This window comes from Methylibium sp., from assembly GCF_965279545.1.
Taxonomy (GTDB): Bacteria; Pseudomonadota; Gammaproteobacteria; order Burkholderiales; family Burkholderiaceae_C; genus Methylibium.
This window is the reverse complement of the sequence record NZ_OZ257250.1, coordinates 898,581-1,013,923: the sequence shown is the minus strand read 5'-3', so window position 1 is coordinate 1,013,923 and position 115,343 is coordinate 898,581. Positions and strand designations below refer to the sequence as shown.

91 protein-coding genes and 1 pseudogene (1 of these 92 only partly in view) are annotated in these 115,343 nt (G+C 68.7%); 24 read left to right on the top strand and 68 right to left on the bottom strand.

Translation table 11 applies throughout. From position 1 onward, the window contains the following. The first annotated feature begins 263 nt into the window (after window positions 1-263). The 5 genes from ACQY9S_RS04710 to ACQY9S_RS04690 are packed head-to-tail and all read left to right on the top strand — an operon-like array spanning window position 264 to window position 5,003. Window positions 264-743, top strand: coding sequence for a hypothetical protein (locus tag ACQY9S_RS04710; RefSeq protein ID WP_428423408.1), 480 nt, complete (start codon window positions 264-266; stop codon window positions 741-743). Between the two features lie 59 nt (window positions 744-802). Next, window positions 803-2,839, top strand: coding sequence for an alkaline phosphatase (locus ACQY9S_RS04705; protein ID WP_428423407.1), 2,037 nt, complete (start codon window positions 803-805; stop codon window positions 2,837-2,839). A gap of 23 nt (window positions 2,840-2,862) precedes the next feature. Next, window positions 2,863-3,534 carry a hypothetical protein gene (locus ACQY9S_RS04700; protein ID WP_428423406.1) on the top strand — a complete coding sequence of 224 codons (672 nt, stop codon included), beginning with the start codon at window positions 2,863-2,865 and terminating at the stop codon, window positions 3,532-3,534. After that, a complete protein-coding gene (locus ACQY9S_RS04695) occupies window positions 3,531-3,902 on the top strand; it encodes a hypothetical protein (RefSeq protein ID WP_428423405.1) in 372 nt (123 codons plus the stop codon). The genes ACQY9S_RS04700 and ACQY9S_RS04695 overlap by 4 nt, the downstream gene beginning before the upstream one ends. A gap of 15 nt (window positions 3,903-3,917) precedes the next feature. Beyond that, window positions 3,918-5,003 (top strand): acyltransferase family protein, encoded by a 1,086-nt coding sequence (locus tag ACQY9S_RS04690; RefSeq protein WP_428423404.1) that lies wholly within the window; start codon window positions 3,918-3,920, stop codon window positions 5,001-5,003. A 39-nt stretch (window positions 5,004-5,042) separates the two neighbouring features. Here ACQY9S_RS04690 and ACQY9S_RS04685 read toward each other — a convergent pair whose 3' ends face one another. The 37 genes from ACQY9S_RS04685 to ACQY9S_RS04505 form a co-directional block, all read right to left on the bottom strand. Next, window positions 5,043-5,252: a hypothetical protein gene (locus tag ACQY9S_RS04685; protein ID WP_428423403.1), complete on the bottom strand. Its 210-nt coding sequence runs from the start codon at window positions 5,250-5,252 to the stop codon at window positions 5,043-5,045. 83 nt (window positions 5,253-5,335) lie between these two features. Then, entirely contained in the window at window positions 5,336-6,130 is a 795-nt protein-coding gene (locus ACQY9S_RS04680; protein WP_428423402.1) for a class I SAM-dependent methyltransferase, read from the bottom strand. A 164-nt stretch (window positions 6,131-6,294) separates the two neighbouring features. Continuing rightward, complete coding sequence (locus ACQY9S_RS04675; protein ID WP_428423401.1) at window positions 6,295-7,842, bottom strand: SGNH/GDSL hydrolase family protein; 1,548 nt, start codon at window positions 7,840-7,842, stop codon at window positions 6,295-6,297. Then, window positions 7,839-9,164 (bottom strand): O-antigen ligase family protein, encoded by a 1,326-nt coding sequence (locus ACQY9S_RS04670; protein WP_428423400.1) that lies wholly within the window; start codon window positions 9,162-9,164, stop codon window positions 7,839-7,841. The genes ACQY9S_RS04675 and ACQY9S_RS04670 overlap by 4 nt, the downstream gene beginning before the upstream one ends. 27 nt (window positions 9,165-9,191) lie before the next feature. After that, on the bottom strand, window positions 9,192-10,580 hold the full coding sequence (locus ACQY9S_RS04665; RefSeq protein ID WP_428423399.1) for a lipopolysaccharide biosynthesis protein: 1,389 nt from the start codon (window positions 10,578-10,580) through the stop codon (window positions 9,192-9,194). Further along, window positions 10,574-11,263: a lytic transglycosylase domain-containing protein gene (locus ACQY9S_RS04660; RefSeq protein WP_428423398.1), complete on the bottom strand. Its 690-nt coding sequence runs from the start codon at window positions 11,261-11,263 to the stop codon at window positions 10,574-10,576. Before ACQY9S_RS04660 ends, ACQY9S_RS04665 begins: the two co-directional genes overlap by 7 nt. 24 nt (window positions 11,264-11,287) lie before the next feature. After that, window positions 11,288-12,166 carry a P-loop NTPase gene (locus ACQY9S_RS04655; RefSeq protein WP_428423397.1) on the bottom strand — a complete coding sequence of 293 codons (879 nt, stop codon included), beginning with the start codon at window positions 12,164-12,166 and terminating at the stop codon, window positions 11,288-11,290. Between the two features lie 19 nt (window positions 12,167-12,185). Beyond that, the gene (locus ACQY9S_RS04650; RefSeq protein WP_428423396.1) at window positions 12,186-13,967 is read right to left on the bottom strand and encodes a hypothetical protein; all 1,782 of its coding nucleotides are present in this window, start codon (window positions 13,965-13,967) and stop codon (window positions 12,186-12,188) included. 36 nt (window positions 13,968-14,003) lie between these two features. Then, complete coding sequence (locus ACQY9S_RS04645; protein ID WP_428423395.1) at window positions 14,004-15,263, bottom strand: hypothetical protein; 1,260 nt, start codon at window positions 15,261-15,263, stop codon at window positions 14,004-14,006. Between the two features lie 8 nt (window positions 15,264-15,271). Further along, the gene (locus ACQY9S_RS04640) at window positions 15,272-15,781 is read right to left on the bottom strand and encodes a polysaccharide biosynthesis/export family protein (RefSeq protein WP_428423394.1); all 510 of its coding nucleotides are present in this window, start codon (window positions 15,779-15,781) and stop codon (window positions 15,272-15,274) included. A gap of 590 nt (window positions 15,782-16,371) precedes the next feature. Next, window positions 16,372-17,049, bottom strand: a complete 678-nt coding sequence (locus ACQY9S_RS04635) for a hypothetical protein (protein WP_428423393.1) — start codon at window positions 17,047-17,049, stop codon at window positions 16,372-16,374. A gap of 42 nt (window positions 17,050-17,091) precedes the next feature. Next, window positions 17,092-18,636 carry a putative porin gene (locus tag ACQY9S_RS04630; RefSeq protein ID WP_428423392.1) on the bottom strand — a complete coding sequence of 515 codons (1,545 nt, stop codon included), beginning with the start codon at window positions 18,634-18,636 and terminating at the stop codon, window positions 17,092-17,094. A 43-nt stretch (window positions 18,637-18,679) separates the two neighbouring features. Then, the gene (locus ACQY9S_RS04625) at window positions 18,680-19,357 is read right to left on the bottom strand and encodes a TonB C-terminal domain-containing protein (RefSeq protein WP_428423391.1); all 678 of its coding nucleotides are present in this window, start codon (window positions 19,355-19,357) and stop codon (window positions 18,680-18,682) included. Window positions 19,358-19,380: 23 nt separating this feature from the next. Then, window positions 19,381-19,785, bottom strand: a complete 405-nt coding sequence (locus ACQY9S_RS04620; protein ID WP_428423390.1) for an ExbD/TolR family protein — start codon at window positions 19,783-19,785, stop codon at window positions 19,381-19,383. A 9-nt stretch (window positions 19,786-19,794) separates the two neighbouring features. Continuing rightward, window positions 19,795-21,552: a DUF2341 domain-containing protein gene (locus ACQY9S_RS04615; RefSeq protein ID WP_428423389.1), complete on the bottom strand. Its 1,758-nt coding sequence runs from the start codon at window positions 21,550-21,552 to the stop codon at window positions 19,795-19,797. Between the two features lie 100 nt (window positions 21,553-21,652). Then, window positions 21,653-22,837, bottom strand: a complete 1,185-nt coding sequence (locus ACQY9S_RS04610; RefSeq protein WP_428423388.1) for a glycosyltransferase — start codon at window positions 22,835-22,837, stop codon at window positions 21,653-21,655. Window positions 22,838-22,857: 20 nt separating this feature from the next. Continuing rightward, window positions 22,858-23,649, bottom strand: a complete 792-nt coding sequence (locus ACQY9S_RS04605; RefSeq protein ID WP_428423387.1) for a glycosyltransferase family 2 protein — start codon at window positions 23,647-23,649, stop codon at window positions 22,858-22,860. A gap of 19 nt (window positions 23,650-23,668) precedes the next feature. Beyond that, the gene (locus ACQY9S_RS04600) at window positions 23,669-33,802 is read right to left on the bottom strand and encodes a filamentous haemagglutinin family protein (RefSeq protein WP_428423386.1); all 10,134 of its coding nucleotides are present in this window, start codon (window positions 33,800-33,802) and stop codon (window positions 23,669-23,671) included. 39 nt (window positions 33,803-33,841) lie between these two features. Beyond that, a complete protein-coding gene (locus ACQY9S_RS04595; RefSeq protein ID WP_428423385.1) occupies window positions 33,842-35,422 on the bottom strand; it encodes a ShlB/FhaC/HecB family hemolysin secretion/activation protein in 1,581 nt (526 codons plus the stop codon). A 238-nt stretch (window positions 35,423-35,660) separates the two neighbouring features. Beyond that, complete coding sequence (locus ACQY9S_RS04590; protein ID WP_428423384.1) at window positions 35,661-37,124, bottom strand: hypothetical protein; 1,464 nt, start codon at window positions 37,122-37,124, stop codon at window positions 35,661-35,663. 117 nt (window positions 37,125-37,241) lie between these two features. After that, window positions 37,242-38,069, bottom strand: coding sequence for a VPLPA-CTERM sorting domain-containing protein (locus ACQY9S_RS04585; RefSeq protein ID WP_428423383.1), 828 nt, complete (start codon window positions 38,067-38,069; stop codon window positions 37,242-37,244). Between the two features lie 328 nt (window positions 38,070-38,397). Then, entirely contained in the window at window positions 38,398-38,952 is a 555-nt protein-coding gene (locus ACQY9S_RS04580) for a type II secretion system protein (RefSeq protein ID WP_428423382.1), read from the bottom strand. Next, a complete protein-coding gene (locus ACQY9S_RS04575; RefSeq protein WP_428423381.1) occupies window positions 38,928-41,225 on the bottom strand; it encodes a tetratricopeptide repeat protein in 2,298 nt (765 codons plus the stop codon). Before ACQY9S_RS04575 ends, ACQY9S_RS04580 begins: the two co-directional genes overlap by 25 nt. A gap of 124 nt (window positions 41,226-41,349) precedes the next feature. Further along, window positions 41,350-41,916 (bottom strand): VPLPA-CTERM sorting domain-containing protein, encoded by a 567-nt coding sequence (locus tag ACQY9S_RS04570; protein WP_428423380.1) that lies wholly within the window; start codon window positions 41,914-41,916, stop codon window positions 41,350-41,352. A gap of 379 nt (window positions 41,917-42,295) precedes the next feature. Beyond that, window positions 42,296-43,069, bottom strand: a complete 774-nt coding sequence (gene epsA / locus ACQY9S_RS04565; protein WP_428423379.1) for an XrtB/PEP-CTERM-associated transcriptional regulator EpsA — start codon at window positions 43,067-43,069, stop codon at window positions 42,296-42,298. Window positions 43,070-43,183: 114 nt separating this feature from the next. After that, on the bottom strand, window positions 43,184-43,585 hold the full coding sequence (locus ACQY9S_RS04560; protein WP_428423378.1) for a type II secretion system protein: 402 nt from the start codon (window positions 43,583-43,585) through the stop codon (window positions 43,184-43,186). Continuing rightward, entirely contained in the window at window positions 43,582-44,100 is a 519-nt protein-coding gene (locus ACQY9S_RS04555; protein WP_428423377.1) for a type II secretion system protein, read from the bottom strand. The genes ACQY9S_RS04560 and ACQY9S_RS04555 overlap by 4 nt, the downstream gene beginning before the upstream one ends. Beyond that, entirely contained in the window at window positions 44,097-46,103 is a 2,007-nt protein-coding gene (locus ACQY9S_RS04550; protein WP_428423376.1) for a secretin N-terminal domain-containing protein, read from the bottom strand. The genes ACQY9S_RS04555 and ACQY9S_RS04550 overlap by 4 nt, the downstream gene beginning before the upstream one ends. Further along, the gene (locus tag ACQY9S_RS04545; protein WP_428423375.1) at window positions 46,100-46,633 is read right to left on the bottom strand and encodes a hypothetical protein; all 534 of its coding nucleotides are present in this window, start codon (window positions 46,631-46,633) and stop codon (window positions 46,100-46,102) included. Before ACQY9S_RS04545 ends, ACQY9S_RS04550 begins: the two co-directional genes overlap by 4 nt. A 4-nt stretch (window positions 46,634-46,637) precedes the next feature. Further along, window positions 46,638-47,189, bottom strand: coding sequence for a hypothetical protein (locus tag ACQY9S_RS04540; protein WP_428423374.1), 552 nt, complete (start codon window positions 47,187-47,189; stop codon window positions 46,638-46,640). 25 nt (window positions 47,190-47,214) lie between these two features. After that, complete coding sequence (locus tag ACQY9S_RS04535; protein WP_428423373.1) at window positions 47,215-47,751, bottom strand: PilN domain-containing protein; 537 nt, start codon at window positions 47,749-47,751, stop codon at window positions 47,215-47,217. Continuing rightward, entirely contained in the window at window positions 47,748-48,593 is an 846-nt protein-coding gene (locus ACQY9S_RS04530; protein ID WP_428423372.1) for a hypothetical protein, read from the bottom strand. The genes ACQY9S_RS04535 and ACQY9S_RS04530 overlap by 4 nt, the downstream gene beginning before the upstream one ends. Continuing rightward, window positions 48,574-50,286, bottom strand: a complete 1,713-nt coding sequence (locus tag ACQY9S_RS04525; protein WP_428423371.1) for a GspE/PulE family protein — start codon at window positions 50,284-50,286, stop codon at window positions 48,574-48,576. The genes ACQY9S_RS04530 and ACQY9S_RS04525 overlap by 20 nt, the downstream gene beginning before the upstream one ends. After that, window positions 50,283-51,470: a type II secretion system F family protein gene (locus ACQY9S_RS04520; protein ID WP_428423370.1), complete on the bottom strand. Its 1,188-nt coding sequence runs from the start codon at window positions 51,468-51,470 to the stop codon at window positions 50,283-50,285. The genes ACQY9S_RS04525 and ACQY9S_RS04520 overlap by 4 nt, the downstream gene beginning before the upstream one ends. Window positions 51,471-51,498: 28 nt before the next feature. Then, on the bottom strand, window positions 51,499-51,915 hold the full coding sequence (gene gspG / locus ACQY9S_RS04515; protein WP_428423369.1) for a type II secretion system major pseudopilin GspG: 417 nt from the start codon (window positions 51,913-51,915) through the stop codon (window positions 51,499-51,501). 119 nt (window positions 51,916-52,034) lie between these two features. Then, a complete protein-coding gene (locus ACQY9S_RS04510) occupies window positions 52,035-54,878 on the bottom strand; it encodes a hypothetical protein (protein ID WP_428423368.1) in 2,844 nt (947 codons plus the stop codon). A gap of 77 nt (window positions 54,879-54,955) precedes the next feature. After that, a complete protein-coding gene (locus ACQY9S_RS04505) occupies window positions 54,956-56,221 on the bottom strand; it encodes a glycosyltransferase WbuB (protein WP_428423367.1) in 1,266 nt (421 codons plus the stop codon). Window positions 56,222-56,580: 359 nt separating this feature from the next. Here ACQY9S_RS04505 and ACQY9S_RS04500 point away from each other — a divergent pair, with 359 nt between their 5' ends. The 3 genes from ACQY9S_RS04500 to ACQY9S_RS04490 are packed head-to-tail and all read left to right on the top strand — an operon-like array spanning window position 56,581 to window position 59,355. Next, a complete protein-coding gene (locus ACQY9S_RS04500) occupies window positions 56,581-58,059 on the top strand; it encodes an esterase-like activity of phytase family protein (RefSeq protein ID WP_428423366.1) in 1,479 nt (492 codons plus the stop codon). Window positions 58,060-58,099: 40 nt separating this feature from the next. Continuing rightward, window positions 58,100-58,714: an exosortase/archaeosortase family protein gene (locus ACQY9S_RS04495; protein WP_428423365.1), complete on the top strand. Its 615-nt coding sequence runs from the start codon at window positions 58,100-58,102 to the stop codon at window positions 58,712-58,714. Then, window positions 58,711-59,355 (top strand): hypothetical protein, encoded by a 645-nt coding sequence (locus tag ACQY9S_RS04490; RefSeq protein WP_428423364.1) that lies wholly within the window; start codon window positions 58,711-58,713, stop codon window positions 59,353-59,355. Before ACQY9S_RS04495 ends, ACQY9S_RS04490 begins: the two co-directional genes overlap by 4 nt. 516 nt (window positions 59,356-59,871) lie before the next feature. Here ACQY9S_RS04490 and ACQY9S_RS04485 read toward each other — a convergent pair. The 6 genes from ACQY9S_RS04485 to xrtD form a co-directional block, all read right to left on the bottom strand. Beyond that, window positions 59,872-60,648: a PEP-CTERM sorting domain-containing protein gene (locus tag ACQY9S_RS04485; protein WP_428423363.1), complete on the bottom strand. Its 777-nt coding sequence runs from the start codon at window positions 60,646-60,648 to the stop codon at window positions 59,872-59,874. 162 nt (window positions 60,649-60,810) lie between these two features. Then, window positions 60,811-64,125 (bottom strand): ExeM/NucH family extracellular endonuclease, encoded by a 3,315-nt coding sequence (locus ACQY9S_RS04480; protein WP_428423362.1) that lies wholly within the window; start codon window positions 64,123-64,125, stop codon window positions 60,811-60,813. A 154-nt stretch (window positions 64,126-64,279) separates the two neighbouring features. Continuing rightward, complete coding sequence (locus tag ACQY9S_RS04475; RefSeq protein ID WP_428423361.1) at window positions 64,280-66,037, bottom strand: S8 family peptidase; 1,758 nt, start codon at window positions 66,035-66,037, stop codon at window positions 64,280-64,282. A gap of 36 nt (window positions 66,038-66,073) precedes the next feature. Beyond that, window positions 66,074-68,479: a tetratricopeptide repeat protein gene (locus ACQY9S_RS04470; RefSeq protein WP_428423360.1), complete on the bottom strand. Its 2,406-nt coding sequence runs from the start codon at window positions 68,477-68,479 to the stop codon at window positions 66,074-66,076. 36 nt (window positions 68,480-68,515) lie between these two features. Beyond that, a complete protein-coding gene (locus ACQY9S_RS04465; RefSeq protein ID WP_428423359.1) occupies window positions 68,516-69,511 on the bottom strand; it encodes a GDP-L-fucose synthase family protein in 996 nt (331 codons plus the stop codon). A 92-nt stretch (window positions 69,512-69,603) separates the two neighbouring features. Beyond that, complete coding sequence (xrtD, locus tag ACQY9S_RS04460; protein WP_428423358.1) at window positions 69,604-71,205, bottom strand: VPLPA-CTERM-specific exosortase XrtD; 1,602 nt, start codon at window positions 71,203-71,205, stop codon at window positions 69,604-69,606. A 43-nt stretch (window positions 71,206-71,248) separates the two neighbouring features. Between xrtD and ACQY9S_RS04455 the strand changes: the two genes are divergently transcribed. The 5 genes from ACQY9S_RS04455 to ACQY9S_RS04435 all read left to right on the top strand — a co-directional run bounded on the left by ACQY9S_RS04455 (window position 71,249) and on the right by ACQY9S_RS04435 (window position 74,914). Then, a complete protein-coding gene (locus tag ACQY9S_RS04455; RefSeq protein WP_428423357.1) occupies window positions 71,249-72,025 on the top strand; it encodes a hypothetical protein in 777 nt (258 codons plus the stop codon). Next, window positions 72,015-72,671: a class I SAM-dependent methyltransferase gene (locus ACQY9S_RS04450; protein WP_428423356.1), complete on the top strand. Its 657-nt coding sequence runs from the start codon at window positions 72,015-72,017 to the stop codon at window positions 72,669-72,671. The genes ACQY9S_RS04455 and ACQY9S_RS04450 overlap by 11 nt, the downstream gene beginning before the upstream one ends. Next, window positions 72,668-73,531 carry a glycosyltransferase family 2 protein gene (locus tag ACQY9S_RS04445; protein WP_428423355.1) on the top strand — a complete coding sequence of 288 codons (864 nt, stop codon included), beginning with the start codon at window positions 72,668-72,670 and terminating at the stop codon, window positions 73,529-73,531. Before ACQY9S_RS04450 ends, ACQY9S_RS04445 begins: the two co-directional genes overlap by 4 nt. Before the next feature lie 50 nt (window positions 73,532-73,581). Continuing rightward, window positions 73,582-74,625: a hypothetical protein gene (locus tag ACQY9S_RS04440; protein ID WP_428423354.1), complete on the top strand. Its 1,044-nt coding sequence runs from the start codon at window positions 73,582-73,584 to the stop codon at window positions 74,623-74,625. A 73-nt stretch (window positions 74,626-74,698) separates the two neighbouring features. After that, window positions 74,699-74,914 carry a hypothetical protein gene (locus ACQY9S_RS04435; protein ID WP_428423353.1) on the top strand — a complete coding sequence of 72 codons (216 nt, stop codon included), beginning with the start codon at window positions 74,699-74,701 and terminating at the stop codon, window positions 74,912-74,914. A 50-nt stretch (window positions 74,915-74,964) separates the two neighbouring features. Here the strand turns inward: ACQY9S_RS04435 and ACQY9S_RS04430 are convergent, their stop codons facing one another. From ACQY9S_RS04430 to ACQY9S_RS04335, 20 genes and pseudogenes are all read right to left on the bottom strand, one after another. Next, a complete protein-coding gene (locus ACQY9S_RS04430) occupies window positions 74,965-76,755 on the bottom strand; it encodes an EAL domain-containing protein (protein ID WP_428423352.1) in 1,791 nt (596 codons plus the stop codon). Window positions 76,756-76,870: 115 nt separating this feature from the next. Next, window positions 76,871-77,998, bottom strand: a complete 1,128-nt coding sequence (locus ACQY9S_RS04425) for a hypothetical protein (protein ID WP_428423351.1) — start codon at window positions 77,996-77,998, stop codon at window positions 76,871-76,873. A 212-nt stretch (window positions 77,999-78,210) separates the two neighbouring features. Further along, entirely contained in the window at window positions 78,211-78,447 is a 237-nt protein-coding gene (locus tag ACQY9S_RS04420) for a hypothetical protein (protein ID WP_428423350.1), read from the bottom strand. Between the two features lie 30 nt (window positions 78,448-78,477). Next, on the bottom strand, window positions 78,478-79,482 hold the full coding sequence (locus ACQY9S_RS04415; protein ID WP_428423349.1) for a transporter: 1,005 nt from the start codon (window positions 79,480-79,482) through the stop codon (window positions 78,478-78,480). An 8-nt stretch (window positions 79,483-79,490) separates the two neighbouring features. After that, window positions 79,491-79,949 (bottom strand): hypothetical protein, encoded by a 459-nt coding sequence (locus ACQY9S_RS04410; protein WP_428425848.1) that lies wholly within the window; start codon window positions 79,947-79,949, stop codon window positions 79,491-79,493. Between the two features lie 55 nt (window positions 79,950-80,004). Beyond that, window positions 80,005-81,240 carry a glycolate oxidase subunit GlcF gene (gene glcF, locus ACQY9S_RS04405; RefSeq protein ID WP_428423348.1) on the bottom strand — a complete coding sequence of 412 codons (1,236 nt, stop codon included), beginning with the start codon at window positions 81,238-81,240 and terminating at the stop codon, window positions 80,005-80,007. Window positions 81,241-81,247: 7 nt separating this feature from the next. Continuing rightward, window positions 81,248-82,354, bottom strand: a complete 1,107-nt coding sequence (glcE, locus tag ACQY9S_RS04400; protein ID WP_428423347.1) for a glycolate oxidase subunit GlcE — start codon at window positions 82,352-82,354, stop codon at window positions 81,248-81,250. A gap of 2 nt (window positions 82,355-82,356) precedes the next feature. Continuing rightward, entirely contained in the window at window positions 82,357-83,862 is a 1,506-nt protein-coding gene (locus tag ACQY9S_RS04395) for an FAD-linked oxidase C-terminal domain-containing protein (RefSeq protein WP_428423346.1), read from the bottom strand. Between the two features lie 6 nt (window positions 83,863-83,868). Further along, a complete protein-coding gene (locus ACQY9S_RS04390) occupies window positions 83,869-84,369 on the bottom strand; it encodes a hypothetical protein (protein ID WP_428423345.1) in 501 nt (166 codons plus the stop codon). Between the two features lie 7 nt (window positions 84,370-84,376). Then, window positions 84,377-84,730, bottom strand: coding sequence for a ribbon-helix-helix domain-containing protein (locus tag ACQY9S_RS04385; RefSeq protein WP_428423344.1), 354 nt, complete (start codon window positions 84,728-84,730; stop codon window positions 84,377-84,379). A gap of 195 nt (window positions 84,731-84,925) precedes the next feature. Next, window positions 84,926-86,860 (bottom strand): sigma-54-dependent Fis family transcriptional regulator, encoded by a 1,935-nt coding sequence (locus ACQY9S_RS04380; protein WP_428423343.1) that lies wholly within the window; start codon window positions 86,858-86,860, stop codon window positions 84,926-84,928. A 195-nt stretch (window positions 86,861-87,055) separates the two neighbouring features. Next, window positions 87,056-88,450: pseudogene (locus ACQY9S_RS04375) on the bottom strand (Nramp family divalent metal transporter); the annotation flags it as partial. A gap of 128 nt (window positions 88,451-88,578) precedes the next feature. After that, window positions 88,579-90,216 carry a molecular chaperone GroEL gene (locus tag ACQY9S_RS04370; protein ID WP_428423342.1) on the bottom strand — a complete coding sequence of 546 codons (1,638 nt, stop codon included), beginning with the start codon at window positions 90,214-90,216 and terminating at the stop codon, window positions 88,579-88,581. A 115-nt stretch (window positions 90,217-90,331) separates the two neighbouring features. Beyond that, window positions 90,332-90,691, bottom strand: coding sequence for an MmoB/DmpM family protein (locus tag ACQY9S_RS04365; RefSeq protein WP_428423341.1), 360 nt, complete (start codon window positions 90,689-90,691; stop codon window positions 90,332-90,334). Window positions 90,692-90,725: 34 nt separating this feature from the next. Then, entirely contained in the window at window positions 90,726-91,817 is a 1,092-nt protein-coding gene (locus ACQY9S_RS04360) for a toluene hydroxylase (protein WP_428423340.1), read from the bottom strand. A 13-nt stretch (window positions 91,818-91,830) separates the two neighbouring features. Continuing rightward, window positions 91,831-92,892 (bottom strand): NADH:ubiquinone reductase (Na(+)-transporting) subunit F, encoded by a 1,062-nt coding sequence (locus tag ACQY9S_RS04355; protein WP_428423339.1) that lies wholly within the window; start codon window positions 92,890-92,892, stop codon window positions 91,831-91,833. Window positions 92,893-92,957: 65 nt separating this feature from the next. After that, window positions 92,958-94,625 carry an aromatic/alkene/methane monooxygenase hydroxylase/oxygenase subunit alpha gene (locus ACQY9S_RS04350; RefSeq protein WP_428423338.1) on the bottom strand — a complete coding sequence of 556 codons (1,668 nt, stop codon included), beginning with the start codon at window positions 94,623-94,625 and terminating at the stop codon, window positions 92,958-92,960. A gap of 250 nt (window positions 94,626-94,875) precedes the next feature. Continuing rightward, window positions 94,876-95,070 (bottom strand): hypothetical protein, encoded by a 195-nt coding sequence (locus ACQY9S_RS04345; RefSeq protein WP_428423337.1) that lies wholly within the window; start codon window positions 95,068-95,070, stop codon window positions 94,876-94,878. Next, window positions 95,067-96,191 (bottom strand): WD40 repeat domain-containing protein, encoded by a 1,125-nt coding sequence (locus ACQY9S_RS04340; RefSeq protein ID WP_428423336.1) that lies wholly within the window; start codon window positions 96,189-96,191, stop codon window positions 95,067-95,069. The genes ACQY9S_RS04345 and ACQY9S_RS04340 overlap by 4 nt, the downstream gene beginning before the upstream one ends. A 31-nt stretch (window positions 96,192-96,222) precedes the next feature. After that, a complete protein-coding gene (locus ACQY9S_RS04335) occupies window positions 96,223-97,251 on the bottom strand; it encodes a CobW family GTP-binding protein (protein WP_428423335.1) in 1,029 nt (342 codons plus the stop codon). A gap of 380 nt (window positions 97,252-97,631) precedes the next feature. On the opposite strand from ACQY9S_RS04335, the gene ACQY9S_RS04330 reads away from it, so the two are divergent. From ACQY9S_RS04330 to ACQY9S_RS04285, 10 genes are all read left to right on the top strand, one after another. Beyond that, window positions 97,632-98,258, top strand: coding sequence for a twin-arginine translocation signal domain-containing protein (locus ACQY9S_RS04330; RefSeq protein WP_428423334.1), 627 nt, complete (start codon window positions 97,632-97,634; stop codon window positions 98,256-98,258). Between the two features lie 48 nt (window positions 98,259-98,306). Next, window positions 98,307-99,875 carry a GMC family oxidoreductase gene (locus ACQY9S_RS04325; RefSeq protein ID WP_428423333.1) on the top strand — a complete coding sequence of 523 codons (1,569 nt, stop codon included), beginning with the start codon at window positions 98,307-98,309 and terminating at the stop codon, window positions 99,873-99,875. A gap of 138 nt (window positions 99,876-100,013) precedes the next feature. After that, on the top strand, window positions 100,014-101,024 hold the full coding sequence (locus ACQY9S_RS04320; protein WP_428423332.1) for a WD40/YVTN/BNR-like repeat-containing protein: 1,011 nt from the start codon (window positions 100,014-100,016) through the stop codon (window positions 101,022-101,024). Between the two features lie 25 nt (window positions 101,025-101,049). Further along, window positions 101,050-103,425: an efflux RND transporter permease subunit gene (locus ACQY9S_RS04315; RefSeq protein ID WP_428423331.1), complete on the top strand. Its 2,376-nt coding sequence runs from the start codon at window positions 101,050-101,052 to the stop codon at window positions 103,423-103,425. A gap of 91 nt (window positions 103,426-103,516) precedes the next feature. Then, complete coding sequence (locus ACQY9S_RS04310) at window positions 103,517-105,109, top strand: DUF1302 family protein (RefSeq protein ID WP_428423330.1); 1,593 nt, start codon at window positions 103,517-103,519, stop codon at window positions 105,107-105,109. A 17-nt stretch (window positions 105,110-105,126) separates the two neighbouring features. After that, complete coding sequence (locus ACQY9S_RS04305) at window positions 105,127-106,452, top strand: DUF1329 domain-containing protein (RefSeq protein ID WP_428423329.1); 1,326 nt, start codon at window positions 105,127-105,129, stop codon at window positions 106,450-106,452. Between the two features lie 160 nt (window positions 106,453-106,612). After that, window positions 106,613-107,464, top strand: coding sequence for a transporter (locus tag ACQY9S_RS04300; RefSeq protein WP_428423328.1), 852 nt, complete (start codon window positions 106,613-106,615; stop codon window positions 107,462-107,464). 19 nt (window positions 107,465-107,483) lie between these two features. Next, a complete protein-coding gene (locus tag ACQY9S_RS04295; protein WP_428423327.1) occupies window positions 107,484-107,984 on the top strand; it encodes an SRPBCC family protein in 501 nt (166 codons plus the stop codon). Between the two features lie 16 nt (window positions 107,985-108,000). Then, the gene (locus tag ACQY9S_RS04290; protein ID WP_428423326.1) at window positions 108,001-108,507 is read left to right on the top strand and encodes an SRPBCC family protein; all 507 of its coding nucleotides are present in this window, start codon (window positions 108,001-108,003) and stop codon (window positions 108,505-108,507) included. Window positions 108,508-108,747: 240 nt separating this feature from the next. Next, window positions 108,748-108,972, top strand: a complete 225-nt coding sequence (locus ACQY9S_RS04285; protein WP_428423325.1) for a hypothetical protein — start codon at window positions 108,748-108,750, stop codon at window positions 108,970-108,972. Between the two features lie 34 nt (window positions 108,973-109,006). Here ACQY9S_RS04285 and ACQY9S_RS04280 read toward each other — a convergent pair whose 3' ends face one another. From ACQY9S_RS04280 to ACQY9S_RS04260, 5 genes are all read right to left on the bottom strand, one after another. Further along, window positions 109,007-110,050 carry an NAD(P)-dependent alcohol dehydrogenase gene (locus tag ACQY9S_RS04280; RefSeq protein ID WP_428423324.1) on the bottom strand — a complete coding sequence of 348 codons (1,044 nt, stop codon included), beginning with the start codon at window positions 110,048-110,050 and terminating at the stop codon, window positions 109,007-109,009. Window positions 110,051-110,082: 32 nt separating this feature from the next. Further along, window positions 110,083-111,369, bottom strand: coding sequence for a methyl-accepting chemotaxis protein (locus ACQY9S_RS04275; RefSeq protein ID WP_428423323.1), 1,287 nt, complete (start codon window positions 111,367-111,369; stop codon window positions 110,083-110,085). 25 nt (window positions 111,370-111,394) lie between these two features. Further along, window positions 111,395-112,162 carry a hydroxyacylglutathione hydrolase gene (gloB, locus tag ACQY9S_RS04270; protein ID WP_428423322.1) on the bottom strand — a complete coding sequence of 256 codons (768 nt, stop codon included), beginning with the start codon at window positions 112,160-112,162 and terminating at the stop codon, window positions 111,395-111,397. Between the two features lie 133 nt (window positions 112,163-112,295). Further along, on the bottom strand, window positions 112,296-112,691 hold the full coding sequence (locus ACQY9S_RS04265; RefSeq protein ID WP_428423321.1) for a VOC family protein: 396 nt from the start codon (window positions 112,689-112,691) through the stop codon (window positions 112,296-112,298). A gap of 202 nt (window positions 112,692-112,893) precedes the next feature. Further along, window positions 112,894-113,355, bottom strand: a complete 462-nt coding sequence (locus ACQY9S_RS04260) for an Lrp/AsnC family transcriptional regulator (protein WP_428423320.1) — start codon at window positions 113,353-113,355, stop codon at window positions 112,894-112,896. Between the two features lie 118 nt (window positions 113,356-113,473). On the opposite strand from ACQY9S_RS04260, the gene mdeB reads away from it, so the two are divergent. Then, window positions 113,474-115,343 carry the 5' portion of an alpha-ketoglutarate dehydrogenase gene (gene mdeB, locus ACQY9S_RS04255; RefSeq protein WP_428423319.1) on the top strand. It continues 818 nt past the right edge of the window, so the window shows 1,870 of its 2,688 coding nt (coding positions 1-1,870); the start codon lies at window positions 113,474-113,476; its stop codon lies beyond the right edge, outside the window.

Genomic DNA, 115,343 nt, shown 5'->3' with positions numbered 1-115,343 from the left:
GAATGGCGCAAGTTCACCGGCAAGCCTGCCGCTGGCGCTTCACTGGAGCCGACTAGGCTTCCAGCCGTTACGTCAACTGATTCATCGACAGACGAAATCCACCACGACACGTCAACATGTCTACCCTCCTTCGCCTTGTAGCCGCTGCGATCCACTGCATTCTGTTGCTGCCGGCAACAGGGCTCTGTCATGAGTCACCAGCGCGCAGCGCCGCAAACGCCCTGCCGTCGACCATTCCCGCATCGATCGCCGTCCGCGGACGATTGAGTTCTCCCCCAGCCGGCGTCAGCGAACTCAAGTTCGGTGACATGGTCAAGATGCCGGTCGGCCCCAAGGGCCTCGAGCCGACGGAGCGGCTGCTCAGCCTGGACGGCAAGCGGGTTCGGATGGTGGGTTACATGGTGAAGCAGGAGGTTGCCACCCCCGGCATGTTCATCCTGGCCCACACGCCGCTGGCCTTGGGCGATGAAGACGAAAGCCTGTCGGACGACCTGCCGGCAACGGCCGTCTTCGTGCATCTGCAAGGCCAGGGCACGAGCGCCGCGGTGCCGTACGTGCCCGGCCTGATCCAGCTGACCGGCGTATTGAACGTGGGTGCGCAGGACGAACTCGACGGTCACGTCTCGTCCTACCGCCTGCTGCTCGATGCGGTACCGACAAAAGCCCTCGTGGCGATGAACAGCCCCGCAGCAGCCGCGCCGCACGCACCGGCGCGCAAGGCCGATCGCAAGCAGACGCCCTAGACCGCAGGGCACCGAGTCCGACCGCCAACAACAACCCAACCTTCCCCTGGAGAGAGCCCATGCATTCCAAACGCTTCGCGCTTCGCTGCGCCCCGGTCGCCTTCGCGGCCGCCTTGCTCGCCGCTTCACTCGGTGCCGCGGCCGCCCCGGCCATCTCGCGCCTGACGCCGCCGAGCAATCCGGTCGTCGCCGGCGCCGCCACGCTGGCGCGCTTCCTGCCCGGGCAGAGGTTCGATCTGCAGGTGACCGCCCAGCCGGGCGGGGCCGGCAACACCATCACCCAGGTCGAGTTCAAGATCGACGGTGCATCGGTGGCCACCGTCAGCGCGACCGGCTCCAATGCGGCCAATACCAGCATCGTCACCACCGGCCTCGTCGCCGGCCTGGCCGCCAACAGCGCGGTTGTTTCGGTGCGCGGCTATTCGAACCTCACACCCGGTCTTCACACACTGACGGCGATCGCCAGCGAGAGCGACGGCTCGACCAGCACCAAGGCAGGCAACTTCGAGGTGGTGGGCATCACCGCCCAGGGCCGCACGGCCAAGAACGTCATCGTCATGCTGGGCGACGGCATGGGCGCGGCTCACCGCACCGCCGGCCGCATCATGGCCAAGGGCTACCTGCAGGGCAAGGCGCAAGGCCGTCTCGCGATGGACACCTTCCCGTTCACCGGCATGGTGATGACCTCGTCGCTCGATTCCATCGTCACGGACTCCGCCCCGGGCATGGCCAACTACGTCAACGGCAACAAGGCCAACAACAACCAGGAAGGCGTGTTCCCCGACGACACCACGGCGACCTTCGACAACCCGCGCGTCGAGTACCTGTCGGAGTTCCTGCACCGCGGCAAGGGCACGTCGCTGGGCATCGTGACCACGGCCGACGTGTTCGACGCCACGCCGGCCGCCAACGCGGTCCACACGTCCGCCCGCGGCAACGGCACCGGCATCGTCGACCAGTATCTCGACGACCGGGGCCTGACCGGCCTGTCGGTGCTGCTCGGCGGCGGGCGCAAGTGGTTCATCCCGAAGAACGCAGCCACCCCACCGTTCGCGACCCCGGTCGTGACAGGCAACGGCTCGGCTCGCGCGACCGCCTCCGACTACGTGCTCCCGAGCGACATCGTGGCCGGCTGGGGCGCCGCCCCGGGGGCGATCGACAACAACCGCGACCTCATCGCAGACTTCCAGGGGGCCGGCTTCACGTACGCGCCAGACAACGCCACGCTGCAGTCCAGCGCCGCCGGTGCGAACAAGCTCCTGGGCCTGTTCAGCATGTCCAACATGAACGTCTCGTTCGACAAGATCAACGGCCGGCGCGCCGCCAGCACCGTGGTCAACGACTACGGCTTCCCCGACCAGCCCATGCTCGACGAGATGACCGATGCGGCGCTCGGCGTGCTGTCCAAGAACCCGAACGGCTTCGTGCTGATGGTCGAAGGCGCCTCCATCGACAAGCAGGCGCACCTGATGGACTCCGACCGCTGGATCCTCGAGGTGCTGGAGTTCGACCGCGCCGTCAAGAAGGCGCAGGACTTCGCCGCCGCGAACCCGGACACGCTGGTCATCGTCACGGCCGACCACGAGTGCTCGGGCGCGGCCATCATCGGCGCCTCGCTGCTGACCAACGCCGCCCTGCAGGCCCAGACCACTGGCACGCACACCACCGCGACGCAGCGCGACAACGTGGTCGGCATCTACGAAGCGGCCAAGTTCCCGGCCTACTCGATTGCCGCCGACGGCTACCCGGTCACGACCGACGTCGACAACAAGATGCTGATCGGATACGGCGCCAACGCGGACCGCTACGAGACCTGGCTTGCCAATGCGCAGCCGACGCAGGACTCACAGCAGCCCTATGTCGGCCAGCCGCCGCTCAACGCCTACCCCAACCTGACCACCAACCCGGCCACAACGCGCAACAGCGCCACCGGCCTGTTGATCACGGGCCAGGTGAGCGGCACGCAGGCGGTGCACACCGCCACCGACATCCCGCTGTCGGCCTACGGGCGCGGCTCGTCGCTGTTCACCGGAGTGATGGACAACACCGACGTGTTCTTCAAGCTCGGACAGGCTGCGGTCGGCGGCGCGAAATAACCAGCACAGACGGAGTGAACGACATGACTCGACTTGCCATCGCCTCGCGGCACGCCCTCTGGGCGGCTGCGTTCTGCATCGCGGCAGCCGTCGCGCCGCAGGCCCGCGCCGACATCACCTACAGCTTCAACTTCGACGCCGTGGCGTCCGGCACGAACGCGAACCATGCCATCGGCGGGGCCTTCCCCGCGGTGAGCTTCGCCTACGGCCAGTACGTGCCGCGCCTGGACACCTTCGGCGACCCGATCCCCGGGAGCGACCACTGGGAGGCCTATGAAGCGCCGGACGACCGCGTGAACGTCGTCGACGCAGCGCCCTACGGCCGCGGCACCACCAACAAGCTCGACGGCCTGACCGGCCCGGTGCTGCTCAAGTTCTCGGCGCCCGTCACACTGTCGGCCTTCTCGATGAAGCTCGACGACAGCACGTTCGGCAACCTCGGAACGCAGTACCTGCTGTTCCTCGACGCCGCCGGCGACGTGCTCGGCCAGTACGGCTTCACGCAGTACGGACAGGCCGGCACGACGGTCAGCTACGCCGGTGTGATCGCCAATGCCAGCGCGGTGCTGCTGCCCAGCGGCAAGCTGTACGACGACCTGAGCGTCAGCGCCGTGCCGCTGCCCTTGCCGCTGGCGCTGTTCCCGGCCGGCGCGTTCATCTTCGGCGTCGTCTCGCGCCGCCGCAAGTCCGCTTGAACGCACGCCGTGCAGGAGGGCCGGCAGCCGCACGGCTGCCGGCCCTCCTGGCCGTCGGGCTGCTGGCCATGCCGGCGGCGCCGCACGCCGAGATCTACGTCTACGACGCCAGCGCGTCCGGGGTGCTCATCACCAACCGGCCACGCGAGCAGTGGGTGCCATCGAGCGTGCATCCCGAAGGCGGCAAATCCTTGCCCGCCGATGCGCGCGTGACGGTCGCGCCGCTGCCTGCGAGGGCGCGCGCTTCGAGCACCGCTCCCGCGGCGGTGAGTCAAGGCATGGCGGTGTCGGTGGTGCAGAGTGCGGGCAATGAGGAGGCCCGCGAAACCGAAACGCTCGCCCAGCGCGTCAGGCGGCGCGAAGACTGACCGGCGGCAACCACCATGTACGCGTCCGTCCAGACGGCTCGAAGCATCGCCATCCTGCTGGTGGTCCTGTTTCACTGCAGCGCGGTGTTCGCTCTGCCCAAATACTTCGGGATCGATCCTCTGCGCGGCTGTGCGTCGTTCGGTTATGCCGGCGTCGACTTGTTCTTCGTCATCAGCGGCTTCGTCATTGCGCATGCGCACGCAAGCGACTTCGGACAACCGGCACGCGCGCCGTCATACGCAATAAAGCGCGTGCTTCGCATCTATCCGATCTATTGGCTGGTACTGGCGTGCGTCGCGACTGCGCTCGTTGCCACCCACGCATTCGGAAGCGCCATGCCCCTGGATGCCGCCACGCTGGTCAAGACGGTGGCGCTCTTGCCTCAAGACCCGAACCATGTCGGAGGGACGGGAGCGCCGCTCCTCATCGTGGCGTGGACACTTCAGCACGAAGTCTTCTTTTACCTGGTGGTGCTGCTCTTCATCGTTTCCCGTCACCTCGGAGCCGTGACCCTCATGCTGATCAGCGGCTATGGCCTGAGTCATCCGCAAGATCACCTTGCCGCTTTCATGCTGGACCCGCTGAACCTCGAGTTTCTGATGGGCTTCGCCGTCTGGCATCTCGCAAGATCGGCGATCAGACCCGTTGCCTGCACCTTGCTGACGACGGGCGGCGTGATCGGCTTCGTCGTCGTCGCCGTCCTGGATGTGGGGGGCACCGGCTTGGGCGGCACCCCGTGCGAGCTCGGCTACGGCGTGAGTTCTGCCGTCGGCTTGCTGGGTGCAATCGCCATGGAGCGGCAAGGCTGGAGGCCGGCGTCGCGGATCTTCGACGAGGTCGGGGCCGCTTCGTATTCCATCTACCTGATTCACCTGCCGTTGATCAGCGTGATATGCAAACTGCTGAGCAAGGCTCGTACGCCCGATCCAGCGCTGCGAGGCCTGCTGTACTGCGTCGTCTTTTTGGGTGCCACCTGCTGCGCAATCGCGTTCTATCGTTATGTCGAGGCGCCTTTGCTGGCCTTCCTGCGCAGCCGGCTGACGACATCGAACGACCGATCCACCGCATGGCTGCGCGGCGCCGGCGTCAGGGCATCCTGATCGATCGCGCCGGGCACGCCGGCGCAGCCGGCCGTCCGCTCAGATCAGGCGCTTGAAAGTGAAATCGATCGTCAGGCCGCCGTCGGCCGGTGGCGACGCTTTTTCGCCGACGATTTCGAGACGCCCTTCTTTCGCGTAGCCGCGCATCTCGCGGGCGACCGAGTCGTAGACGAAGCGGTTCTCGAGCACCGTCCCGCCGCGCGGCAGGGATTGGAGCGTCCCGACGGGCGACTCCAGCAGCAGTTGCAAGGCAATTGATGGCATGGGGACCTCCGTCCGACAAACAAGGCGCAAGCATAGCGGATCGCTCGTTCGGACCCCCGGCCCGACCGCTAGCTGCCCGGCTCAGCGCGTTCGGCCACCGACCCGAAAATGACCAGCAAGTGATCGCCGAACATGCCTGCGCAGCCCAGCTGCGTCCACGGGCCGGCACGGCGTGTCACGGTGGGCAGGTGGCACCACAGCGTGCGTTCGGCCATGGACAGCACGACCTGCACGCCGAGCTTCAACCACTGCCCGCAGCGCGCCTGCCAGTGCACCGCAGCGCCAGCCGTGTGCCGCAGTGAATCCTGGTAGTCCAGCACGGCCAGCCCGCCTTGGCGCGCCGCGAATTCGCACCACGGTCGCGAGATGAAGCTGATGTGCTCGAAGTTGTGGCTGTAGTAATAGCCCGGACCGAGCAGGCGCCACGCGCGCGAGCTGGCGTCGCCGGTCGCGATGATCAACACACCTTGCGGCGTCAGGTGCTCCGACAACTGCCGCACGAAAGCCAGCGGATCCGGCACATGCTCGATCACGTCGATCGCGGTGATGGCATCGAAGCGCCCGGCCGTGGCTTCCAGATCGCCGAACGACGCGCCGAGAATGCGCACGCCATGGCCTTGCGCCTCGCTGCGCGCGTCCACCGACGGTTCGATGCCGAACTTGTCGAAGGCGTCGCCGAGCGACCCCAGCAGCGAGCCCTGGAAGCAGCCGATGTCGAGCACCCGCCCGCCCGCGGGGAAACGCGCGCGGATCAGATCGGCAACGCGCCGCTGGTCCGGCCGCAGTTCGGGGCTGGACCAGCGCCCTGCAACGCCGGCATAGAGCGCGCCGTACTCCTGCGGCGCCAGGATCGGATGGCGCATGCGAAGTTCGCAGCGCTTGCAACGGTACAGCCAGCCCCCGGATCGCGGTGGGATCAGCGCCGTGCCGGCAAACGACCGGCCGCGCGGCAACCGCCCGATGGACACCAGACCCGCGCTGCCGCACGAACGGCAACGCAATGCATCAGCGTGTGCAGGCATGGCCGCTACCAGCCCATGTCCCGGATCCGCTGGGCAACTTCTCTCGCCACGATGCCGTAGCCGGCGTCGTTCAAGTGAATGGGATCGTTGGGCGCGCGCAGCGAGGCGGGCACCGTGTCGCCGTTGTGGTCCAGCACGTCCTGGGGACTGTCGGCGTTGTAGTCGTTGACCAAGGGCGTTCGCACGTCGACATACCGAGTGCCGTACACGCTTGCAAGCTGTGCGTTGGTGACCGTGACGACCGCGTTGTAGCCAGGGGTTCCCGTCGTTTCACCGGCACCGTTGGGCACCGAGACCACCAGGTAGCGGCTGTGCGGCATGGCCGCGACGAAGCGCGCGATGTTGTCGACGGTCTGCTGATCCGGGTTGTTGCGGCCCATCCACAGCACCTGGATGCGCTGGTCGTTGGCGATGGTCGACGTCTGTGTGAGCTCGCTCTGCGCGGGGCAGGAAACGGCAGGCCCGGCAGTGGTGCGCGAGAAGGTGTAGCGGTTCACGTCGTTGGGCGTCCCGCTGTCCCGCGTGACGGTGCCGTCGACACCGCAGAGCGAGCCTCGGACCGGATTGCCGCCCTGCGCCGTCAGCGGGTTGCCCGACTGCTGAAGAACCGCCACGCTGCCGCTGGCCGGAATGCTGTCGCCGGCCAGCGTCAGCAGGAAGGGCAGCACGCCGGCGCGCAGCCCGATCTCCACCGAGGTCTGGCCGCCCACGCCGTAGTTCGAAAAGCTGCGCTGCAGCGACTGCGCGACGAGGTAGGGAAAGGTGTGGGTCGGATAGGCCGTCGAGCCGGCACCCGCGGTGAGCGAATCGCCCCAGAACGTGATGTTCTGGGGCAGCGATTCACCCGCCGCGGTGGCCGCGTCGATGGCGTTCGCGGCCGCGTCGCGTGCCGCCTGGGCTGCTGCCGATGCGGCGTCGGCGACGGCAGCGGGGCTCGATACCGCGGCGGCGCTCGCTGCCGCCGCCGCGCTCACCGCGCCGCGCGCCGCGGCCGACGCCGCATCGGCTGCGGCCAGTGCGCTGTCGGCCGCGGCGCTCTGCGTGCTGCGCGCGCCGTCTCGCTGGGCCAGGCGGTCGATCGCGCCACGCGCTGCGTCCACGGCCTGGCGTGCCGCGCCTGCCGCCGCCTCGGCGGCCCTCGAGGCGGCCGAGGCGGCGAAGTTCAATGCCTCGGTCACCGCCTCGATGGCAGACACGCTCGAGCCCGTCTGCGCCAGCGCTTGCAGGCCCCAGCCCGTGGACTGCGCGACCTGCGTCGCGACCGAAGCGGTTGCCGTGCCGGCCTGTGCCGCAGCCGCCGAGGTTCGGGTCGCCGCGTCGTACACGGCGGCGGGCGTGGCGGCCGCCGTGGCATCGGCGGCGGCACTGCCGGCCGCACTGGCGGCGGCGCTGGCCTCGCTCGCTCCTTGCGTCGCCAGTGCGGCCGCCAACGCGGTCGCGCGGACCTGTTCGGAGTACACCTCGGGCGCCGCCCCCGACGAACCACCGCCGCCGCAAGCGCCGAGAACACTCAAAGCACACACGGCCATGCCGACCCAGGACAACTGCTTCAAGATTTTCCCCCGATGAATGGCGACGGACGACGCAGCACCGGCCGACCGGGTGTGCCGGCCTGCCCCGCTCCACGCGGCACCCGCCGCGGGCGATCGAATTCCCCGGCCAGGATCAGCAGCGTTCCCGCCGTCAATGCAATGCGCAGCCGGTGTTCCCCCAGGAACGGGCTCATGAACAGATGCCAGGCACCGGTCAGGCTCATGTAGACGAGCAGGCCCGACAGGCCATCGACGGCGCGGCGCAACAGCACGAAGCCGAGCTGCCGGTACAGCGCATGACCCAGCGCCAGGAAGAACACCGCGCCCAGCAGTCCGCCCTCGTACCAGGATTGCAGGATCTGCGAGTGCGGGCTGAAGCCACGGCCACGGATCGGTGCCGCGGCGGCGTTGCCCAGCTCGCGCAGCATGATGTCTTCCTGCTCCCGCGAGATTTCCTTGTTGTCGCTCCACGAGCCGTAGCCGATGAGCGGCGATTCGGCGATGGCCTTGAGCCCGAGCGTGAAGCTGAGGTAGCGCCCGAGGCTGGAGTGGTCTCGCCGGTGGCCGAACTCGTCCTGCGTCAGCGCGAAGCCCACCGCCACCGCCAGGGCGCCCAGCGAGAGCGGCAAGGCCACGCGCCGCAGCGTCGAGCCCCAGGCGGAGAACCCCGGCCGGCCCGTGTTGGCCCACAGCAAGGCCGCCACGACCAGCGTGATCACCGGCTCGGCCCGCGCGTCGAAGACGATGCCCACCGCCGAGACGCCGAGCAGCCCCGCGACCAGCAGCGGCTTGGACAGCAAGTACCCCGCGCACAACACCAGCAGCGTCACGGGCGTGGCATAGCCGATCTTCCAGTGGCTGAGCGGCGTGGCCTCGACGAAGACCAGGTAGAACAGGCCGCCCACCCCCATGCCGAGCGAGAGCCACCACAGGTTGCGCCTGTCGCTGGCCACCAGCACCATCACGCAGACCATGTCGCTGATGAGCATCGCGATGCGGCCCCAGCCGCGCAGGTACTGGTTCTCGGCCGTGCCGCGGATGGTGTCCGTCAGCATGTAGCCGCACAGCATGATGACGGCGGAGCCGAGCAGGGCCCAGAACATGGGGCGCCCGAAGGCCTGCGTGCCGCGGGCGGCCATCAGCGCCACCAGGGCCACGGGAATCAGCAGCACCTCGGTGAGAAACAACTGGCCGATGACGTCGGCCGAGAACTCGGCGAAGAAGCCCGCTGCCAGCGCCAACAGGCCGATCCCGGTGAGCTCGATGCCCGCCGGCCGTGCCGGCCCGAAGCGCGGTGCCGGGCGCGGCTCGCCGGCATGGGCGCGAGGCGCAGAGGTTCGCAAGGCAGCCGTGCGCATCGAGGCCCCGGCTCAGGCGAGCGCCGCGCGCGGCGCGATCGGGCCCAGCACCTGCTGCCGGAACACGAACATGTACGGCAGCACCACGATCACGAGGAAGGCCGCCACCGAAGCCAGCGGCACGCCGCTGACGCCCCACCGCGCCACGGCCGCGAACTTCAGCGGCACGAGCACGGCCACCAGCGCCGACATGACCACGATCTGCGCGCGGATGACCGAAGTGCCGTTGAGGTACATCGCGAACGCATTGCTGGTCGCATCGATCACCACCCACACGGCCATGCCGAGCACCAGCGCCACGGGGGGGTCGACCTGCTGGTGCGTCCAGTGCCTGATCAGCGGCTCATGGAAGGCGAGCAGCAGCGCGCTGCCGGCGGCGGCGAGTGCGCACGAGCCGAACACCGAGCGCCGCAGCGTGCGACGGATGAAGCGGGTGTCGCCCTGGGCCATCGCGTCGGCATAGGCCGGCCACAACGGCGCGTTGAGCACCGCCAGCGGCTGGTACACCAGCTGGAACAGGCGTTGCGTCACGGCGAAGGTCGCCACGCTCGCCGGCCCCAGCGTCAGCGAGAGGATGGCGTTGTCCATGCCGCCCATCACGGCCACGGCCGCCTGCAGCACGAAGAAGAGTCCGCCCCGCTTCGCCAGGCGCAGCGCCAGCGGCCTGGCCTCTTCCCAGGCGGGCCGGGCCATGCCGGCGAGATGCGGCCGCAGCACCAGCAGCAGGGCGAGCGATCCGACGACGGGGATGCCGTAGCTCGCCAGCAGCAAGACGGGAATCGATGCCTGCAGCAAGGCGGCCAGCACCAGCGCGCCGAGTGCCAGCACCGCAGCGACGCCGTTGACCGCGTGCACCCAGTAGGGCTGCTGCATGCCGGTGACGATCTTCTGCAGGCCCTGCAAGGGCATGCTCAGGCCGAAGAGAACCGCGAAGGTGACGGCCGTGTCGCGGATCTCGGGGTGGAGCGCCGCGCCGGCGCCGGCGAACAGCGCCGAGGGCGGCACGAGCCAGGCCAGGCACAGCAGCGACAGTGCGGCGCCGAGACCGATCAATCCCAGCACGGCCAGCCCGGTGACGACCAGCGCCTGCAAGCCGCGGCGGTCGTTCGCCGCGCTGGCGCGGGCGGCCTCGTTGACCAGGCTGTTGCCCACGCCCAGGTCGAGGAGCGACAGCAGGCTCGCCAGGCTGGCGATCGTCATCCAGACGCCGAAGCGCTCGGGCCCGAGGTAGGCGATGGTCAGCGGCACGCTGACGAACAGCGAGACCAGCGAGACGCCCTTGCTGGCGAAGTTCGCGAGCACCGACCACAGCAGCATCCGGCGCCGGCCCGGCCCTCGCCCGCTGTCCGTGGCGGCCGGGTCTCCGGCGGGCCGCGGCGCGGCGCCCAGCGGCATCACCATGGCGCCGCCCCGGTGTCGCGCTGCGCCTTGCGCAGCGATTCATAGCGCGCCAGCACGGCCGGCACATAGGCACGCGTTTCGGCGAACGGCGGCACCTGCAGCCCATGGCGCAGCACCGCCCCCTCGCCCGCGTTGTAGGCGGCCAGGGCCAGCGACTTGTCGTCGTTGAAGCGGTCGAGCAGCGCACGCAGGTGGCGCGTGCCGACCAGGATGTTCTGCTGCGGGTCGAACAGATCGGCCGCGCCGTACTGCCGGGCCGTGCCGGGCAGCACCTGCATCAGGCCGCGCGCGCCCCGCGACGAGACCGCGCGCGCCGCATAGCCGGACTCGACGCCGATCACCGCATGAATCAGCGCTGCATCGACGCGGTGAAGCCGCGCTGCTTCGCGCACGAACTGCGCGACCGACGCCACGGCGGGCGGCGCAGCAGCCATCGCAGGAGCAGGCTCGCCGCGGCTCGCTGCGGCCTGCGGCACGACCACCTCGCAGGCCCGCCCCACGGGCCGGTCGGTGATGTAGAGGACGGCGCACTCGTCGAAGGCGCCGGCGCTGCGCGCTGCCTCCTGCGCCGGGGCGGGCGCCGCCAGCAGACCGCAGGCCCCCAGCACGCCCGCCAGGCGCCACCGGCCCCTGCGGCGCCCCGCACGCAGGCGGGCCGCCGGGAGCGCAGGCGAAAGCTTCATCATCGGTGCCCGGGGCAGGCGTGCTCAGGCCGCCGCCGGCGCGGAACGCCTGAACCACCGGCGATGCCACGGCGCTCGGCGCGTGCCCTGCGCCTCCTCGTCCTTTTCACGCCCCTTGCTCAACACGCTGCCGACCAGGTTGAACGGCGCGAGCAGCTCGGCTGCGTGCTCGATGTCGTCCAGTGCGGTCTTGTGTTCCTCGAGCACGAGCAGCGTGGTGTCCACGCACGGCAGGAAGGCCAGCGCGTCGGCGGTGTCCAGCAGCGGCGGCAGGTCGACGATGATGTAGCGGTCCTTGTAGCGCTGCTTCATGTCCTGGATCAGGTGCTGCGCGGCCCTGGTCGCGACCAGCTCGGCCGAGTGCAGCACCGAGCGGCCGGCGGGCAGCAGCACGAGGCGGTTCACGCCGGGGTTGACGAGCAGCTCCGGAATCGGCGCGCCGTGCAACAGGTGGTCGCTGAGACCCGGCGTGCCTTCCAGGCCGAACAGGGTCTGCAGCCCGTTGCCGGTGAGATCGGCATCGACCAGCAGCACCGCCGAGTCGTAGTCGGCGGCGATCGCCATCGCCAGGTTCACCGCGGTCAGCGATTTGCCTTCGATGGCCCGCGGGCTGGTGACCGCCAGCAAGGTGTGGCCCTCGGCGCGCAGGCGCTGCAGCACCTGGTTGCGCAGCATCTTGAAGGCTTCCGACAGCTCCGAGCGGTCGCGACGCACCACGCCCGGGTGCCGCTGCAGACGGATCAGCGCATCGGCAACGACCTGCGTGGTCGAGTATTCGATGTGCAGGGGCTGGAGGCGGCCGTCGGCCTCTTCGCGCACGCCGCCGGGTTTGAGCTCGTGCACCTTGGCGGCGCCGGCCGGGTTCGCGTCGCTCATGCGGTCGCTTTCGTCGAGGGGGTTCATGGGAAGCGGCACGCGCGCGTCACAGCGCCATGCGCCGCAGCAGGCCGTACCAGGCGACGTCGAGCGGCATGAAGAAGAAGTGCATCGCCGCCAGCAGCGCCAGGCCCGCAGCGACGCCGCCGAGCAGCACGAGCTTGCGCCGCGCCGCGCGACGCCGCATCGCGCCCGGGCTGGCCAGCGCCGGAATGACGGCCAGCACCGGCACGCGCAGCATGCGCATCAGCTCCTTGGGGCCGTGCACCGTGCGGTCCATGGCTTCGCTCAGCGCCGCCGCAGCGACACCGCCGACCAGCGCCACCACCAGGCCGAGCAGCGCGATGGCCAGCCGGTTGGGCCGGTAGGGCTTCTCGGGGTAGATGGGCGGGTCGATGAGCGTGAAGCGCTCGGCCTTGCGGCCGCGTTCGAGCTGCTCGGCGACCTCGGCCTGCATCTGCTTCTCGCGCAGCTCGCGAAAGCGCATGCGCGAACTCTCCTGGTCGCGCGTGAGTTCCAGGTACTCGCGCTCGACCTCGGGCGTCTGCATCATCCGCACTTCGAGCTGGCCGAGCTTGTCGCGCAACTCCTCGCGCAGGCCCTTCATCGACTGGATCTCCGATCGCGTCGACTCGACCTGCGTCTTCAACGTGATGTACATCGGGTTGTCCGGCTTGCGGGGCCCTTCGCCGGACGGATTGGCGGTGTCGACGATCTGCCGCGCGGCGGCCACCGCCCGCTTGAGCTTTTGCACATCGGGGTGGTTGTCCGAGTACTTCTGGCGCAGCACCGCGAGCTGCGCTTCGAGTTCCGCCATGCGCGCTTCGCGGTCGTAGGCGTCGTTCGCGACACCCGTCTGCGTCTTGAGGCTCGCGATCTCGCGGCGCATGCGCTTGATGTCCGGATGCTCCTCGCTGTAGACGCCCACCATCCCGGCGAGCTGCGCCTGCAGCGACTTGAGCCGGTCCTCCGGCTCCAGCACCACGCGCTCGCCGGTGCTCGCCAGGATCGGGTTGGCCGGCTTGACCTGGGCCAGCTGGCCCTCGAGCATGATCTTGCGTTCCTCCAGCATCATGATGTCGCGCTCGATGCGCATCAGCTCCCCCTCGGCGCGCTCGCTGCTTTGCTGGTTGACCACCGCGAGTTCGGGCAGGCGGCCCTGGTTGCGGCGCTTGAAGGCCGAGAGCTTCTCCTCCACCTCGGAGATGTGCCTGTTCAGCCGCACCAACTCTTCCTGCAGGAACGACGACGTTTCCGCGGCCTTCTGCTGGCGGTTCTTGACGTTCTCGTTGAGGAACAGCGTGGTCAGCTCGTTGGCGATCTTCTGCGCGCTGCCCGCCAGTTCGCTGTCGTAGGACAGCGTGAAGGCGATGGTCGACTTGACCTGCGAGCCGGTGCGCCGGTCGGTCACGTCGGTGCTGATCGGCGTGAGCTTGATGTCGCGGCGCATGCGGTCGAGGATCTCCTCGCTGGTCTCGCGCTGCCGCGTCTTGCCGTAGAGGTCGTACTTGCCCACCAGGTCGAGCAGCACGGCGCGCGTCATGACCTGCTGGCTGATGACCTGGATGCGCTCGTCGGCGAAGCTGGTCACGGTCGAGCGCACGAGTTCCTGCGGGATTTCCTGCTCCTGGATCAGGATGGTCGCGGTCGAGCGGTACACCGGCGGCAGCGCCAGCGCGACGACCACGCCGACGACGAACAGCGCGCCGGCCACCGGCAGCATCAGCGGGCTGCGGCGGCGAAGGATCGCCAGGTAGTCGGCGAAGGTCTTGCCCTGGCCGTGGAGCAGCTCGCCGGGGTGGTGCAGATCCTGCGGGACGGCGGACATGGTGGGGCTTCCCTCGGTGCGGTATCGGCCGGTCTCTCAGCGCGACGCCGAGAAGCGGGGCCAGTCGTACTTCAACGACGCATAGATCAGGTTCGAGTGCGCGCTGGAGCCGCTCAGGCGTTCCAGCGAGCGCACGGCACGCCAGCCGGCCTCGACGCTGAGGTCGAGATCCAGCGCCTTCGAGACGGCCACGCCCAGGCTGCGGTAGCTGGGCCGGCTGGCGATGCCCGCGCCGAGGTAGCGCGAGCGGGAGTCCACCGCGTCGAGCTTGCCGGTGACGGTCGGCGACAGCCGGCGGTTCAGCGTGGCGGAGAACGACTGCGTCTCGAGCAACACGCTCGCGCCGCTGGGCTGCAGCTGGAGCGACAGGCGCACTTCGGCGTCGGTGACTTCGTCGCTGCGGTACTGCCAGGCGGCGCTGTACTGGCCGCCGCGGCTGCTCGACACGACATCCTGCGTGGCACGCGCGTACTCGACCAGTCCGAACTCGCACAGCACCGACGGCGCCGGGCACACCAGCGGTCGGTCCGCGCTGCGGTTGAAGTACAGGCCGTAGTCGACCGACGCGCTCATGCGCTCGGACAGCGTGTGCGACCAGCCGACCAGGAAGTCGTCGGCCTCGGAGTGCGTGCCGGCCGCAGCAGCCCGGTAGTCCGAGTGGCTGAAACGTACGCTCAGGCGGTCCAGCTCCGACACCAGGTACTCCAGGCTGCCCGAGAGCACCGCGTAGCGGTAGTCGGTGCCGCCGCTTTGCTGGCGCTCGTAGCTCACGTCGGCCAGCGAGGCCTGGGCATCGAAGCGCAGCCGCTCGGTCAGTGCGCGCGACCAGCCTGCGGAGGCGCTCGCGCTGCTGCGCTGCCCGCGGGCCAGCACGACGCCGGTGGTGGTCAGCTCGGAGTCGAAGGTCGAGTCGCGCAGGTAGCGCAAGTCGACGTTGTAGCTGTCGACCAGGTTCGTGATCGACTGGCTCAGGCCGAGGTTGCCGTCCACGCGGTTCTGGCCCGACTCGCCGCTCACCACGTAGCCGGTGACGCCGGCATCGATGCGCGTGGCCGAGCTCTCGGCGCGGCGCGATGCCGTGAGCGCGCTGCCGAGCGACAGCACGTCCACCCGGCCTTTCGGGGTGGCGCTCAGGCGGTAGTTGTCGTTCGATTCGAGCCGCGTCTGCACCGTGTTCTCCAACGACCATTCCTCACTGCGCGCCGCCGGCACGACCAGCACCGACGCCGCCGCGAACCAAAAGCCGAGCGTCGATGCCGCAAACCGCCGCCAGGTCGCCGTGGCGGTACCGGCCACCGACCGCCTCACGGCACCAGCAGGACGTCCCCGCTCTTCAGGGTGATGTTCTGGGACAGGTCGGTGCCCTTGCGCACCCGGGAATATTCGAAGGGAACGGACACCGGCTTGCCGTCGACCTTGCGGATGATGCGAATGCCGTCTTCCGAGGCGAACGGCGTCATGCCGCCGGCCATGCTGAGCGCCTGCAACACGTCCACCGTGCGGCCGACGGTGAAGTCGCCGGGCTTGTTGACACGTCCGAGCACGAAGATCCGGTAGCTCGCGACCTTGATGACGGAGACGGTCACCACCGGCTCGGGGATGAATTTCTCCAGCCGCAGCACCAGTTCGTCGCGCACCTGGGCCGCGGTCTTGCCGGCCACGTGCATGTCGCCGGCCAGCGGGAACGAGATGCCACCGTCCGGGCGCACCAGCACGTCCTTGCGCAGGGCTTCGTCCTTCCACACCGAGATGTCCAGCGCGTCCTCGGGGCCGATCTCGTAGCCCGCGTCGGCGGCGGACGGCACGATGGGCACGGGCACCGGCGCGGAAGCCGCTCCGGACGCGGGTGCGGCGACCGGCGGCGTCACCGACACAGCCGACGCGCCGGGCGGCCGTGCAGGTGCAGGTGCAGGTGCAGGTGCAGGTGCAGGTGCAGGTGCAGGTGCAGGTGCAGGTGCAGGTGCAGGTGCAGGTGCAGGTGCAGGTGCAGGTGCAGGTGCGGCGGCGACCTTGGGTGCGGACACCGGTGCGGCCGGCGGCTGGCGCATCGGCTCGGCGACGGCCGGCTTCGTCGTTGCGAGCACCGGTGCCTTCGATCCCGGCACCGGAGGCGGGTCTCCCCATGCAGGCGCCGCTCCCGACCTGGATGTTCCGGCAGGAACCGGCCGGGGGGCCGCCGAGGTCGGGGGCGTCTGGCGTGGTGCCGGCGCCGCTTCGCTCCACGCCGACGTCGAAGGCCAGGCAGCCCGGGGCGCCGCCTCGGTGGCCGGGTTGCCGGCGTCCGCTGGTGCGAGGCTGCCGCAGGCGGCGAGCCACGCCGCCGCCAGCAGCGGGACCAGGCGCATGCCGCGTGAATAGCATCCTGCGGCAGGCACCGGCAACTCGAGAGGCATGTCGCTCGGCTTCACTGGTTCGGGCTCGCATCGAAACGTTCGGTGTCCACCTTGTCGCGGTAGTCCTGAACGAGGTTGAACATCTCGACGTCGCTCAAGCCGAGCAGCGGGTCCTGCTGCTTCAAGGCCTCGACCACGCCCTTGCGGCGATAGCGCTCGATCAACTCGCTGCCCAGGCGCGCCAGCCGCTGGTTCTTGGCCGAGCACTCGGCCAGCGACTTCTGCCGCTCGTCGCTGCGTGCCTGCAGCTGCGAATGCTCGGTCGCATGCGATTTCGCCAACTCCGCCAGCGCGCGGTCCTTGGCAGCCAGCGCCTCGTCGCTGCTGCGCTGCTGTTCGGCCAGCCTGGCCTGCAGCTGCGCGAGCGTGGCCGCCAGCTCGGCACGCGACGCCTCGCCCGCCCTGGCACTGTCGAGGGCCTTGCGCTGCGCGCCTTGCGCACGGGACAACTCCTGGGCCTGGCCTGCGAGCTGCTTTTCGGCGGCGGCCTTGTCGGCCTCGATCCTGGCCTTCGCCGCCTGGGCTTCCTGCAATTGCTGTTGCAGCGATTGCAGCTGCAGTTGCTGGCGCCGCGCGGCGCGTTCGGCATTCTTGTCCTGAGCCTGGGCCGAGGCCGCCGCACCGAGGCCGATGGCCGCGGCGAGGCACAGCGCGCCGAGGTGGACGATGGGTCTGCGCGAGAGGTTCATGAGGGAGCGTGTACCGGTCAGGGGCGCTGGACGGGCCGGGCCTCAGAAGCGCAGGGTGAGGTCGAACTGCAGCGAGTCCACCGACAGCGGCGGGCCGCTGATCGTGTCGGCGCTGAGGAACCGTAGGTTCGCCGCGACGTTCTTCCCCAGGCCGTAGCTGCCCCCGATGACGAAGCCCTTGGCGTCGGTGCCGCCGAGCCGGAAATCGCTGTCGGTGAAGGCATCGAGCACGGCGTCTCGCTCCAGGCGCTTGTAGGCCGCAAAGACCTGCCAGTCCCTGGCCTGCTTCACGTCGGCGTCGCCGAACGCGACGCGCACCTGGTAGGCGGTGACCATCGGTTCCACGTCGCTGCCCACGCGGGCGGCAACCGCGCTGCGGTCAAAACCGAAGTTGCGCGCGAAGTCGCCGGTCAGCAGGACATGCTTGCCGGCAACGGCCGGAATGTCGAAGCTGCCGGTCAGGTTCAGGATCCTGTAGTCGGACGCCAGGCCGAGCAGCGGCCGGGCCGCGTCCGAAGAGATGTTGAAGTAGGTGTTGCCCTTTTGCGCGAAGGCCGGCGCCGTGTACTCGTTCAGGCTCGACGACGGCGGGCTCGGCTGGCCGACGATGTTGGAGTAGCTGTAGACACCCAGGCCCAGCTTGCCGCTGATGCCGCCCCACAGGTTCGCCAGGTCGGCGCCGGCCTGGGCGCCGAACAGCCACTTGTCGCCGGCCAGTTCCACTTCCTGGATCGGCAGCGCAGCCAGCGTGAGGAAGCCGCTCAGGCTGTCGTTGATCTTGGGCGTCCATTGCGCGGCGACGCCATCGAAGCTCAGGTCGTTGGCCCAGACCAGGTCGGTTCCGAACCAGGGGTTGCCGAAGCGCCCGGCCACCACATTGAACGCGTCGCCGTGGCGGTACCTCACGTAGGCGCGGTCGAAGGCGGCGACGAAGCGGTTGTCGTAGTTGCCCAGGGTCTGGTTCGAGGAGACGGGGTCGGTCAGGCTGCCGGTCGTGAGACGCACGCCGCCGGACCAGTGCTCGTCGACCGCCGCGGTCACGCCCATGCGCGCCCGCACCCGCATCCGCTGCCGGTCTTCGGTGGTGTTCGCCAGCACCACCGAGCGGCTGCTGTTGGTGGCCGCGATGTTCACCGCCGGGGCATTGCTGGCCGCGAAGCTGTCGCCCTGCAGACGCAGGCGCAGGTCGCCTTCCCAGCGCAGCCCGCGCACCCAGTCCGGCACCGCGCCGGGGCCGGCCCAACCCTCGCTTTGCGCCTGGGCCACGAGTTCCTGGCGCAGCTCGTCCTTGATCTCCTTGCGCACGAACTCCGGCACATAGGGCACACGCACGGCCGGGGGCGAGCCCGCGGGCCGGGCACGCTCGGTGCCACTGGCCGGCGCAGCCTTCTGCGCCTCCGCAAGCAGCTTGTCGGCCTTGTCGCGCGTGAGCACGCCCTGCTCGACCAGCAGGTCGATGAGCTTGATCGTCGTCGCGCGCACCTGCTCGATGTCGGCCGGTTCGGCGGCAGGTGACTGGGTGGCGGCAAGCGACAGCAGCAGACCGGCCAGCAGGCCGGCGGTCGATCGGATCGGATGGGTCTTCATGCGGACGTTCGAAGTGGAATGCGGCGGCAAGGGTCGGCCGCGCTCAGGAGCGGTTGCTCAGACGCAGTTGCATGGGCCGCATGTGGCTGGGTGGCACGTCCCTCAGCGCGGGCATCTCGGCCAGCGTGGCCTGGATGAGGTCGTCGACCTGGGCATTGCCCGAGCCGACGACGATGTCGGATTTCTGCACCCGCCCGTCGTCGGCGAGCCAGATCCTGACCACCACGCGGAACTCTTCCTTGAGCACCTTCCTGTTGCGCGACAAGGCCTCGAAGAACTGGCGCTGCAGCAGGCCCGAGTAATACGCCCCGCCTCCGCCGCCGGTGGTCAGCAGATCGCGCCCGCCCTTGCTGCCCACCAGGCCGAAGCCGTCGGCGCCGGCAGCGCCGTCGGCGTCCACGCCCAGTGGCTTGTCCGACGCGGGCTTCTCGTCGGGCTGCTTGGCTTCGTCGGGCTTGGGCTCGGCCTTGGGCTCGGGCAGCTTGACTTCCTCCTTCACCTTCGGCGGCTCGGGCGGCTTTTCCGGCGGCTTGGGCGGCGGCGGGGGCGGCTGCTTCAGCAGGGCCACACTCTGCACCCCGGTCTTGCGGCCGGCCGGCTTGTCGAGAAACTTGCGCACCATCAGGCCCAGGCCCACCAGCAACGCCAGGCCCGCGAGCGTGATGACAGTGCGCGCAATCCACGGGCTGCGCGGCGGGGCGGCGACCAACAGGCTCGTCATGACAGTCCGCAGCGCCGTGCGCGCTACTTCACCAGCCGCTGCGTGACCAGCCCGAGCTGGGTGATGTCCAGCCGGCCCATCAGGTCGAGAACATCGATGACCTTCTCGTAGTGGACCTTGGCGTCACCCTTGATGACCACCGGAAAGCTCGGGTTCACCGCCTTCTGCTGGCGCAGGCGCTCCTCGAGCTCCTGCATCGTCACAGGGTAGGTATCGAGAAATACCTGACCATCGTCACGGATCGTGATCGCCTTGGTCTGGGGCTTGGCCAGGCTCGGCGCGGCGCTGGCCTTGGGCAGGTTGACCTTGATGCCCTGCACCGATGCCGTGGTCATGATGATGAAGATCACCAGCAGCACGTACGCCAGATCCAGCATCGGCGTGATGTTGATGTCGTCGTACGGCTTCTGTTCGGCTTGGACCTGCATGGGATCGCCTCAGACGGAATGGTTTTCGGCGATCTTGGTGATGAACTCGTCGACGAAGACTTGCATGTCGGAGCTCAGGTCCTTGATCCGGCTGGTGAGGTAGTTGTAGCCAAACAGTGCCGGGATGGCGACCGCCAGGCCGGCCACCGTGGCAATCAGGGCGGCGGCGATGCCCGGGGCGATGGCGTTCACGTTGACGTCACCGGCCGCCGCGATGGCCGCGAAGGTGATCATCACGCCCACCACCGTGCCGAGCAGGCCGAGGAAGGGGCCCCCGGCAATGGCGATGGTCAGCAGCACCATCTTCGAATTCAGGCGCTGCATCTCGCGCACCAGCGTCGCATCGATGGTGGCGCGGATGGCGTCGATCGACTGCGCGGTGAGCAGCGGCTCGCGGCCCGCCTTGGCATAGGAATCGAAGCGCTGCTGCAACTCGCTGCGGCCCGCGGTGTACAGCCGGTAGAGCGAGGACTCGCGGTGTTCGACCGCGGCCTGCGCGTCGACCGAGGCATCGGCCTCGGTGTCCGCCACCGCGCCACCCGGTTTGATGCTGTCGATCAGCCGCTGGAACTGCCCCTTGAAGCGTTCGTTGGCACGGCCGGTGGCGTTGACCAGGATCGACTTCATGACCATCACGCCAAAGCTGATGACCATCATCACCATCAGGATGCCCACCACGACCCAGCCGTCGGTCGTCAAGGCACCGAGCAGGATCGCGAAGTGGGAGGTGCCGCCCTCCTCCTTGTCGCCGCCCTCGCCCTGGCCGTAGCCGACCAGCTTCTGGTCCTGGCCCTGGCTGAGCGCCGCCAGCCTGATGGCCTCGGGCGCACGCGCGGCGGTTGCGATCTGCAGCTCGTCCATCTCGCCGACGAAGCCGCGGCCCAGCGTGGCCTCGCCGCCCAGGGCCCTGGTGGGCGCGCTCACACGGGCCGCTTCCTGTCCGTTCAGGTACAGCGCGAGGCCGTCCTTCACCACCAAAGCCACGTGCTGCCAGGTGCCACCCGCCACCGCAACGGGCGTCGTCTCCGTCTTGCCCCACTGCGCCACCAGCATGCCGCCGCGCAGCAGCAGGCCCAACGAGTCGGCGCCATCGCGCTGCGAATAGAGCGTGCCGGCCTGCGTGCCCTCGCCGGGCTTGATCCACATCGACAGCGTCGTCGCGCCGCCGCCCGCCTTGAGGCTCGGCGACGTGGCGATGGCGATCTCGCCGCTGCCATCGAAGGTCACGCCGCCGCCGATCAATCCCGACGTGCCGGGCTTGGCCGACGAGCGCGCGGCATGGTTGGCGTTGGCGGTGCTGTCCTTCGGCGCGCCGTCCTTTTCACCGAAGTGGTAGACCAGCGCCTGTGCCACGTCGTAGCTGCCCTTGGGATCGTCGCCGGCCGGCGCCTTCTCGTTGCCGTAGTACAGCCAGATGAAGTCGGTCTTCGACGCAGGCTGCAGCTTCGGCACCTGAACCCACACGAGGGCCAGTTCGTTGAGACCATCGAACTTCTCGATGTGGTACTTCAGCGGGGTCTTGTCGTCGGCCGCGATGAAGCGCAGGTCGCTGCCGTCGGGCTTGGCATCGACGAAGGAGAAGTTGCCCGTGTGAAGGCGGATGAGGACCGGCGCGCCGTCCACCGCTGCCTTGAGGGCCAGGCCGTCGTCCGCGGTGTTCAGCGAGAGCTTCGCGCGATGGGCCCATTCGGCGCTCCATGCCGCATGGCTGACCTGGCCGACCGACAGTGCGAGCAAAGCAAGAACCAGAACGAAAAGCTTCTTCATGAAAGACCTGGCAACCCAGTGGGACGGCAACCACCGATCATCGGCAGTGAATGTGGCAAGGGTGTGAATGAGCGCCCCGCCCCGCCGTGCACGGCGCACTTCAGCCCGCCTGCACGGCCCCTTGAACCGGGGGCGGCAGGTGCGCGCCGAGCGTCGCCACGAAGCGCTCCGCCGCCGAGGCAATGTGGAAATGCCGCTGGTAGCAATCGGCTGCGGCGCGTCTCATCGCGTCGCGCTGTGCGGGCGAGAGCAGCAGCCAGCGCTCCAGCAGGGTCGTGGCGCCCGCGACCGTGTCCTCGGCCGCAAAGCCGGCGTCGGCTTCGACGATCTCGCGCCAGATGTTCACCTGCCTGGAGATCAGCACCGGCACGCCCATGGCCAGGGCTTCGGCCACGGCGATGCCGAAATTCTCCTGGTGCGAAAGCAGGGCGAAGACCTCGGCGGCCTGCAGCGCGGCCCACTTGAGCTCGCCTTGCAGCATGCCCGTCCAGGTGATGCGCTGCGCCATGCCGAGCGCCGCCGCGCGGCGCTCGAGCGGTGCCCGCAAGCCGGCCGAGTCGGGCCCCGCCATCACCAGCTGCAGCGTCGGGTCGGCACGGGCCACGCGGGAAAAGGCTTCGATCAACAGGTCGCAGCCTTTCTTCGGGTGGATGCGCGACAGGAACAGCACGATGCGCTTGCCGCGCGTTTGCGGGAAAGCGGCGAAGAAAGCTTCGCCATCGCCGGCCGATGACTCGCGGCTCAGTGCCAGGCCGTAGCCGATCACCGCCGGGTTGACGCGGTACAGCCAGAACGATTTCGGCGCCAGCAGGGCTTCTTCCTGCGCCGTGAACAGCACCGCCTTCGCATCACGTGCCACGCGATAGTCGGCCCAGGGCCAGTACAGCCACTTCTTCAGGTGCTTCAGCGGGTGCTGGCGCTTGAACCACGGGTCGAGCATGCCGTGGAAGAAGACGAAGTACGGCACTTCGCTGCCCCTCAGCGCCCGCCAGACCGCGAAGCCGTGGTACTGCCAGAGGCCGTGCACGACGACGGCATCGAACTGAGCCGCATGCGCCTTCAGCCAGGGCACGAGGCGCGGGGTGTAGGCGTAGCGCGTGCACACCGGGCCGAGCGCGTAGGTGGTCGTCGGGAAGTCGCGCACCCAGGGATCGTCCGGCGCGTCCAGCGTGAGCACCTCCTGGGTGTGGCCCATCGTCCGCGTGGCCTGCGCGTACTGGCGAATGCCCTCGGCCGGCCCGCCGTGGATGGGGTTGACCGAGCTGATGACGTTGAGGATGCGCATGACGGCGAGCAGACCGGGGTTCAGCGCGCCAGCAGGTAGCGCAGGTGCCGCAGCGGATTGAAGCGGTAGGCGTTGCGCAGCAGACGCACCTCCTGCGGGCTGTACAGCGGGACGCCCCAGGCGCCGATCTTCTCGGCGATGCGAACATGCTCACGCTGGTACAGCGCGGCAAAGCGGTTGGAACCGGTGATGGACTCGCCGTGGATGCGGAAGTCCCCGAGCACTTTCGACACGGTGGCAAAACGCGCCTCGGTGAGCGCCATGTCCACCAGCAGCTCGCCGTCCCAGTTGACATGGTTGCGCACGTTGAAGCCGCCCGCCGCCTCGAAGGCCCGGCGCCGGAAGAACGTGCCCTGCTGCCCGACCGTGCAAACGCCCGCCGCATAGCGGGCGAGGTCGAAACGATCGGCGGTGCGCCTGCGCAGCGCGGCGCGGCCTTCGCGGTCGACGATGCGGATCGCGCCGCACAGCACGTCGGTGGCCTCGTGCGCAGCGAAATATTCACCGACGAAGCGCAGCGCCCCGGGCAGCAGGCGGTCGTCGGCATTCACGTAGGCGAACACGCTGCCGCGCGCCCGCGCGAAGCCCTTCTTCAGGCCGTGGGCCGGCCCCTTGTCGGGCTCCAGCACGGCCGCGGAGATCGACGTGGCGTACCGGCCGATGATCTCTCGGCTGCCGTCGGTCGAGCCCGGGTCGACGACGATGTAGTCGATGTCCGGGTAGTCCTGCTCCATCACGGAGCGCAGGCACTCCTCCAGGAACGGCGCCTGGTTGAAGGAGATGGTGACGATGGAGATCGTGGGCAGGTTCATGGGTGCTGAGGTGGATCGGTCACTTCGCAAGGCAGTCCTTCTGCCCTTCCTTGCAGTTGTTCTCGCCGAAGCCCAGCACCTCGACCGTCAGGATCGCCGGCTTCGGCCGTGTCTCGGCCGCCGCCGCGGCGCGTGCTGCGTTGGTCGCCGCGGCGGCGGCGTCGTCGGCGGCCTTGGAGGTGGTGGGCGCGCCGCTGCTCGCCAGCGAGGACGCGAGGCTGCCCGACTCCACCGTCGGCACGCCCACCGAGGAGCCCGAGGCGCTGATGTTGCTGGCGTTGAGCACGGTCTGCGCCGCGATGAAGATGTCGGCGCCCGAGACGATGCCGGCCTCGCCCGCGTCGATCGTGCCCTTGGGAGCGAACAGGAAGATGCTGCCGGGTGTCGGCGCCGTGCGCGGGCCGAGGCCGTCGGGGTCGGAGGTCAGCGACAGGATGCCGCTGCCCGCGGCGCTGGCCGACAGGGTGTAGAGGTAGCCCTGCGTGATCTTCTGGCCGTTCGCATCGAGCACGAAGTTGCCCTGGTCGTCGAGCTGGTAGACCGGCGTCTTCTTCGGCGGCGGCGTGCTGAGCGAGGTCTTGGCACCCCGGCCGGCGTCGATGCTGCCGTTGCCGGTGTAGATGACGATGTCGCCGCCCTGCGCCGTCAGCACCTTGCCCTGGTTGATGTTGAAGTCGCCGCTCAGGTAGCTGCGGATGGCGCCGCCGCTGTTGGTGATGAGGCCGATGGACTTGCCGGCTTCCGGCGTCGTGAGGCCGACGACGATGTTGCCGCCCGGGGCCCACAGGTCGATGCCGCTGCCGCCGTAGGTCTGGATCGAGGTGCGGAAGCTGTTGATGTCGCCCGCGCCGATCTTGTTGCCGGCGAAGACCGCATCGATCGCCTTCTGCCCGCGCTCCTTGTCCTGCGCCTTGCCGGCTTCGATGAGCTCGGTGTACGAGGCATCGAGCCTGGCGAGGTTCACGTCGCCTTCGACGCCGGCGATCAGCGTGAGCCGGGCGCCGTCGGCCGTCGCGAGCGCGGGGTTCGTGGTGTTGCCGGTCGATGCCAGCCCACCGAGGAAGCCTCCGGGACCCGCATTCGCAATGCCCAGATCGATGCTGCGCCCGGCCTGCACTTTCAGGCGACCGGGCCCGCGGATCTCGATGCCGGTGCTGGCCGGTCGCACGTCGCCATGGTCGGCCCGCACTTCGGTCACGTCGGTGGCCGCGAGGTTCTGCAGCACGAGGTTCACGTTGGTGATGTCCTCGGCGGCACGAATGCGGCTGGCTGCAGGAAAGGCGAAGCTCGAATCGCTGATGCTGCCCGTCAGCGCCTGCACGTCGTACGCATAGGGTCCGGCCGGCGGCGGCCCCTCGGCCCCGCTGCCCGATCCGTTCGTCAAGTCGTCGCCGGTGAGTCGGCGCGCGGCCAGCGTGACCGCACTGTCGATGTCCAGGCCGCCGCCGGTGGCCTTGCTCGACACGGTCAACAGCAGGTTCTCGACCGAGCCCCCGGCCAGCAGCCGTGCCGACCCGCTCGTCGAGGGATAGAGCACCATCGGCGAGAACTCGTCGGCCGCCCGCAGCACGTCGCCGCCGAACGCGACTGCATCGAAGTTCGGCGGGTAGGCGGCGGTGCCACCCAGGTTGCCCGAGGCGAGGCCCTGCTGCGACGCCACTATCGTGCGCAGCGTCTGTGCCGGGCTGCCGCCGACCGACACGTCGCCGCCTTCCGCCGCCAGGCTCACCGCGCTGTTCGGTGCATAGGTGAAGAAGGTCGACACCAGGCTGCTGCCGGTGCCGAAGCTCGGGCCGGTGCCGGCGGAGTTGGTCTGGTACAGCGCGGTCGGGTTGTTGACGCTCTGCAGGTGCACGTCCTGGCCCGCTTCCACCCGCAGGCTCGCCTGCGCCGGCACGTCGCCGCTGCTGGCGCCCATCACGAACAGCTGCGTCGGCACGGCCGCACCGACGCTGCCGCCGGCCTTGATGGACCCGGTGCCGCGCGCGACCAGGTAGTCGCCGCCTCTCACGTCGTTGCCCGCCTGCACGTGCAGGTCGCCGCCGCCTTGCACGTCGACCTGCCGCTGGCCGGCGGCGTCGCGGTAGGTGCGGCCGGTGGTCGGCAGCATCGCCGACAGGCCGTCCACGTCGTGCCCGGCAATGATCTGCACATTGCCGCCCCCCAAGGTGCCCAGGCCTTGCTGGAAGTTCGGCCGGTAGGCCCACCAGTCGGCCGGCTTCAGGTCGGCGAACGCCGGGATCGAGAGGCGGGGACGGCGCAGCCACTCGGTGATCAGCTCGTCGGCATGGCCGACCGCGTCGCGGCCCACGTTCACCGAGATGTCGCCGCCGTCACGCGTCCACCGGTTGTTGCCGTTGGCGGCGGTGTCGACCTCGCCGGGACGGCCGGCGGTGTAGACCACGGCCTTGTTGCTGTCCATGCGGAAGTCGCGCGCCGCCGCGATCTCGATGCGGCCGGTGCCGGTGCGCAGCTTGGCGGTGTCGCCGCTGAGCACCACGCTGCCGGCGTCACCCACCAGGGCGGCAGCGGGCAGTGTGCTCAGCGCGTTCGCGGCGCCGAGGTCGGCGCCGCCCACCAGGCGCAGGTTCCAGGTCTTGCCGTCGATCAGGTTGTCGTTGGCGAAGCCGAGCGAGCTGCTCAGGGTCAGGTCACCTGCCGCGCGCAGCGTCAGGGTTCCGGGTTCGCCGTTGGCCAGCCACTGGGGGGTGGTCAGGTCCCAGCCTTCGGCCAACAGCAGGTCGCCGCTGGCAGCCAGCTCGGTCGCGCCGCGCACATGCACATTGCCCTGGGGCCTGCCGTCGTCGCCCTTCACCTGCCCCAGCAGCGCCGCGACGTTGGCACTCGCGACGAAGCCGGCATGGTCGGCGGCGTAGCCGTCGATGTCCGCTGCCGTGATGCTGCTGCCCACCGCATAGACCCGGTTGGCCTCGACGGCCACCTCGGCCGGCGCATCGCCCGCGTGGCGCTGGCTGAGCACGGTGCCCTGCAGCGTGGGTGCGAGCATCTGGTTGGCGTTGTCGCGCGGCACGCTGAAGACCACGCTGCCGGCCTGTCCCTTGGCCCCGGCCCGCACGTCGATCTGCGACGCGGCATCGAAGCTCATCGCGCCGCTGCGCGTGGACAGCTTCACCGCGCCGCCGTTCGATGCCGCCGCGGCGGCGCCCGAGGCGGTGGAGCTTCCGCTCGCATCGATGCGGCTGCCGGCTGCCAGGGCCAGGCCGGTCTGCGCATGAAGGCTGACCGAGCCGCCACCCGTCGCCGAGCTGGCATCGATGCGGCCCGCCACGTCGATGCGGCCGCCGTCGGCCGCGAGCGTGACGTGCTGCGCCTTCACCAGATCGCCTGCGGCCACCGCCAGGTCGCCGCTGCGAACGCGGATGTCGCGCTCTTCGGTGAAGCCGCCCTGGTTGAGCTTGGCGTTCAGGGCCGAGAAGTTGCCCGGCGTTCCGGCGTCGAGCCGGAACTTGCCCTGCTCCTGCGCCGCCCCCGCCGCGCCGCGCAGCTCGCCATCGAGTTGCACGCTGCGCGCGCTGACGAGCAGCGTGCCGGCGTCCCCGCCCTGGGCGGCACCGGACACGTCCACCTTCGCCGCCGCGGCCATCGTCACGCTGCCGTGGGCCGAGCCGAGGACCACCTGGCCTGCATCGGCGAAGGCCTTCGCGCCGTTGAAATCCTTCACGGCCCCGGCGGCGTCGATCACCGCGGTGGCGCCGAGGCTCACGCCGTCGCCGGCATCGCTGCCCATCGCGGCCAGCGTCAGCGAGCCCGAACGCGCCGTCACGGTGGTGGCCACCGCAACGCTCTTGCCCTCGACGCGCAGACGGCCGCCCAGCCCCGTCGGCTCGCTCAACGGCGCAGCACCGGGCGCGGCCGCGATGCTGAGCGGGGCGTAGACCGGGTTCGCGGCATTGCTCGCGTCCGAGGCGCTCCAGGTCTGGTTGGCGCCGCTGTCCACGGTCACGCGGGCGGCCTGCATCGTCCAGCGGCCGGCCACGCGCGTCGTGCCGCTGCCCTCGGCCACGGCCTCGCCCGCGGCGTTCATCGCCACCGAGGCATAGCCGCCGACGCTCTTGTCGCCGGCACCGATCTCGATGCGCCGGGCGTCGATGCTCAGGCTGCCGCTGCCGGGCGTGCCCGGCAGCGTGCTGCCGCCGGCCAGGTTGCGCCAGGCGAACTGCTGCGCCTCGATGCTCGCGTTGGCCGCGGGCGAGCCGGCCACGGATTTGCCTCGCAAGGCGGCGGTGTCCAGTGTCAGCTGCTTGAGCGCGCTGCTGCCGAGCGCTGCCGCACCATAGAAGTCGATACCGGCGTAGCCCTTCAGGGCCAGCGCGTCGAGCTTGTCGAAGGCGGCCAGATCGGTGTTCGAGAGCACCAGCCCGTCGTCGATGCCGGGCACCCCGGCCGTCTGACCGAGGCTCACCCGGCCCGAGGCCAGCGAGACCGCGCCGCCCGCCCCGCCGGTGCCGCCGGCCTGCAGGCGGCCCTGCGAGCGCGTGGTCTGCGTGGCGTCGATCAGCAGGGCCTTGCTCGCCTTGAGCGTGGCGCCGGCCTGGATGCTCACCGTGCCGACCGAGGCGTCCGGCGTCGCGCCGCGGTCCACCGCCACCTGGGCCGAATTGGCCAGGCGGATCAGTGCGCCCGAGGCCTCGGTGGTGATGTTGCGGCTGTCCGCCACGCTGCTGCCGCTGCCCGACAACACGCTGCCGGCCTGCACGTCGATGCGGTTGGTGGCAGCGATCAGCAGCTCGGGCAGTTCCAGCGGGTGCTCCGCGGTGTTGGCGACGAGCACGTCGCTGGCGCCGGTGGTGATTTGCACGCCGGAGGCCAGGTCGCTGCGCGTGCCGCCGAGCAGCACGCTGCCGCCCAGGTGCGACAGGCCGGCCGCCTCGAGCTGCAGGTAGGAGGCGTCCACCGCGGCATTGCCCAGCCGGTCGACGACGGCGATGCGGCTGCCGCTGATGTCGACCTCGGAACCGCGCCCGGTCCGGCTGTCCACGGTGGCCGGGTTCGTGATGAACTGTCCGTCGAGCCGCAGGGTGTTGGCGTTCGCGATGGCGAGCTTGCCGGCGTCGATCGGCAGCCGCGGCGCGTCGCGCCGCTGCTGCGAAGCCAGGTCGGCAAAAAAGCGCGCGGTGCTGACGTTGTAGTCCGACTCCTGCTTCGCGTCGGCCCCGGGCCGCACCACCACGCCCACGGTCTGCGATTCGCGGATGCTGGTGCCGGCCACGCTGCGGTAGCCCGCCACGACGGCCTGCCCGTTCGCCAGCGCGGGCGCGGCACCGGGCTGGAGCTTGCGGTAGGCGCTGCCGGTCTGCAACTGCACCAGGTAGGCGCCGGGCAGCAGCGCATAGCGCCCAGGCAGCAGCAGGTAGTCGCCTTCGGGCACGGCCGCGCCGGGGCCGATGTGGAGGCTGTCGTAGAGCGCGCTGTCGGGTTTGGCGGTGGCGAAACCGAAACCGAGGTCCTTGAGGCTGGCGGTGTCGGCATCGATCGGCATGCTCGACAGGCCCGCCGCCGGAATGATGGCGAACGTGTTGTCGCTCAGCAGCGTGTTCTTCGAGCCGCCGGTGCCGGGAACGAACTCGACGGCCTGCACATCGCCGCCGCCCGACACGTCGACCGTCGCGCCGGCATGCACGTCCACCGCGGGGCCCGACAGCGCGATGCGCTTGCCGGCGGGCGTCGGTGCATCGAGCTGCGTGGTGGCCCCGCTGCCGTAGCGGTAGTTCCAGATCACGCCGGCGTCCGTCGTGCCGTAGGGGATGGTGCTGCCGGCCGCGGAGACGCTGGTCACGCTGCCGGCCGCGAGGTCGAGCGTGCTGCCGGCCTGCAGCGAGATCTCACCCAGCGGCGCCTTGACCGTGCCGCCCTGCTCGATGTGGTCGGCCTGCAGCGTCAGCCTGCCGCCGGCGGAATAGACCTCGCCGCCCGGCTTGCCGTTGCCCGCGATGACGATGCGGCCGCCGGGCGTGAGCGTGTCGCCCGGCTGGTCCTTCACCGCCACCGTGAAGTCGCTGCGCGTGGTGGGATAGAGCTGGGTGGCGTGGAACAGCAGGTCGCCCGAGGTCGTGAGGCCGCCGACGAGGCTGCTCTCGACGCTGCCGTTGAGCCCCGTGGTGCTGCCCTTGACGAGCCGCCCGGTCAGACGGATGTCGTTCTCGCTGATGAAGCTGGCCTGGCTGACGCCACCGAGCGCCAGGCTGCCGAACAGGTCGATGGTCTGCCCCCGCGCCTCAAAGCGGCCCGCACCGGTCAGTGTGGGCAGCACCGGCGAAGCCTCCTGCTGTTCGTAGTTCTGGCCGTTCCAGAAGCTGGTCTTCTGCGATTGACCGATGGCGATGGCAGCGCCCGCCAGGCGCACCTTGCCGCCCCCCGAAACGTCCACTTCCGGCGCATCGATGCGGATGCCGCGCGCGAAGTTCAGGTCCGCGTCGCCGCGGAACTCGACGATGTTCTCGGACTGCAGGCGCAGCTTCTGGAAGCCGCCGGCACTGAGCGCATCGATCGCGATGGGCACCTCGTTGACGCCCGTCGCAGGTGCTGCCTGGCCGACCACGATGCGCCGCTCGCCCACCGGCTGATCGGCGTTCTGCGGCAGTGCGAACTCGAACGCAAAGCTGCCGCCCGCCCCCTGGGCGGACGGCGCGCGCCCGCGCAGCGTGCCGTCCAGCGTGGAGGCGCCCTGCGCGCTCATCAGCAGGCTGCCGGCATCGCCGTCGACGCGCTGCTGGACGAGCGGCCGGGTGGCGTCGCCGGTCAGCACGTCGACGATGCGCGACGCGCCGCTCACGTCGAGCACCGAGCCGGCATCGGTGCGGATGCCGGTGTTCTGTGCCGCCAGGGTGATGGAGCCGCCACCGATGACGCTGCCCTGCAGCAGCCCGCGGTCGCTGGGCTGGCGCACGAAGGTCCCGGCGGTGGAGAGCGTGCTGTGCTCGCCCAGGTGCAGCTGGGCGGTGCCCGCGATGCCCTTCCTGAGGGTCGCGGTGATGGCACCGCCCGGCGCGCTGAGCGTGCCGTCGATGTCCAGGCCGTCGACGGCGGACACCTTGATTTCGCCCTTGGGGTCGGTCGCGATGAACGCGTTCCTGCCGATGACGAGCTTCGCATTCGTGCCGTCCGAGCCGGCGCCGCCGACCGCGGCCAGACCGATCTTGACGGCATTGCGCTGCTCCGCCGGCAGGGTGGCGAGCGTGGCGACGGAAGCCAGATTGCCGCCGGTCGCCAGGCCCACCGCCTTCAGGCGGTCCACGACCAGATTCTGCTGCGTGGCCTGGATCGTCGTGCCCTCGGCGACCGACAAGCCGTTCAGCGTGTTGATGCGCACGGCACCGAAGCCGTGGTCGGAGAACAGCGAAGGTCCGAAGCGCGAAGTACCGGCCGGCGCGGCACCGCCGGCACTGGTGAGAAGCGCATCGGGCACGAGGATCGACAACGTGCCGCCATTGCCGGCCGCGTAGCCGCGCAGGTCGGCCTGCAGCCACTCGTCGACGGCGTTCACGGAGCTTCCCTGACTGAGTGAGAGGGTGCCGCCATTGCCGGCCGTCAACTTGCCGCTCTTGTCGAGTGCGCCGCCGCCGCTCACGTCGAGCACGGCACCGGACTCGAGCAGGGTCGCCCCGGCGAATTGAGTCGCCACGGTGGAGGCCACGGTGAGCGTACCGCCGTTCAGCAGGGAGACCGCGGCACTGCCGTCCCCATTCGACTTGGCCGTGGGCAGCGGCGCCCCGACGTAAGCGCCATCGGCGCTCGCCTGATTGACCCACACGCCGGCGGTCGACAGCTGCGCGCCGCTGCGAACGGTCACGCCGCTGTTCGCTGTCGTCTGATCGGCACTGATGGGGCTGACCGTCGCCACCGCTTGCAGCGTGAGTGTTCCCGCCGGCATCGAGATCTTGCCGGCCACATCGACCTGCGAGCCGCGCAGCGTCAAGGCCCCGCCGACCGGCCCGTCGATGTGCACCTCGGCCGGCACGGCTATGCGCCCGTTGGAGTTGAGCTCCACGCTCTCGAAGCCGTTCTGTTGGTAGACATTGGTCTGCGGGCTGGTGGCCGCGCCGAACAGCTGCTCGGCCGCCAGCGTGAAGTGATCGCGCTGCGCCTGGCTCAGCGCCGTCGTGGCCACGAAGGCCCGGCCCAGCGTGTCGCTCGCGCCCTGCGCGAACGTGACGTTGCCGATGCGTGTCAGGTCACCGAACTCGTTGGACGTGCTGTTGTACGTACCGATCGCCAGCGTGGCTCCGCGCGGCGCCTTCGCCAGCTGCGTCGGCCCGGCGGTGGCGCCGCCCTTCAGCGTGCCGTCGAGCACCAGCCCGGTGGCCGCGCCGATGCTGATGCTGCCGCCGGCCTTGCCTTCCACATAGGCGTCCTGGTGCTCGCCGTAGCCGTAGAGCAGGTTGGTGTAGCTGGCGGTCTGGCCCCAGCGCTCGTAGCGCTTGTCGAAGCGGTCGAGGATCCGCGTGTAGGGCTTGGCCTCGGGTGCGGTGGTGATGTCGTAGACCTTGCCGTCGGCGCCGAGCAGCTTGGTGGTGGCCGAGGTGCCGCCCGCATAGCGGTAGCCGCCGCCGGACGCATCGAGCGTCGCGCCCTGGCGCTGGATGACGGAGCCGGCCGACTGCAGCACCAGCTCGCCGCCGGTCGCGGTTTCCTCCGCCACGCTGCGCTTGCGCGCAGCGGCATAGCCCGACACGTCGAGCAAGGCGCTGCCCTTGCGCAGGTCGACCGTGACGGTCGATCCCTTCAGCAGGCCGCTCTTCTGGTCGGGCGAGTCCTTCAGCTCGTTGGAGGTGACCTTGAAGCTCACCAGGTTGCTGTCGTAGGCCACGTCGGCCCAGGTGCCGGCGACGCTGGTGCTGCTGCCCTCGCCCAGGTAGATGCGCGCAGCGGTCGGGTCGGCCGCGTCGCCGGCATTGAGCGTGATGCGCCCGCCCGGCGCGCTCACGCTGCCCTGGTTGACGATGGTCTTGCCTTCGACCTGGATCAAGGCACGGCGGTCGTCGAGCACGGAGCTGCCCTTGAAGCTCTGGCTCTCGGGCAGGAAGCCCTTGTCGGCCGCGTCGGGCTTCGCCTCGGTGACGCTGCCTGCTTCGAAGCTGACGCTGCCGCCTTGCTGCGAATCGCGGCTGCGCGCCTGCAGCCAGATGGAGCCGTTGCTCTGGATGGCGGTCGAGGCGGACACGCGCCCGGCCTGGTTGATGGCGAGCGCCGCCAGGGTCACGTTGCCGCGGTCGGCGCTGATCTCGCCGGCGTTGCGGATCATGCTGCTCAGGTTCACCGGCGCGCCGGCGTCGGCCTCGATCTCCACGCGCATGCCGCGCAGGCCGGGACCGTTCTCGTCGTCGGCCAGCGCCAGGTAGGCCTTGCTGCCCGCGGCCAGCAGCACCTGCCCGTCGGGCGAGGCGATCACGGCACTGCGGTTGTCGATGCGCGGCGCGATCAGCACGATCGAGCCGCCGGGCTGCGCCGTGATCGACGGGGCCGCCGCCGCGGGGTCGCCGTGCTGGCCGAGCACGATGGCCTCGGGCCGCGTGCCGTCGGGGCGGGTGGCCAGCGTGTTGCCGCTGTCGTCGTAGCCACCCTCGGCGGCGGCGGCGGTCAGGCCGCGCGAGGTCAGCCCCGCGTTGAAGCGCTCGTTGCTGATGTTCAGCGTGGAGGCGATGAACGAGTAGGCGTTGACCTGCGCGCCGCGGTCGAACAGGATGCCGTTCTGGTTGATCAGCAGGATCTGCCCGTTGGCCGAGAGCTTGCCCTGCAGCAGGCTGGGGTCGAGGCTGTAGATGCGGTTCAGCGTCGACGCCAGGTTGTTCGGCTGGTTGAAGCGCACTTCGCTGCCGCCGGCGATGTTGAACGAACGCCAGTCGATGATGGCGCGCTGCGAGCTCTGGTCGATCGTCAGCAGCCTGCCCGTGGCGGTGTCGACCGGCGAGCGAACGATCGCCTGGCCACCGACCACGCCGCGCAGCACCGGCAGGGTGCCTTTCGGCAGCACCGTGCCCGCGCCTTGCGCCGCGGCGGGACCGGGCGCCACGCAGCCCAGCACACCGGCCGCCGCCAGAGCGGCCAGGCTCGAACTGAACTCGCACCGGGCCGCGACGGCACTGCCGGCATTCAGGCGAGACAGGGCGAAGCGGGGTTGACGGTGAGCCTTCATGGGGTGTCCTCGAAACAGCGGTGGATCGCCAGCAGGATTTCAGAACTCGAACACGCCGCGGGCGTGCAGCCGCGGCTCACCGCTGCGGGTGCTGCCGCTGTCGCGCAGCGGCCAGCCCACGTCAAGCGCCAGGCTGGCGTATTGCTTCGCGTACAGCCGCAGGCCGAAGCCGGTGCTCAGCAGCTGGAAGCGGGCGGTCTGTTGCGGCAGCGGCGAGCGCAGCTGCAGGTAGGCGCCCTCGGCGAAGGCGTGGACTTGCAGCCCGGCGAGCACCGGCCAGTGGTCGAGCGCGAAGTTCGGTGAGCGCAGCTCCAGCGTGCCGTGCAGCGCGGTGTCGCCCACCGCAGCGGCTTCCAGGTAGCCGCGCACGCTGTCGGCCCCGCCGGCGACGAACTGCTCACTGCTGATCAACGGCTGCGCGCTGATCTGGCCGTCGAGCTTGCCGAAGGCGCTGAGCCCGCGCGGCAGCTTCTGGGTGCGCGCCAGGTCGAACTTGAGAATCGAGAAATTGCTCTGCGCGCGGTAGCGCTTGTTCTCGAACTGCGACTCGTCGCTGGCCAGGCCGCGCAGCGCGAACGTCATGCCGACACCGGCCTGCCACTGCCCCGCGTCGTCGTCCCGGGTGAGGGCATAGCCCAGGCTGAAGGGCAGGTAGCGGATGGGCGTGGCAATGCCTTGCGCACCCACCGTCACGTCCTCCTTCAGGTCCTTGTAGTCGGCGCCTGCGGTGAGTGTGTGCACCAGGTGCGGGTTGCCCTCGAGCACGAAGATCTCGCGCAGGCCGTAGATGCTGCCGCGGCCGAAGACCGTGACATCGCCGACACCGGCAAACACCTGGCTGTTGGAGCGGATCGCCGAGAACACCAGCAGGTTCTCGCCCAGCGGCACGGTGTAGGAGCCGGAGAAGACCTCGACCTCGTCGCGGTTCTCGGGCGAGATCTGCAGCTGCACGCCGACACTGTGCTCGGCCTGCCACAGGTTGTCGTAGCGCAGCGAGCCCAGCAGCCGCGAGTGGGTGGTGTTGGCGCTGTAGTGGTTGTTGAGCTCCAGGCTGCCGTGCAGCGGAAGATGGTCTTCCACGGTCAGGTCCACCTCGGTGGTGCCCGGCGTCTTGCCCGGGCGCAGCAGCGGCGTCACGCGCCGGTCGGCCGAGCGGTTGACGCCGGCGAGCTGCGTGCTCACCTGCTTGAAGTTCGGCGTCTGGCCTTCGGCGAGTTCGGGCACCTTCTCGAGGATGCGCTCCTGCGAATAGTGCTGCGCGCCGACCACGCGCAGGCGCGCCACGGTGCCCTGGGTGACGTTGAGCACCACCACGCCGCTGCTCACGCGCTGCTCGGGGGTGTCGACCACCACGGTGCCGAAGCCGGCGTCACGGTAGGCCTTCTCGAGCGCGCTGCGCGCCGACTCCACATCGTCCGCGGTGCGGGATTCGCCGAGAAAGGGGTAGACCGCGCGCTCGATGCGCTCAGCGTCCAGCGCGGTGTTGCCTTCGATGCGGTATTCGAAGATGGCGAAGCGCGGGCCCTGCACCGCGGCTGCAACTGCGGCTGCGTCCGGGTCCTGTGCCCACACGACGGAACTCGACAGCGCCAGGGCCCATGCGGCCGCCCGCAAGCTCATGCGCCAGGTGAAGTGAAGCCGGGAAGCGCAAGCGTTCATCGAGTGTGAAATGGAAGGGCCGACACACGCTTGCGTGCATCCGACGGGCGAAGATTTCGATTGTCTGGACTTGTTGTGACATCTCTTCGGGGACAGCGTCCGCCGCAAGAGAGCAAACAGAAAAGCCAGCGCCCGGTTGGGGCGCTGGCTTGACGGCAAGCGTGCTGCGCCGGATCAGCGCAGCACTGCCCGCGCAGGCTCAGTTGAACAGCTTGGGGTTCTGGCAGTTGTTGAGACCGCTCGCGGTGATCTTGGTCCACGGGTTGATCGGGCTGGCAGCAACCGCGGCGTCGGTCGTGATGACCACCGGGTTCGGTGCCGCCTGGTTGCTCACCAGGGCCAGCAGGCCACCGCGGCCCCAGGTCTGCGTGTAGGCGCTGTCCAGCTGGGCAATGACGACCGGGTTGTTCAGGTCCGACGCGAACTTCGAGATCAGCAGGGCGTAGTTGCCGACATTGGTGGCCGACTTGTACTGGAAGGTATTTTCCGTGTACAGGCGGTATGCGCCGCTGGCGGTGTTGCGCTGCGTCGGGGCCACGCCGTCGATGGCGACGAAACGCCATGCGGCCGCACCGGGCTTCTCTTCCGTGGTGATGACACCGACAGCGCCGCGCCCGTTGGCATCGTGCGTGATCAGGCAGTTCCGGACGTCGCTGCCGCCCGAACCGGCGAACACGGTCGAAGCGACGGCCGTGCCGCAAGCGGTCGCGAAGGGTTCGCCGACCGTGTCGTTCGGGCTGTTGACGAACGGGTCGGTGTTGACCGAGCACGACTTGAAGCCTTCGCCGTTCCCGGAGCGGGCGGCCAGGGCTTCGAAGGTCTTTTGCGTGCCCGAGGAATTGACGCGGCGCGCGACGTAGATGCCGTCGTCGGCCAGCGCGGCGGTGGAGCCCACCGCCACGTTCATCGGGTAGCCGATGCCGGACCAAGTCTGGCCGGCCTGGGTGTAGATGGTGGTCAGCTGGGCGCTGGTGAGGCTGGGCATGTCGGCCTCGGTTTCACCGCCGACCGTCTTGCCCTGGTAGGCCTGGAGCTTGTTGCGCACCTTCAGCGAGACCGGGATGCCGAAGATCAGCGACGTGACCGACTTCTTGGTGAGCAGGGCCGTGGTGGCGGCCGGGGCGAAGAACTCGGGCTCCACGTCGGAGAAGCCGATCTTCGTGACCTGGTTGGTCGTGATGTTGCTGCCCGCGCAGCTGTACTTGGTGTACGCCGGCAGGGCGGTGTCGGTGAAGTCGGGCGCCACGGTCACGCAGTTGCCGCCGACGCCGACCGTCAGCTTGGTCAGGTCGAGGAAGGGCAGCGCGCTGCCGTTGGCCACCGGGGCGATGCCGCTGCCGGAGCCGCCGACCGAGTACTTGTAGATGGCCATCTTCGTCTTGCCGCCGGTCAGGTTGATCTGGCCGGTGCCGGCGCCCACGTCGGGCGAGCAGAAGTAGATGTTGTTGTTGGAGACAGCGTAGTGCGACATCGTGCCGGCCAGGCACAGCGCGCGGGCCATGCCGAGGATGCCGTTGTCCTGCGCGGAAGCGCCGGACACATAGAAGTCTTGCGTGGTGGTGGCGTTGTAGTCGGTCGGCAGCAGGCCGGCCGCGAACACGGACGAGGCGGCCAGGGTGCCGAGCGCGGCGCCAACAGCCAGGGTCAGGGTCTTGAGCTTCATGGTGAACTCCAGAAAAGAGGGTCTGTACGGTGTGTTCCGCCCAGCGCTCCGCCGGCCGGGGCTCCCTTTGCAGGAGCCCCGGGGATGCCGGAGCGTCAGGGGACTAGCGGATCAGGATCAGGCAGCGAGCTTGGCCTTGGCCTTGCGGCGGCCAACGCCCGCCAGACCCAGCAGGCCCGAGCCCAGCATCCAGGCGGCGGCAGGCAGCGGCACGGCTTCCGGTGCGCCGGCCAGCGCATAGGTCACGTCGCCGTTGCTGGCGAGCTTGAAGGTGGCGAAGTTGAGGCCGTTGCCGAACTGGGTCGCCACGGAGGCAGTCGCGTTGGCCAGGGTGCCCTGGCTGCGCACGTAGTAGTAAACGCTCAGCGCGCTGTCGAGCAGGCCGAGGCTCGCGCTACCTTGAGCGAAGTTGTCCGTGGCGTTGCTCTGCACGGCCGCGCCCGTGGCCGACAGTCCCATGGGGGCGTTGGCGCTGCCGATCGCGTTGAAGGCCGCAACGGCAGTCGTCACGGCGAGATTCGTGAAAGCACCCGGATTGTTGGCGGTCAGTAGGACACGGCTGACATTGTTGGTGCCCGCGACGGAAGCGCTGTCGCCCGCTGCGATCGTCCAGCGGACGTCCGCGGCGCTCGACTGGCCGGCGAGCCAGGTCGAGAAGGACGCGTCGGCGAAGTTGCTCTTCGTGGTCTTGTCGATGGTCAGGCCGGCGGTCGGCGTCTTGTCACCGGTCACCGCGCCGTCGCCGGCTGCGGTCGTGATGCTGCTGGGGAGGAACTGGTTGAGCGTGTAGCCCAGGTCGCGCACGTAGTAGGCGTTGGTGGACTGGTTGAACGCGGTCAGGAACAGCGAGCCGCTGCCCGTGGCGCCATTGACCAGATCGGCGTGCGCCGAGCTGGCGGCGATCATCGCCACGGCCGTTGCGATCATCTTCAGATTGAATTTCATCTCTCTCACTCCTGGTTGAAGAAGGTTGCTCTTGTCGAAAAAACTAGGCTGAGCCGTCGGATGCACCGGCCCGATCACGACACACACACGCTGTGCCGGGAACCAATTCACTGTAGGTTTCTCATGTGTCGTACATGGGTGGACGAAGCTGGCGGCCATGGCCCGTTCGGCTCGGTCCGCACCTCCCTCCGGCGCCACGGGACCCCACCCCTTCTCAGCCCACGACATTAGCGGCCGGGTGTGACGCGGGCTTGCGGTGAGCCGCGCGCTGCATAGTCCGCACGAGCTAGTCCCGGGTTGCGCCGCACGACCGGCGCGCAGCGCCGCCTCAGGGAAGGCGCGGTGGCAAGCCCGCGCCAGCCGCCACAGCGGCCCCGCGCACGGCGTCGTCGCTGCCGAAGACCCAGTCCCGGTAGCTGCGCGCTGCGGCAAAGGCTTCACGCGGTGCGAAGCCCGCCTTCTTCAGCGGCTTCTTCTGCGACAGGCTGTAGATGCCGACGATGCCGCCCTGCGGCGTCAACACCAGGCCCCATTCGGCCTTGCCGGTCATCGGGTCGGGGTACAGCTGGCGCAGGAAGCGCCGGGTGAAGGGCACGCGCGGGTCGCGCAGCAGTTGTTCCAGCGAGGTGGGCGCCGCCGGCGGCGCGCCGCCGAGCCCGCCCGCCGGCGCAACCAGCGGCGCGCCTGCCGCATAGCGCTCCAGTGCGGCGCGGTACTGGCGCCCGATGAACAGCAGTTCGCGCTCGCGTTCGCGCTGCGCCACCACCGACCACAGCGTGGAAGCGACCGCCGAGGTGATGCCCAGCAGCGCGACGAGGAACATCACGCCCACGTAGCTGAAGCCTGCCGCCCGCGGCCTCAGGCGGGTGCGGGTACGCGCCATGTCGGCTCCGCAGGCGTGCCGCCGGGAGCACTGCGCTGCCAGGCCTCCAGCAGCAGGCCCTCGAAGGCCCTGGTAAAGGCCTGTGGCTGCAGCAGGGGGCTGGCACGCAGCCGCGTGCGCGCTTGTGCGCGCCAGGCGGCAAGCGCCTGCGGCTCAGCCGCCAGACGCGTGGCGATGGCGACGAACTCGGCATCGCTGGTGGCGATCCAGTCTTTGTGCCCGATGGCGCTCAGCAGCGACGCGCCCATGCGCGACGGGTGGGTGCGCCCGGCCAGGGTCACCACGGGCACGCCCATCCACAAGGTCTCGCACGTGGTCGTGGCGCCATTGAACGGGAAGCTGTCGAGCGCGATGTCGATCTCGCGGTACAGCTCGAGATGGCTCACCAGATCGGGCCGCCAGGGGTTGAACACCAGGCGGTCGGGCGCAACGCCCTGCGCCTCGAAGAACTGCGCGATGTTCGCCTGGTTGGCCGGTTCGGCCAGCGAGCGGGTCTTGAGGAACAGGCGCGACCCCGGCACCGCGCGCAGCACCTGCGCCCACAGGCCCAGGGTGTGGTCGCTGAGCTTGGCGATGTTGTTGAAGGAGCCGAAGCTCACGCGACCGCTGCCGAGCACGGGCGGCTCGCCGGTGGGCGGCTCGGCGTCGGGGCGGTAGCAGAACATGCTGTGCGGGCAATGCAGCACCGCCTCGGCGGCGGGCGCCGGGTGGTCGGCGGTGTCGATCACGCGGTCGCTGATGCGAAAGTCCAGGGCCGGCAGACCGGTGACGGTGGGGTAGCCGAGGTAGCCGATCTGCACCGGCGCGACCCGCCTCGCAAACAGCGCCAACCGGCCGTGCGCGGTATGGCCGGAGAGATCGACGAGCACGTCGATGCCGTCGTCCCGGATGCGCGCGGCGAGGTCGCCGTCGAGCATCTCGGCGCAGTCCACCCAGTGGTGTCCGAGGCTCTTGAGCCGCGCCGTCACATCGTCTTCGAAGGCACAGTTGTGATAGCAGAACACCTCGAACCGCGCGTGATCGTGGCACGCCAGGATGGACTCGACGAAGTAGGTGACCGAATGCCGCCGGAAATCGCCCGAGACGTAGCCCACGCGCAGCCGGTCACCCGCGGCCAGCGCGCGCGGCACGGGACGCGGCGCACCGGAGTCGGCCCCGCGGCCGTAGGCGGCGTGCGCGTCGACCAGGGCCTGCGGGTCTTCTTCGTGGTAGAGCAAGGTCATCAGGTAGGCCGAGTAGCCGCCGGGGTGGTGGTCCATCAGCGCGACCGACTCGCGAAAGCGCTCCAGGGCCTCGCCGACGCGGCGCGACTGCGACAGCGCAGCGGCGATGCGCTGCAACGAGAAGGCGTCCGGTGCGAGCGCGTGGGCGTCGTGCGCGGCCTGGAGCGCCGCTGCCGACTGGCCCATGTCGTTGAGCACGGCCGACAGCGCGTTCAGCACCGGCGCGCTGGGCGGATTCAGGCGCAGCCACTTCTCGAAGCCTTCGCGGGCGAGGTCGTCGCATGCCAGCTTGCGCAGGCAGTGCCCGAGGTGGACGCAGCAGTCTTCTTCGCCCGGCTCGATGGAAAGTGCCTCGTTGAACGCACGTGCCGCCTCCGCGTAGCGATGCGATCGCATCAGCGTGACACCCAGGTTCTTGTGCAGATGCGCGTTGCGCGGCTCGAGCGCCAACGCGCGGCGCTGCGCGGCTTCGCCCTCGTCGCTGGGCCGTGCGGCCCGGTCCGGCTCGGCGTCGCGCAGCGCCTTCAGTGCCAGTGCGTTGCCCAGGTTGGCGTGAGCGGCCGCCAGATCCGGGTTGATCGCCAAGGCCCGCCGGTAGCAAGCGACGGCACCATCGAGATCGTCCAGGGTCTTCAAGGCGATGCCCAGGCTCACCTGGGCTTCGGCAAACTGAGGCTGCAATTCGATGGCGCGCCGGTAGGCGGCGACCGCAGGCTCCAGCGCGTCGGCTGCCTTGAGCACGCGGCCGTGGCTCAGATGGAATTCTGGCTGCTCGGGCGCGATCGCAATCGCTGCAATGACATGCGCCAGCGCGGCATCGGGCCGGTTGCTCAGCAAGGCGGCGACGCCCAGCAAGTGCTGCAGATCCGCTGAACCCTCGTGCTCCGGCAACAGGGCGCGGAGCAGCGCCTCGGCCTGCGCCGGCGCATTGCATGAAAGGTGGTGTTGCGCCTGCGTCAGCACCTCTCTCGGTGCGTTCGACCGCTCGTCGATGGGCGCGGGCTTCTGCAGCAACGAGGCCAGGGGCCGTGAACGTTCGGGGGAGGACATGCGCTCGCTGCTCTCGAAAGCCTCGCAGGATGCGAAACGACCGTGCGATTGTGCGGAGCGCTGATGACACTTTGTTGGCGCTGCACCCACCGACAACCGTCGAGGACGCAGCGCTCCGGGTCCCTCAGCCTCGGGTTGCACCGATCGTCTTTTGTCCGCGACGCCGGCGCGCCTGCAAACCACCCAGGCCGAACAAGCCGGTGGCGAACAGCCAGGCGGCAGCCGGCAGCGGGACGGGAGCGATCTGCGGATCGACCGGGAGGGCGGAGAACTTGATTTCGGCGTAGCTGAACAAGGTCACCTGCGCCACGGTGCCGGGAACGCTCGCGCCGATTCGGGAAATCGTTGCCGTCAACAGATTCCACAGGTTGCAGTGGAAGGTGCGCAGGTCGAGCGCCAGCGGTGTCTGCTGGCCCGTGATGGCCGCGAACCGGTTGCCTGCATCGGGCGCTTGCGTCTGCACGGCGCTCAACGAAGAGAGCAGACCGCCGGCGGTCTGCGTGGACTGCGCCGTCTTCTTGAAAAGGCTGTTGCCGAGCCAGCCCGTCTGCGCGAAGGCCGACGCATGGGCCGGCGGCGTACCCGTGTTGAACGGCGAGCCGCTCGACGTGATCAGCGTGGCACTGGCCAAAGGGCTCAGAACGAGCAGCGGGGCGGCGATGAGCAGACGACGTGAAAGCTTGATGAACATGATGACCTCGAGTGGTGGGAAAGTTGGGGAAAGCGTGAAAAGCGTGGCATGTGTGGGTGCGCACGCGGCGCATCGTATCGATGAGTCCCCGCGCGCCGTATCCACCACTTGCGGGTAAGGAAACGAGCGCGGCCGGCCTGTTGAAACACAGCGGATACCGATGTGTCCGACGCGCGTCGCAAGCACCCGACGAGACCTCCTGATCGGACTAGTCCCGGGTCGGCTCTTGCGGTGGATCCGACGGTAGCAACGCACACCGACAGGCACAAGAAGCCTGTACGGGCTGGTCGCAGCGCCAGGACCGACATGAAACTGTCATGCCATGCGCGGCACCGCGCGCGCGCCGGGCCGCGGCCCGCGCGTCAGCGGATAAGGAAAATCAATCGGGGCGGAGGATGCCCAGGCTCATCGCACGCGCGATGGCGTGCGAGCGCGTGTTCGAGTCGAGCTTGCGCAGGATGGCCTGGATATGGTTCTTCACGGTCCAGGGACTGCACTCGAGAACGAGCGCGATCTCCGCATTGGTCTTGCCGTGCTTGATCAGTTGCAGGATGGCCTCCTGCCGAGGCGTCACGAGCCGACCCGAGCGCTGCATGCTGGCGCTCTGCACTTCCTTCTCTCCGGCCAGAACCCGCAGGAACGCCGTGTGCACATGCGGCCCCAGCAGCTCGATCACATAGCCGAGCCGCTGGTCCAGAGGGCACGACAGGCGCGAAAAACAATAGAACGCATCGAGCCTACCGCGGGCCCCGATGACGAGGTGGGCGGCCAGGTTCTTCATCTCGTTGCCCATCACGAGGGCGAGCAGTTCGGCATCCGGGGCCCGCCCGTCTTCGGCCGGGCAGAAGACGACGGGCCGGCCGGTGCGTTGCCTCACGGTCGTCAGCCGGGGGATCAAACCGGTCAAGGGGTCCGACACCGCGTCGAACTGTTCCTGGCGGAAATAGCGGCTGGCGCTGAAGCGGTGCATGCCCATGCCCTCGCGCGAGCCGTCCTCGATGCCGCACACGAGGATCTCGTGCGGCACCAGCGCCCGGAACGCATTGTGTGTCCAGAGGAAGAACTGCTGCCGCGTCGACACGGCGAAGGACGCCTCCACCGCCTCGGAGAAGCGCTGGCGGTCGTCTTCGTCCAGCTTGATCGGTGAAGTCACGGGGCGCTTTGGTGCAAGGGCAAATGAAGGGGCGCCGACCGAAGTCGCGAGGACTCGACCCGCACCGGGGAATGCGGCCGGACCGAAAAGCGGTCCGGCACGGGCAAAGGCTTCTCACCAGGTCTCATAGCTGTCCCCCGCGAGGCTGTTGCCGGGTGCGCCGCTGCGCACGTCGTAGACGCCGCCACGTTCACCTTCGGGTGGAGGCAGCGCGACCCAGGTCGCCGCACTGTCGGTGATCGGATCGAGCGGCACCCGGCGCAGGTAGCGGCGCGCCGCCAGCTCTTCCAGGGTTTCGGGGTAGCGGCCCTGGTCGCTCACGAACTTGTCGATGGCGTCGCGCATCACGCTCAGGTCCTGCCGCAGCACGGCCTCGCGGCTGCGCTCCAGGCTGTGCAGGTACTTCGGCACGGCAAGCGTGAGCAGCGTCGCGATGATCGCCATGACGACCATCAACTCCATCAGCGTGAAGCCGCCCGCACGCGGGCGCAGCGCCGGCAAGGACAGCGCGCTCACCATTGCGAGTACGGCCGGCCGTCGAGGCCGATCCGCTCCGACAGCGAGTGGACGTCGAACACGTCGCGCCCCGGCTGCGGGTTGTCGGGCCCGCTCTCGTAGCTGCGCAGACCCCATGTCGCGTCGGCCGCGAGCGCCGGATCGGCCATGGGGTCGCGCGGCAGCCGGCGCAGGAAGTAGATCTTGCGGCCCTTGGGGTCGTTCGCCTGCGCCACACCCTCGACCAGCATGGCGAGCGAGGCCGGGTAGCCTGATTCGTCGGCGGCCTTCTTGACGAGGTTCGCGTCGGCGGCCTGCTTGTAGGCATCGATGCCTTCGCGGATCTGCCGCAGTGCGCTGCGCAGGTCCTGCTCCTGGCTGCGCCGGGCCGCGAGCTGCGCCAGCGTCGTCGCTCCGCCGGCCAGCGTGGCCACGATGGCCACCGTGATCAGCAACTCGATCAGGCTGAAACCGGCGCCCAGGCGCCTGCCCGGCGAGCGTGCCGCCGGGTGGGACCGGGCGAGGCGCAGGGTCATGGCGGCGGCGCGGGCGGCTGCGGCTGGCCGGGCACGCCGAGCGGCGGCGCGGGTGCCGGTTCGGCCACCGGTTCGGGCTCCGGGGGCGGCGCCGCTTCGCCGGGCGCCGGCGCCTCGCGGCCACCGGCCGGCGGCATCGCGAGCTTGCCCGAGCCATGCAGGCGCAGCACCGGTGCGCCCACCGAGGCTTCGGTTCCGGACGGGTACTCGTACTGGGCCGCGGCGCTGCCCGAGATGTTGCGCACCACGCGCGGCGTGACCAGCAGGACGATCTCGGTCTTGTTGTGGTCGCTGCGTTCGGAGGAGAACAGGCGACCGACCAGCGGCAGGTCGGTGAGCCCGGGGACGCCGGCCGCGCTGCGCCGGTCTTCGTCGCTGATCAGTCCAGCCAGTGCCTGGGTCTCGCCGTCCTTCAGCCGCAGGGTGGTCGTCGCCATGCGGGTGCCGATCTGGTAGGTCAGCGCACCGGACTTGCTCTTGATCTCCTTGACGATGTTGCTGACCTCGAGGCCGACCTTGATGGCGACCTCGTCGTCGAGGAACACGTTCGGCTCCACGTCGAGCTTGAGTCCCACGTCGAGGTAGTTGATGGACTCCGACACGCCGACGTTGATCGTCGACGTGGTGGTGATGACGGGCACGCGGTCGCCGATGAGGATGCGTGCCTTGTCGCGGTTCTTCACCCGGATGCGCGGGTTGGCCAGGATGTTGGTGTCGCCGTTCTCGGCGCGCAGGTTCAGCGAGGGGTTGGCGATGCCGATCTGCGAGTTCTTGATGCCGCGCAGCTGGTTCAGCGTGAGCTGGGTGGTCGTCAGCGTGTTGTCCACCACCGTGGTCGCGCCGGTGGCCGTGGAGACCACGGTGGACGGGTTCTTCACGATGTTGAGCACCGTGAACTGCCCCGGCGGGTCGATGCCGATCTCGGTGAAGCGCGAGCGCTTGACCTCCAGCACCTCGACCTCCAGCATCACCTCGGGCTCGGGCAGGTCCTGCGCCGCGATGATCTTCTCGGCCAGCCGCACCGCGGCCGACGTGTCGCGCATGGTGATGCTGTTGAGCTTCTCGTCGGCATAGAGATCGCGCGTCTTCAGCACCGTCTTGAGCATCGCGAACACGCCCTTGGCTTCCGCGTTGACGAGGTAGAAGGTCTTGACCATGAGGTCGGCGTAGTCCTTCTGCTTGGCCGCCGTGTTGGGGTAGATCAGCACCGTGTTGTCGCTCAGCGTCTTGCGCTCGAGCTGGTTGGTCACGGTGATCACGCCGATCACGTCCTCGATGCTCATGTTGGTGATGAACAGCGTGACCTTGATGTCGGGCCGCACGTCGCGGTCGAAGACGAAGTTGATGCCGGTGCTGCGCGACAGCGCCTCGAACACGGCCTTCAGGTTGGCGTCGCGGAAGTCGAGCGTGACCGGCTTGCGAAGCGCGGTGTTCAACCGGGGGGCGACGCCCGCGGTACCCGGCCCTTCGCCGGCCTCGTCGGCGAGGCTGCGCTGGAGCGCCAGGGCGGCCGGGTGCTGCGGGTTCTCGGCCAGCACGGCGCGCAACCGCTGCGCCGCTTCGTCGGGCCTCCCCTGGGCCGCCAGCGCGCGCGCTTCGTCGACGCGCTGGCGCTGGCGGCGCGCCAGCTGCACCGCATCGAGCCCGGCCTTCGCCCGGCCGTTGCCCGGTGCGAGCGCCTGCGCACGCCGGTAGAGCCCGTCGGCCTCGTCCAGTCGATCGGCCAGACGCTCGGCGTCGGCCTGGCTCAGCAGCGTGCCGATCTGCGCTTCGCGCTGACGGACCAGCAGCATCCGGTAGGACGCGTTGCCGGGTTCGGCCTTCACGCCCTTCTCGATCTCGGACAAGCCTTCCTCGGCGCGGCCCTGCTCGATCATCTGCTTGCCCTGGCGGATGAAGTCGCTGCCGGGCGCGCAGGCGCCCAGGCACAGCGCCGTCGCCAGCGCCACGCAGGCCCGGCGCAGGCCCGGTGGCGCCGAGGCCGAACGCTGCGGCCCGCTCATCGCCCTCCTCCGAGCGCCACGGTCTGCGTCTGGTTCAAGGGCAGGTAGGTCAACTGCATCTGTGCTTCCGTCAGTGTCTCGACGCGGTAGGCCGCATCGATGGTGTCGCCCGCGCGCAGCTGGAGCACGCGGTCGCCGCGGGTGAAGAAGCCGGTGCGCGTGCCGCCGTCCGACATGCCGCCCAGGTAGGCATACGGGAACGGCGGCGCCACCGGCACGGGCGGCGGTGGCGGCGGCGGCCGCGGCGGTGGTGGTGGTTGCCAGGACCTGGGCTCGAAGGTCGGCGCCACGCGCAGGGCCGAGCTCAGCGCCTCGCGGCGCGTCTCCAGCTTGTCGAAACGCAGGTCGGTCGCGGCGGTCGACGCGGCGGGCCGCGGCGCATCGGCGCGCCCGGGCGCGACCGGCGTGGCAAGGTCCTGCGCAGCGTCGCCGTCGGCCTCGAACGCAACCAGCCGCTCGACGATGAGCCCGCTGCCGGCGAGAACGATCAAGGCGGCGATCCGCTTGCGGCGAAGAGACATCTGCGCCATGGCTTCAGTCCCGCCGCGTCACGAACAGCACGAAGCGCAGGCGCGCTTCGAGCACCGGCGACTTGGCCTCGCCGCGGCGCAGGCTCAACTCCTCGAGCGCCATGCCCGGCAGGTCGCGCAGCGCGTCGCGGATGAAGCGGCGCAGTGCGCGGTAGTCGGCCTTGACGGGCAGCTCGATGGAATAGCGCAGCAAGGGCTCGCCGGCGTCGGCCGCGAGCTTGAACCCGGCCTGGTCGAGCTGCAGCGCGTTGCGCTTGGCCGCCGACTGGAGCTTGGCCAGCGAAGCGGTGATGTCGCCCGCCGAGCCGAAGCCGCCGCGAAAGCGTTCGAGTTGCCGGGCCGGCGTGTCGACCGCCGCGGCCCGGCCCTCGCCCCCATCGCGCAGGCGCAATTCCAGCGCCTCGATCTCGGTGTTCAGCGCCTGAGCGCGCTGCGCCGCGGGAAGCTCCGCCCCCAGCCAGCCGGCCAGGCAGGCCAGCAACAGCAGCGCAGCGGCCCAACCCGGCAGGCCCGCGTGCCGCGCGATGCGCTCGGCATGCCACCCCAGCGGACTCATGCGAGCCTCCCGGCGACGGCCGCCGTCATGAGGCCTGCCACTTCGCCGCCAGCGTGAAGCTGATGACGCTGCTGCCGTCGCGCACGACGGTCTCGTAGTCCAGCAGGTGAACCTGGCTCATCCCCCGCTGGGCCGCGAGGCGGTCCACGTAGGCGAGCAGCTCGGCCACGCTGCGCGCCTCGCCGCTCAGGTGCAGCGACCGGTCCTGCGCATTGGGCGCCAGCGCCAGCAGGCCGAGGCTGCGCGCATCGGCCGCCTCGACCGCGCGGAACAGTTCGTCCCAGGGCAGCGCCAGCTGGTCGATGATCTGGTTGGCGCGCCGCAGTTGCCGCGCCGTGTCGGCATCGGGCGCGGCAGCGCCGCGCGCACGCGCGGGCTGCAGGCGCTTCTCGAGGATGTCCTTGCGCACCTGCAGGGCCCCCAGCCGTTCCTGTGTGTCGAGGTGCTGGCGGGCCAGCACGGCGGTCAGCCCGACGGCCAGAACGAGCGCCAGCCACCCCGGCCAGTGGCCGCGCGCCAGGGGCTCGGCCTGAAAGCCGAGTCGCAGGGGCACAGCGCTCATGTCGCGACCCGCTCGACGGGCGCCGGCCGCACGCCCGGCCGGGGCGGCCTTGCGCTCCCGGCCGCGGGGGCCGCGACCTGCCAGCCTGCACTGCGCAGCGAGGCGAGCTCTTGCGGACTCGGCGCCGCGCCGCTGCCCGCCGCATCGCCGGCCACGAACACCGGACACCGCGGCGCGTCGATGCCCAGTTGCAGCCACTCGCGGTCCAGCGCCACGCCGAGGTCGGACAGCGGTGACTGCAGCACCCTGACATGCAGGGGCTCGCCACCGGCCATCAACAGCAGGCTGAGCGCACTGCCCGCGCCCTGCCCTTCGTGCAGCACGAACCAGAACATCGGGTGGACGAGCTCCCGGCGCGCCAGGTTGAAGGCCCGCATCAGCGCCGGCTCCAGCGCGACGAGCGCGAGCTTGCGGGCCGCCGCCGCGGCCTGGACCCGCTCGACCAGCGCCGTGTCGATGGCGCAGGCCAGCGCGGCGCGACCATAGCCGGGCTGGCTGTGGCGCACGCTCCATTCGCGTGCGACGGCGCCGTAGGTTTCCTCGAAGCAATGGCGCGCGAATGCGGCCCGTGCCGCGCTGCCGGCGAACTCGGCCGACCAGGGGATGAGCCGGTAGCGCACGAACTCGCCGGCCACGACACAGCCCAGGCGCGCACGCGCAGGCAGACGCTGCGCGTCGAGCTGCTGCTCCAGGCCGGCCCATGCGGCCTCCCATCGGCGCGGCGACACGGGGCCCGGTGGCGCTGCCGGGTCGGTGGCGAGTGGAGTCGACAGTGCCGCCGGCCCGGTGGCTTGCTGCGTGCCCAGGCACAGCCACACGGTCTCAGGAAACCAGCGTGACACGGTTGACCTCCTCCAGCGTCGTCTGGCCCTGCAGGAACAGATCGACGGCGGCATCGCGCAGGAAGCGCGTGCCGTTCTCGCGCGCCGCCTGCTTGATCTGGCGCACCGGAGCCCGCGCGACGATCAGCTCGCGCAGCTTGTCGTCGAGCAGCAGCAGTTCGCCCACCGCCTTGCGGCCGCGGTAGCCGGTGCCACGGCACTTGCCGCAGCCCTTGCCGGCCTTCAGCGTGCGGCCCTGGGTCGCTGCCGGGTCGATGCGTGCGGCTTCCAGCGCGGCGGCGTCCACGTCCACCGGCCCGCTGCAGTGGGTGCAGTTGATGCGCAGCAGCCGCTGCGCCAGCACCCCGCTCAGGGCCGAGACGAAGCTGTAGGGGTCGACGTCCATGTGGGTGAAGCGCCCGATCACGTCGAAGACGTTGTTCGCGTGCACCGTGGACAGCACCAGGTGCCCGGTGAGCGCGGCCTGGATGGCGATCTGCGCGGTCTCGGGGTCGCGGATCTCGCCGACCATGATGCGGTCCGGGTCGTGCCGCAGGATGGAGCGCAGGCCGCGGGCGAAGGTCAGTCCCTTCTTCTCGTTCACCGGGATCTGCAGGACGCCGGACAGCTGGTACTCGACCGGATCTTCGATGGTGATGATCTTGTCGTGGCCGTGGTTGATCTCCGACAGCGCGGCGTACAGCGTGGTCGTCTTGCCGCTGCCGGTGGGGCCGGTGACGAGCAGCAGGCCGTAGGGGTCGCGACTCAGGCGGCGGAAGGCCGCGAGCACCGGCTCGTCGAAGCCCAGCACGTCCAGGCGCAGGCCGGTCAGCTGGTCGGCCAGCGCGCGCTTGTCGAGGATGCGCAGCACGGCATCCTCGCCGTGGATGCTCGGCATGATCGAGACGCGAAAGTCGATCTCGCGGCCGAAGGCCTTGACGCGAAAACGCCCGTCCTGCGGGATGCGACGCTCGGCGATGTCCAGCTCGGACATCACCTTCAACCGCGACAGCACCTGCTCGGCCAGCTCGCGGCCTTCGATCGCGCTCACCTGCGTGAGCGTGCCGTCCAGCCGGTACTTGATCGCCAGGCCGCTGAGGTGCGATTCGACGTGGATGTCGCTGACGCCGCTCTTCAGCGCGTCGTACAGCGTCGAATGGACCAGCTTGACGACGGCGCTGGTGCCTTCGCTGATGGAGCGGATCGACAGGTCGTCGATGGCGCTGCCGGCCGCCGCGTCCGCGGCATGCGCCGGCACCGCGCTGTCGATCGCCCGCATGGACTCTTCATGGCGCGCGAGGTAGGCGGCGATGTCGCCGGCATGCGCGAGGGCCCAGCGCCGCACGCCGGTCAGGCGCTCGTCGCACCAGGCCAGCAGCGCGTCGTCGAACGGGTCTGCGATGACCACGAGCAAGTCCTCGCCGCCGTGCGGGCCCTCGCGCAGGACGAGGCAGCCGCGCGTCAGCGACTCGGTGTAGGGCAGCCGGTCGAAGGCAGGCTCCAGCGCATCCAGCGCCTGGATGCCCAGCACCGGGTAGTGCAGCGCCTGGCCCAGTGCGCGCATCAAGCCGTCGGGGGTGAGCGACAGGGTTTCCTCGAGCACGTCGCTCACGCGGCGCTGGTCGCGCCGCGCCGTCTCGCGTGCGGCGCGCACCTGCGCCGCATCCAGCCGCAGCGCGGGCGCCAGCAGGCCCTGCTCCACCGAGGCGTTCACTGCAGGCTCCCGGCGAGTTCGAAGATCGGCGCGTACATCAGCAGCACCACCACGCCGATGACGATGCCGATGCCGATCATCAGCAGCGGCTCGAACAGCCGGATGAACCAGTCGATCGCCTGGGCGATGTCCTCGTCGTGGAAGCTCGCCGAGCGTTCCAGCATCTCGCCCATCCGACCGGTGCGCTCGCCCACGCGCAACAGCCGCAGCGACACGGCGGTGGTCAGGCCGTTCTGTTCGAACGCCGTCGAGATCGACCGGCCTTCGCCGATGTCGCGGCGGGCGCGTGCCAGCGCGGCATGCATCGCAGCGGGCAGCAGGCCGAGCGCCATGTCCAGCGCCGTGATGATGGGCATGCCGGCGCGCTGCAGCATGCCCAGCGCCCGGTAGAAGCGCGCCAGCTGGTAGGTGCGCAGGTACTCGCCGATGCGCGGCAGGCGCTGCACCTGCCGCATGAGCAGGGCGCGCACGGCCGGGCGCCTCATCGCATACACGGCCAGGCCCACACCGACCAGGCCGGCCGACAGCACGGCGACGCCATGACTGTGCACGAACGTCCCCCACTGCAGCAGCAGGCGCGACATCAGCGGGATGCGCTCGCCGAGATCCTGGAACACCTGGCTGAAGCGTGGCACGACATAGAACAGCAGGAACGCGATCACCAGCGCGCCGACGCCGAGGATCATGGCCGGGTAGATCGCCGCACTGATGACGCGCTTGCGCAGCAGCTCGGACTGCGAGCGGTAGGCGATGAAGCGCTCGATGGCTTCGCTCAGCGCGCCGGTCCGCTCGTTGGCCCGCACGCTGGCGATGTACAGCGCCGGGAACACCGCGCCCTGGCGCTCCAGCGCAGCGGACAAGGACAGGCCGTTGTTCAGATGCTCCGTCAGGCGGGCGAGCACCTGCCGGATGTCGGCCCGGGTCTCGCGCTCGGCCAGCGTCTCGACCGCTTCGACCACCGACAACCCGGCCTGCAGCAGGATCAGCAGGCTCTGGTTGAACTGCAGCAGCGGGAAGTCGGCGGCACGCGGCGACAGCAGGCCCGGCCAGCGGCGTGCAGCGCGGATCTCCATCACCGCATAGCCCTGGCGCTCGGCCTGGCGCCGCGCGTCCGGCAGGTCCGCGGCCTCCACCGTCAGGCTCGCGGATTGCAGCCTTCGCACGGCCTTGATGGCGTACTGCATGGGTTCGCTCGAGTCCGCGGCGGGTGACTTACCAGTTGCCGATGTCGGCATCCAGCCCGTCGCCGCCGGGGCGGCTGTCGCGGCCCAGCGAGCTCAGGTCGAACTCCGCGTGATCGCCGGGAAACTTGTACAGGTAGGCGTGCCCCCAGGGATCCAGCGGCACGTTCTTGCTGAGGTAGGGGCCGTCCCACTTGGCCGCGTTCGCCGGCCGCGTGAAGAGCGAGGCCAGGCCCTGCTCCGTGCTGGGGTAGCTGCCCACGTCCAGCCGGTACTGCTCGAGCGCCTTTTCCAGGCCGACGATCTGCGCCTTGACCGTCTTGACCTCGGACTTGCCGATCTGCGAGAAGTACTTGGGGCCGACATAGGCAGCCAGCAGCCCGATGATCACCATCACCACCAGCAGTTCGAGCAGCGTGAAGCCTCGGCTTCGATTCAATGGGTACATCGTTGTTCGAATGGAGAACTGCGGCAATGACACACCTGTGAGCATCGTGATGGCGATGCGATGCAACAGCGAAGTATCGAGAAACAATATGACGCACCAGTGAACCGCGACCGCTCACGTCACCGCAGCCGCAACGACCCGGTGGCCCGCAGCACGACCAGCTCGTAGGCCTGCAGCTCGAGCTCGTGCGTGCCGTGCAGCAAGGCCAGGGGCTGGCCCGAGCGCAGGCGCAACAAGTCGCCTCGTCCCTCGAACGCGAGCCGCTTGCGCACCGCCCGCGCTTCGGTGTTGACCACATAGAACAGCTCGCCATCCGGCTGTGCCCCGGGATGCGCACGCGACCACACGGCCACCGCATCGCCGGCCGCGCTGCGCCGCACGAAGGCCTCGGCGGGCAGCAGCGTGTACTCCGCGAGGAACTCCTGCAGGGCCGGCGGGCCCAGCGTGTACATGTTGCCGCCGTCGCCCAGCATCTGCGCATCCGTGCGGGCCAGCGGCAATGCCAGGCGCTGCAGCGCGTTGCGGCCGGCCGGTGACGCCGCCGTGGACATCCAGGTGCTGCGGGTGGCCTTGTCGAAGCCCAGCCGCTCCGGCTTCACGATGGCATCGGTCGCCTCGAAGTAGGCCGCACTGGTGAGGAAGTGCGCCTGGCCGGGAGCGCCGGCCAGCATCGCCAGCGGCCCGGGATCGGTGAGGCGGCGCAACTGCCGTTCGTTGTGCGCCGCGTCGGGGTCGCGCCGTCCGTAGGTGTACTGCGCGTTGATCAGCGTGAGCCCGTCGATGCGCTGCAGCCGCGCCGGGTCGATGCCCGCCTGCCGGAGCTCCTCGAGCGTGCCCTGCGGCCCCCACGCGAACACCGAAGCAAACAATCGCAGGTCGGGCCGGGCACGGCGGATACGATCCAGCACGCGCCCGTGGAGCTGTGCCACGCGCTCGCAGCGCCAGGCGATCCACGCTTCGCGGGCGTTCTTCATCAGCCACCCGTAGCGCTCGGCTGCCAGCCCGTCGCGGCCTTCGATCGGGCGCAGCAGGCGCGCCGGCAGGTGCGCCGCGGTGTCGTGATCGAACTGTCGGACGCTCGCGTCGTCATAGCCCCAGTCGAGCGAAACGAAATTGTTCAGCGCCGCATTGGCCCACGGCATCAGCCGCAGGGCGATGCCCTGCAGGGCGGGCGAGTCGCGGTAGCGGTCGGCAATCTCCCCGGCGAGCTCGACATACCAGTCCTGATTCGGCGGGAAGAGGGGATTGCGGTAGGCGGGATTGGTCTTGCCGTCTCGCGAGACCAGCAGCTGCGGCTTGGGGTCGGGCGCATCGGCGTGGGCGAAACCGAGCTGATCGGCCCGCGGGTGCAGCTCCGGGATCACCTGCAGGCCGCGCTTCTCGGCCGCCAGCAGCAGGCGCCGCAGCACATCGTCTCCCGGCGCCGCGGCAAACACCGGGTCGTTGGCCGCCGGATAGAGCGAAAAGGAGTACACCGCCGCGCTCGGCATCAGCGTCGTGCCACCGGCGTCCTTCAGCAATTGCGCCCAGCGGTCGATGGCCACGCGCGTGCCGCCGAAGCCGCCGTCCGGCGCGCCGTACAAGCCGCTGAAATTCGTGCCCTCCTCATACCAGCTGAGGTACTGGCGGCGCGGTACTCCTGCAGACGGCGCGGCGGGAGGCGGCACGCGCGAGGGCGCGCCGTCGTCGACCCGGAAGACGCTGATCTTCGACACCGCCGCGCGCTTGCCGTCGAGCGCGTTGAGCACCACGATGCGCGGGTTCGGCGTGCGCGGCCAGAACCACAGCCGCAAGCGCTGCAGCCCGTTGGACAGGCCGTATTCGCGGCCGGTATCGGCGCCCGATGACAGCGGGTAGGCGAGCGTCTCGCTCTCGCGCAGCGCGACGGCGAAGCTGCGCTCGGCATCGTCCGGGAATTCGACCTCGACCAGGTAGGGCTGCTGCGGGCGCAGCGGCTTCAGGCGGTAAGCGAACCACCCCGGCTCGGGCGCAAGCGCGCGCACGGCCTCGGGCAGGCGTTGAAACGGAATCCAGCCGCGATCGCCGGACTCGCGGTAGGCGAGCTTGCCGTTGCGCACACGCCGGTCGTCGCCTGCGCCGGAAAAATCGGGCTCGCGCGTGCTCGCGTCGATCTCTTCGACCAGGCTCAGCGGCCGGCCGGCCAGCGGCGCGGCCGGCGTGTCGACATCGACCACCTCGTACTCCAGCGAGCGCAGCTCGAAGGGATCGACGGGCACGCCGTTCTCCGCAAACGTCACCGCATGCACGCCTTCACGGCTGCAGGGCAGTGCCACGGTCTGGCGCAACAGTCCCGCGGAAGCGGGGATGACCAGCTCGATGCGCTGCACCGACGCGCCTGGCGTCACGGTCGCCGGCGTTCGAACGAGGATCGTCAGGCGTGCCGGCACGTCCCGCCGGCCGCTGGCGACCACCAGCGGTTCGCACCGCCCGAGTCGATGAAAGCTGCGCTCACCGGGCGTGATGCGCAGGCTCTTGGCCAGCGAGGCATCGGAGGGGCGCAGCAGCACGCGGCCGGCATCGGGAAAACCGCTCCATGCGCGACGCCGCAGGCGCAGGGTGTGGGCACCCTGCTCGAGCCACAGGTTGCCGATCTTGTCGAAACCGCGGCGCGAGCCGTTGACGCCGGCGATGAGATCGCCGTGCAGGCCGGGACCACCGTGATCCGGATCGAGGATGAATTCGACCCCACCGCCGCTGCCCTGCACCAGCAGCTCGTACCAGCCCGCAGCCGCCGCGGTGAAGTCGTAGTCGAAGCTGCCGATGAGGCCGGAGTCCTTGCCGAAACGGCCGAGCGCCCGGGCTTTGGCGAGGCGCTCGGCCTGCTTTTCACCGAAGGGCTCGAAGCGGTCGAAGCTCATGACCGAACGGTCGACGGCGCTCGCCGGCAGGCCCTGCCCCCAGGCCGGCAGGCCGGGCAGCAAAGCGCAGCCTGCGAGCGCCATCGCCAAGCCAAGGCGCCCTCCCCGCGTCACGCACCCGGCGCGCCGCTGCGCAGACCGCGGGGAAAGCACTCCGGTCTTCAAAGACTGCGCTGCGGGCCGGTCGCCAGCGGCAAGGACATCGGGTCGCAGACCTGCTGGAGCTTCAGATCGAGGCTGTTCATCACGCCGTCGCAGTCGAGCACGCGCTCGGCATAGCTGCGCGCGGCCGCACCGTAGTCACGGCGCAGCGCCGGGTCGGCGGCCAACTGGGTGATGGCCGCGGCGAAAGCGTCCACGCTCTCGGGCTCGATGATCAGGCCACGCCCCGAAACGATGGAGGCGATCTCGGTCCCCGGGTCGGCGGCGGCCACCACCGGCCGGCCGCTGGCCAGCATGCCGGTCAGCTTCGAAGGCATGACGAGCTCGGCCGCGCCGCGCAGTTGCGGCAGCAGGTGGATGTCCGCCATGTTCAGCAGCGCGTTCAACTGGGCCGCCGGTTGCAGGTCCATGAAACGCACGTTGTCCAGTCCTGCGGCTTGCTCTTCCAGCGGAGGACGCAGCTCGCCGTTGCCGCAGATGACGATGACCACGTCGCTGCGGTCGCGCAGCTGGCGCGCGGTTTCTATCAGCACCGGCAGCCCCTGCTTGCGGTTCATCGTGCCCGAGAACAGGCAGACGATCTGCTCCGGCCCGATGTTCAGCGATGCGCGCATTTCGGGTGACGCGTCGACCGGGCGGATCAACTCCACATCCACCCAGTTGGGAAACATCTCGGCCTTCTCGAGTTGCACGCCCTTGGCCGCGAGCTTTCTCAGCATGCGCCGGGAGATCGTGGAAACCTTGTCGAAGCGGCGCATCGCCCAGCGCTCGATGGCCAGCAACACGCGGCGCGGCATCTTGCCGGTCATCAGACCGAGTTCGAACGCGGCATCGACTTCGAGGTCCTGGATGTGGAGCCAGGCCTTGGCGCCCGACAGGCGCGCGGTGAGCCAGCCGACGGGGGTGCAGAACAAGGCCGGCGCAACCACGAACACCACGGCAGGGCGCCACAACACCAGCCACAGCATCACCGGCAGGCACGACAGTGCGAAGCTCGCCAGATGCAGCAGCCGCTTGGCGCCGCTGGCACGCCCCGGCACCCACACCGGGCAGCGGTGCACGGTCAGCCCGGGCTTCGGGCGCTCGACCTGGTAGCCGGTGGCCGAGTAGTCCTTGTGCACTTTCCACTGCGGGTAGTAGGGCGGCGCGCAAACCACCGTGACCTCGTGGCCGCGGGCGACGAGCCGCTCGGCCATTTCGCCGGAATACTTGCCGATGCCGGTCAACTCCGGCGCGAAATTCAGACTCAGCAGCAGGATACGCATGGTGTGTGGGCGGCGCAGGGTCAGCGGATCGGGACGAACGCACACGCGCAGCGAGGTCGCGTCCCACCGGAGCCCCCCATTCGCCGCTTGCGCGATCCTCTTGCCGAGGCGGCGAGCGGGCCTCATTTGCCTCGTCTCGATCGTTCCGCTCTGCGACGCTGTGCAGCTTGCCCGGGGGGCATGACCCCGTCGTGTCAAGCGCCATAGTCCGAACGAGCCTGCCGCCTGCCCGACTTCGCAGCGCCAGGCGGGCTGCCCCATAAGGGCCGGGGCACGGTGCATGATCAGCATCGCCCTGACATGCTGCCGCGCGAAACTCGCTGGAATTTTTCTCCCCTCACCGCCGGAGTGCCCGCTTCATGCCACGTCCTCTCACGATCCTCGCCTGCATGGCGTCTGCCGCGCTGACGCTGCCGGCTCAGGCCGCCATCCAGACCATCGCCATCGGCTCGTTCGGCCCGGCGACGTCGGACCTGTCCGGACTGAACTACGCGCTGGAAGATGGCGCTTCGGCCAGCCTGCTCGGCGGCTTCGGCTCGGCCATCGCCTATGCAGGGGGAAACACCTTCATCGCCACGCCGGACCGCGGGCCCAACGCGTCCAGCTACAACGCGTCGATCGACAACACCACCTCCTACATCAGCCGCTTCCAGACCTTCGATCTCGGCCTGGCGAACAGCTACACGCTGGCCCCTGGCGCCATCGCCACGCTCGCCCCCACGCTCACGGCGACCACGCTGCTGTATTCGCCGTCGCCGCTGAGCTACGGCAGCGCGACCTCGCCGGGCTCGAGCTCCGGCGCGCCGTCGCTGAACACGGCGGGCAAGGACTACTTCAGTGGCCGCTCGGACAACTTCGCTGCCGGCCTCGCGTCGACCGACGCCAGCAACGGCCGCTTCGACCCCGAAGGCGCGCGCGTCTCGAAGGACGGCAAGAGCGTCTTCATCACCGACGAGTACGGCCCCTTCGTCTACCAGTTCGACCGCGCCACGGGCGCGCGCATCAAGACTTTCACGCTGCCTTCGCACTACGCGGTGGCAACGCAAAGCCCGATGGGCACCACCGAGAAGAACACCGCCGTCAACCCGGTGGGCCGGGTCGCCAACAAGGGCATGGAAGGCCTGGCGATCACGCCCGACGGCAGCAAGCTCGTCGGCATCATGCAGAACCCGCTGCTGCAGGACGGCGGCGAGTCCGGCCTGAACACGCGCATCGTGGTGATCGACATCGCCACCGGCAGCACCAAGGAGTACGCCTACAAGCTCGACAAGAACTCGTACGGCATCAGCGAGATCCTCGCCGTCAACGACCACCAGTTCCTGGTCGACGAGCGCGATGGCGGCAACAACAAGTTCAAGAAGATCTTCTCCATCGACCTCAACGAGCCCGGGCTCAGCGACGTGAGCGGCGTCGCCACCCTCGGCGCCGTCACCACGCCGACCAAGACCGTGTTCCTCGACCTGCTGGCCAAGAACGCCGACGGCACCAGCAAGTACGGCCTGTGGACCGGCACCGACCCGGTGGCCGGTGGCCTGCCCTCGAAGATCGAAGGCATGGCCTTCGGCAAGGACGTGATGGTCAACGGCGTGCTCAAGCACACCCTGGTGATCACCAACGACAACGACTTCGTCACCGGCGCCGGCGCGGTGAACAACAACTACTTCTACGTCTTCGGCATCGACGGCGACGCGGTGCACCTGAACGGCGACGGCGGCCTCGCGCTCAACTACAGCGCGCAGGAGATCGCCGCGCCGGTGCCGCTGCCCGCCGCCTGGGCGCTCATGGCGTTCGGCATGGGCGGCTTCGGTGTCGTGTCGCGGCGGCGCAAGGCGCGCTGAACGGCGGCACCTGTTCAGCGGGCGCGGTACACCGCTTCGCATGGTGGCTTCGCCCCGCGGCGCCGATGGCGCGGACTTTCCGGCGCTGCACGGGCTCAGCCAGGGCTACCGTGCGGCCGAGCCGGCGGCGCGCCCACCGCGCGCACCCCGCCCGCTGCGCGACACGCTGGCCTTCCTGCTCGCCTTCGGCGCCCTGCATGCGGCCTGGACCTGGGCCCGCGGCAGTGCGCTCGAGCGCTGGGTCATCGACGACTGCACCGTGCGCACGGGCGCCTGGCTGGTCAAGCTGAGCTGGCCGCAGGCCGGCGCGCAGGCCGCCGGCTCGCGCATCGCGGCGCCCGGCGGCGGCATCAACATCCTGTCGGGCTGCGAAGGCACGGAGGTCCTCTTCCTGCTGTGGGCGGCGCTGCTCGCCTTCCCCATGCCCGCGGCGCGCCGGGCCCTGGGCATGGTGCTGGCAACCGGCCTGGTGTTCGGGCTCAATCAGGCGCGCATCCTGGTGCTGTTCCATGCGCTGCGTGCCGACCGTGCCAGCTTCGATCTGCTGCACGGCCTGATCGCGCCGGTGGTGATGATCGCGCTGAGCGGCCTGTTCTTCATGCTCTGGATTGCGCCGGCGCAAGCGACGCCGCGCGCGCCGGCACCCCGGCCTTGAACGCCGGCGCCACCGCCCGCCTGGGGCTGCGCCTGCTGCTGGCGCTGGGGCTGTGGCTGGCGGTCGCCGTGCGCTGGGGCCCCGGACTGACCGCAGCCTTCCTGCCCGTGCTGCACTGGGAGATCGCGCGGCTGGACGGCAGCTTCGAGGTGGTCGATCTCGCGCAGGCGCAGGTCGGGCCGGACCGGGCCATCCGCCTGATCGCGGTGCTGCGCAAGACGCTGCTGGTCGGCGAGCACGTGGTCCTGCCCGACCCGCGGCGGCGGGCGCGCGTCAGCACCCCCGCGGGGCACCTGCTTCAGCCCTGGGTGCTGGGCCTCGCGCTGATCTGCGCCTGGCCGCTGCCGCAAGGCGGCTTCGGCGCGAAGCTCGTCGCTGCGTCGGCGCGCGGCGCAGCCGGCGTCGCGCTGCTGGCGTTGGCAACATTGTTCGACCTGCCGCTGCTGCTGCTGGCCGAGCTGCACGACCTGTACGAATACGCCGTCGCGCCGGACAGCCTCTCGCCGGGCATGGCGTGGGCCCAGTTTCTCGAAGGCGGCGGCCGCCTCACGCTCGGACTGGCCGCCGGGCTGACCGCCATTGGCCTGGGCGCCGCGGCCGCGCGCTTGCGGGAGGCGCGCACCCGGTCACGACGGCCCTAGCCCTTACGGCCCGAGCCTCATGCGGCATTGCATTCAAACGCATCCGATTGAAGCTTGGGCCAGTGCTGGTTGCAGTGTTCGGAGTCTTTGTCTGGAACGCTGACCGTTCAATGTCAGCGGGGGCGCCGTGCCGGGTCGCTGTGTTGCGTTCATGTCCCCCGTGCCGGGCTACCGCCCGGCCCTCCTCCTTTACTTCACTCCACACAGCAACCCGCCCCAGCGCTGCCAACACCGCGGCCCACCGGGGTTTGACGGCCTGTGCAAGCGGCAATGCTGAGTGCTGGCGAGGGCGTCGGGTGAGCGGCGTAGCGAAGTAAAGGAGGAGGGGTCGGCCTCCAGGCCGACGCCGGGGGACATGAGTGAAGCCGCTCGCCCGGCGGCCTCGTCAGCACCGCTCGGTATGAGCAGGCGGCTGGCCGGCGGACGCTTCGAACCTCAGCAACCCCTCGCACACGAGCCGGCCACAAGGAGCCGAAGGACGCCGGGCAATTTGACAGGTTTGAACGCGAGCTGATATCAAGCGTCCTTGCCGTCCTGGCGACGGCGCCGCATCGAGATCCCCCAGGCCAGTAAGGCGCTGCCGAACAACGGCAGCGCTCCGGGCACCGGCACGGCAGCGGGCAGGGCCGTGCCGGAGACGCTGACCATGTCGAAGCGCCAGGTTCCCGTGCCGGCGTAGCTGCTGCCGCTGGGTGCCGAAGGCACGTAGGCGCCGGTGGTCGGTGAGAACGCGCTGACGATGCGGAAGGCGAAACTGGCGTTGTTGTTGACGCCGGCGATGCTGGAGAGGTCGACCGAGCGGCCGTTGAACCAGGTGTCTCCGCTGTTGCCCTGGAACGGGCTGGCAACGTCGACGTAGTTCGTGCCGTCGAGCGAGTACTGGACCTGCTCGTATTGCGAGCTGGTGTTGCTGTGGCGCAGGTCGTAGCCGATGGAGATGTTCTGCAGTCCGACCGTGCTGACGTTGAACTGCACGCCGCGCGTCTTGTTGCCCACGCCCTGGGCGGCGTAGCCGGTGGTCTGCCAGCCGCTGTTGTCGGCGCTCGAAGCAGGATCGCTCGAGCCGCCGCTGGCAGAGCCGCTGGCGAAGATTGCGGTGACGCCGCCCGCCAGGCTGGCCGTGCCGCTGCCCAGGCTGGGCGTCGTCTTGCCCGTGGCGGTGTTGCCGTCTGCGGGGTTGGAATTGAAGTTCCACTGCGTGACCAGTGCAGCCTGGGCCGCCGGTGCAGCCAAGCCCAGTGCGAGACCGGTGGAGGCCAGCGCGAGCGCCAGCCGGTTCCTTGTAGCGAGCATGACGAATCTCCCGAGATTGATCTTTGAAGTGCGACCGAAAAATGACTTGGCTATCTCTGACTGGTCGGCGTCGACGATCAGCCCTCTCCCGACGTTGCCGACCTTAGCCGGGCGGGGCGAATCGGCTGTGACATGCCCGAGGCCGCATCCCCCCGGAAGGGGCTAGTTCCCACCGCGTGCACGCGCCTGCAGGCCCAGTCCCAGCAGCAGGGCGCCCATCAGGAGGGCGGCCCACTGCGGCAGCGTCGGTGTGTCGACGTCGCCCCCCGTGCCGCCGCCCGCCGCAGGTGCCACTGTGAAAGCCTGGACCACCTGGGCGGCGGCCGCGTAACCCCCATTGCCCGTCTGATCGGCGGCCACGGTGCAGGTGCCGGCCGCGACGAGGGTGAGCGTGCTGCCCGCGACCGTGCAGACCTGTGCCGACAAGCTGCTGAACACGACCCCCAGCCCGGAGGACGCCGTGGCGCTGAGCGCAAACGGGCCCTCGCCGAGGCCGTGGCCCGCCAGCGGGGCGAAGCTGATCGCCTGGAAGGCCTTGACCGCGAACGACTGCGTCACGCTCGCCGCCGGCTGATAGGCCGTGTTGCCCGCCTGCTCGGCCACGATGCTGCACAGGCCGGTCGCCAGCAGGTGCACCGTGTTGCCGCTGACCGTGCACACCGCGGTCGTCTGCGAGGCAAAGCTCACCGGCAAGCCCGAGCTCGCCGTCGCCGCGAGGCCGAAGTCGGTAGCCCCGAGGATGCGTTCGGGCAGCGGGCCGAAGCCGATGGTCTGCACCGCAGGCGCGGTGAGGCTCAGGCCCAGCAGCACCGGGTCGTGGTCGGACGCGCGGTAGGGCGTGGCGCTGTAAAGGTCCTGCGGTTTGAATTCGGTGTTGTAGTCGATGACCGAAGGCTCGTCGGCATTGATGTGCCAGTGCACGACGCCCGCCACCTGTGCCGACATCGAGGTGGTGGCCAGGCCGTGGTCGATGTAGCCGGCTTCGCCGTCGAAGACGTAGGAGTAGTCGTCGGCATCGAAACGCGAGACCTGGTTGACCAGCCCGCCGGCGGTGAGCAGATCGATCGGATCCTCCTGCCCGTAGGCATTGAGGTCTCCGATGACGATCACGTCGCTGTCGCCGGCCGCCTGCTGCACCGTGCCGATGAAGCTCAGCAGGCGCTGTGCCTGTTGCTTGCGGCGGTCGTTGTAGCAGCCCTGCCCGTCGTTCTGGTCGGCATCGGCGCCGCTGGCGCCCGAGCAGCTCTTGGACTTCATGTGGTTGACGACGACGCTGAACTTCTGCCCATTGGCGGCGGCAAACGTCTGCGCCAGCGGCGGCCGGTTGTTGACCGCGTCGGTATCGCTCAGCGCCGCGCCCACCAGCGACAGCGTGCCCGGCTTGTAGATCAGGCCCACGCGGATGGCGTCCGTCCCGCTGCCGGCGGCTGGGTTCGGCAAGACCGCGTAAGTGCCGGCGCCGAGCGCGGCATTGAGCCCGTCGACGAGGTTCTGCGTGGCCACGCTGCCGTTGTTCTGCAGTTCCATCAGGCCGAACACATCGGCGTTGATCGCGGCCATCGCGGCGACGATCTTGGCGCGCTGGCGGTTGAATTCCGCGAGGTCGTCGGCGCCGCGGCAATCGGCAGTGGTGCCCGACGGCGCGCAGCCTTGACCCGTCTGGCCCGCGGCCGTCTGGCCGTTGGTGAAGGTGGTGAAGAAGTTCAGGACGTTGAAGCTCGCCACCTTGAGGTTGCCGGCCAGTGCCGGGGGCACGGCCGTGCGCGGGTTGGCACGGCTGAAGACGGGGGCGACGGTCGGCTGGATGCGGTACAGCGCCAGGCCGGCGTTGTCGGCAGTCGCGAGGCCGTAGTCGATCACCCCGGTGAGGCTCGCGAGCGTGTCGCCGGCGCGTAGCGTGTTGCCTTCGCCGATGAACGGGATGGGGCTGGGGTTCTGCAGGCTGCTGCCGTCGTCGAGCAGCAGGGTGCGCCGCGCGTTCAGGTCCTGCAGATCGACGGCGGCCTGGCTGTTCGGCCGGTAGACGTTGCTCGGCTTCACCAGCCGGCCGTTGGCCGACACCGTGACCTGGCCGTAGCGGCCCTGGAAGTAGTTCTGCGAGACGGTCAAGGGCGTGTTGACCGTGACCAGCATGCCTTCGTAGCGTTCGAGTTCACCGGCAGCCGCGACCGGCAGCGTGATGAGCGTCGGCGCGATGGAGCCGCTGCCCAGCAGCGTGAGGTTGCTGGTGTTCTTCAGCTCCGTGAGGCGATTCGCCAGTGTCAGCGCATTGCCGGCGGCGCCGGTGTTGAACTCGTCGACCAGGCCCGTGACCTGGAGGCGCTGGCCGGCGGCAACGCCGGGCGCTGTGCTGGTGAAGACGAAGATGCCGTCCGAAGTGGCGGGGTCACCGTCGCCCGTCTCGTCCTGCAGGAAGTAGCCGGCGTTCGTGACCTGGGTGACCACGCCGCGCGTCGTCACAGTCTGGCCGTTGAGCGGGCTCGTCGTGCCGCTGCCCTGGATGGTGTAGATGGGCGTGTAGCTCGGCGAAACGGGGCCCACCGTCAGTGCCACGGTGCACAGGCCGTTCTGGCCGCCGTCGTTGCCGAAGTCCACCGCCACCGCATAGCTGCCGGCGGGCACCGTGGCGCCCACGTTCAGCTTCACCGTGGCGCTGCCTCCCGCGGCCGGCGCGGCGGCGAAGTCGACGAGCGACATGCCGGCCACGTTGCCGCTCTGGAAGGCGGCCGCGTTGACCGTGCTGTCTGCATCCGACGCGCTCAGTGCGATGTCGACCGCGCTGCCCGCGCCGACCGTGACGGCCGCCGGACACAGCGCCACGATCGCGGCGTTGCCGGGCGATGAGCAGGCCACCGGCGGTGCCGACGTGTTGCGCGGCGCCGGTGCACCGGCCGTGAAATCGGCCGCGTTGTTGCCGCTGTCGGTGCAGCCGTTGGCGGCGCGCAGCAGCGCCGTGGTGGACGACGCGGCCGGTGCCGCCGCCGCGCCTTCGAAATAGTTCGCGCTGCCGTAGCCGACCAGGTCGACGATCTGCGCCTGTTGCGCCGCCGAGCAGGGCGTGGAGCTGCCGTTGCAGGCCAGGCCGGTGCTGCCGTTGACCAGCGCCACCTTGCCGCTGGCCGCCGAGAGGTTGGTCGTGCCGGTGGCATCGGCAGCCGGCAATGTGGGGCCGGTGCTGGTGCCGAGTTGCACCAGGTAGTGCTGGCCCGGCTGCAGGCTGCCGGACAAGGCGGTGATGCCGTTCGCGGAGAACGAGCCCGTGCCGGTCGCGCTGGCGTACTGGATGGACCAGCCCGCGATGCTCACCGGCGCCGCGCCCGCATTGAACAGCTCGACGTAGTCGCTGGCGTAGGTGTTGCCGTTGCCACCGTAGACCTGGCTGATCACCACGCCGGAGGTGGAAGCCCCCGCCGGCGCGCTTGCCGCGAAGGTCAGCAGGGCAGCGACTCGCGCTGCCGTTCGAACCAGCGGCTTCACGCTCGACCCGTGCCTTGCGTGCCTCTGCATTGCCGGCTCTTTGCTGCATCGTGTTTTCATCGCTGAAGCGTAGGCAAACGCGGTCACGGGGCTGTGACATCGCCGACGATCTGCATGGGCCGAACGCACTGGGCCGCAGGCCCTGCTGCAGCCGCTATCGCGGCCGGTCGCCGGATCGACGCAGCAGCGGCCCGGCCAGAACGAAGCCCAGCATCGCCAGCGCCCATGGCGGCAGCGGCACGTCGGCCAGTGCGGTGCCTGCGGCCAGCACATTGGTCGAGACCGCCGCGGTGTTGTCCGCGGCGGCCGGATCGGCCATCGAAGAGCTGGCCGTCGCGCTGGCGCCGAGCGCGCCTTCGGCCTGTGCGACGACGAGCAGCGTGACCGACTGGCTGGACGCGGCGCCGATGGCCCCGAGCGCGCAGCTGACACTGGCGCCGTTGGCGCTGCAGAGCGCCGGCCCGCCGAGATAGGCGAAGCCCGACGCCAGCGTGAAATTCAGCAGCACGCTGTCGGCCGCCTGCGGGCCGGCGTTGCTGACCGTCGCCGTCAGGCTGACGGTCACGCCGACGGCCGCCGGATCGGGCGTGCTGGCGAGGCTCACCGAGAGATTGGCCTGCGCGCCTTGCGCGGCCAGCACGTCGAGCCGGGGCTTGGAGAGACCGTTGCGCACGTCGGTCACTGCCTTGCCCGTACCGATCAGGCGCGCTTCGATCTGGGCCGGCGTCTCCGACGGAAACTGCGCCTTCAGGACCGCCGCCGCCCCGGCCACCATCGGGGCCGAGAACGAGGTGCCGCCGATGGTGGCGCCCCCCACCGTGATCAAGGCCCCCGGGGCGAGCAGGTCCAGCATCGGGCCGCTGTCGGAGAAGCAGGTCACGCGGTCGGCGGCCGTGCTGCTGTCGGTGCAGTTGCTCCAGGCCAGGCCGCCGACGTTGGCGTCGTAGACCGCGCCCACGGACAGCGCTTCGCTGATGCACGCGGGGCTCGCGATGCCGGTGGTGTAGCCCTCGTTGCCCGACGAGGCGACAAGCACGATGCCGGCGTTGCGAGCGGTGCGCAGCGGCGTGACGAAGGGATCGGCGAGCGCGCTGGTGCAGGCCGAGGTGTGGTTCACGCCGTCACCGAAGCTCATGTTCATGGCGACGATGTTGTAGGCGACGCGGTGGCTCACGACCCAGTCGATGCCGGCGATGATGTCCGAGCTGGCAGCGCTGCTGCCGTTGAACACGTCCACCGCGACGATGCGCGCATCGGCTGCCATGGCGACCACCACTTCGGCCACGTGGGTGCCGTGGCCGGCGCTGTCCAGTGCGCCGTCGTCGGGCGCCGTATCGATGGCCGCGACCACCTTGCAGCTGGCGGCCGGCAGGCCGGGGGCCGTGCAACTGCCCAACTCCGGCCGCGTGTAGTCGACACCGCTGTCCAGCACCGCCACCGCCGTGCCGGCGCCACGCCGGCCGAGGGTTCCGGCCACCGCCGGCTGGCGCACCAGCGGCAGGGACTCGGCCAGATGCAGCTTCATCGGCCGGTCGGGAAACACCGCTTCCACGTCGGGGTGGGCCAGCAGGCGCTCCAGCGCCTCGGGCCGGCGCAGCACATAGGCGCCCATCGGCAGCTCGCCGTAGTCGTGCCGCTGCTCGAAGTGCGCCGCCTGCAGACCCCGCAGCACATTCGCCTTGGTGCCGGCGCGGCGCTGGCGGCGTGCCGCTGCGGATTCGCCCGTCGCGGGCGCCGCGTCGCGAAACTGGACGATCACCGCCTGCGGCTGGCCGCTGCGCAAGCCCTGGTCCACGGCCGCGTCGCTCAGCCGGCCGGCGCAGGCGCCGCCCGCGGCACCCACCGCGGCCAGCAGCACGGCGGCCCTGCGCCACCGTCGGCCGGCGCGCGACGACGAGGCGGCGCAGCCCATGGGACCGGATGCAGACCCGCTCTCGGACCGGCCGGCTCAGCCCTGGCCGAGCAGCTTGCGCGCTTCGCCGAGGCCGGGAATTTCGGCCTTGCTCTGCACGGCCTTGCGCAGGAGCTCCTTGCCGCGCTCGGTGTCGCCGTTCTTGTACAGCGCCATGCCCAGGTGCAGTTGCATCAGCGGCGAGCCCGGCAGGCGCTCGACGGCCCGCTCCAGCGGCGGCACCGCCTGCGCGTACTGGCCGAGCTTGTAGTGAACCCAGCCCAGGCTGTCGAGATAGCCGGCGTTGCCGGACTCGTTGAAGCGGCCGACCAGCTCGAGCGCGCGGTCCAGGCTCGCCTTGTCGCCCTTCAGCTCGGTGAGCAGGTAGGCCAGGTTGTTGGTCGCGGTGTCGTCCTCGGGCGAGCGCTTCAGCAGCGCTTCGTAGGCCGCGATGGCTTCGTCGTGCCGCCCCAGGCGCGTGAGCCATTCGGCCCGAATGGCCGGCAGGCTCAGGTCCTTGGGGTTGGCCTGCTGGCCCTTGTCGAGCATGGCCAGTGCGCCCGGCATGTCGTTGCGGCTGGCGAGAACGCGCGCCAGCCCCTGGTAGCCGTTGGGGACCGACGGCGCCATCTCGACCACCTTTTCGTAGGCCTGCTGCGCGGTCGCGAGATCGCGACGCGCCATGGCGGCCTCGCCCTTGAGCTGATAAGGCAGCACGTTGTTGGGATCGGCCCGCATCAGCGTGTCGATGCGGGTGTTGACCGCGTCGAACTTCCCTTGCCCGATCAGCAGCCCGATGCCCGCCAGCACGGGTTCCGGCGCACCCGGCGCCAGCTGCGCCGCGTCGTCGTACTGCTTCAGCGCGGCATCGAACCGCTTTTGCTCGGCGTACAGCTGGCCCAGGCGCAGATAGCCGACGGCCTCCTTCGGGTAGCGGCCCTTCAAGGCCAGCAAGGCCTTTTCGGCGGTCGCCCAGTCCTTGTTGCCGACAGCGAGCCGGGCCTTGAACTCGTAGGCGCGCACGTTGTCGGGGGCGACCTTCAGTATTTCGTCGGCCTCGGCCAGGGCGGCCTTGGCATCGCCCGAGGCCGCCATGTCGGCCGCGGACAGCAGCCTCAGCTCGGCATTGTTCGGCTGCGCCTTGACGGCATCGGCCAGCACTTCGCGCGCCAGCTGCGGCTCGCGCGCCGTCCGGTGCGCCTGCGCGAGGAGGCCGACCACTTCGGGCGAGCCCGGCTGGTCCTTCGCGGCAGCGCGCAGGTCGATGACGGCGTCGCGCGCATTGCCCTGGATCAACGACAGGCGCCCGCGCAGCACCAGCGCCCCGGCGTCGCGCGGGCTGGCCTTGAGCACTTCGTCCAGCAGGCTGCGGGCCTCGCCCAGCTGGTTGGCCGCCAGCTTGTAGGCCGCCAGCTGGTTGCGCGCGGCCAGGCCGCCGGGCGTCTCCTTGCCGGTGTCGATGATGTCCTTGAGCACGCGCTGCGCATCGTCGGGGCGGTTCGCCGCCTTGTAGAGATTGACCAGGCCGAAGCGCAGCGCCGCCTCTTTCGGGCGGGCGGAGATCACCGCGAGAAATTCCTTCTCGGCCACGTCGAAGCCGCGACGCGTGGCCAGGAAGTCGAGCAGCGAGAGTGTTCGCTGGGTGTCGTCGGGCTGGGCCCGCACCGCATCACGCAGGACCTGCTCCGCCGGATCGAGTTCGTTGCGCCGTGCGTGGTACACGGCCCAGACGTTCCAGACCTCGGCGTTGCGGGGCGCCGCTTCGGTGGCCGCCTTGTAGTAGCCCACCGCCGCCTTCTGCCCGGCTGCGGGGTCGGCCTTCTGCGTGCTGCTGAGCTGCGCGGCGACGGCGAGCAGGCTGATGTTCTTCGGATCGTCCTTCAGCGCCGCCTGGATCACCTGCAGCGCCTTGGCCTCGTCGCCCTGGTTGGCATACAGGCCGGCCAGCAGCATGCTGGGTTCGACCGGAATCGTCTTCTTCGACGCGATGAGCCGGTTGGCCTGCTCGATGGCGCCCTTGCTGTCGCCGCGCCGGGCCAGCAGCGCGGCCTTGAGCGTCAAGGCGCTCACATGGTCCGCGTCGGCGGCGAGGATCTCGCCCACCGCCTGCTCCGCCTTGTCGGCCTCGCCGGCCATCATGTAGATGCGCGCCAGGCCGCTCTTGGCATCGTTGTAGTCGGGCTTGAGTTCGACGGCCTTCATGTAGTAGCCGTAGGCGCGCTGCACCTCGCGCCGCCCTTCCTCGACCTGCGCGGCGAGGTAGTAGGCCTCGGCCTGCTTGGGGTTCATCTGCAGGACGTTGCGAACCTCGAGGCTCGCCTTGTCCCAGTCGGCCTGGCGGGCGTACTGGTTGCCCTGCTTCAGGTGCGACTCGATGCGCTCGGCCTTGCCCGCGCAAGCGGTCAGCAGCACGCTGGCGCTGCACAGCAACAAGGCTCTGTGGAGGAGGGAAATCGTCGTCATGGGTGACCGCCGTGGTGGTTGGGATGGGCCGGGCGTTCAGCGCGGCGGTGTCGATCGAAGGCCTGCATCCGCAGCATGAGGGCGGCCGAAGCGCGACAGGAAGTCCTCGTAGGCCTGGGCGATGCCCTGCTCCAAACCGATCCGGGCCGTCCAGCCCAGCCGCCGCATGACCGAGACGTCGAGCAGCTTGCGCGGCGTGCCGTCGGGCTTGCTGGCGTCGAAGACGAGCCGCCCCTCGAAGCCCACGATGCGGACCACCAGTTCGGCGAGTTCCCGGATCGACTGGTCCGCGCCGACACCGACGTTGACGCATTCGCCCACATCGCCCGCGTCGAAGCGCGACATCGCGAAGAGGCAGGCGCCGGCCAGGTCGTCCGCATGCATGAACTCGCGCCGCGGCGTCCCGCTGCCCCACACGACGAGCTCGCGGCTGCCGGCCTGCTTGGCCTCGTGGGCACGCCGGATCAGCGCCGGCAGCACGTGCGAGGTCTGCGGATCGTAGTTGTCGCCCGGGCCGTAGAGGTTGGTCGGCATCAGGCTCAGGAAGTTGGTGCCGTACTGGCGGTTGTAGGCGCTGCAGGTCTTGATGCCGGCGATCTTGGCGATGGCATAGGCTTCGTTGGTCGGCTCCAGCGGCCCCGACAGCAGCGCGTCTTCGGTGATCGGCTGGGGGGCCAGCTTCGGGTAGATGCAGCTCGAGCCGAGGAACAGCAGCTTGCGCGCGCTGAAGCGGTAGGCCGCCTCGATCACATTCGACTGGATCGCCAGGTTCTCGCGAATGAAGTCGGCCGGAAACCGGCTGTTGGCCCAGATGCCACCGACCCGGGCCGCCGCGAGGAACACGCAGGCCGGACGGATTTCGGCGAAGAACGCAAGCACCTGTGCCGAGACGCCGAGATCGAGCTCTTGATGCGTCGCCGTGACGATGTCCCGGTAGCCCTGCTGCTGCAGCTGCCGCAGGATGGCCGAACCGACGAGCCCGCGGTGGCCTGCCACGTAGATCGGGCCTTCGGGCAGCGATGCCTTGTTCATGCCGGGCCCCCGTCCTGCCCCAACACGCCTGTCGTCCGCGCCATCGTTTGCATCAGAACTCCACGTGCGAGGCCACGACTGCGCGAACACGCTCAATCCGGCACATAGGCCGGCAGCCGCGGCCCGGCCACCCGCAGGAAGGCGATCAAGCGCTGCTCGGACCGGGCCACGGTTTCCGAAGGCAGCACGGGCGTGACCAGGCGCATCAGCGCGCCGTCGGAGCGGTGGCGGGCGATGGAGTCGCGCAGGATGAACCACTTGACCGCGAACTCGCTCGTCAGGACGCGGCCCCGCTGCGCGAACCAGTAGTAGACGAGCTGGCGCTGCTCGCCCTTCTGGATGAGTGCGCGGCTGACCCGCAGCGCCGGGCTGCCGGCATTCAACTGGCCGGCCGGCAACAGCTCCACCTCGTCGAGCGCGGTGATCTGCCAGCCGCCGCCGGGAATGCAGGTGCGCGGCGAGTGCGTCGACTCGCCGCCGCTTTGCGAGGCGTAGTAGGCGGAGTAGAAGTTGACCCACGGCTCGCCGGCACGCGCGTAGTTGGCAATGAAGTGGTCGTCGACCTGCAGCGCGCCGAGCACTTCACGATCGAGGTGATCCGGCCGGCCCTGCCAACCGCCATCGAACTGCAGCGGAAACTCGGCGAAGGAGCTTCTCGCCGGATGGATCTGCTCTCTTGCCGGCAGCAGCAGCCCCACGCTGGACGCACCGACGAGCACCACACCGGCGGCCAGCAAGGGGGCCGACCAGCCGCGGTGAACGACCCGCGCGCCCTGCGCCACCGGCTCCGGGTACTCCAGGCCGAACACGGCGCGCAGGCGCTGCGGTCGACCGCCGATGCGCGCGAGCAGACTCATCTCGCCCACCAGCAGCGCGACGCAGACCATGAACATGAACCAGCCCTCGAAGTCGTGCAGCAGGCCTTCGGCCATCGAACGGCCCCAGTGCTCCACCGTCACGCCGATGATGGCGATGCGCAGGCTGTTGATGACGATCGTCAGCGGGATGGTGCTGAGGACGATCACCAGGCGCTTCCACAGCGCCCCCTTGAAGAAATAGGCCGCCAGGAAGCCGAGCGCGAACAGCGGGAACAGGTAGCGTAGCCCGCTGCAGGCCTCGACCACTTGCAGCTTGTACGAACCCAGGTCGATCACATTGCCTTCGAGGAACACGCCGATGCCCAGCAGCCGGATCAGCGCGACGCCGAGTTGCGAGGACACGAGCTGGAGCTGCTGCGACAACTCCCGCAGCGCGAACTGCGGCAGCGGAATCATCAGCAGCGTGAACGCCAGCGGCACGGCGATGAGGCCCAGGCCGCGCCAGCCGAGGCAGCACAGGGCGACGCCGTACAGCGCCACGACGAAACCGTACTGCGTGAACAGGCGAATGGCACTCAGCTGACCCACCGCGGCCAGCAGCAGTGCCAGCGCAATCAGCCAGAGCCCGCTCCACGAGCCCTTCAGGTCCAGCACGCGCAGGCGATCGCTCTTCTGCCAGATCAGGAAGCCGACGATGAGGGGAATGAAGTAGCCGTAGCTGTACTCCTCGACCTGCTCCCAGTGCTGCACCATGATCTGCAGGCCGGGAAGAAAGGCGCCGATGGCCGCTGCCGCCGCCAGGCCGATCATGGCCCACTGCGCTGGCGATTCCTTCCAGACCTCGGCGGGACGGGGTGAGCCCAATTGTGCTGACATGCGGGCTTCAACCCTTGAGTGCTGGCGTGCGCGAACGACGACCGTGCCGTTCGAAGAAACGAGAAGGTATGCGCACTGTGTGACACCGCTGTGGCGCGCCGTCATCGGACCGCGTGGCAAGGACCGCGCCCCCGTCGGCTGTGCGCATGTCAACCGGCCGACACATTCAACGCCTACGCTCTCGCTCTTTGCGCTGCCCTGCCTCCATGGCGTGGAGCGGTCGGTCGACGGGTTGCTTGCCCGACGTCGCAACCCAACGGCATGTATGGCACCCCACGCTGACCCTTACCTTCGCGCAAGCACGCCGCACGGCAACCGGCTGGGGCGCCTGCTTTGGAGCGTCGGCTATCACACGCTCTTCCGGTTCACGCCGCGGCCGCTCCACGCATGGCGTGCATTCGTGCTGCGCCTGTTCGGCGCGCGGCTCGGCCGCAATTGCCATGTCTACCCGGGCGCCCGCATCTGGGCGCCGTGGAACCTCGAATGCGATGACGTCGTCGGCATCGCCGACGGCGCCGTGATCTACAACGCGGCCACGATCCGCCTGGGATCGCACAGCGTGATCTCGCAAGAGGCTTACCTGTGCAGCGCCACACACGACATCGACGACCCGGCGTTTCCGATGACCAGCTCGCCGATCACGGTCGGACGCCATGCATGGATCTGCGCACGGGCCACGGTGTGTCCCGGCGTCACGGTTTCCGAAGGCGCAGTGCTCGGTCTCAACGGTGTCGCGACGAAGGACCTTGCACCCTGGACCGTCTATGCCGGCATCCCGGCGCGCGCCATCAAGAAGAGAGAACAAGCGAATGAACGCTGATCACCCGCTGACCGACCGGCTCATCTCCACACGCAACGCCGAATTCGTCTGGGACACCGAAGGGCCCACCGCGGTCCATGCGCATGTCACCAAGCCGATCGTGTCGCAGCTGACGCGGGCCCAGGCGAACACGGTGCTCGACCTGGGTTGCGGCAACGGCTGGTTCACCGCGGCGCTGCAGCGCTGCGGCTTCGAGATGGTGGGCGTCGACCACAGCCACAGCGGCATCGATATCGCGAGCCGTCGGCATCCGGAAGTCAGCTACCGCCAGCACGATCTGATGCAGCCTTTGGCCTCCGACCTCATCGGCCGCTTCGACGCCGTGGTGTCCGTGGAAGTGATCGAGCATCTGCTCCTGCCGCGCAAGCTGATCGAGGCGGCCCTGACTGCGCTCAAGCCGGGCGGCCTGCTGATCGTCACCGCGCCTTTTCACGGCTACCTGAAGAACCTGGCGCTCGCGCTCGGTGGCAAGTTCGACGAGCACTGGCACCCGCTGCGCGACTACGGCCACGTCAAGTTCTTTTCCAGAAGTACGTTGATCGCGCTGTTCGCCGAGTACGGTCTGGCCGACGTGCACTTCGAAACCGCGGGCCGCCTGCCGGTATTCGCTCGCTCGATGATCGTCTCGGGCCGGGTCCCGTCATGATCTCGGTGCTCGTCCTCACCAAGAACGAGGAGCGCGACCTGCCGGGCTGCCTGGCATCGGTCGCCTGGTCGGACGATATCCACGTGTTCGACTCGGGCAGCACGGACGGCACGCCGGACGTGGCCCGTGCCTTGCACGCTCATGTCACGCAGCGCGTGACCGATGAAGCCAAGGGCGTGTTCGGCGGCGATGAGGCGGCGCATCGCAACTGGGGTTTGCGCAATATCGCATTCCGCCATCCCTGGGTGCTGCTGCTCGACGCTGACGAACGCGCGACGCCGGCACTGGCCGCCAACCTGAAGCGCGCCGCCGAAGCGCCACAGGGGCACGTGGCCTTCGAGGTGCAGCGCCGGGACTTTCTCGATCGCACCTGGCTCAAGCATGTCCAGGCGACGCCCTACTACCTGAGGCTGTTCCAGCCGAATCGCCTGCACTACGAAAGGCTGATCAATCCGGTGTCCGTCGCCGACGGGCCGGTCGGCAAGGTGGCGGGCTACATCGACCACTATCCGTTCAGCAAAGGCCTGAGTCACTGGCTCAAACGGCACAACGACTATAGCACGCTCGAAGCCATGCAGATTGCCGCCAACCGGCAAGCGGCGGCGCCGGTCAACGTGTGGAAGGCATTCTTCGGGCACGACTTCAGCGAACGGCGTGCCCAGCAGAAGGAGCTCTTCTATCGCGCACCGGCGCGGCCGTTGATCAAGTTCTTGCTGCTCTACGTCCTGAAACGAGGATTCCTGGACGGCCGGGCCGGACTGACCTATGCGGTGCTGCAGTCGATGTACGAGTACATGATCGTCCTGAAGACGGATGAGCTGAGGAACGCCCGTCGCCTGGGCGAAGCGCGGTCCGTGTGAGATCTCGAATTCGCGGCTTGCCCGCTATGCACCACCCTAAAGGTCTCCCTATGTCTTCCAACTTTCGACAGATCTGTTCCGTGTTCATCGTCATTCCGATCAGCGTCATCGCAGGTTGCGGTGGTGGTGGTGGCGGCGAAACTCCGGGAACAGGCACGGCAAGCGTTGTGGTGCCACAGAACACCCGGGTTGAGGCCGCCGCCGCAAGCTCGGACATCAGCCAAAACAACTTCGCAGCATTCGCCGGTCCGCTCGCTCGAGTGGTGCTGAGCTCCACGGGCGACTCTCTCATTGGAACGACGGTTGACGGTGGTAGCGCTTCCCCGTCGGCTTCCAACCAGAAGGCCTCGGCAGTTTCTCTGAACGGAGCCTTGGCGCATGCACTGAGTGTCGGCAGCGCCGACGTTCGCGCATCGCCACTCGCATTTTCGTCGAGCACCTCTGCCTGCCCGCACGGCGGCTCATTGACGGTCTCGGCCAATGACGCAGACGGCAATGGCAAGCTCAGCGCAGGAGACACCGTCAGCCTGAGTGCCACCAACTGTGTACTCGACGTGCTGCGCCCGGCCGCGAGCGGCGGTTTCTCGCTCACTCTGGTTGCCGTGGAGCTCGACGCAAGCGACGACGCAACGGCTCTTGATGCCATCGGCAGCTTTGCCGACTTCAGCGTCGGCACGGTGGCACGACTCAATGGCCCATTTCACTTCTGGGTCAAGCAGACAGGGCCGAACGACAAGAGCTTGCGCCTGTCCTACAACAACGTTTCCTCCAGCTTCGATACAGAAACTGTCGCCTACAACGTGGACGTGTACGCCGTCACGACGGCCACGGACACCACCTACGCCATCAGCGGCTCTGTCAACGTCGCTGGTCAGGCCTACAAGGTGACTCAGGGCAGCTCGTTGTTGTCCGTGCTCAACAGCGATGCACCGCGCAGCGGCGTTCTGCAGTTTGCGGATGCAGCTGGCGATACCTTGCAGCTCACCGCCGGCCCGGGTTCATCGGCAGATTTCACTTTTCTGCCCACCGGCTCGTCGACCCCCACCGCCAGCTTGCTCGCGCAGAGCTGGAGCAGCTTCAAAACAGCGCCTTAGAACGCCAACCGCTTTGGCGATGCCCAGCTCAGGCGTGATTGCCCGGCCCGCAAAGCCGTCAAAGGAGTCATCGATGTTCGCGCTGAACGCACACATTGCCGGCCGCGTATGCGGTCCGAGTGCAAATGGTGCTCACCCCAAGGTCCCTGTCGGCCCGTGCATGATCGAAGCACACGAAGGCGTCGTCAGCATCATCTGGGTGCAGGGTGACGAGGAGGCGTCCATCGTCATCTCCATCATGGAATTCGAGGACTACGTCCAGAACCGCGACATCAGAATCCTGCCGTGAGCTGCAGAGTCCCCAACCCGACGGGTCCTGCGCATGCGGTCTCTTCGTAGCTAGAACCCCGTGTTACGCGGCTGGGCCTCCAGCACGACGACGCCGCGATTGCCATGCTTGGCCTCCCGCTTGGCAGCTGCCGCAGCACTGGCGACGTCCTCCGCGTGGCCGAAGCGACCCGGCTGCACCTGGACGGCACCGATACACAGCGTCGTACAGGGGTGAAAGCGCATGTCCCCGTGGCGGTCCTCGGCCTGGATGCCGCCGGCCACAAGGGCCTCGGGATCGAACAGCTCGAGCGCTTTCTCGTTGAAGGTTGCGACGATACGCTCGCAACGTTCCAGCCAATCATCGCTCTGAAACAGGATCACGAAGTCATCGCCCCCCACATGGCCGACAAAGTCGCGGCGCGCGTCGCACTGGCTCACCAGAACGCGCGCCACCAGGCGGATCATTTCGTCGCCACGCCAGTAGCCGTATTGGTCGTTATAGGGTTTGAAGTGGTTCAGGTCCGCATAGCCGGCAACGAAATCCCTGCCGCTCGCGAGCAAGCGCTCGATATGGTCGCTGATCGGAATGTTGCCCGGCAAGAACGTCAGTGGGTTTGCATGGCGAGCCGCTTCGATGCGTGCTTCTGTCACCGCACGCACCAGTTGCTGGCCCGTACCCAGTCCGCGATAACGCCCGCCCTCGGTGACGATGAACCCCTCGGTCAGGTAGCGCTGGTCACCAGAGGTCAACACGCTGGTCAGCTCCTCGATACCGGTGTGCAGTTCGATCGTCAACGGGGCGAGATTGGCGAACAAGGTGCAGGGCTTGTTGCCGTACAGCTCCTTGAAGTAGGGACGCGCGTAGCTGGCAATGAAATGGCTGCGGTTGATCAGCGCCACCGGTCTGTCGTTGTCCACAACCGCCAGTGCGTGCAGTGCATCGCGCTCGCGCAGCATCTCATAGACCGCCTGATGCGGCGTGTCAGGCCGGACCGCGGGCGCTGCGATCAGGAGGCGCGAAGCGGTGTAGCCGCTGTTGCTCGCTCGCTTGAGTTCGGGGAATACCGCGATATCGCGGCTGCTCAAGACCGCTGCGGCTTCGGGCAGCAAGGCGCTGACAGGTTGGGCCGCCGGACGACCGAGCACCCAGCCCTGCCCGTAGCTGATGCCCAGGTCGCGCGCCAGGCGTAGATCTTCGGCACCCTCGAGGCCTTCGGCGACCAATCGCGAGCCGAAGTTCTCTGCGATCTGCAGCAGCGCTCGCAAGGTCTGCAGCTTGTCGCCATGACGAGCCAGGTCCTTGAGAAAATACTTGTCGATCTTCACCAGATCCGGCTTCAGCTCGGACCACAGGCGCAGGCTGGAGCGGCCGTCGCCGAAGTCGTCGAGCGCGATGCCGACACCATGCCGACGCAGCGTCGCACACGCGGCAAGCAAGTCCTCGGGATCGCGAACATGCTCATGCTCCGTCAGTTCGATCACGACCGATGACGGCGCGACACCTTGCGAGCCGGATGCCGAGATAACGGCCTCGATGCTGTTTTCGTTCAGCGTGCGCACCAGCGCGCTCGCGCTGAAGTTCAGGAACAACCGGCCGCTGCGCTCCCCCATCGACCAGGCTGCCAGTGCCCGCTTCACGCACTCGACTTCGAGCTCGAACCCGCAATTCTCCTTGTGCGCGGCAGCGAACAGCGCATCGGGCATGGCGTAAGCCGAGCCTGCCGGACCGCGGATGAGCGCCTCGTGCGCGTAGACGCTGCCGTCACGCAAATCCGCGATGGGCTGAAAGTGTGCCTGGAGGAGGCGGTGCTCGATCAGATCGTGCACGGTGCGCCAAGTCAGCGGCGCGTAGGTCGACATCGTGGGAGCATTCATGAGGTTCGTGAAACACGCACAGCCAGCCTCCCTGCGGTGTCTCGGGTTCTTCCTGGTTCCCCCTCCCGGTCACCACAGCTCGGACAGCTCTTCGACGAAATCACTTGCAGGCGGCGTGCAGCGGCTCGTCCCACACAGGGGTCTTGAAGTCGTACTGCCAGTCGTTGCCTCCCAAGTCAGTCACCTGGAAGCCCGAACCGGCCCACACCTGCGAGAACGCTGGCGCCACGTGGCCGTCGCGATCGAACGCCCACAGCTTGGCGATCCCCTTGTTGCCGGCGTAGACGGCACTGGCGGGCTTGCTGCTGTCGAAATTGCGCAGGCCATACGGCCAACCTGTCATGCTCGACTGGGATGAGCCGCGGTTGTCGACCTTGTTGTCCCTGACCACCGAATTGACGCCTCCGGCGATGGCAATGCCCTGCCCGTTGACCATCGTGACGATGTTGTCGTGCACGTTGAAGTAGCCGGGTACGTTGGAGCCCTGGCCGCCGCCGCCGGCCGGGCTGTCGCCGAGCTGCATGCCGGTACCGGACTCGCCGCCCTTGCCGTCGGCGTGGCCGCGGATGCGGTTGTAGGCCAGCTCGACCATGAACTGCGGCGTGCCGCCCGAGTTGTAGAAGTTGATGTGATCCTCGACCTTGCGCTCGCGGCCCCCTGCCATCGGGTACTTGGTGACGAGCGTGTCGTCGATCACGTTGCAGATGATCCGGGTCGATGCAGTGGCGTCACGCGTCTCGCCGATCGCGATCGCCTGGAAAGCCCACTGGAACCCGCGGATGTTGTAGAACAGGTTCCTGCTGATGATCAGGGGGTGCACGGCGCGGTGGGCACTGATGAGCGCCGTGGCATCGTGGATCACGTTGCGCTCGATGGTGATCTGGGTCGCGCCGTTGAGCACGAGCACACCGGCGTTGTTGACATGGTCCGGATTCGCAGCGTTCTGATCGGCGCTGGTCTTGTCACCGCACGGCCCGATCTCGCTGTTGCGAATCACCACGTCGCGCTTGCCGTCGATCACGATGCACGGGCCGGTGGGGTTGGTGACATGCACCGACTCGATCACCTGGCCGGAGACCGCATCGATACGGCCGACCACTGGCAGACCCTTGATTGTCTCGGGAGTCGGTACGCTGCCGCTGGTCACCGGCAGGACTGTCGCACGCGGCGACGACGGCGACGTGTACTTGATGGCCACATTGCCGCCAACAGGACGGCAGGTGGCCATCGAGTCCTTTCGAGTGTCGGCCTCCGCGGCAGCGACCTCGGCCGCGGCAATGCATTCCTCATGGCTGCCGTATATCGCCACCACCAACCCGGTGCCTGTCCCCCGGAGGAGCTCGATCGGCGCGTCGGTGACCGTCCCGATGTATTGGGAATACGACGGGGTGGCGCAGAGCAGGAGCAGTGCGCCAGCCAAGGTTCGGGTCAGGGAATGCTTCATTTCGATATCTCGCCCCTCACGGGAGAGCCGGGAAGCGCATCGCTCGCGAGGTTCGCGGAGATGCGCAGGTTGATCCGCGCGCCGATGTTCAGCACGGCAAAGAGCAGCAGCTTGCCGCTGTTTGATGAATCATTGATGAAACGATGCCTGTGGGTTCGCTGATCAACGAGCAATGCGGTCCGGACTGACGGCATCAGGACGCGAGGATGCCCCACCCGTGCGCCGAAACCCAACGCTCGCGGAGTTCGATCACCCACGCGCCGTCATTCCCTCTTTCGAAAGGCGATCCAGCCGGCCAGGATCGTGAAGACGACGATGATCCCGACGATCACATGGAAGCCGTGCGGATCCTGTGCCAGGGGGATGCCGCCCACGTTCATGCCCAGCAGGCCGGCCACGATGTTGATTGGCAGGGCCAGCACCGTGACCACCGTGAGCGTGAAGACACTTCGGCTGGTTTGCTCGCCGAGCTGCGCCGCAATTTCTTCCTGCAGCAGCTTGATGCGTTCCTGCAATTCCGACAGGTCGCGGATGACGAGGGTGAACTCTTCCGTCGCCTGTCGCAGTTCTTCGAGGTCGTGCGCCGTCATCCACGGCGGTGGCAGCCGCAACAGGCGAAATAGCGCCCCCGGCTCTGGAGCCAGCAGTCTCTGCAGCCGCACCATCACACGCCTCAACTTGCCCAGATCGACCCGCTTGCGCTGCAGCCGTCCGGCGAGGAGGCCGTCTTCGATGGCATCGACCTGCACCGTAGCGGCGCGGACGATACGCACCAGCACGTCACCCTGGTCGTGCATCAGATGGTTGAGGAAGGCGACCGAGGAGCTGAAGCAGCAACCCTCCTTCACGGCCTGGCGCAGACGGTCGATCGATCGCAGCGGGTGGATGCGCGCGCTGATGGCCATGCGAGGGCCGACGCTCACCCACAGCGTTTCGATCTCCGAGGGATCGAATGCGAACTCGTATGCGACGTCATTGACGACCGCGACCAGTGTGTCGTGGGCATCCTCGATGCGCGTCGAGCGCGAGCCTTCCCGAAGCGCCTCGAAAAACTCCGGCACAACGTCGAGGTTCTGCTTGATCCAGTCCTCCGCAGCGGCATCGCCGAGATTGAAATGCAGCCAGACGAAGCCGGCGGCATCGTGCGCCTCCCCGCTGCGCAACCACTCCAGAGCCCGATCGAGATCCATCGGCGCGCCTGGCGTCCCGGCCTGGAACCGATAGCCACAGATGAGCCCGTTCTTGTCGGAGCCGTAGGTGCGCTCCATCGGCCAGGTCAAGATTGGTGCACCAGGATCCAGGACAGCGAGGCCGAAAGCAAGATCGCCGCAGGCGTGGCCGGCAACCACGCCGCTGTCAGTTTGCGGAGGATGAACCTCTGCCGGTCCGACCTGTCGTTCATTGCCGGGGTCCCAGGAGCGCCGGAGAACACCGGCGCGGCAACAGATGCGGTCGAACCCACGCGGAATGGCTCCAGAAGGAATGAGCGCTCGATGTTCGCGGCGGCATGTGACGGGTTCGTGACGGATCGAGCCAGCGTCCAGTGGAGACCTCTGGAACGATGATCTCCTGGGATGCCGGAATGCGCAGGTGGGCCAGCCATCGTCGTTGCCGCGCTCTCGCCTTCGCGAACCCGCCGCACCGCCATCAATCGGATTTCTTCCAGCGTCCGGTGATCCAGCGTGCGGCCGTCTCGCTCCATGTCGAGGACATTCGGGAAATCGGCCTCGTCCACGAAGCTCGGCGACCGGCCGGCGCACCCGCGCAGCGCAGTGGCGCCCGCCCCCCGCTCACGCCAGGGCCTGATCCACCAGTTCAACCCAGTGCTGCACGGTCGTCGTCGTGCCGGACTGCAGGTGCAGGATGCAGCCCACGTTGGCCGAGACGATCACCTGGGGCGCCTGCCTGCCCAGACTCGACAGCTTGCGCTCGCGCAGCGTGGTCGCGATCCCGGGCTGCAGCACGCTGTAGGCGCCGGCCGAGCCGCAGCACAGGTGCCCATCGCCGGCCGGCGCCGCCACGTCGAAGCCGAGCGTCGCGAGCGCGGCCTCGACGCCGCCACGCAGGCGCTGGGCATGCTGCAGCGTGCACGGCGTGTGCACCGCGACCCGGCGCCCGGCCGCCTGCGGCGACATCCTGGCCTGCAGGGCCGGCAGCAACTCGGGCAGCAGCTCGCTCAGATCCTTGGCCAGGGCGCTGATCCGGGCAGCCCGCTCGGCGTAGGCCGATTCGTGCGCCAGCGCCTCGCCGTACTCCTTCACCACCGCGCCGCAGCCGGACGCATTGACGACGATGCATTCCACGGCGCCGGCTTCGACGGCCGGCCACCATGCGTCGACGTTGCGGCGCATGTCCGCCAGCCCGCCCGCGGCATCGCTCAGGTGCGTGCGCAAGGCGCCGCAGCAGCCCGCCTCCGCGGCGACGAGGGTCTGGAAGCCGGCAGCATCGAGCACGCGCGCGGTCGCCGCGTTGATGTTCGGCAGCATGGCCGGCTGCACGCAGCCCTGCAGCAGCAGCACCTTGCGCGCATGCTCGGTGCGGGGCCAGTCCGCCGCCCGGCCGCCCACACGCCGCGGCAGCTTCTTCCTCAGCACCTCGGGCAGCGCCGGCCGCAGCAGTTGCCCCAGCCGCACGGCCGGCCCGATCAGCGGCGAGGTCAGGCCCTCCTTCAGCACCCAGCGGATCGCGCGTTCGGCGACCGGCCGGCGCACCCGGGCATCGACGACCTGGCGGCCGATGTCGACCAGCCGGCCGTAGCGCACGCCGCTCGGGCAGGTGGTCTCGCAGTTGCGGCAGGTCAGGCAGCGGTCCAGGTGCCGCTGCGTGCTGCGGCTGGCCTCGCCGCCTTCGAACACCTGCTTGATCAGGTAGATCCGTCCGCGTGGACCGTCGAGCTCGTTGCCCTCGAGCTGGTAGGTCGGGCAGGTGGCCGTGCAGAAGCCGCAGTGCACGCAGCTGCGCAAGATGGCTTCGGCTTCGCTGGCTTCGCGATCACCGTGGAACTCGGGACTCAACTGGATTTGCATGACGGTCTCAGAGGCCCTCGTAGAGCCGGCCCGGGTTGAACAGCCTCTCCGGATCGAAGGCCTGCTTGAGCCGGTGATGAAGCTGCAGGAGCGCTGGCGAGAGCGGTGAGAACGGGCCCGCTTCCCGGCCGTCGCCGCGCATCAGCGTGGCGTGGCCGCCCTCCCGGGCGGCCACCCGCCGCACGTAGGCGATCGGCTCCCTCGAACGGAGCCAGCGCAGCGCGCCGCCCCATTCGATGAAGGTCTCGCCGGACAGCTCGAGCGGCGGCACGCCTCGCGGCACCGACAGCCGCCACAGACGCACGCCCCGCACCAGCGAGGCGGGCGGAACGTCGAAGAACGGATGCGTCTGGTCGCGCACCGACGTCCACCACGACGCCCCGGCCTCCGTGTCCAGTGCCTCCCCGCCCACGCAGGACCGTGCCGACCGCACCGCCGCGGCGGCGCCATCGAGCCGGACCCGCAGTTGCCCGTCGTGCCAGGCCGTGGCGCCGATCGGCAGGGCTTGCGAGGCCCAGGCCGAGAGCCGCCTCAAGGCGTCGGCCTGCGTCGCGCCGTCGAGGGCCACCGTCACCGAGGCCGGCGGCACCGGCAGGACCTTCAGCGACACCTCGAGCAGGACGCCGAGGATGCCGAGCGATCCGGCCATCAGGCGCGACACGTCGTAGCCCGCGACGTTCTTGATCATCTGCCCACCGAAGCCGAGGCACTCGCCCCGCCCGTTCAGCAGGCGCACGCCCAGCACGTGGTCGCGCAGCGCCCCCGACGCGATCCGGCCCGGCCCGCTCAGTCCGGCGGCGACCATGCCGCCCACGGTGCCACCGGCCGCGAAGCGCGGCGGCTCGAAGGCGAGGTGCTGGCCCCGTTCGGCCAGCAGCGCCTCTAGCCGCGCGAGCGGTTCGCCGGCCCGCACCGTCACGACGAGCTCGGTCGGCTCGTAGCTCCGCACGCCGGACAGCGCCCGCAGGTCGAGCAGGCTGCCCCGCGGCACGCCGCCATAGAACCGCTTGGTACCGCCGCCGCGGATCTCGAGGCATCGGCCTTCGTTGCGGGCCTCGAGCACCTGTTCGACCAGGCGGACCTCGGCCGCGCCGGATGGCGAGAGGTGGTCCATCGTCAGAAGCGCGGCAGGTCCGCGAAGGGCAGGCGCCCGCCCCTCACCGTCATGCGCCCGTACTCCGCGCAGCGGCTCAGCGTCGGGATGGCCTTGCCGGGGTTGAGCAGCGAGCCGGGGTCGAAGGCCTCCTTCAGGCGCAGCATCTGCTCGCGCTCCTCCCGCGTGAACTGCACGCACATCGAGTTGAGTTTCTCGACGCCCACGCCATGCTCGCCGGTGATGCTGCCGCCCATCTCGACGCTGGTCTCCAGGATCTCGGCACCGAAGCGCTCGGCGCGGTGCAGCTGGTCGGGGTCGTTGGCGTCGAACAGGATCATCGGATGCAGGTTGCCGTCGCCGGCGTGGAACACGTTGCAGCAGCGCAGGCCGTACTTCGTCTCCATCTCGGTGATGCGGGTCAGGATCTCGGCCAGCTTCCTGCGCGGGATGGTCGAGTCCATGCACAGGTAGTCGGGGCTGATGCGCCCGCTGGCCGGGAAGGCGTTCTTGCGGCCGCTCCAGAACTTCAGCCGCTCGGCCTCGCTGCGGCTGATGTCGAAGCGCGTCGCGCCGGCGCCCTCCATCACCGCCACCATGCGCGCGATCTCCTCCTCCACCTCCTCGGGCGTGCCGTCGCTCTCGCAGATCAGGATGGCATGCGCGTCGAGGTCGTAGCCGGCGTGCACGAAGTCCTCGACCGCGGCGGTCATCGGCTTGTCCATCATCTCCAGCCCGGCCGGGATGATGCCGGCGGCGATGATCGCCGCGACCGCCCGGCCGGCCGTCTCGAGGTCGGCGAAGCTCGCCACGATGCAGCGTGCCACGGCCGGTTTCGGGATCAGTTTGACGGTGATCTCGGTCGCCACCGCCAGCATGCCCTCGCTGCCCACCACCACGGCCAGCAGGTCGAGGCCCGGCGCGTCGAGCGCCTCGCTGCCGAACTCGACCGGCTCGCCATCGGCCGCATAGCCCTTCACGCGCAGCACGTTGTGCAGCGTCAGGCCGTACTTCAGGCAATGCACGCCGCCGGCGTTCTCGGCCACGTTGCCGCCGATGGTGCAGGCGATCTGGCTGCTCGGGTCCGGCGCGTAATAGAGCCCGTGAGGCGCCGCGGCCTCGCTGATCGCCGCGTTGCGCACGCCGCACTGGACCGTGGCCGTGCAGCTCGGGCGGTCGACCGACACGATGCGGTTCAGCCGCGCCAGCGACAGCGTCACCCCGCGTTCATGCGGCAGCGCCCCGCCGGACAGACCGGTGCCGGCGCCGCGCGACACGACGGGCACCCCCAGTGCATGGCAGGTGCGCAGCACATCGGCCACCTGCCCTTCGCTTTCCGGCAGCACGACGACCAGCGGCAGCGCGCGGTAGGCGGTCAGGCCATCGCACTCGAACGGCCCGGTCTCTTCCTTGCGGAACAGGATGGCGTGGCGCGGCAGCACCGCGGCCAGGGCCTCGACGACCCGCGCCTGGAGCGCAGCAGGAGAGGCCGAGGCGGTCGCCGCCCGGCTCGAAGGGGCTCCGAACATCGCGAATCAGCCGTCGAAGGAGGTCCGGCGCGCGATGCCGAGCAGCGTCTGCCACGGCAGCAGCAGGTCGTCGCTGCACGCGCTCGCCGAATCGATGTAGGCGCGCAGCCGCCGCCCCTGGGCGACGGCGTGTGGAGCCGGCGCAACGCCGGGCTCCGCCGTCCTGGCCATGTGCCTCTCGAGGCAGCGCATCGGTTCGAGCACCGGCTCCGGGAACACGGCAACGAGCAGGTCCGCGCTGCGCCTGGCCACGCAGGCTTCTTCGCGCCCGTCGAAGTAGCGCGCAAAGTCGTGCACGAGCGCTGCCGTGATCAGCTGGTCGCAGGCCCCCGCCCGCCTCGCCAGCGTTGCTGCGCGCTGCCCCGCCCAGGTCTGGCCCGCGAAGCACGGCAGACGCCGTTCGAACTCGTCGAAGCTGCGCGGCGGACCGCCGCGCAGCAGCCCGGGCGCCGCTCCCTGGCGCCCCGGGCCCACCGACGAGATCGCATGGCATTGCACGGCGGTCACTTCGCCTCTAGTGCGCGAACGACGCGGCCTGGCTTTCTTCAACATCCCACCGGTCCTCGTCGGCGTCGAGACGGACCGCACTGCGCTCCCGAACCAGCCTGCCGGAATCCAGCAGGTGGCGCACACAGGTGACCCGCAGGAAGGACGCGAAGTTGGCCAGCTCCGACCGATGCGTCGTCGCTTCGTCGTACAGCTTGGTGATCAACCCGTTCGTCGTGCACTTCTGTTCCGAGGCGATGTCCGACAGCACCCGCCACATCAGGTTCTCGAGCCGGATGCTGGTGATGACCCCGTGGATGCGGACGGATCGCTGCCGAGGTTCGTACAGGTGAGGATCGGCCTGAACATAGAGCTTGCACATCACGGGGTCCTTCGCGGTGCATGGAATGCGGGCCGCTTGATTGAGTGTTTCACGACGAAGGCGGTCATGGGTAATACGCAGGCATGACGTGCCCGGTCCGCATCGGGCCTCGCCGCGGCGGCACCGGTCGCGGACCCGCCGTGCGGCGGCGCGGCGCCCTGCGACGCTTCGTGCCCGCCGCACGCTTCTCCGGTTTCAGTGTTCGCCATCGTTGCTGGCCTTCACGACGTCGTCGAGCTGGTAGCGCTCGACCTTCCTGTAGAGCGTGCTGCGCGAGATGCCGAGCACGCGCGCCGCCAGCGCCAGGTTCCCGTGCACGCGCTGGATCGCCTGCAGGATGGTCAGGCGCTCCGTCGCTTCCAGGCTCGTGAGATCGGCGTCTTGCGCCGACGCCGGCGCGCCGTCGGTCGTTGCCAACAGCTCCACGGGCAGCTCCTCCCGCCGCACGACCTCGTCGTCCGAGGTGAGCAGGAGCGACTCGATCACGTTGCGCAGTTCACGGACGTTGCCGGGCCAGGCATAGGCCCGCATCAGCTGGCGAACGTCCGGACCGATCTCGCGTGTCGCGACCCCGTGGCGAACCGACAGGGTCCGCACGAAGTGGTCGACGAGGAGGTCGACGTCGCCCTCGCGTTCCCGAAGGGCCGGCACCTGGATCCGGGTGACGCCGATGCGATGGAAGAGATCGCGACGGAACCGGCCCGCCTCGACTTCCTGCACCAGGTCGCGGTTGGTCATCGCCACCAGCCGCACGTCGACCGGACGCGGCGTCGTGTCGCCCAGCCGGTAGACGACACCCTCTTCCAGCGCGCGCAGCAGCACCGGCTGCAGGTCCAGTGGCAGCTCTCCCACTTCGTCGAGGCACAGCGTGCCCCCATGGGCCAGCTCGAAGCGGCCGGCGCGCCCTTCACTCGTCGCGCCGGTGAACGCGCCGCGCACATGCCCGAAGAGCTCGCTGCCGATCAGCTCTTTCGTGATCGCGCCGCAATTGAAGGCCACGAAGCTGCCGCCCTTGCGCTCCTCCTCGTGCAGCGCCCTGGCGAACAGCTCCTTGCCCGCGCCGGTTTCCCCCTGGATCAGCACCGAGACACGGCGACGCCCAAGCAGCCTGGCGCGCTCGACCGCGCTGCGGAAGGCAGCGCTGGCACCCACCATGCCCGGCAGACACTCCGACAGCGAGGCGGTCGCCTCGGCCGGCGCCGGCAGCTTGGCCGGCTCGCCATCCGGTCGCTGCAGGATGCGGCCGACCGAGCGCTTGGGCACGATCAGCAGCGCGCCGATCGGACTTCCGTCGAGACGCACCGGATTCATCCACTCGCCCAGCAGCCCGTCCGGCAGGCGGTTGTTCCAGGCCGTGATGTGACGACCCTTCAGGCCATCGACCAGCCGCGCGGCCAGGTCCGGTGTGAGGCAACCACTGCTGTGGACGATCCGCGCGTTGCGGTCGAGCACGACCATGGCGGCGGCGCCGCTGCGTCCCGGATGGTTCAGGCACGCCTCCAGCAGCACGTTGTGCTCCCGCGAGATGCGTTCGGCCAGCACCGATTCGATCTGCCGCGCGCACGCCACGGCGAGCGCGAGGTTGTTGAGCTGGAAGGTCGCGGGCGGGCCCGAGATGTCGATCACCCCGAGCAGCTGGTCGGTCCCGGCCAGGTAGACGGGCGAGGCAGCGCAGGTCCAGCTCTTGATGCCTTGGCAGAAATGCTGCGCTGCGTGCACCTGTGTCGGCCGCCCGGTCGCCAGGGCAGTGCCGATGCCGTTGGTGCCGACGACGCTCTCGTTCCAGTTGCCGCCGTTGGTCAGGTGGATGTCCTGCGCCGCATCCAGTGTCCGGGCGTCGCCGGACGATTCGAGCACGATGCCGCTGGCATCGGTGAGCAGCATGATCGAGCCGGACTTCGCCAACAGGTGCGCCGACGCCATGAAGATGCCTTGGGCGGCCCAGACCAGGTCGCGGTTGCGCAGCCGGAGATGCTCCAGTTCGTCGCCGACTCGAACCGCGAGCGGCGCCTTGCAGGACCCGGGCTCGACGCCGAAGCGACGGCTGCGCTGCCACGACGACAGCACGTGCTTGGGCACGGTGGACTGGACGAGCGACTGTCCGGAGACGAAGCGCTCCCAGGCGTCCATGGTTTCTCGAACACCTTGCGGCTCGGGGTCACCCTGCAACTCGGTCAGGAGCTGCGTCGTCAGCTGCTTCTGGGGATGGCTGGTAGAAATGGCTGTCTCCTCCGACCCGCGATCATGTCTGGGCATAACGTCGCAGTGTCTGGCGTTTCGAGATTGGGCGTCACGCGCCTCTTTGTTGCCAATCGGGACCGCTCCCTAGGGTCGACTCTCCTCAGTCACCACCGGTGCGGCCAGCCTCAGCGGCACGCACGATATCCACAAGAGCAAAGTGGTCAGCAAACCCACGAGGAGGTAGGCATACGACGGCGCGCCGGCCGACGAGTCCGCCGTCAAGGTGCGCCAGACCAGCCACGCGTTCAGCGACACGATGCACGAGGCAGCCGACCACGCCGCGACCCGGACCCAGGTCGGGCTGGCGAACTGCCCCATCAATTGACGGTCGCTCGTGAAGCGAATCAGCGGCACGATCGCGAAGGGCAGCTGAAGACTCAGCACGACCTGGCTGAGGATCAGCAGTTGCAGCACGCCGGCGTCGCCCTGGTAGAGCAGCACCCCGACGGCCGGCACGATCGCCAGGCCGCGCGTGAGCAGGCGCCGGGCCAGCGGGCTCATGCGCAGCGAGAGGAAGCCCTCCATCACCACCTGGCCCGCCAGCGTGCCCGTCAGCGTGGAGCTCTGTCCGGCGGCGAGCAGCGCGATCGCGAACACGGTGGCCGCCAGCGTGGTGCCGACCAGCGGCGTCAGCAGTTCATGCGCCTGTTGCAGCTCGTTGACCTCGATGCCGTGGCTGAAGAAGCTCGAGGCCGACAGCACCAGGATCGACGCGTTGATGACGAACGCGATGTTCAAGGCCAGCACCGTGTCGACGAAGTTGTAGCGGATGGCCTCGCGCTGCGCCGACGGGGTGTGCGAGATGCGGCGCGTCTGCACCAGCGACGAGTGCAGGTAGAGGTTGTGCGGCATCACCGTCGCGCCGAGGATCCCGATGGCAACGAACAGGCTGTTCGCGTCGATCCTGGGCACGAGGCCACCGACGATGTCGCCCAGTGCGGGCTTCACCAGCACCATCTCGATGGCCATGCACACGCCGATGGTGAGCACCAGCGCGGCCACCACCGCCTCCAGCTTGCGGATGCCGTAGTGCTGCAGCACGATGATGAGCATCACGTCGAACGCCGTGATGACCACGCCCCAGATCAGCGGGATGCCGAACAGCAGGTTCAGCGCGATCGCGCTGCCGAGCAGCTCCGCCAGGTCGCAGGCGATGATCGCGAGCTCGCACAGCACCCACAGCGCCAGCGACACCGGACGCGAGTAGCCGGCCCGGCAGGCCTGGGCGAGGTCGAGCCGCCCGACGATGCCCAGCCGGGCCGCCAGGCTTTGCAGCAACACGGCGATCACGTTCGACGCCAGCAGCACCCACATCAGCTGGTAGCCGAAGCGCGCGCCGCCCTCCAGGTCGGTCGCCCAGTTCCCCGGGTCCATGTAGCCGACGCTCACCATCGCCGCCGGCCCGATGAAGCCGAAGACCCGCCATTGGCCCGGCACCCTCCAACGCATGTCCACGCTTTGCTCGAGGTTCGTCATGTCCCCTCCTCGTTGTGCTTGTTCGTTGTTCGACGCTCAGAACCAGTGCCCGACGGCCTCCAGGAGGACGATCACGAAGCCTGTGCCCGTGATCGCCAGCCCGCAGACGAGCCGGACCCGCTGGCGACAGCTCATTGCCGCCCCAGCCGCTCGGCGCCCCCTCCCAGCGCCGGCCCTGCGGTGGGATCCATGTCTTCCGGCTTCTTGGCGATCAGCGTCTGCGTCGTGAGGATCAGCGCCGCCACCGAGACCGCATTGCGCACGGCGCTGTAGCTCACCTTCACCGGGTCGATGATCCCGGCCCCGACCAGGTCGACGAAGCGCCCGTCGCGGGCGTCGAGCCCGACCCCGGGGGCCGCGTCGAGCGCCTTGCGCACGGCGGCCAGGCCGTCGAGCCCCGCGTTCGCGGCGATGTGCCGCAGCGGCTGCTGCAGCGCGCGCTGCAGCAGGCGGATCCCCTCGCGCACCGCGCCTTCGGTCCGCGCCACCTCGGCATCCAGGCCACTGGACACGCGCAGCATCGCCAGCCCGCCGCCCGGGACCACGCCCTCCGCCACGGCCGCCCGCGCGGCGTGGATGGCGTCCTCCACCAGGTGCAGGCGACGCTTCTGCTCCACCGGCGTGGCACCCCCCACCTGCAGCAGCGCGGTGCCGCCGGACAGCTTCGACAGCCGCTCCTTGAGCTTGTCCTTGTCGATGTTCGGCGGCGCCAGCTCGTGCTGCCGGGCCACCTGCTGGCGCCGGGCCGCGATCAGTGCCGGATCGCCGCCGCCGGCGCTGATGACCGTCTGGTTGGACGAGATCCGCACCTGGCGCGCACGACCCAGATCGCGCAGTTCCACCGAGCCCAGGCTGCCGCCGAGGTCGCGCGCGATGACGCGGCCGCCGGTCAGGATCGAGATGTCCTCCAGCATCGCCTTGCGCCAGTGGCCGTACTCGGGCGGATGGATGGCCGCGACCGTGATGCCGGACTTCTCGCGCCAGGCCAGCAGCGTGACGATGCAGGCGGGTGCCACCTCGTCGGCGATGATGAGCAAGGGGCGCTTGGCCTCGGCGGCCAGTGCCAGCAGCACGGACACCTCTTCCTGCGTCTGGAGCTTCTGGTCCGTCATCAGGATCAGCGGCTGCTCCAGCACCACCTGCATCTTCTCGACGTCGGTGATCATGTGGTGCGACAGGTAGCCGCGGTCGAAGGCCATGCCGTCCACCACGTCCAGCACCGTCTCGACGGTGGTGCCGTATTCCACGTCGACGATGCCGTCCGCGCCCACGCGCTCCAGCGCCTCGGCGACCAGGTGGCCCGTCGCCTCGTCGTTCGCGGCGACCACCGCCACGGCCCGCAGGGCCTCGGCGCCGGCGAGCGGCACCGCCACGGCCTTCAGCAGCGCGATGGCTGCGGCCGCGCCGCGCTCCAGGCCTTCCACCAGCTCCACGGGATTGGCGCCCTTGGCCAGGCAGGCCAGGCCGTCCTGCACCAGGGCGTCGGCCAGCACCGTGGCCGTGGTCGTGCCATCGCCGGCGATCTCGTTGGTCTGCTTCGACACCTCGCGAACGACCTGGGCGCCGATGTTCTCGAACGGGTCCTCGAGCTCGATCTCGGCGGCGATGCTGACGCCGTCGCGCGAGATGATCGGCGTGCCGATCGGACGGTCGATGATGGCGTTCATCCCGCGCGGGCCCAGCGTGCCGCGGACCGCCTTGGCCAGCTTGGCGACACCCCGGCCCAGCGCCAGGCGGGCCTCTTCGTCGTGCAACATGATGTTGGGCATGGCTTGTCTCCTCTGTCTCTCGTGTGGCTGGCTGTCTGTCGTGGCTGGCTGATCGCCTCGGTCCCCGCGCGGCGCACGCGCTGTCGTGCGCTCCCGCGCGGGGATCCGGTACGGCTCACTCGTACTGCATCGCCTCTTCCATGTTCCCGAACAGGACCACGGTGTTCTCGTCGACCATGACCATGCGGCCGTAGTGGGTCGAGGTCGAGATCTCGAAGATGTGAGGCGTCATCTCGCGCCCGAGGGTCTCGGCGATCTCGTCCATCTTGAACTCGATGCGCCCCTCGCCGTCGATGCGGATCATCGCGGGCATATAGGTCACGCGGATGCCCGGCTTGGTGGCCATGAGCTCGGCAATCGCGCGCGCCTCGACGCTGTCGTTCATCGTCACACCGCATTGGTGGGACACGGTTTCCTCGAAGGCCAGATCCTTGAAGGCCTTGAAGATCGAACCGCTGTTCGTGGTAGCTGACATGGTGTTGTCCTTGGTTCAGGTGGGTCGGAGAGCGTCAGGCGGACAGCGAGGCCGGCAGCGACACGCCGATCTGCTGCGAGATGGCCTTCATCCGCTCGACGGCCGCGGCATAGGCCTCCTCGAACTGCGCCACCTTGGTCCGCGGCAGCGACCAGATCGGCTGCAGGTTCTTCGCGGCCCGCACCGCCAGATCGCCGTAGCGGGCCATCCAGTCGCCGAACAAGGCCTTGTTGTGCGCGCCGTGCACGGCGTCCGCGGTCAGCAGGTGCAGCAGTTCGACGGTGTTGGCGAGGTTGCGCTGGAAGTCGCCCTCGGCCGAGGACACCACGGTCGGCGTCAGGAAGTCGTTCTGCGCGGCGGCGGCCTGCATGAAGAAGCCGCTGCGGAACAGCTCGCCGATCAGCGGCTCGAACACGACGTTCACCGCGAAGTACTTCTCGAGGTAGTCCGTCGCGCCGCCGATGGTCTCGATCAGCTGGCGCGTGGGCTGCCAGATCGGATCCTCCAGCCACTGCGTCTTGCCGATCTCGGCGTCGAAGCCCTCGATGTCGAGGCCGATGTCGCCGAGGTAGAGCGTGATGTCCTGGGCGAAGCGCAGCTTGTACGACGAGTTGGTCAGGATCGCCGAGTTGATCATCTGCGTGTAGCCATAGCGCTGGGCGTGCATCAGCGACGTGCCGAGCCCGAACTCGGCATGCTTGTAGGCGCCGAGGTGCTTCTCCAGGACCTTGACCCAGGTCTTGTCGTAGCGCTGCGCGGCGCCCGAGCGGCGCGCATTCTCGATGGCCTGCGAGATCATCCCGACGATCGTCGACTGGCGCTGGTAGTGGGTGCGCTCCCATTCCTCGTCGATCGAGCGGTAGACGTGCCAGTCGCTCGAACGCGCGGCGGTCCACGATTCCGTGTAGGTGGCGTCGCCGTTGCCGAAGGACATGATCCAGTCCTGCAGCAGGTAGCGCTTGGGGTCGGGCTGCACGTCGAGGGTCATGTCCTCGTAGTGCGTCGCCTTGCGGCCCTTGGGGGTGAAGTAGTTGTACTTGCGGCTGTCCCAGCCCGCGAAGCGCGCGGAGCCGGCGGCACCCGTCGCGGTCGACGGGGTCTCGGTGGTGGTGGTGGCTTGGCTCATGTCTGTCTCCTGATCAATGAACGTGGTTGGGTGCGCTCGCGCTGGCCTGGGTGAACTTGTCGACGTAGGTGCGGTCCAGCGCGACGCCGAGGCGTTGCAGGACCGGCAGCAAGGCGTCGACCATCGGCGGCGGCCCGCAGGTGTAGGCGTCGACCTCGCCGGGCTGGGGACGCGCGCGCTGGATGCGCTCGACGGCCTCGTGCACGAAGCCGGTCTCGCCCTGCCAGGCGTCCTCCTCGGTGGCCTGCGACAGCACCGGGATGAACTCGAAGTCGGCGAGCTTCCTGGCGATGGCCGCGAACTCCTCGACGAAGAACAGGTCCTTGCGCGTGCGGGCGCCGTAGTAGAAGCGGATCGGCCGCTGCTCGCCGCTCTCGATGTGGTCCTGCAGGATCGACCACAGCGGCGACATGCCGGAGCCGCCGCCCACCAGGAGCATCGGCCCCGGACGTTCTTCCCGGCGGAAGCAGCTGCCGTAGGGCCCCTTCAGCGTGACGGGCGTGCCCGGCTTCAGGTCGCCGTCGAGCAGCGAAGAGAAGGCCCCTTCCGGGTACTTGCGGATGATGAAGCGCACGGTGTCCGGCGAGCTCTGCGTGCTCGCCATCGAGTACGAGCGCGTGACGCCGGCCTGCGGCACGGTCAGCTCGACGAACTGACCTGCCCAGAACTTGATCGGCTGCTCGACCTTCACCTCCAGCAGGCGGATGTCGTGCGTCAGCGCGGTCACCGACACCAGCGATCCGTCGAAGGTCTTGATCGCGATCGAGCGACGCATCGCGTCCTCGTCGTAGTTCAGCAGCTCGACCGTGAGATCGCTGTAGGCATAGGTCCGGCACAGCAGCACCTGGCCGGCATCGCGCTCGTAGTCGGGCAAGGCGAACGTGGAATGGCCCTCGACCTCGGCGTCGCCGTCCAGCACCACGCACTTGCAGCTGCTGCAGCGTCCTTCGCGGCAGCCGTGGGGCAAGGCGATGCCCTGCCGGAACGCCGCATCCAGGACCCACTCCCCCTCTTCCACCTCCATCTCGACGCCGACCGGCTCGAAACGAACGGTATGGACTGTTTTTGCAGACATGTCTGTCCCCGAGTAATCTGGTCCGTCCCGGGCGGCCATGCCGCCCGGGACCTCTGAAGGCCGCGTCAGAACGGCTTGATCTTGAAACCGGCGCGGTAGGCGGCGATGTGCTTCTCGCGCGCCTCGGGCGTCATCTCGCGCAGCAGCACGAGCGGGCTCTGGAGCTGATGACCCTTGACGTGGTCCAGCGTCCACATCTGCTTGTCGTCGAAGCGCAGGTGGGGCTGCGAGACCAGCGTCTTGCCGTCGGAGCGGACGAAGCCGAGGTCCTTGATCGCATCGGCCAGGTCCCAGCCGTGGTAGCACTCCTCCCACTCGCGACGACCGCTGAAGCGGCCCATCGCCGGCGTCGGGCGGCCCTCGTACTCGGCAGCGAAAGCCGTCTTGTGGGTCCAGCGGCACAGCTCGGAGCAGTAGGTGTACAGCTTGCCGTCGACCTCGTCGACGACGAGCTCCTCGCGGATCACCGCGGGCACCATGCAGCTCCAGCAGCGGTGCGGGTAGACGTAGCCGTTCTCCTGGTCGAACAGCATATTGGTCTCGCCCGGCACGCTCTTGCGCTCGTACCACTTCCAGAAGTCACCGAACTCGGCGTACCAGCCCGGGTACTTGTGCTCGAACCACTCGAAGTCCTTCTCGGTCTGGGCCTCGATGCGCCAGAAGTTGGCCGGCCAGCCGACCGCGAAGAACTGCGCGACCTTGTGCACGTAGTTCTTCTTGACCAGGCGGTCCCACGCAGCCGACACGTCGTCGTGGTGGATCTTGACGCCGTACTTCTCGAGCGGGAGCAGGTAGGTGCGGTAGTAGTCCTCGTAGATCCAGCGGTGCCAGAGCTCGGCGTAGGACTCCTTGTTCTTGCTGCGGTCGGTGGTGCCGTACTCGATGATGGTGCCGATGGCGGCGTCGACGATCGCGTGGTTCTGCCAGAACGCGTAGCGGATGTCGCGCTCGAGCAGCAGGTGGTTGTCCGGATCGTTGACCACCGACATCAGCAGCGAGTGGCCGTTGCCGATGTGGCGCGACTCGTCCGACTGGACCGACAGGAACACCGACGAGAGCGCGTAGTCGCCGTTGCGCGCCGCCTCGGACGGCATCGCGACGAACAGCGTGTTGGTGAAGCCCGTCTCGGCCACGACCTGCAGGTAGATGTTCGCCGCGGTCAGCGCGTCACCGGTCAGGAAGCCTTCGGCGAACTGGCGGCCGATGGTGGTGGCGTAGCACTTGCCGAACGCGGCCTCGGTGATGTCGAAGCCGGCCGGATCGATGTAGTTCTCCATGTACCACTTCTTCAGGTTCATCTGAATCGTGGAATGGCGGAACTCGTCGACCATCTGCATCGTGAAGCCGGTGCGCAGTTCCTCGCCCGGGGCGAGGCGGCCGAGCATCGACATCGAGCGGGCCGCCGAGATCTCGGGGAAGGGAATGATCGCCAGGAACAGCTTCATCCACTCGACCCAGCGCGGCTGGGTGTTGCGGAACATGTCGCCGCGCAGCGCCGCGTCGAGTGCGCCGTAGACGCGGTTGTCCTTCTCTTCCTGCATCGGGAAGTAGGAGCGCAGCACCTGCTTCATCGGGTCGCGAGGGGCCTTGCCGATCTTGTAGTCGGTCGGGAAGGTCATCGCCTCCTGGACATAGCTGGGCTGCCATCCGAGGTCGGCGATGCGCCGAGCCGCCTCGGCCACGCTGATCCCTTTCTGGGACGTGATCTTGTTGAGCGTCAAACCTGCTGACATGAAGGTCTCCTTTACTGGTCCGTGCGGACCGGTTTGCAAAGCGTCGAGGCCGCGCGGTCGTGCCGCCAGCCTTTCCTTGGGCCGCAGCCCCTCTCCTCTTTAGCGATCGCTGTGCCATTGCTCGCAATCCCTAGCGGGCCACCCTTCTTCCCTGGAGAAAGGGCGCTCGGCGCGCACACGGCGAATTCGCGGCCGTTTCGTTCTGGGTCAGAGATGCCCGCCGGGCGTCCGAGCGTGAGACGCGCGGCCCTCAGGGTTGTGCGACGGCCGGCATGCGCGCGGCCTCTTCGGCGGCCGGGGGCGTCGCGTGCTCGGCCACGTAGCGCGCCGCGAGCACCAGCGTGCCGATGGCGAAGTCGCGGCCGTGGGCCGCACTCATCGCGTTCGATATCTCGGCGAGCTGCTGGAAGTAGTTGTCCTTCGATTGCGTTTCTTGGTCGTTCATGTCGATGACTCTTTCTCGGATTGCGGCCGCGCCGTCGCGGACCGGTGATTGCTGAACACGGGGTCGGGCAACTCGATCCAGCCCAGCCAGCCGTCCTGCGTGCCGAACGCCAGCCGCTGGCCGTCGGGCGACCAGGCCAGTGCCGAGGGCGCGCCGCCACCCGCCCCCTTGAGCAGCAGGAAGCTGTCGCTGTCGGGCTGGCACAACGTGACGGCCCCGCTGTGGTAGCCCGCGGCGATCACGTGATAGCGCGGATGGCAGGCCACGCAGGTGACCGGCGCCTTGCTCTGGATGCCGCACTCGCGCGGCGCCTGCGAGGCGCCGGGCCGCGCGAAGTCCCAGCACACCGGCCGCAGCGCACCGCTGGTGGCCAGTTGCGCGCCGTCGGGCGTGAACGCCAGCGACAGCGGCTGGCCCGGGTAGCCGGCCATCTCCATGTCGCCGCCGTCCCGCACGCGCCAGCCGTGCAGCGCGTTCTCCTGCATGCCCGTGACCACGTAGCGCCCGTCCGGGCTCCAGGCGATCGCGCGGTGGTAGCCGGGCCAGGACAGGCGGCGCGGCAGCGAGGCCTCGTGCCACAGCGTCACCCCGCCGGAGTGGGCGACGCCGAGGGTGCGCCCGTCGGGGCAGAACGCGAGCGCCGTGGCCGACGCCGGCAGCTCGATCTCGTCGGTGCCGCCGTCGCGCCGGCGTGCCACGCGCTTGCCGCCGGCATAGACCACGTCGCCCGAGCGCCCGCAGGCCACGGCGTCGATCCACAGGCCCTGCATGCGCGCCAGCTCCTCGGGCTCGGCGCCCGGCCGCACGCGCATCACGCGGCCGTCGTCGCCGCCGGTCACGAAGCCGCCGGCCCCGTCGGATGCGAGCGCGTGGCAGCTCCCCGCATGAACAGCCACGGCGACTGGTGCCACCGCCGGCGCACTAGCCGGCACCAGGCTCACGCCCCCGCCCCGGCGCGATTCCAGGCGCGGCCCCTGGTGCCAGTGCGCGTCGGCGAACGCGACGCGGCCATCTCCCATCGCGCAGGCCGCCGTGCGCCCGTCCTGGCTCCAGCAGATCGACACGATCGGCGCCTTCAGGTCCCATTGCGTGCCCAGCACGTCGAGCAGCGGCGGGTTCATGGCACGGCCCTCCAGCGCTGGATCGACGGCTTCACGGCATCACCTCGACTTGCGCGAGGCACTCCTCCAGCTGCTCGCGCAGCGCGATCGAATTCAGGTGGCGACCGATGAACACCAGCCGCGAGCACCGCGGCTCCCCGGGCTTCCAGACGCGATCCATGCTGCGGTCGACCGTCATGTGCACGGTCTGGAAGACGAAGCGCTTCTCGCTGCCGTGCAGCGACACGACCCCCTTGCCGCGCAGCAGGTCCTGGCCGTTCTCGCGGACGAAGCGCAGCAGCCACGCGATGAACAGGCTCGGGTCGAACGCCTGCTCGATGCTCAGCGACACGCACCGCAGGTCGTCACCGTGCCTGCCTTCCTCGACCTCGACGTAGGGCACGCGGCCGATCCGGCCGCGCTGGATCTGCAGCGGCGGGATGCGCAGCGGCGGCATGTGCAGCTTCGAGAGGTCGAAGGCCCCGCGGCCGATCAGGCGTTCGAGCTCGACGTTGCCGTGCTCGCAGCGGACGACCTCGGCGGTCGGGTTGACGCGCTCCACCGCGATCTCGGACACGGCCAGCTCGTCCGCCTTGACGAGGTCCGACTTGTTCAGCAGCACCAGGTCGGCCTGGGCGAGTTGCGCGGCGGCTTCCGGCGCGGCGCGCAGCTGCGCCGCCAAGTGGCGTGAATCGGCCACGCAGATCACGCTGTCGGACCGCGTGTGCTGGCGCAGGAAGTCGTCGAAGTGCAGCGTCTGGATGACCGGCGCCGGGTCCGCGAGGCCGCTGGTCTCGATGATGATCCCGTCGTACCGTCCGGGGCGGCGAATGAGGCCACTCATGACACGGATGAGGTCGCCGCGGACCCTGCAGCAGACGCAGCCGTTGTTCAACTCGTGCACCTCCTCCTCGGCGCCGACGACCAGCGAGCCGTCGATCCCGAGCTCGCCGAACTCGTTGACGATCACGGCGTAGCGCCCGCCGACCGTGCCGTGCAGGATGCGATTGAGCAAGGTCGTCTTGCCGGCGCCGAGGAAGCCGGTGATCACGGTGACGGGAATTCTCGAGTTCATGCTCATGCTGCCGTGTCCTTGTCTGCCGGGAAGCGGCGTCGTGCGTCCGCGTGCCACGGTCTCCATCTCCATCCGCCGTCGGCACACCTTGTGCGAGCCGAGGGTCGGCCCCAATGCGCAATCGCTATGCCATCCGCCGCTCACACCGGCGAGCGCGCGATAAGTGCTTGATCGATTTCAGGATTCGACCCGCCCTGGAGGTTTCCACCTAGGGGTCGCGTGGCACACGTGTCGCGTTTTAGGTCACTGCGCCGAGTCATATTCGGCACGCTCTTCGAAGGTGCTTTCCCTAGTAATTAGCCGACCACCACCCGCTCGCGGAATGGCACTGGAAAACTCGTCTCGTGTCGTGCGGCGATTCGCACGAAACGACGAAGGAGATATCCATGAAGACCATCGCTATTTCGCTGTCCGTGCCCACGGGGGAATGCAAGGAAGACGACGGGCGCGTCCCGAAGCTCGACCTGCCGCTCTCGCGGCGTGAACTCCTGAAGGGCTCCGGCGTGCTGATGGGCACGCTCGTGAGCGGCTCCCTGCTGGCGGCGCTGGCCCCGTCCCCCGTGTGGGCCGTTCCGATGCGCAAGCTCAGCGACGCGGAGGGCCGCGCGCTGCTGACCATGGGTCGCGTCCTGTACCCGCACAAGAAGCTGGAAGACGCGGTCTACGCCCTGCTCGTCAAGGACCTCGACGCCAAGGCGGCAGCCGACCCGAAGGTCGCGAAGCTGCTCAAGGAGGGCGTGGCGCGCCTCGACCGCCTCGCAGGCGGCAGGTTCGAGAACGCCGCATCGGAGAAGCAGTTGTCGATCGTCCGCTCGATCGAGGCAACGCCGTTCTTCGCCACGGTGCGGGGCCAGTGCATCACCTCGCTGTACGACAACGACATGGCCTTCGCCGCACTGGGCTATCCCGGCTCTGCCTGGGAGAAGGGCGGCTACATCACACGCGGCTTCCAGGACCTGACCTGGCTGCCGGCGCCCCCCACGCAAGCGAGCCCTCCGCCCCACATGGGCTGAGATCCCTCGTCGCCACGACATCCCAGCTAACGCGAGGCTAGAACCCACATGAACACGTTCGATTTCAACGACGACTCCGTGGTCGTCATCATCGGCTCCGGCGCCGGCGGCGGCACGCTGGCCAACGAGCTCTGCCAGAAGGGCATCAAGGTCGTGGTCCTGGAAGCCGGCGCGACGCAGTCCAACGCCAGCTTCATCAACGACGAATGGAAGTCCTTCAGCCAGCTCGCCTGGCTGGACCAGCGCACCACATCCGGCAGCTGGCGCGTGGCCAAGGACTTCCCGAACCTGCCCGCGTGGATCTGCAAGACGGTGGGCGGCACCACCACGCACTGGGCCGGCGCGTCGCTGCGCTTCCAGGAGCACGAATTCAAGACGCGCACGGTCTACGGCGACGTCCGCGGCGCCAACCTGATGGACTGGCCGCTGACGCTGGCCGAACTCGAGCCCTACTACTCGCGCGCCGAGGACAAGATGGGCGTGACCCGCACGCACGGCATTCCGGGGCTGCCGGGCAACAACAACTTCAAGGTGATGTACAGCGGCGCCACCAAGCTCGGCTACAGCGAAGTGCACACCGGCAACATGGCGATCAACAGCCAGCCCCGCGACGACCGCGCGCGTTGCCTGCAACTGGGCTTCTGCTTCCAGGGCTGCAAGAGCGGCGCGAAGTGGAGCACGCTCTACACCGAGTTGCCCAAGGCGGAGCGGACCGGCAACCTGGAGCTCCGACCTGAAAGCCATGTGACGCGCATCGAGCACGATGCGAAGGGCAAGGTGACCGGGGTCGTCTACTTCGACAAGAACGGTCGCGAGCAGCGCCAGAAGGCCCGCATCGTCGCCGTGGCGGGCAACTCGATCGAGACCCCGCGCCTGCTGCTGCTGTCGGCGTCCAGCCTGTTCAAGGACGGGCTCGCCAACAGCTCGGGCCAGGTGGGCCGCAACTACATGCGCCACGTGACCGGCTCGGTGTACGCGCTGTTCGAGAACCCCGTTCACATGTACCGGGGCACCACGATGGCCGGCGTCGTCCGTGACGAGGCGCGCAACGACACGAAGCGCGGCTTCGTCGGCGGCTACGAGATGGAGACGCTGTCGCTCGGCCTGTCGTTCATGGCCGCGTTCCTGAACCCGGGGGGCTGGGGCGCCGACTTCACCGAGTACCTGGAGAACTACACGCACCTGGCCGGCATGTGGCTGGTCGGCGAGGACATGCCGCGCGAGAGCAATCGCGTCACGCTGAACAAGACGCTGAAGGACAAGTGGGGCAACCCGATCCCGAACGTCCACTACGACGACCACGACAACGACGTGGCGCTGCGCGAGCACGCCTTCACCCAGGGCCAGCGCGTGTACGAGGCAGCCGGCGCGCGCAAGTCGTTCCGCACGCCACCCTACCCGTCGACGCACAACCTCGGCACCTGCCGGATGGGCGCCTCCGCCAAGACCAGCGTCTGCAACTCCTACGGCCAGACGCACGACGTGGCGAACCTGTTCATCTCGGACGGTAGCCAGTTCACCACCGGCGGCGCGGAGAACCCGACGCTGACGATCGTGACGCTCGCGATCCGCCAGGCGGAATACATCGCCAAGCAGATGAGCGCCCGGACGATCTGAGCGACAGGCGCACGACGGGGCGCGTTGGCCTGGGCCGACGCGCTCCCCCGTCCGACCGGTCCGGGACGTGACCCGGACCTCCACATGAATGGCGTCGGACGCGCAGGGCGCGCCACGGCGCCCCAAGGAGACAGAACCATGCTTTCCCAATTTGAGAAGTTCGGAGGCGGCGCGCGCGGCGCGGTCAATCTCCTGACCTCGGCGCTGCCGATCGCCATCATCGGCGGGCTGCTCTATGCCGGCTTCTTCGTGAAAGCCGAAGCCGTCATCAAGAAGGTCGAGCCCAAGGCCGTCGAACGCCGCGACAACTTCTTCAGCGTCGCGGCACCCTCCGAGCAGGTGGCCTGGGCCGCGGGCAGCGGCGGCAAGATCGTCCACACGGTCGATGGCGGCAAGAGCTGGCAGCGGCAGTCGACCTCGACGCTCGAGAACCTGCAGGGCATCGCCGCGTGGGACGCCCTGCATGCGGTGGCGGCCGGCAACAACGGCGTCATCCTCGTCACCACCAACGGCGGCGGCCTCTGGAAGACGGCGACGCTGCCGAGCTCGGGCAACCCGAACAAGCTGTTCCGCGTGCGCATCTTCGACGGCGTGGCCTGGGCGGTCGGCGAGTTCGGCGCCCTGCTGCGCTCCGACGACAAGGGCCAGACCTGGACGCGCGCGCTGCCCGAGAAGGACCGCGCATGGAACTCCGTCTACTTCATCGGCCCCACCGGCTGGATCGTCGGGGAGTTCGGCGCGGTGATGCGCACGACCGACGGCGGCGCCACCTGGACCGACATCGCGGCGAAGAACAAGGTCAGCCTGATGGCGGTGGCCTTCCGCGATCCGCAGCACGGCGTCGGCGTCGGCCTCGCGGGAACGCTGGTCGTGACGAACGATGGCGGGCTCACCTGGACCGACGTCGAGCGCCCCACGCGCGAGCACCTGCTCGACGTCATCTGGGACGAGAACCACTGGACCGCGGTCGGCGACAAGGGGGTCGTCGTGAGCTCCGACGCCGCCGCCCAGACCTGGAAGGCGCGCCGCCTCTCGGACGGCGACGTCTCGTGGCGCACCCAGATCGCGAAGTCCGGCCCGCGCTACTACCTGGCCGGCGCCACCCTCGCCGTGCTCGAAGGCGACCAGCTGACCGTCGCGGGTCGCTGACACGAAAAAAAACGAGGAGACGGCTGTGAAGAATGCAACGTTCGGAAAAATCGAGAAGGCCTTCGAGCGCCTGATCCACTACCGCCGCTGGGTGGTGCTGACGGTCGCGCTGCTGACGGCGGTGATGGGCTACCTGGCCACCCACGTCGAGGTGAAGACGATCTTCAGCGACCTGCTGCCGAAGAATCACCCCTATGTCGCGGTGAACCAGAAATTCAAGTCGACCTTCGGCGGCTCGAACATGGTCAGCATCATGGTCGAGACGGAGCACGGCGACATCTTCGACACGAAGGTACTGGAGAAGGTGCAGAAGCTGACGGTCGGCCTGCAGCAGGTCGACAGCGTCGACACCTACCAGATCGTCTCGATCGCCTCCAAGAAGATCAAGGAGGTCCGGGCCTCGACCGAAGGGGTGGAGTCGCGCCCCATCATGTGGCCCAACCTGCCGCAGTCGGCCACCGAGATGGCGGTGCTGAAGGAGGCCGTGCTCAACAACCCGCTGATCTACGGGCCCTACGTCTCGTCGGACCTCAAGGCCACGCTGATCACGGCCGACTTCCTCGACGGCGAGATCAACTACAGCAAGGCCTTCAACCAGATCATGGCGCTGGTCAAGGAGGCCTCCAGCGACGGCGTGAAGGTGCGCGTCGTCGGTGAGCCGGTGCTGTACGGCTGGGTCAACTTCTACCTCGACGAGACGCTGCAGATCTTCTTCGCCGCCATCGCCTCGCTGGTGATCATCTTGATGCTGATCACCCGCACCTGGCACGGCACCCTGCTGCCGCTGCTGGCCGGCGTGGTCAGCGCCACCTGGGCCCTCGGCGCGGCGAAGCTGATGGGCTTCCACCTCGATCCGCTGGTCATCGTGGTCGCCTTTCTGATCACCGCGCAGGCGATCTCGAACTCGGTGCAGTTGATCTCGCGCTACGACGACGAGATCGCGCGCGGCGCAGGCAGCTCCGCCGCGGCGGCCCTGGCGAGCGCGAAGAACCTCTTCAAGCCCAGCATGCTGGCCATCGTGGCCGATGCCGGCTGCGTGCTCGTGGTGGCGCTGACGCCCATCCCGATGCTGGAGAAGATCTCCTACATCGGCACGGTCTGGATCTTCTCGATCCTCGTCAGCGCGCTGATGCTCACGCCGGTCATGCTGTCGTACTTCAAGCCGAAGCAGAGCTTCGTGCATCCGCTGAACATTCGCCCGATGCTCGATGCCGTGCTCCGCGTCTGCGCGAGCGTCGTCACCACGCGCTGGCGCTACGGCGTGCTCAGCGTCGCGCTGCTGGTGTTCGTCGTGTCCGGCTGGTACGCCTTCAACCTCAAGGTCGGCGACGCGAACCCGGGCTCGCCGATCCTGTGGCCCGACTCCTCGTACAACCGTGACGCCACCGACATCAACCGGCAGTTCCAGGGCTCCGACCGCATGTTCGTCGTGGTCGCCGGCAAGGAAAAAGGCGCGCTGCGGGAGCCGGAAGTGCTCAAGAGCATGAGCGACTTCCAGCGCTACATGGAGGCCCAGCCGGAGGTCGGCGGCAGCATCTCGCTGGCCGACGTGCTGCCCCAGGTGCGCCGCGTGCTGCGCGAGGGCAACCCGATGTACGCGGAACTCGGCCACGACGCCAACGAGAACGGCGAGCTGACCTACATGTTCGTCTCCGGCTCCGACCCGGGCGACATGGACCGCTACGCCGACGCCGACGCGAAGAACGGCGCCGTGACGCTGTTCTTCCGCGACCACCAGGGCGAGACCATCCGCACGGCGATCGCCCGCGTGCAGGACTACGTGGCCCAGAACGCGATGCAGAAGGCCGACTACCTGCTGGCGGGCGGCCTGGTGGGCGTGCTGGCGGCGGTGAACGAGGTCATCCTCGCCGGCCAGATCGAGGCGATCGCGCTCGCGCTGCTGGTGCTGGTGGTGTGCTGCACGGTGACCTACCGCTCCACGGTGGCCGGGGTGTTCTTCATGATCCCGGTGCTGCTGTCCAACACGATCACGTTCAGCTACATGGCGTGGCACGGCATCGGCATGAACATCAACACGCTGCCGGTGGTGGCCCTGGGCATCGGCCTGGGTGTCGACTACACCTTCTACATCGTCGACGGGATCCGCGAGGAACTGCACCACTCCGACGACGTCGAGGCGGCCATCATCAAGGCGCTCGGCAGCGCCGGCCGCGGCGTGCTGATCACCGCGTTGACGCTGATCACCAGCGTCGGGCTGTGGAGCTTCTCGTCGCTGCGGCTGCAGGCCGACATGGGCCTGCTGATCGCGCTCTGGCTGTTCATCTCGGCCTTCAGCGCGCTCTTCATCATGCCGGCGATCGTCTACGTGTTCCGCCCCGCGTTCATCGTGGGCAGCAAGCAGCGTCCGATCGAGCGCGCCGATTCCGCAGTGGTTGTGTGAGGAGTGTCGGTCGCTCGCGACGCCGTCGTACCGCGACGGCGCGCGATTCGTGCTGGCTTGTGTTCAGAGAAAAGACGAAAGGAACGGAGACATGAAACAGAAACACCATAGAAGGTTCAAGAGAATTCCGGGGCTCGCTCTCGCAGCAGCTCTGGGCGGCATGGCCACCACCGCCGCGCATGCCGCGGAGGATGGCGCCAAGAGCGCGGCCGACGACAAGGACTATTCGTTCTCGCTGTCCGGCTACGCGCGTGGCTGGGTGTCGATGAACCTGCAGAACCAGCCCGAGCTCGAGCAGCAAGGGATCAAGAGCCGGGGCAAGCTGTCGATGGTCCGCGGCTCCGTGCTGCTCGACGCCGACGCGAAGACGGGCCCGGTGAAATGGAAGGCGATCACCCGACTCGATCGCGAATACAAGACCAACTATCTCGAGGACCTCGAAAACCTGCGTGCGACCAACGGCACCGCCGGTGGCGAAAGCATCCTCAAGAACTACGACAACTTCGATGTCCGCGAGTTCTGGGCCGAGACCAACGTCGGCGACCGCACCACGGTGAAGTTCGGCAGACAGCAGCTGGTGTGGGGCGAGTCCGACTTCTTCCACGCCATGGACCTGGTGCACGGCTACGACCTGAGCTGGCGCCTCTTCTTCGAGGGGGAGAACGAGGAGTGGCGCAAGCCGCTGATCCTGCTGTCCACCAAGATCCGCGTTCCGGAAGCGAGCGGGATGCTTGCGGCCTACGTGCGTCCGGGCTGGGATCGCTGCCAGGACATCGGCAACACCTACGACATCGGCGGTGGACGCTGGTTCTTCCAGCCTTATCGCGGCTTCGACCTGAACCAGGTGACGACCAAGAACTGCAATCACCCGGCCGGCGATTTCCGCGACGTGACCGGTGGTGTTCGCTGGTCCGGCGAGGCCCTGGGTTTGAGTTACTCGCTGGCCTATCTGAAGACGTTCTCGGCCGATCCGGTGGCCAGCTCGGCATCGCCGGGCAAGAGCTACCAGGGCGTGCCGGTCATCGGTGCGGTGTTCGACCGGATCAATCCGAAGGTCGATGTTCTGGGTGCCACGGTGAGCGGCTACAGCGACACGCTCGACGCCGTGCTGAGCGCGGAGGTCGCGTACACGAAGGATCAACCTTACAACGTGGGCAGCGGCGCGTTCAATCCCGCCAACTTCGCGTCGGGCGTCGGCAACCCGGGCATCGGCCTGAACGGCGTGAAGCTGAAGAACACGCTGACGACGATGCTGCGCATCGACAAGAACCTGAAGCTCGAGGGGCTGCTGGGCACGAGCCGGCCGTCGTTCTCGTCCATCCAGTTGTTCGACACGCAGGTCCTCAACTACGAGGACAACGATGACCTGGTCCGGCTCTTCGCGTACGGCTCGAAGCTGAAGGAGCACAACACCATCCTGACGGCCTTCACGACGCTCAACTACCAGAACGACCAGATCAACCCCGGCTTCGCCGTCGGGTTCGACCTGAGCAATGGCGGCGGCTTCGCGATCCCGAGCGTTTCAATGACCTTGTCCGACAAGTGGGTGGCCAAGGTGGAGGCCGACATCTTCTGGGACGGCGGCAGGAACAACAAGACGCAGTTCAGCGGCGAAGACTCGCAGTTGTTCGGCTATTTCAGCAAGGCAAGCCAGTTGGTGTTCCGGTTGACCCGGCAATTCTGATCAAAGGAGACTTCACAATGAAATCCAGCAAGAACATGACCAATCGTCGCAGCGTTCTGCGCACCGGCCTTGGCGGGGCGGTCGCCATTGCCACTGCGTTGGTTGCCGGCCCTGCGATGGCGAAGGATCTGGAAGCGGGCTTCGTCATCAAGAAGGAGAACTACGACAGCATCAAGAACGACACCTTCGAGGGCAAGACCATCGCCAGCATGGTGCCGGAGAAGCTGGAGTGGATGATCAAGAACTACGACCTGACCATCAAGCTGGCCAACTCGAAGAAGATCGTCATGGACCCGAAGTACGTCCAGGCGACCAAGGACGGCGCGAAGGACGTGAAGTTCAACCCGGCCGACCGCACCGTGACAGGCTGGAAGGCGGGGATGATGTTCCCGCCCGAGACCATCAAGATGGACGACCCGAACGCCGGCGACAAGGTGATCTGGAACCTGCGCGCGGCCACCTACGGCGCGACGATGGACCTGCGCGACATCGCCTGGGCCTTCCTCGACGCGAAGAAGGGCTACGAGCGCGTCCAGGCCTTCCAGTCGCGGCGCTACTACATGGAGGGCCGACTGGACGGCGGCCCGACCACGGTGGGCGACGGCAACATCGCCCAGAAGACCTACTTCGTGGCGACCTACCCGCAGGACATCCGCGGCCTCGGGCTCTTCTCGGTCCGCTACAACCAGGCTGACTCGAAGGTGCCTGACGACTCCTACGCCTACCTGAAGTCCGTACGCCGCACGCGCCGTCTCTCCGGCGGCGCGTGGATGGACCCGATCGGTGGCACCGACCAGCTGTACGACGACTGGGACATCTGGGATGCCGCGCCGACCAAGTACCTCTCCAACAAGCTGATCGAGAAGCGCTGGGTGCTGGCGATCGCCCACAGCCCGGAGATGAGCGTGGACGTCAAGCAGCCCTGGACCGATCCGGCCAAGCGCTTCCCGCGCATCGGCATCGACATCCCGCCACACTTCAACCCGGCGCCGGACATCGGCTGGGAGCCGCGTGAGGTGTACGTGGTGGAAGGCACCTGCCCGCCCGAGCACCCGTACAGCAAGAAGGTGGTGTACATGGAAGTCGACTTCCCGCGCCCCTACCTCGGCTATGCGCTGGACCGCAAGGGCGAGTTCTGGAAGATGTTCATCTTCCAGAACCGTCCGGACACCGGCGACGACGGCTACAAGGCGGTCATGCCCGTGATCGGCCACATCATCGACGTGAAGCGCGGTCATGCCACCAACTGGTCTTCGAACATGAAGTCCAACCCCAAGGGCGTCAAGGAAACCGACGTGGCGCTGAACATCCTGGAAGAGGTCGCGACCGGGACCGGGAAGTAATCGGCAGATCCCGCTGCCGGGGCCGCCGGGTCGCCACGTTCGAGCGCTGCCTCGAACGTCGGCCCGGCGGCCTTTGCACTTGGCGCGCCGATCAGGCGCCCACAGCGCGGCGACCCGGGGCGCTGGAGAGCAACGACCGCACACGCGACAGAGATTCACCATGAAGACCCCTTCCGCAGCGACTTGCCGCGACCCCGCAGCGTTCCAGCGCGTGTCCCGTCTCCGTTGGCCGATCGCCGCGGCCACCGTGCTCTGCTGCCTATCGTCGGCTCGCGCCGACGACGGCATCAGCACCGATCGGCCCGACTTCGTCGAATCCAGCCAGGTGATCGGCTCGGGCCGCTTCCAGGTGGAATGGGGGTTCGCCCGCGAGCGCAGCGACGATGCGTCCGGTGCCCGACCGAGGATCGACTCGACCCCGACGCTGCTGCGCCTGGGTGTCAGCGACACCCTCGAACTGCGGATCGAGACCGACGGCTACCTGAGTTCCCGATCCGACGCCGCGACCCCCTCGCGTGTCACGCGCGAGCGGGGCTTTGCGGACACGTCGCTCGGCGTCAAGTGGCACATGCAGGACGGCGATGAGGCGTCGGGGCGCCCCGCCGTCGCCTGGCTCCTGCATGTGGACGTGGATTCGGGATCGGCCGCGTTCCGCGGTAACGGCCTGCGCCCCTCCTTGCGCGTGGTCGGCGAGTGGGAGCTCGACGGCGCGATGTCGGTGGGCGCCATGGGCGGTGTTGCGGTGGATCGCAACCCCGACAGCGGGCGGTTCGCCGCGGGCATCCTCGCGGTGACCGTGGGCAAGTCGTGGACCGACCACTTCCGCACGTTTGTCGAACTGGCGGGTCGGCAACTCGCCTCGTCCCGCCACGGCGGGTCGGTGGTGAGCTTCGACGTTGGCACCGCGTACCTCCTGAGTCCCTCGGTCCAGGTCGACGCCGTGGTCTCGCGCGGGATCACCCACACCTCACCGGACTGGGAGTTCGGTGCCGGACTGTCGATCAAGTTCTAACCCAGGAGACAGCTTCCCCATGAAGATACGCACCCTCCCTCTCAGCGTCGCCGGCTTCCTGCTCGCGACCGGCAGTTGCTTCGCCGCGGGCGCCCTGTCGGTCGAGCGCGAAGTCACGGTCGACAACTCGCCAGCGACCGTCTGGAAGCTGGTCGGCCCTTTCAACTCACTCGATGTCTGGCACCCGGCGGTCGTCAAGAGCGAACTCAACGGCAACGGCACCCAGGTCGGTGCCCGGCGGCTCCTGACGCTGGACGATGGCGCCACGAGGCTCGAAAAGCTGCTGTCGTACAGCGCGGCCCAGCGAAGTTACAGCTATTCGATCCTCGAGAGCGCCCTGCCGGTCGCCAATTACAAGGCGACCCTCACGCTCACGCCGGCTGAAGGGGGCCGCACCCTGATGAAGTGGAGCTCGACATTCGACGCCAACGGGGTCAGTGACGAGCAGGCCACCGCGATCATCGGCGGCATCCACGATGCCGGGTTGGCCAAGGTGGTTGCCAACTTCAAGCAGCCATGATCAGGAGACACCGCACATGAACACCCCACTCCGCAACGCCGCCGCGGCCAGTCTGCTGATGGCCGCGGCCGGTCTTTGCCATGCCCAAGGCGCGATCTCGTTCTCGCGCGACATCACGATCGATCGCTCGCCGGCCACCGTCTGGAAGTACGTCGGCGACTTCAATGCGATCGACCTCTGGCACCCCTCGGTCAGGAACAGCACGCTCAAGGGCAGCAGCACCAAGCCGGGTGCGATCCGCACGTTGACGCTCACCGGCGACGGCGAAATGGTGGAGAAGCTGCTCGCCTACGACGCCGCGAAGACCCGCTACACCTACACGACGCTGAAGAGCCCGTTCCCGATCAAGAACTACGTTTCGACCCTCTCGGTGAGCCCCACCGCGGATGGCAAGACGCTGATGACCTGGAGCGCCACCTTCGATGCCGTCGGTGTCGACGAAGACATCGCGACCGAATGGGTCGGCGTCGCCTTCGACGGTGGGCTGGGCAAGGTGGCCGGCCATTTCGAGAAGGCACCGTGAGCCGGCCTGTCCCGGCACCCTGGCGCTGACCGTGGGAACCGAAGACCCGCGTCCAGCAATCGGACGGGGTGCACCGCAGCACGTCCCGGAACACGACGCTCGCGCCGCCGGCGCCGGGGCCGCAGGACCCGCCCTCCCCCGAGACAGAACGGCAACTAGGAATCTGGAGCATTGGCATGCGATTCGCAGAAGCGGGCTCAGGGTGAAAGCCCGGAGACACGACACGATAGGAGGCACACCATGTCGTACCCCTTTGCAGATGGCCATGACGAAGGAACCAGGTTCCAGCTGCGGTTCCAGTCGCTGTTCGATGCCGGGCATGGCTATGCCTTCCCATGCGACTCGGCTGGACACGTGCTCATGGACTCGCTCGGCGAACACGAACGCAACAGCTACCTGTTCGCGCGGGCGCTCGTGGGACGGGATTTCGACGTGCCAAAGGTGCACGCCCGGCATCCGTCCTGAGTTGGAAGAAGACCGATGCCGCGCTCGCGGCAGGTCAGGGAATCAACACGGCGCGCCCCGTGATCTTGCCGTGATGCAGGTCGAGCAGCGCCTGGTTCGCGTCCTTCAGCCTGTATTCACGCGTCGCCAGGTGAACCAGCCCGCGATCGGCCAGCGCCATCAGTTCGACCAGTTCCGAATAGGTGCCGACCAGATTGCCGACGATGCTCTTCTCGCTCGTGATCATGTCGATCGCGGGCAGCTCGATCTTGCCGCCATAGCCGACGAGGTAGTAGGTGCCGGCGTTGCGCGTCATCGCCAAGCCCTTGGGAATCGCATCGCCCTCGCCGACGAAGTCGATGACCGCCTGCGCGCCTTTGCCCCCGGTGAGCTCGAGCACACGCTCGAGCTCGTGGCCGTCGGCCTTGACCAGGTGATGGGCACCGCATCCCTTGGCCAGCTGCAGCGCGGTGTCGGCGCGGTCGACGATGATGATCTCGGCAGCGCACAGGGCAGCCAGCACCTGGATGCCGATGTGGCCCAGCCCTCCGGCGCCGATGACGACCGCGTACTCGCCGGGCAGCAGGTGGCGCGACGCCTTCTTGGCGGCACGGTACGCGGTGAGTCCGGCGTCGGTGTAGGGGGCGACATCCTTCGGCGCCAGCGTCTTCGGCAGCTTGATGAGCGAGCGCTGGCCGGTGCGCAGGTACTCGGCATAGCCGCCATCGGCATTGATGCCGGGAAAGCGGCTCTCGTCGGCATGCATGTCGTCACCGCGGCGGCAGGCCAGGCAATGGCCGCTGGTCACGAGCGGGTGGCAGATCACCGGGTCACCGATCTTCACGCCGGTCACCGCCGAGCCGACGGCCTCGACCCAGCCGGCGTTCTCGTGGCCCATGATGTAGGGCAGCTCGACGTCCACCTTGCCACGCCAGATGCCCTCGACCACATGCAGGTCGGTGCGGCACACGCCGGCGCCTCCGATGCGCACGATGACGTCGGTCGGGCTCTCGATTTTCGGGTCGGGCACGTCGCCATAGCGCACGAAGCTGTCGCCACCGAGCGATTCGTTGTACTGGTGCAGCACTGCGGCTTTCATGAGGGTCTCCTGGTGTCAGAACGGTGGGCCGATCAGGACTCGATCAACTCGCGTCGACCGTCTTCCAGCTTCTGCCGGATGTGCGTCACGTCGGTGGTCGCGTCGCTCGTGCGCTTCGACAGCGTTCGAATCTCTCCGGCAATCACCGAGAAGCCGCGACCCGCTTCGCCGGCCCTTGCGGCCTCTACCGCCGCGTTGAGCGCAATGAGGTTGGTCTGCTGGGCGATCCGTTGAATGGTGCCGACGATGTCGCCGATGTCCTTCAGGCTGGATTCGAGCTGTGCGTTGTACTTGACGCGCTGCTGCTCGGCCTCTTCCCGGTCTCTTTCGGCTTGTATGTCCGCCAGGGCCCCGACGGCGCGCAGCGCGGTGCCATCGGCCGCCCGCTTGGTTTGTCCACGGGCACGGAACCACCGGTACCGATCGTTCTTGCAACGCAGCCGGTAGCTGACGTCGTACGGTGTGCGGCCGGTCTTGTCGTTCAGGTGCTGCAGGAACGCCGCCATCGTGGCGTCCTTGTCCTCGGGATGAAGACGCGACGCCCAGCTGTCGAGGACGTTCGGGAAATCGGCCTCGTCCACGAAGCCCAGCAACCGGCGGAACTGCGGTGACCACCAGAACGCGTTCCTGGGGTTGACCGGATCGCCGGCGACAACGGCAAGGTCCCAGACGCCGTCGTTGACGATCTCTCGCGACAGCTCGAAACGCGTGTGGGTCACGTCGAGCTCCTGCTGAAGTTTCAGGTCGTCGTCGATGGGGACGAGCGTGCCCGCCACGCGCAAGGGGGTGCCCTGCGCCGACCTGAGGGTCTCGCCACGCGCCCGGAACCAGCGATAGACACCGTCCTTGCAGCGCAGGCGGTAAGTCACGTCGTATGGCGTGCCGCCGGAGCGGTCCGCCATGTGGGCGCCAAATGCATTCAGGGTGCGCTGCTTGTCCTGCGGGTGCAGCAGGTCCGACCAACTGGCAAGCACGTTCGGAAAGTCTCGCTCGTCTCGATAGCCGAGCAATCTGCGGAACTGTGCCGACCAGAAGAACGGGTTGCCGGCGCCGGCCATGTCAGCGGCGGGAACCTCCATGTCCCACAGCCCTTCTCCCGAGGCGCGGCGAATCAGGTCGAAGCGCAGCTGCAAGCCCTCGATCTGGGCCTGCAACGACTCGACCTGCTGACGCAGGGCTTCCACCTCGGCCACGTGTTCGGTGGATTCGAGAAGTGCGTTCCGACGTGCGCGGAAGAAGAAACTTTTCATCACCACTGCTCCTTTGGCTGCGGCAGTTGGAAGTGGACGCGTTGCACGCACGGCCGGGTTGCCCGGCAACGAGGCGGTGGCCGACCGCGCTTCATCAGACGAAGCGGTCCTTCCAGGCCCTCAGCGCGGCGAAGACCGCCACATCGTCCATCGCGATGCCGGCCTCCGCCCTGCGCCGCACCACTTCGGCCACCGCCGGTTCCCGGCAGCGCAGGAAGGGGTTGATCTTGAGCTCGTGCTTGATGGCGCTGGGAAGCGTGGACTTGTCGAGCGCTCGCAGCGCGAGGCAGCGCTCGAGATGTTCCGCCACGTCGCGATTGCCGGGCTCCACGGCGCTCGCGAACCGGAGGTTGCCGACCGTGTACTCGTGCGCGCAGCAAACGAGGGTGTCGCCCGGCAGGCCGGCGAGCCGGTCGAGCGAGGCGAGCATCTGCGCGGGCGTGCCCTCGAACAGGCGGCCGCACCCCCCGGAGAACAGGGTGTCGCCGCAGAACAGCAGCGGACGGCCGAGGAAGTCTTCGGCGTAGTAGGCGATGTGCGCCGAGGTGTGCCCGGGGACGTCGATCACCCGGAACCGCACGCCCATGGCGTCGACCTCGTCGCCGTGCAGGAGCTTGATGACCGGCTCCGGCAGGCGCTCCCGTGCGGGCCCGTAGACCCGGGCGTTGCGGATCGACCGCAGGCGGTCGACGCCGCCGGTGTGGTCCTCGTGATGATGGGTCAGCAGGATCCCTTCGAGGATCAGGTTGTTCCTGTCGAGATAGGCGAGCACGCCGGCCGACTCGCCCGGGTCGACGACCCACGCGCGATTGCCGGCGCGGAACAGCCAGATGTAGTTGTCGGCAAAGGCCTTGATCGACACGAGAGCGGGCACGTTGGTCTCCTGGCGGCGCCACGGAAGCGGCCGGCACCGAGCCGCGTGGAGGCCGGTCCGGGCCGGATGCAAGGGGGATCGCCCCCCGCCCACACTGTGGGCGGGGCGTCCGGGCGACCAGCTAGCGGTAGTGCCCGTGCTGCTCCAGGACCTCGATCTTGTAGCCGTCGGGGTCCTGCACGAAGAAGAACTTGGCCAGCAGCTCGTCGCCCCGCTTGAATTCCTTGACCGCGGTCGGCGCATACCCGAGTGCCTCGACCTGCGCCCGCTTCGAGCTCACGTCCGGCACGACAACGGCGACGTGGCCGTAGCCCGTTCCGTGCGAGTACTCGTCCTCACGACCCTTGTTGAGCGTCAACTCGATCTCGAAATCGCCTTCCGCGGCACGCAGGTAGACGAGGGTGAATTCGGGGAAGTCGAGCCGATGGGATTCCTTCATGTCGAGGACCGCCGCGTAGAACCGCAGCGAGCGCTCGAGCTCGAAGACCCGGATCATGGTGTGAATGAGCTTGGCCACTTAACCTCCTGGTGGAGCGCGAGTGCGCGCAGAGAACGTCGATGGCCGACCGTCGGATGCACGCCGGGTCGGTGGTCTCGCTCCTGATGGAATGATCGGCATTCTTCCACCGACGGTCACGCAGGAGGTAGTACGCGGGTAGTGACGAGGACCTGCGCGCTGCGCCACCGCCGTGCTTTGGGGGGCCGATGCCGGGAGCCGCTCAACCCAGAGGCAACGCCGTCTTGTAGCGCACCTGCTTGAGGGCAAAGCTGGAGCGGATCTTTTCCACCTGCGGGATCGGCGAAAGCTGCCCCAGGATGAACTGTTCGAGCGCCGCCATGTCGGGCACGACCACCCGCAACAGGTAGTCGGCATCGCCCGTCATCAGATAGCACTCCATGACTTCCTCGCGGGCACAAACGCGAGCCTCGAAACTTTCGAGGGCCTTGCGGCTTTGCTGTTTGAGGCTGATCGAGATGAAGACATTCAGGTGAAGCCCGAGTTCCTCCGGATCGAGCAGCGCGACATAGCGGCGGATCAATCCTGACGCCTGCATCGCCTTCACGCGCGCCAGGCACGGCGAGGGCGACAGATGGATTCGCCGAGCGAGCTCTACGTTGGACAGGCTCGCATCGGCCTGGAGCTCCCGAAGGATTCGAATGTCGATCGTATCGAGGTTCATCGTTTCGTGATTCGTTCAAGACACGGCAGTTTATGCCGCGAAATGCGACGGCGACGCGCCAACACAGCTTCAACTGCCGTCTGTCAGCGCCTACAGTGAGCATCAGCCGGAGCCCAAGATGAGCGACCATTCGATGCAAACCAGCCTGTCGCCGATCGACAGCGATCCACAGGAAACTTCGGAGTGGCAGGACGCCCTCGGCAGCGTGCTGCAGGCAGCGGGCCCGGCGCGCGCGCGGTTCATCCTCGACCGCCTTAGCGAGTCGGCGCGCCAGCCGACCATCGGATGGGAGCCCGTTCGAGGCACGCCCTACGTCAACACGATCCCGGCCGATCGGCAACCCCCATTCAACGGCGACCTGGCCACCGAAGAGCGGCTCGGCTCGATCATCCGATGGAACGCGCTCGCCATGGTCGTGCGTGCCAACAAGGCCTATGGCGAACTCGGCGGACACATTGCCAGCTACGCCAGTGCAGCCGACCTGTTCGAAGTCGGCTTCAACCACTTCTTCCGTGGACGCAACGACAGCTTCCAGGGCGACCTGGTCTTCTATCAGGCCCATTCGGCGCCCGGCGTGTACGCACGAGCGTTTCTCGAAGGCCGGCTCGGCGAGAACGACCTCGCGCACTACCGGCAAGAGATCGGCGCACGCGCGAGCGGGGCGCAGGGCTTGTGCAGCTACCCGCACCCCTGGCTGATGCCCGACTTCTGGCAGTTCCCGACCGGGTCGATGGGCATCGGCCCGATCAGCTCGATCTACCACGCGCGCTTCATGCGCTACCTCCAGCACCGCGGTCTTCTCGACACGGCCGACCGCAAGGTCTGGGGCGTGTTCGGTGACGGCGAGATGGACGAACCCGAAAGCATGAGCGCGTTGACACTGGCGTCGCGCGAGGGCCTCGACAACCTCGTCTGGGTCGTCAACTGCAATCTTCAGCGCCTCGACGGGCCGGTGCGCGGCAACGGTCGCATCATCGACGAACTCGAAGCCCTCTTCTCGGGAGCAGGATGGAACGTCATCAAGCTGGTATGGGGCTCCGACTGGGACGGTTTGTTCGCACGCGACCCGGGCGGTGCGCTCGCCAAGGCGTTCGCGGGTACTGTCGACGGGCAGTTGCAGACCTTCGCCGCGAAGGATGGTCGCTACAACCGCGAGCACTTCTTCGGACAGAACGCCGAACTGATGGCGCTGGCCCAAGGCCTGACCGACGAGCAGATCGACAAGCTCAAGCGCGGAGGTCATGACCTCGTGAAGATCCATGCCGCCTACGACGCGGCGACTCGCCACCAAGGCAGGCCGACCGTCATCCTGGCGCAGACCAAGAAGGGCTACGGCATGGGCGAGGCCGGACAAGGCCGCATGACCACGCATCAGCAGAAGAAGCTGGATCGCGAAGACCTCATCGCCTTTCGCAACCGCTTCCAGCTGCCGCTGTCCGACGAGCAAGCCGCGAATCTGGAGTTCTTCAAGCCGGCCGACGACAGCCCGGAGATGCGATACCTGCACGAACGGCGGGCCGCACTCGGCGGGTACATACCCTCGCGCCGGGTCGACGCGGAGGCATTGGCCGTGCCGCCGATCGCGGGCTATGCAGAGTTCGCCCTGAAGGCCGACGGCAAGGAGATGAGCACGACGATGGCGTTCGTGCGGATGCTCGGCGGCCTGTTGAAAGACCCGGCCCTGGGGCCGCGCGTCGTTCCCATCGTTGCCGACGAGGCCCGCACCTTCGGCATGGCCAATCTGTTCAAGACGATCGGCATCTATTCGAGCGTGGGCCAGCGCTACCAGCCCGAAGACATCGGATCGGTGCTGAGCTATCGCGAAGCCAGGAACGGGCAGATCCTCGAAGAGGGCATCAGCGAGGCGGGTGCGGTGAGCTCGTGGGTGGCTGCTGCAACCAGCTACTCGGTACACGGCATGCCGATGCTGCCGTTCTACATCTACTACTCGATGTTCGGCTTCCAGCGCATCGGCGATCTCATCTGGG

Excerpts from the sequence above, each read along its gene's own strand:
- ACQY9S_RS04705 (WP_428423407.1), top strand. The coding sequence starts at position 803 with ATGCATTCCAAACGCTTCGCGCTTCGCTGCGCCCCGGTCGCCTTCGCG.
- ACQY9S_RS04700 (WP_428423406.1), top strand. The coding sequence starts at position 2,863 with ATGACTCGACTTGCCATCGCCTCGCGGCACGCCCTCTGGGCGGCTGCG.
- ACQY9S_RS04690 (WP_428423404.1), top strand. The coding sequence starts at position 3,918 with ATGTACGCGTCCGTCCAGACGGCTCGAAGCATCGCCATCCTGCTGGTG.
- ACQY9S_RS04680 (WP_428423402.1), bottom strand. The coding sequence starts at position 6,130 with ATGCGCCATCCGATCCTGGCGCCGCAGGAGTACGGCGCGCTCTATGCC.
- ACQY9S_RS04665 (WP_428423399.1), bottom strand. The coding sequence starts at position 10,580 with ATGGTGATGCCGCTGGGCGCCGCGCCGCGGCCCGCCGGAGACCCGGCC.
- ACQY9S_RS04660 (WP_428423398.1), bottom strand. The coding sequence starts at position 11,263 with ATGAAGCTTTCGCCTGCGCTCCCGGCGGCCCGCCTGCGTGCGGGGCGC.
- ACQY9S_RS04655 (WP_428423397.1), bottom strand. The coding sequence starts at position 12,166 with ATGAACCCCCTCGACGAAAGCGACCGCATGAGCGACGCGAACCCGGCC.
- ACQY9S_RS04650 (WP_428423396.1), bottom strand. The coding sequence starts at position 13,967 with ATGTCCGCCGTCCCGCAGGATCTGCACCACCCCGGCGAGCTGCTCCAC.
- ACQY9S_RS04635 (WP_428423393.1), bottom strand. The coding sequence starts at position 17,049 with ATGAACCTCTCGCGCAGACCCATCGTCCACCTCGGCGCGCTGTGCCTC.
- ACQY9S_RS04630 (WP_428423392.1), bottom strand. The coding sequence starts at position 18,636 with ATGAAGACCCATCCGATCCGATCGACCGCCGGCCTGCTGGCCGGTCTG.
- ACQY9S_RS04625 (WP_428423391.1), bottom strand. The coding sequence starts at position 19,357 with ATGACGAGCCTGTTGGTCGCCGCCCCGCCGCGCAGCCCGTGGATTGCG.
- ACQY9S_RS04620 (WP_428423390.1), bottom strand. The coding sequence starts at position 19,785 with ATGCAGGTCCAAGCCGAACAGAAGCCGTACGACGACATCAACATCACG.
- ACQY9S_RS04615 (WP_428423389.1), bottom strand. The coding sequence starts at position 21,552 with ATGAAGAAGCTTTTCGTTCTGGTTCTTGCTTTGCTCGCACTGTCGGTC.
- ACQY9S_RS04610 (WP_428423388.1), bottom strand. The coding sequence starts at position 22,837 with ATGCGCATCCTCAACGTCATCAGCTCGGTCAACCCCATCCACGGCGGG.
- ACQY9S_RS04605 (WP_428423387.1), bottom strand. The coding sequence starts at position 23,649 with ATGAACCTGCCCACGATCTCCATCGTCACCATCTCCTTCAACCAGGCG.
- ACQY9S_RS04600 (WP_428423386.1), bottom strand. The coding sequence starts at position 33,802 with ATGAAGGCTCACCGTCAACCCCGCTTCGCCCTGTCTCGCCTGAATGCC.
- ACQY9S_RS04595 (WP_428423385.1), bottom strand. The coding sequence starts at position 35,422 with ATGAGCTTGCGGGCGGCCGCATGGGCCCTGGCGCTGTCGAGTTCCGTC.
- ACQY9S_RS04590 (WP_428423384.1), bottom strand. The coding sequence starts at position 37,124 with ATGAAGCTCAAGACCCTGACCCTGGCTGTTGGCGCCGCGCTCGGCACC.
- ACQY9S_RS04585 (WP_428423383.1), bottom strand. The coding sequence starts at position 38,069 with ATGAAATTCAATCTGAAGATGATCGCAACGGCCGTGGCGATGATCGCC.
- ACQY9S_RS04580 (WP_428423382.1), bottom strand. The coding sequence starts at position 38,952 with ATGGCGCGTACCCGCACCCGCCTGAGGCCGCGGGCGGCAGGCTTCAGC.
- ACQY9S_RS04575 (WP_428423381.1), bottom strand. The coding sequence starts at position 41,225 with ATGTCCTCCCCCGAACGTTCACGGCCCCTGGCCTCGTTGCTGCAGAAG.
- ACQY9S_RS04570 (WP_428423380.1), bottom strand. The coding sequence starts at position 41,916 with ATGTTCATCAAGCTTTCACGTCGTCTGCTCATCGCCGCCCCGCTGCTC.
- ACQY9S_RS04555 (WP_428423377.1), bottom strand. The coding sequence starts at position 44,100 with ATGACCCTGCGCCTCGCCCGGTCCCACCCGGCGGCACGCTCGCCGGGC.
- ACQY9S_RS04550 (WP_428423376.1), bottom strand. The coding sequence starts at position 46,103 with ATGAGCGGGCCGCAGCGTTCGGCCTCGGCGCCACCGGGCCTGCGCCGG.
- ACQY9S_RS04545 (WP_428423375.1), bottom strand. The coding sequence starts at position 46,633 with ATGGCGCAGATGTCTCTTCGCCGCAAGCGGATCGCCGCCTTGATCGTT.
- ACQY9S_RS04540 (WP_428423374.1), bottom strand. The coding sequence starts at position 47,189 with ATGAGTCCGCTGGGGTGGCATGCCGAGCGCATCGCGCGGCACGCGGGC.
- ACQY9S_RS04535 (WP_428423373.1), bottom strand. The coding sequence starts at position 47,751 with ATGAGCGCTGTGCCCCTGCGACTCGGCTTTCAGGCCGAGCCCCTGGCG.
- ACQY9S_RS04520 (WP_428423370.1), bottom strand. The coding sequence starts at position 51,470 with ATGCAGTACGCCATCAAGGCCGTGCGAAGGCTGCAATCCGCGAGCCTG.
- gspG (WP_428423369.1), bottom strand. The coding sequence starts at position 51,915 with ATGTACCCATTGAATCGAAGCCGAGGCTTCACGCTGCTCGAACTGCTG.
- ACQY9S_RS04510 (WP_428423368.1), bottom strand. The coding sequence starts at position 54,878 with ATGGCGCTCGCAGGCTGCGCTTTGCTGCCCGGCCTGCCGGCCTGGGGG.
- ACQY9S_RS04505 (WP_428423367.1), bottom strand. The coding sequence starts at position 56,221 with ATGCGTATCCTGCTGCTGAGTCTGAATTTCGCGCCGGAGTTGACCGGC.
- ACQY9S_RS04500 (WP_428423366.1), top strand. The coding sequence starts at position 56,581 with ATGCCACGTCCTCTCACGATCCTCGCCTGCATGGCGTCTGCCGCGCTG.
- ACQY9S_RS04495 (WP_428423365.1), top strand. The coding sequence starts at position 58,100 with ATGGTGGCTTCGCCCCGCGGCGCCGATGGCGCGGACTTTCCGGCGCTG.
- ACQY9S_RS04485 (WP_428423363.1), bottom strand. The coding sequence starts at position 60,648 with ATGCTCGCTACAAGGAACCGGCTGGCGCTCGCGCTGGCCTCCACCGGT.
- ACQY9S_RS04475 (WP_428423361.1), bottom strand. The coding sequence starts at position 66,037 with ATGGGCTGCGCCGCCTCGTCGTCGCGCGCCGGCCGACGGTGGCGCAGG.
- ACQY9S_RS04470 (WP_428423360.1), bottom strand. The coding sequence starts at position 68,479 with ATGACGACGATTTCCCTCCTCCACAGAGCCTTGTTGCTGTGCAGCGCC.
- ACQY9S_RS04465 (WP_428423359.1), bottom strand. The coding sequence starts at position 69,511 with ATGAACAAGGCATCGCTGCCCGAAGGCCCGATCTACGTGGCAGGCCAC.
- xrtD (WP_428423358.1), bottom strand. The coding sequence starts at position 71,205 with ATGTCAGCACAATTGGGCTCACCCCGTCCCGCCGAGGTCTGGAAGGAA.
- ACQY9S_RS04450 (WP_428423356.1), top strand. The coding sequence starts at position 72,015 with ATGAACGCTGATCACCCGCTGACCGACCGGCTCATCTCCACACGCAAC.
- ACQY9S_RS04445 (WP_428423355.1), top strand. The coding sequence starts at position 72,668 with ATGATCTCGGTGCTCGTCCTCACCAAGAACGAGGAGCGCGACCTGCCG.
- ACQY9S_RS04440 (WP_428423354.1), top strand. The coding sequence starts at position 73,582 with ATGTCTTCCAACTTTCGACAGATCTGTTCCGTGTTCATCGTCATTCCG.
- ACQY9S_RS04435 (WP_428423353.1), top strand. The coding sequence starts at position 74,699 with ATGTTCGCGCTGAACGCACACATTGCCGGCCGCGTATGCGGTCCGAGT.
- ACQY9S_RS04430 (WP_428423352.1), bottom strand. The coding sequence starts at position 76,755 with ATGTCGACCTACGCGCCGCTGACTTGGCGCACCGTGCACGATCTGATC.
- ACQY9S_RS04425 (WP_428423351.1), bottom strand. The coding sequence starts at position 77,998 with ATGGCCACCTGCCGTCCTGTTGGCGGCAATGTGGCCATCAAGTACACG.
- ACQY9S_RS04415 (WP_428423349.1), bottom strand. The coding sequence starts at position 79,482 with ATGGAGCGCACCTACGGCTCCGACAAGAACGGGCTCATCTGTGGCTAT.
- glcF (WP_428423348.1), bottom strand. The coding sequence starts at position 81,240 with ATGCAAATCCAGTTGAGTCCCGAGTTCCACGGTGATCGCGAAGCCAGC.
- glcE (WP_428423347.1), bottom strand. The coding sequence starts at position 82,354 with ATGGACCACCTCTCGCCATCCGGCGCGGCCGAGGTCCGCCTGGTCGAA.
- ACQY9S_RS04395 (WP_428423346.1), bottom strand. The coding sequence starts at position 83,862 with ATGTTCGGAGCCCCTTCGAGCCGGGCGGCGACCGCCTCGGCCTCTCCT.
- ACQY9S_RS04385 (WP_428423344.1), bottom strand. The coding sequence starts at position 84,730 with ATGTGCAAGCTCTATGTTCAGGCCGATCCTCACCTGTACGAACCTCGG.
- ACQY9S_RS04380 (WP_428423343.1), bottom strand. The coding sequence starts at position 86,860 with ATGGACGCCTGGGAGCGCTTCGTCTCCGGACAGTCGCTCGTCCAGTCC.
- ACQY9S_RS04370 (WP_428423342.1), bottom strand. The coding sequence starts at position 90,216 with ATGCCCAACATCATGTTGCACGACGAAGAGGCCCGCCTGGCGCTGGGC.
- ACQY9S_RS04365 (WP_428423341.1), bottom strand. The coding sequence starts at position 90,691 with ATGTCAGCTACCACGAACAGCGGTTCGATCTTCAAGGCCTTCAAGGAT.
- ACQY9S_RS04360 (WP_428423340.1), bottom strand. The coding sequence starts at position 91,817 with ATGAGCCAAGCCACCACCACCACCGAGACCCCGTCGACCGCGACGGGT.
- ACQY9S_RS04355 (WP_428423339.1), bottom strand. The coding sequence starts at position 92,892 with ATGTCTGCAAAAACAGTCCATACCGTTCGTTTCGAGCCGGTCGGCGTC.
- ACQY9S_RS04350 (WP_428423338.1), bottom strand. The coding sequence starts at position 94,625 with ATGTCAGCAGGTTTGACGCTCAACAAGATCACGTCCCAGAAAGGGATC.
- ACQY9S_RS04345 (WP_428423337.1), bottom strand. The coding sequence starts at position 95,070 with ATGAACGACCAAGAAACGCAATCGAAGGACAACTACTTCCAGCAGCTC.
- ACQY9S_RS04340 (WP_428423336.1), bottom strand. The coding sequence starts at position 96,191 with ATGAACCCGCCGCTGCTCGACGTGCTGGGCACGCAATGGGACCTGAAG.
- ACQY9S_RS04335 (WP_428423335.1), bottom strand. The coding sequence starts at position 97,251 with ATGAGCATGAACTCGAGAATTCCCGTCACCGTGATCACCGGCTTCCTC.
- ACQY9S_RS04330 (WP_428423334.1), top strand. The coding sequence starts at position 97,632 with ATGAAGACCATCGCTATTTCGCTGTCCGTGCCCACGGGGGAATGCAAG.
- ACQY9S_RS04325 (WP_428423333.1), top strand. The coding sequence starts at position 98,307 with ATGAACACGTTCGATTTCAACGACGACTCCGTGGTCGTCATCATCGGC.
- ACQY9S_RS04320 (WP_428423332.1), top strand. The coding sequence starts at position 100,014 with ATGCTTTCCCAATTTGAGAAGTTCGGAGGCGGCGCGCGCGGCGCGGTC.
- ACQY9S_RS04310 (WP_428423330.1), top strand. The coding sequence starts at position 103,517 with ATGAAACAGAAACACCATAGAAGGTTCAAGAGAATTCCGGGGCTCGCT.
- ACQY9S_RS04305 (WP_428423329.1), top strand. The coding sequence starts at position 105,127 with ATGAAATCCAGCAAGAACATGACCAATCGTCGCAGCGTTCTGCGCACC.
- ACQY9S_RS04300 (WP_428423328.1), top strand. The coding sequence starts at position 106,613 with ATGAAGACCCCTTCCGCAGCGACTTGCCGCGACCCCGCAGCGTTCCAG.
- ACQY9S_RS04295 (WP_428423327.1), top strand. The coding sequence starts at position 107,484 with ATGAAGATACGCACCCTCCCTCTCAGCGTCGCCGGCTTCCTGCTCGCG.
- ACQY9S_RS04290 (WP_428423326.1), top strand. The coding sequence starts at position 108,001 with ATGAACACCCCACTCCGCAACGCCGCCGCGGCCAGTCTGCTGATGGCC.
- ACQY9S_RS04285 (WP_428423325.1), top strand. The coding sequence starts at position 108,748 with ATGTCGTACCCCTTTGCAGATGGCCATGACGAAGGAACCAGGTTCCAG.
- ACQY9S_RS04280 (WP_428423324.1), bottom strand. The coding sequence starts at position 110,050 with ATGAAAGCCGCAGTGCTGCACCAGTACAACGAATCGCTCGGTGGCGAC.
- ACQY9S_RS04260 (WP_428423320.1), bottom strand. The coding sequence starts at position 113,355 with ATGAACCTCGATACGATCGACATTCGAATCCTTCGGGAGCTCCAGGCC.